At 70.4% G+C, this 115,343-nt stretch carries 98 protein-coding genes, 1 tRNA gene and 1 pseudogene (2 of these 100 only partly in view); 56 read left to right on the top strand and 44 right to left on the bottom strand.

All coding sequences use genetic code 11. The features are described from left to right. Positions 1-766: the 5' portion of a helix-turn-helix domain-containing protein gene (locus V6V47_RS03230; RefSeq protein ID WP_334626435.1), read on the bottom strand. Its footprint begins 227 nt before the window's first position; 766 of the gene's 993 nt are visible here — the first part of the coding sequence; it begins with the start codon at positions 764-766; its stop codon lies off the left edge, out of view. A 216-nt stretch (positions 767-982) separates the two neighbouring features. On the opposite strand from V6V47_RS03230, the gene V6V47_RS03225 reads away from it, so the two are divergent. Further along, positions 983-1,759: a glucose 1-dehydrogenase gene (locus V6V47_RS03225; protein WP_334626434.1), complete on the top strand. Its 777-nt coding sequence runs from the start codon at positions 983-985 to the stop codon at positions 1,757-1,759. A 116-nt stretch (positions 1,760-1,875) separates the two neighbouring features. Here the strand turns inward: V6V47_RS03225 and V6V47_RS03220 are convergent, their stop codons facing one another. Continuing rightward, positions 1,876-2,307: an SsgA family sporulation/cell division regulator gene (locus V6V47_RS03220; RefSeq protein WP_007457244.1), complete on the bottom strand. Its 432-nt coding sequence runs from the start codon at positions 2,305-2,307 to the stop codon at positions 1,876-1,878. Positions 2,308-2,580: 273 nt separating this feature from the next. Between V6V47_RS03220 and V6V47_RS03215 the strand changes: the two genes are divergently transcribed. Together V6V47_RS03215 and V6V47_RS03210 are read left to right on the top strand one after the other, a co-directional pair. Continuing rightward, entirely contained in the window at positions 2,581-3,159 is a 579-nt protein-coding gene (locus tag V6V47_RS03215) for a TIGR02611 family protein (RefSeq protein WP_334626433.1), read from the top strand. A gap of 50 nt (positions 3,160-3,209) precedes the next feature. Further along, a tRNA-Val gene (locus tag V6V47_RS03210) sits at positions 3,210-3,281 on the top strand. Between the two features lie 158 nt (positions 3,282-3,439). On the opposite strand, the gene V6V47_RS03205 is transcribed toward V6V47_RS03210, so the two are convergent. Together V6V47_RS03205 and V6V47_RS03200 are read right to left on the bottom strand one after the other, a co-directional pair. Then, positions 3,440-3,802, bottom strand: coding sequence for a hypothetical protein (locus tag V6V47_RS03205; protein WP_334626432.1), 363 nt, complete (start codon positions 3,800-3,802; stop codon positions 3,440-3,442). A 213-nt stretch (positions 3,803-4,015) separates the two neighbouring features. After that, entirely contained in the window at positions 4,016-5,059 is a 1,044-nt protein-coding gene (locus tag V6V47_RS03200; protein WP_334626431.1) for a hypothetical protein, read from the bottom strand. Positions 5,060-5,151: 92 nt separating this feature from the next. Between V6V47_RS03200 and V6V47_RS03195 the strand changes: the two genes are divergently transcribed. From V6V47_RS03195 to V6V47_RS03180, 4 genes are all read left to right on the top strand, one after another. Then, complete coding sequence (locus V6V47_RS03195) at positions 5,152-5,793, top strand: TetR/AcrR family transcriptional regulator (protein WP_334626430.1); 642 nt, start codon at positions 5,152-5,154, stop codon at positions 5,791-5,793. Between the two features lie 535 nt (positions 5,794-6,328). Then, positions 6,329-6,691, top strand: a complete 363-nt coding sequence (locus tag V6V47_RS03190) for a hypothetical protein (RefSeq protein WP_334626429.1) — start codon at positions 6,329-6,331, stop codon at positions 6,689-6,691. A 157-nt stretch (positions 6,692-6,848) separates the two neighbouring features. Continuing rightward, a complete protein-coding gene (locus V6V47_RS03185) occupies positions 6,849-7,463 on the top strand; it encodes a DUF4240 domain-containing protein (protein ID WP_334626428.1) in 615 nt (204 codons plus the stop codon). A gap of 165 nt (positions 7,464-7,628) precedes the next feature. Then, on the top strand, positions 7,629-10,994 hold the full coding sequence (locus V6V47_RS03180) for a S8 family peptidase (RefSeq protein WP_334626427.1): 3,366 nt from the start codon (positions 7,629-7,631) through the stop codon (positions 10,992-10,994). Positions 10,995-11,161: 167 nt separating this feature from the next. On the opposite strand, the gene V6V47_RS03175 is transcribed toward V6V47_RS03180, so the two are convergent. The 4 genes from V6V47_RS03175 to V6V47_RS03160 form a co-directional block, all read right to left on the bottom strand. Beyond that, entirely contained in the window at positions 11,162-12,025 is an 864-nt protein-coding gene (locus V6V47_RS03175; RefSeq protein WP_334626426.1) for an NmrA/HSCARG family protein, read from the bottom strand. 138 nt (positions 12,026-12,163) lie between these two features. Next, positions 12,164-12,871 (bottom strand): NADPH-dependent F420 reductase, encoded by a 708-nt coding sequence (locus V6V47_RS03170; protein ID WP_334626425.1) that lies wholly within the window; start codon positions 12,869-12,871, stop codon positions 12,164-12,166. A 39-nt stretch (positions 12,872-12,910) separates the two neighbouring features. After that, positions 12,911-13,942: an LLM class flavin-dependent oxidoreductase gene (locus tag V6V47_RS03165; RefSeq protein WP_334626424.1), complete on the bottom strand. Its 1,032-nt coding sequence runs from the start codon at positions 13,940-13,942 to the stop codon at positions 12,911-12,913. Next, positions 13,935-14,984 carry an LLM class flavin-dependent oxidoreductase gene (locus V6V47_RS03160; protein WP_334626423.1) on the bottom strand — a complete coding sequence of 350 codons (1,050 nt, stop codon included), beginning with the start codon at positions 14,982-14,984 and terminating at the stop codon, positions 13,935-13,937. Before V6V47_RS03160 ends, V6V47_RS03165 begins: the two co-directional genes overlap by 8 nt. Positions 14,985-15,096: 112 nt before the next feature. Here V6V47_RS03160 and V6V47_RS03155 point away from each other — a divergent pair, with 112 nt between their 5' ends. From V6V47_RS03155 to V6V47_RS03140, 4 genes are all read left to right on the top strand, one after another. Then, positions 15,097-15,591, top strand: a complete 495-nt coding sequence (locus tag V6V47_RS03155; RefSeq protein ID WP_334626422.1) for a MarR family winged helix-turn-helix transcriptional regulator — start codon at positions 15,097-15,099, stop codon at positions 15,589-15,591. Positions 15,592-15,829: 238 nt separating this feature from the next. After that, positions 15,830-19,447 (top strand): LamG domain-containing protein, encoded by a 3,618-nt coding sequence (locus V6V47_RS03150; protein ID WP_334626421.1) that lies wholly within the window; start codon positions 15,830-15,832, stop codon positions 19,445-19,447. 130 nt (positions 19,448-19,577) lie between these two features. Beyond that, positions 19,578-26,408 carry a polymorphic toxin-type HINT domain-containing protein gene (locus V6V47_RS03145; RefSeq protein WP_334626420.1) on the top strand — a complete coding sequence of 2,277 codons (6,831 nt, stop codon included), beginning with the start codon at positions 19,578-19,580 and terminating at the stop codon, positions 26,406-26,408. A 3-nt stretch (positions 26,409-26,411) separates the two neighbouring features. Next, a complete protein-coding gene (locus V6V47_RS03140) occupies positions 26,412-26,783 on the top strand; it encodes a hypothetical protein (protein ID WP_334626419.1) in 372 nt (123 codons plus the stop codon). A gap of 168 nt (positions 26,784-26,951) precedes the next feature. Here V6V47_RS03140 and V6V47_RS03135 read toward each other — a convergent pair whose 3' ends face one another. From V6V47_RS03135 to V6V47_RS03125, 3 genes are all read right to left on the bottom strand, one after another. Beyond that, the gene (locus V6V47_RS03135; RefSeq protein WP_334626418.1) at positions 26,952-27,137 is read right to left on the bottom strand and encodes a helix-turn-helix domain-containing protein; all 186 of its coding nucleotides are present in this window, start codon (positions 27,135-27,137) and stop codon (positions 26,952-26,954) included. Positions 27,138-27,214: 77 nt separating this feature from the next. Continuing rightward, positions 27,215-28,450 (bottom strand): MFS transporter, encoded by a 1,236-nt coding sequence (locus V6V47_RS03130; protein ID WP_334626417.1) that lies wholly within the window; start codon positions 28,448-28,450, stop codon positions 27,215-27,217. A 229-nt stretch (positions 28,451-28,679) separates the two neighbouring features. After that, on the bottom strand, positions 28,680-29,828 hold the full coding sequence (locus V6V47_RS03125) for an FAD-dependent oxidoreductase (RefSeq protein ID WP_334626416.1): 1,149 nt from the start codon (positions 29,826-29,828) through the stop codon (positions 28,680-28,682). 90 nt (positions 29,829-29,918) lie between these two features. Here V6V47_RS03125 and V6V47_RS03120 point away from each other — a divergent pair, with 90 nt between their 5' ends. Continuing rightward, on the top strand, positions 29,919-30,533 hold the full coding sequence (locus tag V6V47_RS03120) for a TetR/AcrR family transcriptional regulator (protein WP_334626415.1): 615 nt from the start codon (positions 29,919-29,921) through the stop codon (positions 30,531-30,533). Between the two features lie 94 nt (positions 30,534-30,627). On the opposite strand, the gene V6V47_RS03115 is transcribed toward V6V47_RS03120, so the two are convergent. Genes V6V47_RS03115 through V6V47_RS03105 form a run of 3 tightly spaced genes read right to left on the bottom strand, consistent with a single transcriptional unit; the run spans position 30,628 to position 31,394 of the window. Continuing rightward, positions 30,628-30,813, bottom strand: coding sequence for a hypothetical protein (locus V6V47_RS03115; RefSeq protein WP_334626414.1), 186 nt, complete (start codon positions 30,811-30,813; stop codon positions 30,628-30,630). A 55-nt stretch (positions 30,814-30,868) separates the two neighbouring features. After that, a complete protein-coding gene (locus V6V47_RS03110) occupies positions 30,869-31,222 on the bottom strand; it encodes a VOC family protein (protein ID WP_334626413.1) in 354 nt (117 codons plus the stop codon). A gap of 25 nt (positions 31,223-31,247) precedes the next feature. After that, positions 31,248-31,394: a hypothetical protein gene (locus tag V6V47_RS03105; RefSeq protein WP_334626412.1), complete on the bottom strand. Its 147-nt coding sequence runs from the start codon at positions 31,392-31,394 to the stop codon at positions 31,248-31,250. Between the two features lie 134 nt (positions 31,395-31,528). Between V6V47_RS03105 and V6V47_RS03100 the strand changes: the two genes are divergently transcribed. After that, the gene (locus V6V47_RS03100; protein ID WP_334626411.1) at positions 31,529-34,705 is read left to right on the top strand and encodes a BTAD domain-containing putative transcriptional regulator; all 3,177 of its coding nucleotides are present in this window, start codon (positions 31,529-31,531) and stop codon (positions 34,703-34,705) included. Between the two features lies 1 nt (position 34,706). Here the strand turns inward: V6V47_RS03100 and V6V47_RS03095 are convergent, their stop codons facing one another. From V6V47_RS03095 to V6V47_RS03085, 3 genes are all read right to left on the bottom strand, one after another. After that, positions 34,707-35,537: an ABC transporter permease gene (locus tag V6V47_RS03095; protein ID WP_334626410.1), complete on the bottom strand. Its 831-nt coding sequence runs from the start codon at positions 35,535-35,537 to the stop codon at positions 34,707-34,709. Next, positions 35,534-36,514 carry an ATP-binding cassette domain-containing protein gene (locus V6V47_RS03090; RefSeq protein ID WP_334626409.1) on the bottom strand — a complete coding sequence of 327 codons (981 nt, stop codon included), beginning with the start codon at positions 36,512-36,514 and terminating at the stop codon, positions 35,534-35,536. The genes V6V47_RS03095 and V6V47_RS03090 overlap by 4 nt, the downstream gene beginning before the upstream one ends. A gap of 80 nt (positions 36,515-36,594) precedes the next feature. After that, entirely contained in the window at positions 36,595-36,993 is a 399-nt protein-coding gene (locus V6V47_RS03085) for a hypothetical protein (RefSeq protein WP_334626408.1), read from the bottom strand. Between the two features lie 729 nt (positions 36,994-37,722). Here V6V47_RS03085 and V6V47_RS03080 point away from each other — a divergent pair. Then, positions 37,723-43,308: a GH92 family glycosyl hydrolase gene (locus V6V47_RS03080; protein ID WP_334626407.1), complete on the top strand. Its 5,586-nt coding sequence runs from the start codon at positions 37,723-37,725 to the stop codon at positions 43,306-43,308. Between the two features lie 169 nt (positions 43,309-43,477). Continuing rightward, positions 43,478-45,001 (top strand): LPXTG cell wall anchor domain-containing protein, encoded by a 1,524-nt coding sequence (locus V6V47_RS03075; protein WP_334626406.1) that lies wholly within the window; start codon positions 43,478-43,480, stop codon positions 44,999-45,001. Positions 45,002-45,396: 395 nt separating this feature from the next. On the opposite strand, the gene V6V47_RS03070 is transcribed toward V6V47_RS03075, so the two are convergent. Both V6V47_RS03070 and V6V47_RS03065 read right to left on the bottom strand, forming a co-directional pair. After that, positions 45,397-46,035: a CDP-alcohol phosphatidyltransferase family protein gene (locus V6V47_RS03070; protein ID WP_334626405.1), complete on the bottom strand. Its 639-nt coding sequence runs from the start codon at positions 46,033-46,035 to the stop codon at positions 45,397-45,399. A 46-nt stretch (positions 46,036-46,081) separates the two neighbouring features. Next, the gene (locus V6V47_RS03065; protein ID WP_442934177.1) at positions 46,082-46,579 is read right to left on the bottom strand and encodes a hypothetical protein; all 498 of its coding nucleotides are present in this window, start codon (positions 46,577-46,579) and stop codon (positions 46,082-46,084) included. A 309-nt stretch (positions 46,580-46,888) separates the two neighbouring features. Here V6V47_RS03065 and V6V47_RS03060 point away from each other — a divergent pair, with 309 nt between their 5' ends. The 5 genes from V6V47_RS03060 to V6V47_RS03040 all read left to right on the top strand — a co-directional run bounded on the left by V6V47_RS03060 (position 46,889) and on the right by V6V47_RS03040 (position 52,842). Beyond that, positions 46,889-47,485, top strand: a complete 597-nt coding sequence (locus tag V6V47_RS03060) for a hypothetical protein (protein ID WP_334626403.1) — start codon at positions 46,889-46,891, stop codon at positions 47,483-47,485. Between the two features lie 87 nt (positions 47,486-47,572). Next, positions 47,573-48,211 carry a flavin reductase family protein gene (locus V6V47_RS03055; protein ID WP_334626402.1) on the top strand — a complete coding sequence of 213 codons (639 nt, stop codon included), beginning with the start codon at positions 47,573-47,575 and terminating at the stop codon, positions 48,209-48,211. A gap of 153 nt (positions 48,212-48,364) precedes the next feature. After that, the gene (locus V6V47_RS03050; protein WP_334626401.1) at positions 48,365-48,529 is read left to right on the top strand and encodes a hypothetical protein; all 165 of its coding nucleotides are present in this window, start codon (positions 48,365-48,367) and stop codon (positions 48,527-48,529) included. 206 nt (positions 48,530-48,735) lie between these two features. Then, the gene (locus tag V6V47_RS03045; RefSeq protein WP_334626400.1) at positions 48,736-52,674 is read left to right on the top strand and encodes a ThuA domain-containing protein; all 3,939 of its coding nucleotides are present in this window, start codon (positions 48,736-48,738) and stop codon (positions 52,672-52,674) included. 15 nt (positions 52,675-52,689) lie between these two features. Continuing rightward, the gene (locus V6V47_RS03040; protein WP_334626399.1) at positions 52,690-52,842 is read left to right on the top strand and encodes a hypothetical protein; all 153 of its coding nucleotides are present in this window, start codon (positions 52,690-52,692) and stop codon (positions 52,840-52,842) included. A gap of 114 nt (positions 52,843-52,956) precedes the next feature. Here the strand turns inward: V6V47_RS03040 and V6V47_RS03035 are convergent, their stop codons facing one another. Next, complete coding sequence (locus tag V6V47_RS03035; RefSeq protein ID WP_334626398.1) at positions 52,957-53,316, bottom strand: hypothetical protein; 360 nt, start codon at positions 53,314-53,316, stop codon at positions 52,957-52,959. A 54-nt stretch (positions 53,317-53,370) separates the two neighbouring features. Here V6V47_RS03035 and V6V47_RS03030 point away from each other — a divergent pair, with 54 nt between their 5' ends. After that, positions 53,371-53,823 (top strand): MarR family winged helix-turn-helix transcriptional regulator, encoded by a 453-nt coding sequence (locus tag V6V47_RS03030; protein WP_334626397.1) that lies wholly within the window; start codon positions 53,371-53,373, stop codon positions 53,821-53,823. A 260-nt stretch (positions 53,824-54,083) separates the two neighbouring features. On the opposite strand, the gene V6V47_RS03025 is transcribed toward V6V47_RS03030, so the two are convergent. Both V6V47_RS03025 and V6V47_RS03020 read right to left on the bottom strand, forming a co-directional pair. Then, positions 54,084-54,500, bottom strand: a complete 417-nt coding sequence (locus V6V47_RS03025; RefSeq protein ID WP_334626396.1) for a hypothetical protein — start codon at positions 54,498-54,500, stop codon at positions 54,084-54,086. 107 nt (positions 54,501-54,607) lie between these two features. Further along, positions 54,608-55,054, bottom strand: a complete 447-nt coding sequence (locus V6V47_RS03020; protein ID WP_334626395.1) for a septum formation initiator — start codon at positions 55,052-55,054, stop codon at positions 54,608-54,610. Between the two features lie 102 nt (positions 55,055-55,156). On the opposite strand from V6V47_RS03020, the gene V6V47_RS03015 reads away from it, so the two are divergent. The 4 genes from V6V47_RS03015 to V6V47_RS03000 all read left to right on the top strand — a co-directional run bounded on the left by V6V47_RS03015 (position 55,157) and on the right by V6V47_RS03000 (position 58,424). Beyond that, positions 55,157-55,852: a response regulator transcription factor gene (locus V6V47_RS03015; RefSeq protein WP_334626394.1), complete on the top strand. Its 696-nt coding sequence runs from the start codon at positions 55,157-55,159 to the stop codon at positions 55,850-55,852. After that, entirely contained in the window at positions 55,849-57,141 is a 1,293-nt protein-coding gene (locus tag V6V47_RS03010) for a HAMP domain-containing sensor histidine kinase (RefSeq protein WP_334626393.1), read from the top strand. The genes V6V47_RS03015 and V6V47_RS03010 overlap by 4 nt, the downstream gene beginning before the upstream one ends. 85 nt (positions 57,142-57,226) lie before the next feature. Next, positions 57,227-57,766, top strand: coding sequence for a PepSY domain-containing protein (locus V6V47_RS03005; RefSeq protein ID WP_334626392.1), 540 nt, complete (start codon positions 57,227-57,229; stop codon positions 57,764-57,766). Between the two features lie 106 nt (positions 57,767-57,872). Further along, complete coding sequence (locus V6V47_RS03000) at positions 57,873-58,424, top strand: DUF5872 domain-containing protein (RefSeq protein ID WP_334626391.1); 552 nt, start codon at positions 57,873-57,875, stop codon at positions 58,422-58,424. A gap of 11 nt (positions 58,425-58,435) precedes the next feature. Here the strand turns inward: V6V47_RS03000 and V6V47_RS02995 are convergent, their stop codons facing one another. From V6V47_RS02995 to V6V47_RS02980, 4 genes are all read right to left on the bottom strand, one after another. After that, positions 58,436-58,777 (bottom strand): VOC family protein, encoded by a 342-nt coding sequence (locus V6V47_RS02995; RefSeq protein WP_334626390.1) that lies wholly within the window; start codon positions 58,775-58,777, stop codon positions 58,436-58,438. 26 nt (positions 58,778-58,803) lie between these two features. Further along, complete coding sequence (locus tag V6V47_RS02990) at positions 58,804-59,943, bottom strand: RNA polymerase sigma factor (protein ID WP_334626389.1); 1,140 nt, start codon at positions 59,941-59,943, stop codon at positions 58,804-58,806. A 7-nt stretch (positions 59,944-59,950) separates the two neighbouring features. After that, on the bottom strand, positions 59,951-60,358 hold the full coding sequence (locus tag V6V47_RS02985) for a YciI family protein (RefSeq protein WP_334626388.1): 408 nt from the start codon (positions 60,356-60,358) through the stop codon (positions 59,951-59,953). 110 nt (positions 60,359-60,468) lie between these two features. Further along, positions 60,469-61,110 carry a TetR family transcriptional regulator gene (locus V6V47_RS02980; RefSeq protein ID WP_334626387.1) on the bottom strand — a complete coding sequence of 214 codons (642 nt, stop codon included), beginning with the start codon at positions 61,108-61,110 and terminating at the stop codon, positions 60,469-60,471. Positions 61,111-61,300: 190 nt separating this feature from the next. Between V6V47_RS02980 and V6V47_RS02975 the strand changes: the two genes are divergently transcribed. After that, the gene (locus V6V47_RS02975; RefSeq protein ID WP_334626386.1) at positions 61,301-62,830 is read left to right on the top strand and encodes an MFS transporter; all 1,530 of its coding nucleotides are present in this window, start codon (positions 61,301-61,303) and stop codon (positions 62,828-62,830) included. 71 nt (positions 62,831-62,901) lie between these two features. Here V6V47_RS02975 and V6V47_RS02970 read toward each other — a convergent pair whose 3' ends face one another. Then, positions 62,902-64,116, bottom strand: a complete 1,215-nt coding sequence (locus V6V47_RS02970; protein ID WP_334626385.1) for a DUF418 domain-containing protein — start codon at positions 64,114-64,116, stop codon at positions 62,902-62,904. 103 nt (positions 64,117-64,219) lie between these two features. On the opposite strand from V6V47_RS02970, the gene V6V47_RS02965 reads away from it, so the two are divergent. The 4 genes from V6V47_RS02965 (at position 64,220) to V6V47_RS02950 (ending at position 67,355) form a co-directional block, all read left to right on the top strand. Further along, positions 64,220-64,978, top strand: coding sequence for a TetR/AcrR family transcriptional regulator (locus tag V6V47_RS02965; protein ID WP_334626384.1), 759 nt, complete (start codon positions 64,220-64,222; stop codon positions 64,976-64,978). Positions 64,979-65,028: 50 nt separating this feature from the next. Beyond that, positions 65,029-65,691, top strand: a complete 663-nt coding sequence (locus V6V47_RS02960) for a hypothetical protein (RefSeq protein ID WP_334626383.1) — start codon at positions 65,029-65,031, stop codon at positions 65,689-65,691. 67 nt (positions 65,692-65,758) lie between these two features. Beyond that, on the top strand, positions 65,759-66,322 hold the full coding sequence (locus V6V47_RS02955) for a hypothetical protein (protein WP_334626382.1): 564 nt from the start codon (positions 65,759-65,761) through the stop codon (positions 66,320-66,322). Positions 66,323-66,461: 139 nt separating this feature from the next. After that, the gene (locus tag V6V47_RS02950) at positions 66,462-67,355 is read left to right on the top strand and encodes an alpha/beta fold hydrolase (RefSeq protein WP_334626381.1); all 894 of its coding nucleotides are present in this window, start codon (positions 66,462-66,464) and stop codon (positions 67,353-67,355) included. A 15-nt stretch (positions 67,356-67,370) separates the two neighbouring features. Here the strand turns inward: V6V47_RS02950 and prfH are convergent, their stop codons facing one another. Both prfH and V6V47_RS02940 read right to left on the bottom strand, forming a co-directional pair. Continuing rightward, positions 67,371-67,994, bottom strand: a complete 624-nt coding sequence (gene prfH / locus V6V47_RS02945) for a peptide chain release factor H (RefSeq protein WP_334626380.1) — start codon at positions 67,992-67,994, stop codon at positions 67,371-67,373. Continuing rightward, positions 67,991-69,154, bottom strand: coding sequence for an RNA ligase RtcB family protein (locus V6V47_RS02940; RefSeq protein ID WP_334626379.1), 1,164 nt, complete (start codon positions 69,152-69,154; stop codon positions 67,991-67,993). Before V6V47_RS02940 ends, prfH begins: the two co-directional genes overlap by 4 nt. Before the next feature lie 168 nt (positions 69,155-69,322). Between V6V47_RS02940 and V6V47_RS02935 the strand changes: the two genes are divergently transcribed. Next, positions 69,323-69,853, top strand: a complete 531-nt coding sequence (locus V6V47_RS02935) for an adenylate kinase (RefSeq protein WP_334626378.1) — start codon at positions 69,323-69,325, stop codon at positions 69,851-69,853. A 232-nt stretch (positions 69,854-70,085) separates the two neighbouring features. Here the strand turns inward: V6V47_RS02935 and V6V47_RS02930 are convergent, their stop codons facing one another. Then, the gene (locus tag V6V47_RS02930) at positions 70,086-70,925 is read right to left on the bottom strand and encodes a hypothetical protein (RefSeq protein WP_334626377.1); all 840 of its coding nucleotides are present in this window, start codon (positions 70,923-70,925) and stop codon (positions 70,086-70,088) included. A gap of 139 nt (positions 70,926-71,064) precedes the next feature. Between V6V47_RS02930 and V6V47_RS02925 the strand changes: the two genes are divergently transcribed. Beyond that, positions 71,065-71,511 (top strand): hypothetical protein, encoded by a 447-nt coding sequence (locus V6V47_RS02925; RefSeq protein WP_334626376.1) that lies wholly within the window; start codon positions 71,065-71,067, stop codon positions 71,509-71,511. Between the two features lie 81 nt (positions 71,512-71,592). After that, on the top strand, positions 71,593-74,181 hold the full coding sequence (locus V6V47_RS02920) for a LuxR C-terminal-related transcriptional regulator (protein ID WP_334626375.1): 2,589 nt from the start codon (positions 71,593-71,595) through the stop codon (positions 74,179-74,181). A gap of 58 nt (positions 74,182-74,239) precedes the next feature. Here V6V47_RS02920 and V6V47_RS02915 read toward each other — a convergent pair whose 3' ends face one another. The 3 genes from V6V47_RS02915 to V6V47_RS02905 are packed head-to-tail and all read right to left on the bottom strand — an operon-like array spanning position 74,240 to position 76,798. Continuing rightward, complete coding sequence (locus V6V47_RS02915; RefSeq protein ID WP_334626374.1) at positions 74,240-74,845, bottom strand: hypothetical protein; 606 nt, start codon at positions 74,843-74,845, stop codon at positions 74,240-74,242. A gap of 4 nt (positions 74,846-74,849) precedes the next feature. Next, positions 74,850-75,458, bottom strand: coding sequence for a hypothetical protein (locus V6V47_RS02910; RefSeq protein WP_334626373.1), 609 nt, complete (start codon positions 75,456-75,458; stop codon positions 74,850-74,852). Then, complete coding sequence (locus tag V6V47_RS02905; RefSeq protein ID WP_334626372.1) at positions 75,455-76,798, bottom strand: hypothetical protein; 1,344 nt, start codon at positions 76,796-76,798, stop codon at positions 75,455-75,457. The genes V6V47_RS02910 and V6V47_RS02905 overlap by 4 nt, the downstream gene beginning before the upstream one ends. Positions 76,799-77,191: 393 nt before the next feature. Here V6V47_RS02905 and V6V47_RS02900 point away from each other — a divergent pair, with 393 nt between their 5' ends. Further along, on the top strand, positions 77,192-77,563 hold the full coding sequence (locus V6V47_RS02900; protein ID WP_334626519.1) for a hypothetical protein: 372 nt from the start codon (positions 77,192-77,194) through the stop codon (positions 77,561-77,563). A gap of 55 nt (positions 77,564-77,618) precedes the next feature. On the opposite strand, the pseudogene V6V47_RS02895 reads toward V6V47_RS02900, so the two are convergent. Both V6V47_RS02895 and V6V47_RS02890 read right to left on the bottom strand, forming a co-directional pair. Next, positions 77,619-78,233: pseudogene (locus V6V47_RS02895) on the bottom strand (ice-binding family protein); the annotation flags it as partial. A 350-nt stretch (positions 78,234-78,583) separates the two neighbouring features. Beyond that, on the bottom strand, positions 78,584-79,228 hold the full coding sequence (locus V6V47_RS02890) for a class I SAM-dependent methyltransferase (RefSeq protein WP_334626371.1): 645 nt from the start codon (positions 79,226-79,228) through the stop codon (positions 78,584-78,586). Positions 79,229-79,337: 109 nt separating this feature from the next. On the opposite strand from V6V47_RS02890, the gene V6V47_RS02885 reads away from it, so the two are divergent. Then, positions 79,338-80,090: an SDR family oxidoreductase gene (locus tag V6V47_RS02885; protein WP_334626370.1), complete on the top strand. Its 753-nt coding sequence runs from the start codon at positions 79,338-79,340 to the stop codon at positions 80,088-80,090. 7 nt (positions 80,091-80,097) lie between these two features. Here the strand turns inward: V6V47_RS02885 and V6V47_RS02880 are convergent, their stop codons facing one another. Together V6V47_RS02880 and V6V47_RS02875 are read right to left on the bottom strand one after the other, a co-directional pair. Next, complete coding sequence (locus tag V6V47_RS02880; protein WP_334626369.1) at positions 80,098-80,535, bottom strand: hypothetical protein; 438 nt, start codon at positions 80,533-80,535, stop codon at positions 80,098-80,100. Further along, on the bottom strand, positions 80,532-81,206 hold the full coding sequence (locus tag V6V47_RS02875; protein ID WP_334626368.1) for a helix-turn-helix transcriptional regulator: 675 nt from the start codon (positions 81,204-81,206) through the stop codon (positions 80,532-80,534). The genes V6V47_RS02880 and V6V47_RS02875 overlap by 4 nt, the downstream gene beginning before the upstream one ends. Before the next feature lie 44 nt (positions 81,207-81,250). Here V6V47_RS02875 and V6V47_RS02870 point away from each other — a divergent pair, with 44 nt between their 5' ends. Further along, positions 81,251-81,667 carry a group III truncated hemoglobin gene (locus V6V47_RS02870; protein ID WP_334626367.1) on the top strand — a complete coding sequence of 139 codons (417 nt, stop codon included), beginning with the start codon at positions 81,251-81,253 and terminating at the stop codon, positions 81,665-81,667. A gap of 13 nt (positions 81,668-81,680) precedes the next feature. Here the strand turns inward: V6V47_RS02870 and V6V47_RS02865 are convergent, their stop codons facing one another. Then, a complete protein-coding gene (locus V6V47_RS02865) occupies positions 81,681-83,909 on the bottom strand; it encodes a hypothetical protein (protein WP_334626366.1) in 2,229 nt (742 codons plus the stop codon). A gap of 198 nt (positions 83,910-84,107) precedes the next feature. After that, positions 84,108-85,547, bottom strand: coding sequence for an FG-GAP repeat protein (locus V6V47_RS02860; protein ID WP_334626365.1), 1,440 nt, complete (start codon positions 85,545-85,547; stop codon positions 84,108-84,110). 449 nt (positions 85,548-85,996) lie between these two features. Between V6V47_RS02860 and V6V47_RS02855 the strand changes: the two genes are divergently transcribed. From V6V47_RS02855 to mmsB, 12 genes are all read left to right on the top strand, one after another. Then, positions 85,997-87,211, top strand: coding sequence for an FUSC family protein (locus V6V47_RS02855; RefSeq protein ID WP_334626364.1), 1,215 nt, complete (start codon positions 85,997-85,999; stop codon positions 87,209-87,211). Positions 87,212-87,313: 102 nt separating this feature from the next. Continuing rightward, a complete protein-coding gene (gene araB, locus V6V47_RS02850) occupies positions 87,314-88,987 on the top strand; it encodes a ribulokinase (RefSeq protein ID WP_334626363.1) in 1,674 nt (557 codons plus the stop codon). Then, positions 88,984-89,664 (top strand): L-ribulose-5-phosphate 4-epimerase, encoded by a 681-nt coding sequence (locus V6V47_RS02845; protein ID WP_334626362.1) that lies wholly within the window; start codon positions 88,984-88,986, stop codon positions 89,662-89,664. The genes araB and V6V47_RS02845 overlap by 4 nt, the downstream gene beginning before the upstream one ends. Further along, positions 89,661-90,665, top strand: a complete 1,005-nt coding sequence (locus V6V47_RS02840; protein WP_334626361.1) for an ABC transporter substrate-binding protein — start codon at positions 89,661-89,663, stop codon at positions 90,663-90,665. Before V6V47_RS02845 ends, V6V47_RS02840 begins: the two co-directional genes overlap by 4 nt. Positions 90,666-90,767: 102 nt before the next feature. Further along, complete coding sequence (locus V6V47_RS02835) at positions 90,768-92,309, top strand: sugar ABC transporter ATP-binding protein (RefSeq protein WP_334626360.1); 1,542 nt, start codon at positions 90,768-90,770, stop codon at positions 92,307-92,309. Beyond that, positions 92,306-93,376 (top strand): ABC transporter permease, encoded by a 1,071-nt coding sequence (locus tag V6V47_RS02830; protein WP_334626359.1) that lies wholly within the window; start codon positions 92,306-92,308, stop codon positions 93,374-93,376. Before V6V47_RS02835 ends, V6V47_RS02830 begins: the two co-directional genes overlap by 4 nt. Continuing rightward, positions 93,373-94,365, top strand: a complete 993-nt coding sequence (yjfF, locus tag V6V47_RS02825) for a galactofuranose ABC transporter, permease protein YjfF (RefSeq protein WP_334626358.1) — start codon at positions 93,373-93,375, stop codon at positions 94,363-94,365. Before V6V47_RS02830 ends, yjfF begins: the two co-directional genes overlap by 4 nt. Positions 94,366-94,391: 26 nt before the next feature. Then, entirely contained in the window at positions 94,392-95,894 is a 1,503-nt protein-coding gene (gene araA / locus V6V47_RS02820) for an L-arabinose isomerase (RefSeq protein ID WP_334626357.1), read from the top strand. A 171-nt stretch (positions 95,895-96,065) separates the two neighbouring features. Continuing rightward, a complete protein-coding gene (locus tag V6V47_RS02815; RefSeq protein ID WP_334626356.1) occupies positions 96,066-97,055 on the top strand; it encodes a LacI family DNA-binding transcriptional regulator in 990 nt (329 codons plus the stop codon). 450 nt (positions 97,056-97,505) lie between these two features. After that, positions 97,506-98,648, top strand: coding sequence for a multiple monosaccharide ABC transporter substrate-binding protein (gene chvE, locus V6V47_RS02810; RefSeq protein ID WP_334626355.1), 1,143 nt, complete (start codon positions 97,506-97,508; stop codon positions 98,646-98,648). 83 nt (positions 98,649-98,731) lie between these two features. Beyond that, the gene (mmsA, locus tag V6V47_RS02805) at positions 98,732-100,270 is read left to right on the top strand and encodes a multiple monosaccharide ABC transporter ATP-binding protein (RefSeq protein ID WP_334626354.1); all 1,539 of its coding nucleotides are present in this window, start codon (positions 98,732-98,734) and stop codon (positions 100,268-100,270) included. Next, complete coding sequence (gene mmsB, locus V6V47_RS02800; RefSeq protein WP_334626353.1) at positions 100,267-101,517, top strand: multiple monosaccharide ABC transporter permease; 1,251 nt, start codon at positions 100,267-100,269, stop codon at positions 101,515-101,517. Before mmsA ends, mmsB begins: the two co-directional genes overlap by 4 nt. Before the next feature lie 61 nt (positions 101,518-101,578). Here mmsB and V6V47_RS02795 read toward each other — a convergent pair whose 3' ends face one another. Next, complete coding sequence (locus V6V47_RS02795) at positions 101,579-102,955, bottom strand: CBM96 family carbohydrate-binding protein (RefSeq protein WP_334626352.1); 1,377 nt, start codon at positions 102,953-102,955, stop codon at positions 101,579-101,581. 219 nt (positions 102,956-103,174) lie between these two features. On the opposite strand from V6V47_RS02795, the gene V6V47_RS02790 reads away from it, so the two are divergent. From V6V47_RS02790 to V6V47_RS02775, 4 genes are all read left to right on the top strand, one after another. Beyond that, on the top strand, positions 103,175-104,464 hold the full coding sequence (locus V6V47_RS02790; RefSeq protein WP_334626351.1) for an MFS transporter: 1,290 nt from the start codon (positions 103,175-103,177) through the stop codon (positions 104,462-104,464). Beyond that, the gene (locus tag V6V47_RS02785; RefSeq protein WP_334626350.1) at positions 104,461-105,447 is read left to right on the top strand and encodes a TolB family protein; all 987 of its coding nucleotides are present in this window, start codon (positions 104,461-104,463) and stop codon (positions 105,445-105,447) included. The genes V6V47_RS02790 and V6V47_RS02785 overlap by 4 nt, the downstream gene beginning before the upstream one ends. 105 nt (positions 105,448-105,552) lie before the next feature. Then, positions 105,553-107,076 carry an alkaline phosphatase D family protein gene (locus V6V47_RS02780; RefSeq protein ID WP_334626349.1) on the top strand — a complete coding sequence of 508 codons (1,524 nt, stop codon included), beginning with the start codon at positions 105,553-105,555 and terminating at the stop codon, positions 107,074-107,076. Positions 107,077-107,090: 14 nt separating this feature from the next. After that, complete coding sequence (locus tag V6V47_RS02775; protein ID WP_334626348.1) at positions 107,091-108,404, top strand: hypothetical protein; 1,314 nt, start codon at positions 107,091-107,093, stop codon at positions 108,402-108,404. 62 nt (positions 108,405-108,466) lie between these two features. Here V6V47_RS02775 and V6V47_RS02770 read toward each other — a convergent pair whose 3' ends face one another. Continuing rightward, entirely contained in the window at positions 108,467-109,666 is a 1,200-nt protein-coding gene (locus V6V47_RS02770; protein WP_334626347.1) for a low temperature requirement protein A, read from the bottom strand. Between the two features lie 177 nt (positions 109,667-109,843). On the opposite strand from V6V47_RS02770, the gene V6V47_RS02765 reads away from it, so the two are divergent. The 4 genes from V6V47_RS02765 (at position 109,844) to V6V47_RS02750 (ending at position 113,203) form a co-directional block, all read left to right on the top strand. Next, entirely contained in the window at positions 109,844-110,257 is a 414-nt protein-coding gene (locus V6V47_RS02765; RefSeq protein ID WP_334626346.1) for a hypothetical protein, read from the top strand. Between the two features lie 13 nt (positions 110,258-110,270). Then, the gene (locus V6V47_RS02760) at positions 110,271-110,867 is read left to right on the top strand and encodes a cell wall protein (protein ID WP_334626345.1); all 597 of its coding nucleotides are present in this window, start codon (positions 110,271-110,273) and stop codon (positions 110,865-110,867) included. A gap of 66 nt (positions 110,868-110,933) precedes the next feature. After that, on the top strand, positions 110,934-111,800 hold the full coding sequence (locus tag V6V47_RS02755) for a MauE/DoxX family redox-associated membrane protein (RefSeq protein ID WP_334626344.1): 867 nt from the start codon (positions 110,934-110,936) through the stop codon (positions 111,798-111,800). Positions 111,801-111,832: 32 nt separating this feature from the next. Continuing rightward, the gene (locus V6V47_RS02750; RefSeq protein ID WP_334626343.1) at positions 111,833-113,203 is read left to right on the top strand and encodes an N-acetylmuramoyl-L-alanine amidase; all 1,371 of its coding nucleotides are present in this window, start codon (positions 111,833-111,835) and stop codon (positions 113,201-113,203) included. Positions 113,204-113,210: 7 nt separating this feature from the next. On the opposite strand, the gene V6V47_RS02745 is transcribed toward V6V47_RS02750, so the two are convergent. The 3 genes in view from V6V47_RS02745 to V6V47_RS02735 are tightly spaced (at most 51 nt apart) and all read right to left on the bottom strand, a layout consistent with a single transcriptional unit that may run on beyond the window. Next, entirely contained in the window at positions 113,211-113,777 is a 567-nt protein-coding gene (locus V6V47_RS02745; protein ID WP_334626342.1) for a TetR/AcrR family transcriptional regulator, read from the bottom strand. A gap of 51 nt (positions 113,778-113,828) precedes the next feature. Further along, positions 113,829-114,476, bottom strand: a complete 648-nt coding sequence (locus V6V47_RS02740) for a hypothetical protein (RefSeq protein WP_334626341.1) — start codon at positions 114,474-114,476, stop codon at positions 113,829-113,831. 27 nt (positions 114,477-114,503) lie between these two features. Then, positions 114,504-115,343, bottom strand: partial view of a PEP/pyruvate-binding domain-containing protein gene (locus V6V47_RS02735; RefSeq protein WP_334626340.1) — the 3' portion only. 1,560 nt of this gene lie beyond the right edge of the window; 840 of the gene's 2,400 nt are visible here — the last part of the coding sequence; its start codon lies off the right edge, out of view; it ends in the stop codon at positions 114,504-114,506.

The following is a 115,343-nucleotide window of genomic DNA, read 5'->3' as shown; positions in this document are numbered from 1 at the left end:
AGTTGGTGGGTTCGGTGAACCCGAGCCGGCCGCCGATCTGGGCGATCGGGTCGTCGGTCGCGGCGAGCAACCGCCCGGCCTGCAACGCGACCCGTTCGTCGATGACCTGCTTGGCGCTACGCCCGGTGACGGCCAGACAGGCCCGGGTCAGGGTCCGTACCGAGCAGCCGAGCCCGGCGGCGTAATCCTCCACCCGGCGGGTGTGCTGGTAACCCCGCTCCACCTCGCGACAGAACCGGTCGAACGTCTCCGCCTCGGGCGGGAGCGCCGGCTGGCCCGCGCCCGACAGGGCCAGCCGCAGCAGCAGCACGGCGAGCTGATGGCGGAGCAGGGCGTGGGCGGCGGGGCGGTCGCCGTGTCGCTGACAGTCCACTGCCAACTGGCTCACCTCGCTGATCACCGCGTCCTCGTCCTCGCCGGCCAGCTGTCGCCAGGTCGCGAGGGCGTCCGGGTCGACGTCGAGGCCGCGGAGCGCCGCCATCTCCCAGGCGACCACGGTGGCATCGAACTGCCGGCCGGCGCAGCGCAGCACCTGGCCGGCGCGGATCCGCAGCAGCGTGCCGGGGCGGCAGGGCAGCAGATGGAAATCCAACTCGGCGTCGCCGTGCCCACGGGTGGTGAGGATCAGCAACTCCCGCTCGACGAACACCGGTCGGTGCCAGCTCCGGTCGCGGGCCAGGTCGGCCAGCGCGAAGGTGGCTATCTCGCCAGGTGCGGGTGGCGCCGCGCTGATCGGTGCCGCGGGGGTGGGACCGGTGGAGACCATCGTCTGCGACGGTAGCCCGAACCGCAGGTCATCGCATCCCGACCGGCGGTGTCCGCCGGTCGGACCAACGATTTGGTACGCCGCCACGGGCTTGTCGTGATCACGGCGGGCGGGCTACCTTACCCGGCGGTAGCGTCGGCCGGCCGGTGGTCCGTTCGGCGCCCCGCCGGCCGCCCGCCGGACCGGCGGCCCCCGCCGACTCGCGATGGGATGGGCATGACGCAGCTGTTCTCGGTCGAAGGCAAGACGGTTCTGGTCACCGGCGGGTCGCGGGGGATCGGTCTGATGATCGCCCAGGGCTTCGTCCGGGCGGGGGCGCGCGTGATCATCTCGTCCCGTAAGGCGGACGTCTGCGAGGCGGTCGCCAAGGAACTCTCCGCCGAGGGTCGCTGCGAGGCGATCCCGGCCGACCTGAGCGACGATGCTGGCGCCGAGGCGCTGGCCAGCGCCGTGCGGGAACGCTTCCCCCGCCTCGACGTGCTGGTCAACAACGCGGGCGCCACCTGGGGTGCGCCGCTCGAGGAATATCCGGAGGCCGCGTTCGACAAGCTCTGGGCGGTCAACGTCAAGGCCGTCTTCCGGCTCACCACCGCCCTGCTGCCGGCGCTGCGCGCTGCCGCCACGGCCGACGACCCGGCCCGCGTGATCAACATCGGGTCCATCGACGGTGTCCGGGTGCCGTGGATGGAGGTGTACGCGTACTCGGCCACCAAGGCGGCCGTGCACATGCTCACCCGTAGCCTGGCCCATCAACTGGCCGGCGAGCAGATCACCGTCAACGCGATCGCACCCGGGCCGTTCGAGAGCAAGATGATGGCGTTCGCGCTGAACGACCCGACGAGCCGGGCCACCATCGAGCAGCAGGTCCCGCTGGGCCGGATCGGCCGCCCCGAAGACATGGCCGGAACGGCCATCTACCTCTCGTCGCGGGCCGGCGCCTACCTGACCGGCGCGGTCATTCCCGTAGACGGTGGTATCACCACCCACGGCTGAGCACCGCCCAGCCCGGGGCGGGCGGGCCCGCGTACCCCGTGGGTGTGGCAAGGCCGCGCGGACTCGGCAGATCCGCGCGGCCCTGTGCTGGCCGGTTTTGCCCGATCGGGCAGTGGTCAGCGACCGGCGAGCAGCCGGTTCACCGCTGTGTCGACGTCCAGGTGCTCGGCCTCACGACCGCGCGGGACGACGACGTAGGTCCGTCGAAGGAAACGCACCAGAACGCTGCGCGGCACCTCGAAGAGGGCGTTGCCGTCTGGTGACGAGAGGGCCAGCGCGACGAAGTCGCCGCGCGGGGTGGCCCAGGGCCAGACCCGAACGTCTCCGATGCCGGCCGGCTCGTCCAGGCCGGTGACCAGCAGCTCGCGGGCAAAGGACCAACTGACCGCCTCACCGCCGGCCGACTCGGCATGGAACAGGACATGGACCGCATACGGGTCAGCAGGGTCGTAACGCAGACTGGCACGCACCGGCAAGGCCGTGGCGTCAGGTGCGACGAGCCTTAGCGACGTCTCGACCTCTACGGTCGTCGGTCGAATGACACTCATGGACGTTCTCCCCCCGGCACCGCTGCGGAACGCGCGTGTCCCGCTTTTCCCATACTCAGGTGCTACTCCTGGCTACGCTCCGCCATACGCTGACTTCACCCAGTGGTGGGAAGGGGGTCGGAAGCGCCACTTGAATGTGAGGATTCAGGTAGGATTTCCGGTTCTGCCCAGTGCGTGATCCCGCCCGGTATCGGGTGGCTCAGTCGTCGACTTACTCCGGTAACGTCCAGTCGGCCGTTGCAGTGACGGGCCCGAGCGACACTGGGGGGTGAAATGGTCACGAAACGATCCTCATTGGATCAGTCCGCGACGCCCGGCCCGCCGCCGGTCGCGGCCCGATCAGCCGAAAAGCGGGGGTACGGAGCGCCGATGGAGCAGCCCGAGCGGCCTGTTCGGCCGACATCCGACGCCGGCCGTGTCAGTGGCAGCACTGCGGTGGTCGATCCGCCGCGACGGCCGCGCTGGCGCGAGCAGGTCTCCACCACCCTCGACCTGATCCGGGCCAACCCCACCGGGCGAATCGCCCTCAAGATCTTCATTGCGATCGCCGGGGCGGTCGTCGTGACCGTCGGCATCGCGCTCATTCCACTGCCCGGGCCGGGCTGGCTGCTGGTGATCGCCGGGCTGGGCATCTGGGCCGTCGAATACCACTGGGCGCGCCGGCTGCTCGGCTTCACCCGCCGACACGTGTACGGCTGGACCAACTGGGCCAAGCGGCAGTCGCTGCCGGTACGAATCGTGCTCGGTTCCGTCGGCCTGATCTTCGTGGCCGTGGTGGTCTGGCTGTCGCTCAAGTACAGCCTCGGCATCGATGTGGTGGCCAGGGTGATGCAGTACCTGGCGACGCACTGACCCCGGATTTCCGGTCCGGTTCCACGATCGGGTAGAGTTACCGGCGCTGAGGGCGATTAGCTCAGTGGGAGAGCGCTTCGTTCACACCGAAGAGGTCGCTGGTTCGATACCAGCATCGCCCACCCTTGGTTTGTGCAGGTCAAAAGCCCGTTACCGGAATAACCGGTAACGGGCTTCGCCGTATCGACCGGGCCGCGAAGATCGGACCACGTCGAGCCGTCGATCGACCGGGACCGGGTCGTTCGTCGCGAGTGCGAGCCCGGGTCCCGGCCGATTGGGATCAGCAGTTCTCGGTGGTGTACGGGATCCACGGGTTGAGGTACGCCCCGCTGATGAAGCCGGACCCACCGGTGCTGAAGCGCGCGTGCCACCAGATGGCGTTGCCGTTGACCGTGTCGCCGCGCGTGGCGCAGTCGAGGTACGCCGTCACGCCGCGATTCACCTGGCCATAGGCGGTGCAGGACGTGTGCGGCCCGGTGCGGTAACGGAGACCGTTTGCCGTCACCACGGCTGTGCGGCTGCTCCGGTCCGACCAGCCCTGCCCACAGGCCGCCGAAGCCGGTGTCGCGGGCACAACGTAGGTCACCGCCGCCGTGAGCAACGCGATACCTGCCAGCCGAGCACTCATTCGTCGCGTGGTCATCGGTCTCCCTCCACAAAGGTGACTTTCAATGCAGCGTATATCGATAGATGTGCTCGAACCTCTCGTTTCTCCTAGACGTCGGGCCGCTACGGACAGCGCCGGCTGGCCCTTGGAAAGGTTGGCGACCTTACGCAAGCTCGGAGAGTCGAGGCCTCGGGTCAGCTTGTTGGGTCGGCCACCGCATTCGCGGCGAGAGCGCCCGACGCGTGGCCGTCAGGCCGTCGCGTACGAGTTCGGCTCCGCCGGGGCGGCGTGGGCCGGCGTGGCGGTGGTGGCGCGGCGGGAGCGGTGGTGGCCGAGCAGGCTCAGTGCCGCCCCGACGACGAGCCAGGTGAGCAGGACAATGATCGGCTGAGCGTCGCCGTGGCCGCCGAAGTAGGCGGTGGAGCGCAACAGCTGCCCGCCGGCGCCGGGTGGCAGCAGTTGGCCGAGGGCGCCGGACCAGCCGGGCAGCATCTCCGGGGCGGTGGACGTGCCGGACAGCGGGTTGCCGATCAGCATCATGGTGGCCGAGCCGATGCCGAATCCGGCGTAGCCGAGCAGGGATTCCAGGCCCAGGATGAACAGCGAGGTGGCTGCGATGGTCAGGGCGATGGCGCCAGCGTTGGCGAGGTAGGTGCCGCCGAGGGAGCCGAGCCAGACCTGCAGGATCGCCGCCATGGCCAGGCCGCCGGTGCCGGCGAAGCCGAAGGCGCCGACGATGCGGCGGACCCGGCCGCGGACCAGGCGGGTGAGCAGCACGGCGGCGAGCATGCCGCCGAGGACCAGGGGCAGCGCGCCGGCGGCCAGGCCGGCGCCGCGTGGGTCGTCGACGGGCAGGGCCACGATGTCCTGGACGGCGACCGCCGGGGTGGCGCCCTGGGCCTGGGCCTGGGCGAGAGCGGTGCCGACGGCCTGCAATGTCTGCGCGACCGACGTGCTGCCGGCCGACGCGGTCAAGACTCGCGGGGTGCCGGTGCTGACGTCGATCGCCCCGTAGACGTCGCGGTCGCGGATCAGCTTCTCGGCGGCGGCCGTTCCGGTGACGCGGGTGATGTCGAAGGCGCTCGGCAGACGCTGTTCGAGGGCGGCGCTGATCTGGTCGGCGGTCGCCGCAGGTCCGGCCACAGCGATCGGCACGTCGTGGATCGACGAGCGTACGGCGGGCCAGGCAAAGGCGGTGAGCAGCACGCTGATGATGATCGTGAGCAGGGCGACGGCCTTGGCTACGGCCGGCCACGACGAGGGGACGGGGTGGGGCGGAGCAGGGCTGGCCATGGCGACTCCTCAAAAAGAACGGTTGTTCGTTTTACTTTGCCAGCCAGGTTAAACTCAATCAAGAACAACCGTTCGTCTTTAAGGTTCGTCACATGCCACGAGTCTCTGAGCAGTACCGGGCCACCCGCCGCGCCGAGATCGTCGCCGCGGCAGCGCGGTTGTTCGCCCGCAACGGCTTCCACGCCACGTCGATGGCCGACATCATCAGCGAAGCCGGGCTGTCGGCAGGTGCGGTCTACGGCTATTTCCGCAGCAAGGAAGACTTGATCGTGGCGGTCGCAGAGACCGCGCTGGGTGCCGCGGACGAGGCCTTCGCGGCTCTGCTCGCCGACGGGGCCGCCCCGTCCCCCGAGCAAGCGCTGGCCACGATGATCAAGGTGATCACCGGCCGGATCGCCAACGACCCGGCCACGGGCGTCGACATCAGCCGGATCGGGGTGCAGGTGTGGGCCGAAGCCTTGCGCAGCCCGCAACTCGCCGACCGTGCCGACGAGGTCTACCAGCGGCTGCGCGGGCACTTCGCCGAGGTCGCCCGCCGCTGGCAGGCGGCCGGGAAGCTGTCCGCCGACGCGGTCCCGGATGAGGTCGGCGCCGCGATGCTCGGCCTGGCACAGGGCTTCGTCCTGCAGCGCCTGCTGATCCACGGCACCCATCCTGATGCGTACCTGTCCGGGGTGCGGGCGCTGCTGTCGCCGAATGCTGCCGGCCTGCCGGACGGTGTCGCCCAGGTCTAGCGAGCAGCGGTGCCCTGAGCAACGGCTCGTCGTGGGAGGACCGGTTCGGATTGGTCGACGCGTTGCTCGCCGACCAGTGGCAGGCGGGGTCGCGTACCGCAGGATCATCCGGCGCGGCACCCGAACGCGCCGCGAAGCTGGTCCGCTTCGACCAGTCCCACCTCCATCGCGACGTCGTGGCGTTCACTCCATCTGCTGACCAACATCGAGCCAACATCCTCTTGCAAGACTGCGGGCAGCAGGGCCGACCGAACTCAACGAGACCAGAGCGCCCCGGTCAGCTACAGCGAAACGTCGGTGGAGGTCACCCAGAGGTCTGGCGATTTCTCGTTCTCGCGCCGCACCTCAGCCTCTGTGGGTTTCGCTCGATGCCGCGGCGCCTGGGCGCGTCGGATCTCAAATCCAGAATGGAGAAACTGCTGTGCGATCTATCCGACGGCGAGGGCTCTTCACCGTGGTTGTGGCAGTGATCCTGTCCATGGTGCTCCCGGCAAGCCTCGCCTCCGCATCACCCGCCGAGCCCGCACCGTCCGTGATGAAGAGCAAGCAGGCTGCGGAGGCGGAGCTGCTCCGTTTCGTGGCGCAGCGACCGCGCGCGTCCCTCGCGGCGGGCAACTACATCTACAACGAATGGGGCGGCGGTCTCGGCGTTATCCATGTCCGGGACGGTAAGTACACGCACGGCACTTACGATGCCGTCCTACCGTCCGGTCAGTGGTCCGACTGGTATTTCGGCTGGGCTAACACCGCTGGCTGGTACACCGGGGCCAACCACTGCACCGTCCAGTACCGCTCCGACGGCGGTGGCCCCTGGTACCGGCAGCTACCGGACCTCGGGCCAGGTCAACACTTCATCGGTCTGCAGACGAGCTACGCCGTAACCGTGTACGACTGCTAATCACATGACGCGGCAAGGGGAGATCCACCAAGAGTTGGGTCTCCCCTTGGGAAGGTGTTCCGGCCGGCCCGGCATCAGGCCTGCGAGATGTTCTGGACCGCGCTCATGGGCGGGTGTGACACCCACGCTGTCACACCGGTCCTGGACACTGGCGGCCGTGGACGTGGACGGGTTCTGGCAGGTTGTTGAGCGGGCACGAATGGCAGCAGGTCCAGCGGCAGACCGAGCCATCGAAGACAGTCAGCCGAGTGCGGTCGCTGAGGCGCTTGTGGCAGAGCTGAGCCATCGTGAGCTGCCGGAGATTGTCGCGTTCGACCGTCTGCTCGGTGACGTGCTCGACCAGGTCGACAACTGGGATACCTGCGCGGCGTGCTGGGTTATCGAGCACGGGTTCCTGTCCGACGACGGATTCTCCGACTTCCGGGCAGGGCTCGTCGGGCTCGGCAGAAGCACGTTCGAGGCAGTGGTCAGCCAAGCGGATTCACTCGCCGGGCACCCCGCTGTCCAAGAGATCAGCGCGTCGACCGGAGAAGTCCTCTGGATCGGCGATGCGGAGCTGCTCTTTGCGGCGCACAAGGCGTATGAGCGGCGGACAGGCGACCCGGACGCCTTCTGGAACGCCGCGTATCCCGAGGGGTCGGTGACTGCTGACCCGATCGTCGAGCCGTCGCTCGCTGACGACCATTGGGATCTTGACGATCGAGGCGAATGGCAACGCCGACTCCCCAGGCTCGCTGCTCTGTTCCTCGCCGACCGGCTCCCGCCGGAGTGACAGCCCAACCTCGGGCCCATGCCGTCGTGAGCATGGAGGTCCTGCCCTCGCGACCCTGCCGGCGTTTCTGCGCCATGGCGCAGAGACGCCACGGCCGAGCACTCGACATCCGCCGAACTTGATCAATGCTCCTTGCGTACAGCTCGTCGACGCGAAGGGGACACTGTGCCTTTACCACCGATTCGGCGGGGCTCCGGGCTGATCGCCCTCGGCACCGCGCTCACCCTGACGCTCGGCTTACCGCTGGCCAGCGCAAACGCCGCTGCTCCGACCCCCGGCCAACCCGCATCGGGCGGCGCGAAGCCGGCAACCACTCCCGGGGTCGCGTCCGCCCCCCGTTCGGTCACCCTGATCACCGGCGACACCGTCAAGGTCAGCACGGTGAACGGGCAGACGGCCGTCGAGGTGGTGCCCGGCAAGGGGCGGGAGAAGATCCCCTTCATCACGCACAGCGCCGGGAAGGACGTCACCGTCATTCCCTCCGACGCCGTCGGCCTGCTCAACCGGGGCAAGCTCGACGAGCGGCTCTTCGACGTCTCGACGCTGGTCGACTTCGGTTACGACGACGCGCGGACCACCCTGCCGCTCATCGTCCAGCACGGCGGCGCCGCCCCTGCCCGCCTCTCCGGCGCCCAGACCACCCGGGAGCTCTCCGGCGTGAGCGCCGTCGCGGAGAACCGTAAGGACGCGGTCTTGTTCTGGAACACCGTCACGTCGACCGCGAACGACGGCGCGCGGCAACTGCGGGCCGGCTTCGACAAGATCTGGCTCGACGGGCTGCGTCACCCCACCCTCGACGTCAGCGTCCCGCTGACCGGTGCGCCGCAGGCCTGGCAGGCCGGCTTCACGGGAACGGGGGTGAAGGTCGGCGTCATCGACACCGGCGTCGACCAGACCCACCCCGACCTGGCCGGGCAGGTCGTCGCGGCGGAGAACTTCACCGACGAGTCGGACGCCCTCGACCGGGTCGGGCACGGCACCCACGTCGCCTCCACCATCGCTGGCACCGCGGCCGCCTCGCAGGGCCGCTACAAGGGCATGGCGCCCGGCGCGAAGCTCTACAGCGCGAAGGTCTGCGTCGAGGCGGGCTGCCCGGAGTCGGCGATCCTGGCCGGCATGACCTGGGCGGCTGAGCAGGGCGTCAAGGTCGTCAACATGAGCCTCGGCGGCCCGGACAGCCCGGAGACCGACCCGATCGAAGCGGCCCTGGTCGACCTCACCCACCGTTACGGCGTGCTCTTCGTCGTCGCGGCGGGCAACGAGGGTATGGGCGGCGAATCCACGGTGGACTCGCCCGGCGGCATGACCGAGGCGCTGACCGTGGGCGCCGTGACCAAGACGGGTGAGCTGGCCGAGTTCTCCAGCCGGGGTCCGAGCGCGACCGGCGGCATCAAGCCGGACATCACCGCGCCCGGCGCCGGCATCGTCGCCGCCCGCAGCTCGGCCTCCGAGCTGTGGCCGATCGACGAGAACCCGCAGTACACCAGTATGTCGGGCACCTCGATGGCCACCCCGCACATGGCTGGCGCGGCGGCGATCCTGACCCAGCAGCACCCGGACTGGGCACCCGAGCGGATCAAGTCCACCCTGATGGCGGCCGCGCAGCCGAACGACGCCATCGGCGTCTACGAGCAGGGCGCGGGCTTCCTCGACGTCGCCCGGGCGATCAAGCAGACCGTCACGGCGAGCCCGGTCAGCGTCGCCTTCGAGCGGACCGCCGCCACGCAGAAGAGCATCATCACGTACGCGAACAGCGGCTCTTCGGCTCTGACCCTGGCGGTCTCCGTCGCCGCCAAGGACGCGGACGGTGCCCCGGCGCCGGCTGGCCTGTTCAGCCTCAGCGCGCCCTCGGTAACCGTTCCGGCGGGCGGCACGGCCACCGTGACCGTCAACGTGCAGGCCAGCACCAACCTGCCCGACCGCTACTTCGGCGGCGAGGTGACCGCCACCGGTGACGGCGTGCAGGTGCAGACCCCGGTCGCGCTCGACGTCGTACGCCATGAGCTGACCCTCAAGCTCGTCGGGCCGGACGGTGGAGCGCCCACGGCCGACCAGGGCTGGGTGACCGTCGTGACCGACCTGGACCGGCAGAGCGTTCTGGTCCTCGGCAGCCCCACGACCACCAAGTACCGGCTCCGCGCGGGTCGCTACCTGGTCCAGACCTACCTGGAGCGCGTCGACGGGGACGTCCCGCAGATCACGTCGCTGGTCCGTCCGAACCTCGACCTGACCAGGGACCAGGCGCTCACCATGGACGCCCGCCTGGCGAAGCCGATCGCGGTGTCGGTGCCGAATCCGAAGGCCACGGCCGTCTGGCAGGAATCCGGCTGGACGATCCGCACCGAGGAGCCGCAGATCTCGGGCAGCAACGACGCGTTCGGCGTGCTGATGAACATCCCCCTCCAGTACGTGCGGACCGCGCAGATCGGGGCCGGCAAGACGCCTGGTTTCGTCTCCTACGTGCACAGCATGTGGGGCCAGGTGTCCCCGGACAGCACCCTGCACAACAGCCCGTACGTCTACCGGGTCTACCTCTACGAGCCGCAGAAGATGATGACCGGGCTGACCCGCAAGCTGCGCTCGGGTGACTTCGCCACCGTCCGTTCACAGATCAGCGCGGACGTGGCCGGCGTGCCGGTGTCCCGGCTCGCGGTCGCGCACGCGCCCGGCAACTCGCCGGTCTACCGCGACGAGCGAAACATCCCGCCGAGCTTCACCTACGACGCGCCGAGCACCATCACGGAGTACTACAACCAGGACAAGCAGGCGGTCTGGCAGTCGACGTCAGCCCAGTCGAGGTACACGTACTACCAGTCGGACTGGACCAGCTACCGGCCCGGGCGCACGTACACGGTGAAGTGGGCCAACGGGGTGATCGGGCCGGTCTTCCCGGAGCCGAACTTCGGCCAGCAGTACGCCACCCGCTACTGGGGCGACACGATCGGCGGGCCGGGGCCCCTGCACGGCGACGGCGCCGGGCACATGGGCTTCCGGCAGGTTCGCAACGGCAGCGTGCAGGTCAACCTCTACCGCAACGGGGTCAAGATCGGCGACGCCGACCAGGCGCCCTGGTCGTGGGACGTGCCCGCGGAGGCGGGTGACTACCGGCTGGCCGCGACCTTCCGCAGCGACCCGGAGTTCACCCTCTCGACCGTGGTCGACGCGGAGTGGACCTTCAAATCCGGGCACGTCCGCGACGGCCAACTGGTGAAGCTGCCGCTGACGGCGATCCGGTACACGCCGGAACTGGACATGAACAACAAGGCGCCGGCCGGGCGGCTGTTCGCGATCCCGGTCTCGCTCGACCGTCAGGTCGGGGCGGCGCCCGGTCGGACCAAGTCCCTGACCGTCGAGGCGTCCTTCGACGACGGCAAGACCTGGCGGAAGCTGACCGTGCTGCGGGCCGGCGAGAAAGCGGTCGCCTGGGTGCGCAACCCGTCCGGCAGTGGCTTCGTCTCGCTGCGGGGTGCCGCGACCGACACCAGCGGTAACACGGTCAAGCAGACCATCATTCGCGCCTACCGTTACTGAGCATCGACCCGGATCGACCGGGCGTAGCTGAACCGAGCGAACACGGGAAGGGCGGGCACCGGGATCCGGTGCCCGCCCTTCCCGATGAGCTTCTGCCGAACAACGAAAGGGCGGAGAGCCCACACGCGGGTGCTCGCGTGTCGAACCCGGGCCGTCAGGCCAATTCGTCAACGACGCCCGGCGTCCTGCAGGTGGCCTTCCAGCAACGCCTTGCCCTTCCTCGACAGCCAGGCGTCGAGGTCCATCAGGCCGGGGTGGAGCGCTCGCAGGCCGGCGATGTCGGCCTGCCAGCCGTTCAACGACGTCTTGGGTGTGGATCCGCGGTCTTGATCCGCAACGGGCATGTCCAGGCCCGTCGCCCGGGCGATCGCCACGTTGATCTGATCCACTGTCAGTTCGTCGCCGGCAATTTCGAGCGCCTCGCCGAGGAACCGGTCCGGGACGGCGAAGGCCGTCGCGGCGAACGCGCCGATGTCGTCGAGTGCGATGAGCTGGACGGTCGCGTCGGCCGGAAGAGTAGGGAGAAGCGCGATCTCGCCGCGGATCCCGTAGGTCCGGTCGGCGAAGTTCTCCATGAACATGACCGGACGCAGCACCGTGGCCGGGACGTCCTTGGCTCGGATGTACTGCTCGATCTCCCACTTGATGTCCCAGTGGGGGATACCGGTGGCCCGGTCGGCGCTGGCCACCGAGGCGTAGACGAGATGCTGGACGCCTGCGGCCAGCGCGGCGTCGACGACGTTCCGCCCGCGTTCCCACTCGTTCTTGGCGAAGGCGGGGGGAATGTCGGCGGGTTGGACGCTGAAGACGCCGTGGACGCCGCGGACAGCGACGCCGACGCTGTCCCGGTCGTCCAGGTCCCCGACCACCAGCTCCACCCCCGCACTGGCGAGGCTGGTGGCCGCCGCGCTCCCTGGGTCCCGGACCAGCGCCCGGACGTGCCAACCACCGGCGAGAAGGTGCCGGGCCGTGGTGCCACCCTGTTGTCCGGTGGCACCCGTGACGAGGATGGTCCGAGCTGTCGTGGTCATGTGTGTGCTCCTTCGGTACGCGGGCGGCGCAGTGGCGGAGCACTGCTCCGCAACCTCCGTGAAGAATACGGAGCACCGCTCCGCCCCGCCAACCGTGCGGAGCCCACGTGGTTGACACCACAGGTCGGGTAAGCCGCCCTACCCCGCCGTTCCGGCCCGCGCGGCGGCGATGATCCGGCCACGCTCCGACTCGGGAAAGCGGTCGAGCATGGCGCGCACCTCGTCGGCGCTCACGTTGGCGCCGAACAATTCGCTGCCCGGCTCCAGCCGCACACCGTCGGCGAGCGGGCCGGCGATCACCGGGTCGAAGCCGAGCGCGTCCACGAGGGATGCGACCGCGGTGAGGTCAGCGGGGTCGTCGCCGGCGATCGCGATGGCCTTACGGCCGGTCGGTCCGGCTGGCCGCGCCTCGTCCTCGAGGTCGTGGTATCCCATGTGGTTGAACGCCTTGACGACCCGGGAGCCGGGCAGGAACGCCTGGACGATCTCGCTAGACGAGGTGCGCGCATCGGTGAGGTCGTCCCGGATGCCGTCGATCTCCCACCAGTAGTTCATCGCGTCGAGGACGAGCTTGCCGCGCAACGCCTCGACGGGAAGGTTGCGGTGCTTACCGAGCGGAAGGGCGAGGATCACGATGTCGGCGCCGGCTGCCGCGTCGAGCGCGCTGGTGGCCACCGCCCCGGGCGTGAGCACCTCGATGGTGAGGGCGATCTTCGCCGGGTCCTCGGAGCCGGCGATGAGCACCCGGTAGCCGGCGGCGAGGGCGAGCCGAGCGAGCACCGTGCCGACCTTGCCGGCCCCGAGGATGCCGAGGGTCTGGGGCCCGTTCAGGCCGTTGTCGTTCATGTCTTCCTTCCAGTACGAGTGACCGTCCGACCGGACTGGTCAGCTGGCCAGGATGTCGCGGACCATGGGGATCACCTTGGTGCCGTAGAGCTCGACCGCGCGCATCCGGGCGCTCGTCGGCTGTGCGCCGGCCGCGTAGATGAGGTCGAACCGGCCGACGCCGAGGCTGCGGATCGCGCGAGCCACCCGGCGGGCCACGGTCTCCGGCGAGCCGACGTAGAGGGAACCGTGCTCCACCTCGGCGTCGAACTCCGAGCGCCGGACCGGCGGCCAGCCCCGCAGCTTGCCGATCCGGTCCCGCATGACCCGGTAGTGCGGCCAGTACACCTCCTTCGCCTGCTCGTCGGTGTCGGCGATGAAGCCGGGCGAGTGCATGCCGACCGGGTGCGCGGTCGTGCCGAGCTGGTCGGCAGCCCTTTTGTAGAGGTCGATGTAGGGCGCGAAGCGGTCGGGAGCGCCGCCGATGATGGCGAGCATGAGCGGGAGGCCGTAACGGGCGGTACGCACGACCGACTGCGGCGAGCCGCCGACGCCGACCCAGGTGGTGAGATGCCCCGACTCGGTCTTCGGGAAGACGTCGGCGTTCTCCAGCGGGGCACGCAGGGTGCCGCTCCAGGTCACCGGCTTCTCGTCCAGCAACTTCGCGAACAGCTCGATCTTCTCTTCGAACAGCGTGTCGTAGTCGCGCAGGTCGTAGCCGAAGAGCGGGAAGGACTCGGTGAACGAGCCGCGACCGAGGATGACCTCGGCCCGGCCATTCGACAGCGCGTCCACCGTCGCGAACCGCTGGAACACCCGGACCGGGTCGTCCGAGCTCAGCACGGTCACGCCGGAGGCGAGGCGGATCCGCGAGGTACGGGTGGCGATCCCGGCCAGCACGGTCTCCGGCGTCGACACCGAATACTCCGGCCGGTGGTGCTCCCCGAGGGCGATGACGTCGACGCCGAGCTCGTCGGCCAGCACCGCCTCGTCGACGACCTGCCGGATCGCGGCGGCGTGGGAGATGCGCTTACCGGAGTCGTCCTCCGGTACGTCGCCGAAGTTGTCGAGGCCGAACTCGAGATCAGACATTGGTGGGCTCCTTCGCCAGCAGCTCCCGGACGCGCGGCGCGACCTCACGGCCCAGCAGCTCGATGGTGCGCGCGCGTGCCTCGCGGGGCAGGTGCATGATGTCGTACTTCAGGTCGAAGCGGCTCAGCCGCAGGTCACGGGCCACCGTGACGATCTTCTGGGCGACCGTCTCGGGTGACCCGACGAACAACGCGCCGTGGTCGACTTCAGCCTCGAAGCGTGCGCGGTCCGGCTTGTAGAAGCCGCGTTCCGCAGCGAGCGCCGCCACGACCGGCTGCCAGTATCGCCACCACGTCTCCACCGCCTCCTCGTCGGTGTCCGCGACGAGGCCGAGTGAGTGCTGCCCGATTGGCTGCAGGGTATGCCCGTATTGTGCGAGCGCCTTGAGATAGAGGTCGACGTGGCCGGCGAACCGCTGGGGGCGTCCGCCGATGATCGCCAGCATGAGTGGGAGTCCGAGCCGGGCGGCGCGGATCACGGAGTTCGGGCTCCCCCCGACACCGATCCAGGTCGGAATGCCGCCCTCCCGCATCTTCGGATGCAGTTTCTGCGCGGTCAGGGGGCTCCGCACCGTTCCGGACCAGGTGACTGACTCGTCCCGTTGGAGCCGAAGGAAGAGGTCGAGCTTCTCCTCGAACAACCGCTCGTAATCCGCCAGGTCGTAGCCGAACAGCGGGAAGGACTCGGTCGCCGACGCGCGCCCGACGACCATCTGGGCGCGGCCGTTCGACACGGCGTCGAGGGTCGAGAACTCGTGGTAGAGCCGTACCGGATCGTTCGTGCTGAGCACCGTGACCGAGGTGCCGAGGCGGATCCGTTCGGTCGCTGTCGCGGCCGCCGCGAGCAGCACGGGGGTCGCCGAGTCGTTGTGGCCCTCCCGGTAGTGCTCACCCACGCTGAACACGTCGAGTCCGACCGACTCGGCGAGTCGTGCCTCGTCCACGAGCAGCCGTACGGTCTCGGCGTCGCTCATGACCCGGCCGCCGTCGGTGGCCACCTCCCCGAACGAGTTGAGCCCCAGTTCAAAGCCTTGAGTCGTCATCGCTACCTCCCCACGCTCACTCCCGACGGTGACCGCCACCGCAGGGCTTCAGCCCTCGATTGACACGTCAATAATGTTAGCCTGAAATTGACATGTCAACTAGGAGGGGACGATGACGAAGGCCACAGCCGACCCGCCGAACGGACGCCAACTGCCAACCGCGGAGCAGCTCCGGATCTGGCGGGACTTCATCGAGACGACCCATGCGCTCGGTTCCCAGCTCGCGTCCCGCCTCCAGACCGAGTGCTCGCTCTCGCCGGGGGACTACGCCGTACTGCTCGCCCTCACCGAGGTGCAGGACCATCAGATGCGGTCTTCCGAACTGGCGACGCACATCGGCTGGGAGCGGAGCCGACTCTCCCACCACCTGGGGCGGATGGAGCGGCGTGGGCTCATCCGCCGCCAGGAGTGCGCAACTGTTCCCCGAGGCGCGGAGATACACCTCACGCCAACCGGCGACGAGGCGTTCCGGGCAGCCACCGTCCCGCACCTACGCGCCATTCGCGAGCTCTTCGTCGACGCCCTCACGCCGGATCAGATCCTCGCGGCGGGCGAGATCGCGGCGGCCCTCAGGACGCATCTGGATGCGCAGCGCCGCGAGGAGTGAGCAGTAGCGGCTGGTGGTGATCACGCAGCGGTTGCCTGAGGCATCAACTTGAACGGAATGCCCGATTCGTGGTCACCAGTTGTGATCGGGCATGGACAGCCTGCTTGTCGGGATCTACAGTTCGCGCGTCTGGTTGACATCCTTCACGGGGGTTGCGATGGTTTCCGGCCGCTCGATGCTGCCTGCCCGTTTCCTGGGGCGTTCTCATCCGATAGTCGCCGCTGGTGTCGTGGCGGCGGTGATCGGATCCGTCCTCACGGTGCCGTCGCCCTCCGTCGCCGCGCCGGCGTCCGCGCCCAAGGGTTCGGCGGTCGCGCCGGATACGGCATCGGCTACCGCCCAGGCGAAGCGCTCGGGCCAACGGGTCGAGGTGGCGTCCGCGCGCACGGAGCTGACGCAGGTGTTTGCGAACCCGGCGGGTGGTTTCACCGCGGAGTCGGCGGTGGTGCCGCAGCGGGTGCGTCGGACCGACGGTACGTGGGCGGAGATCGACCTCTCGCTGCGACCCGGCCAGGGCGGCGCTCTCCGTCCGGCCGCCTCGGTGGCCGACGTGCGGTTCTCCGGCGGCGGCACGGGTCCGGCGGTGACGTTGACCCGGCAGGGCAAGTCGTTGACGTTGTCCTGGCCCAACGCGCTGCCGAAGCCCACGGTCTCCGGTGACTCGGCGACGTACGCCGAGGTGTTGCCGGGCACGGATCTCGTGCTGCGGGCGACCCGGACCGGCTTCACGCACGTGTTCGTGGTCAAGACCGCGCAGGCCGGGGCCAACCCGGCGCTGCGCACCCTGCGGTTCAACCTGGGCGGGGATGCCCGAGTGGTACGAGCACCGGACGGGCGGCTGTCGGCGGTGGCCGGCAGCGACGTGCTCGCGTCGGCCGTACAGGCCACGATGTGGGACTCGAACATCACGCCGTCATCGGCGTCGCGCGCCGAGGGCGCGGCTGCCGGTGCGGACGAGGGCGGTGCGCAGCCGAGCGGATCGACGGCCGCAGTGCCGGGTGACGTGGCGCGGACCGCGTCGGTCGGTGTCGAGGTCTCCGGCGGAGACCTTGTGCTCCGGCCGGATGCGGCCCTGCTGTCGACGACGGCGACGTTCCCGGTGTTCATCGACCCGGAATGGTCCACGGGCAAGTCCCGCTGGGCGTACGCGACGAACAACAACAGCAACAACACCGACATCTCGGTGGCGCGGGTCGGTAAGGATCCCGACTCGGGCACGATCTATCGGTCGTACTTCGACTTCCCGCTGTCGGCCCTGGTCAGCAAGCACATCCAGTCGGCGTACGTGCAGATGAAGCTGGACCACTCATGGTCCTGCGGAAACACGCCGACCTACCTGTACCACTCCGCCGGCATCGCCTCGACGCCGCGCACCGCTTGGGCGCCGAAGCTCAACAGCCTGAAGTCGACCGCGTCGTCCCACGCCAACGAGGGCAAGGGCTGCTCCGACTCGCCGCAGCCGGACATGACGGTCAACTTCACCGGCTCCGCAGTGACCAGCGTGATCCAGACGCACGCCACCAACAAGTGGACCAGCATCCCCTTCGGCTTCTGCGCCTGCAGCGCCACCGACGGCAGCGGGGAGTCGACCACTGACCGGTACAAGAAGTTCTTCCCCAACAACGCCAAGCTCATCGTCGACTACGACAACATCCCCGGCAAGCCGAGCAGCCTCCAGATCGCCGGCGTGGCCTGCTCGCCAACCTCGACCAAGGTGATCGGCAGCACCAGGCCGACGTTCTCGGCGATCTTCCCGGACGCGGACGGCACCCAGTCGCTGAGGACCACCTACGAGTGGGTGCAGGTCCCCGCCAACGGGGTCATCGACGCCTCGACGCCCCGCAAGGCCGCGCCCGCCGGCGCGTCGGTGCCCGCCAACGGTCGCTCCAGCACGGCGGCGGTCACCGTTTCCGAAGCGGTGACGTACGCGTACCGCACGTACGCCACCGATCCCGCGCCCTACAACAAGACCAGCCCGTGGTCGGACTGGTGCCGGTTCATGGTCGACACCACCGTGCCGGATGTGACCGTCCTGATGAGCGAGGGTCAGCAGAAACCCGGTGAGCGGGTCACCTTCACCATCTACTCGAAGGACCTGACCGTCCCGAGGTTCCAGTACGGCTGGAAGGACCCGGCGACGACGGAGATCGCAGCGGTGCTGGGCACGGTCCAGGATCCGACCGCAGGCGTCATCACGGTCAAGCGGGCCGACGTGACCCTGGTCGTGCCGAAGTACGGGCTCAACGTTTTCTACGTCCGTGCGTTCGACAGCACGGGCAACCTGAAGGACGGCTCCGTCGAATTCACCGCAGGCCGCCCGTCGCCGGCGGTGGCGCGCTGGGGGCTGGAGACCTACCCGGGCCGGACGCAGGCCGAGGCGCTGGCTGACGAGCAGGAGGCTGTCGGCGGTGACACCCCGTTGACCGCGACGAACATCACCTGGCCGAGCGACACGCGGTTGATCGGCGGCCAGACCGCGGCCTTCCAAGAGTCCGCGTCGTCGTCGTACCTCTCGACCGCCACGTCGGTGGTCGACACCACGAAGTCCTACAGTGTGGCCGCGTGGGTGCGGCTGCCGTACGTCCCCATCCACAACATGGCCATCGCCACCCAGAGCGGCGAGTGCTCCTACGGCTTCTTCTTCGGCATCGTCCTGCAAGCAGGAGTGCCGAAGTGGAACGTCACGATGCATGACGGCGACTGCGTCAGCGCTCCGTACGGAGAGATTCTCTCGCCGGCCATCACCTCGGCGGACGTCAACCGTTGGCAGCACGTCGCGTTCTCCTACGACGCGGGCACCCGGAAGATGACCCTCTTCCTCAACGGCACCGAGGTCACCAGCGCCCCGTGGGCCTCCACCTACAACGCCACCGGCAACTTCCAAATCGGCCGTAACTACGGCGGACGGAGCGGGGTGGGGGACAACTTCTTCACCGGATCGATCGCCGACGTGCAGGTCTTCGACCGGGTGCTGGTCGGTAACGACTTCACCGGCCAGCTCGCCGAGGCGCCGGGCTCTGGCGGCTTCGACGAGCCGGGCATCCTCCAGCCGATCCTCGTCGGCGACTGGGATATGGGCGGTGCCACCCCCTGCTACGTCGAGTCGACCAGCCCGGATCTCTGCAGCGCGCCGGAGGCCGGTCAGTTCGGCCGTCGGCTGGCACTGACCCTGGGCACCGACACCGGCAGCGACAGCCGCAACTTCCTCAGGTTCAACTCCCACGGCATCGAGGATCCGAACCAGGTCACCACCGAGTACGGGCACTCCATGCGGGACGTCGGCGCTGGTGCCTGGCAGGACACCCGGGTGGTGAAGACCGACGACTCGTTCTCGGTGTCGGTGTGGCTGCGGCCGGAGTCGCTCGGCATCCGGACCGCGGTCTCCCAGATCGGTGCGAAGAACTCGGCCTTCTACCTCGGGCAGCGGTCGAAGACCGTCAACGGGGTCGCCGGCTACTGGTGGTCCTTCTCTCTCTTCGGCCTGGACAGCTCCCCGCAGTACGGCAACGTCATCGACGTCCTGACCAGCTCACGGACGATGAACGAGGAAGACGACCTCTCGACCTGGACACACGTCGTCGGTGTCTACGACCGGGGCCGTCGGGAGGCGCGCCTCTACGTCAACGGCCAGCTCGAGACGACCCTGCCGTTCCCGGCCAACTTCACCGGCGCCTTCGACTCGACCGGCCCGCTGTACGTGGGTGCCTCCCGCTACACCCCACCCGGTCAGCCCACCCTGACCACCGACCCGTGGGACGGCGACATCTCCGACCTCGCCCTCTACCAGGGCGCACTGACCGACTTCGACGTGGAGCGGATCTTCGAGCGGCAGGCGATCCTCGAGCCCACCGAGTGAACGGTTTCGAGTCCTCCTACTTCCGTCCCGACCAGAGCATCTGGAGACGTGGGTGAAACGCACCCTTCGCAGCCCCCTCAAATCCCTACGGAACCCCACAAGTCGTACCCGTGCCGGTGTAGCTGCGCTGTTGAGCGGGACCCTGGTGGTGTCCGCACTCACAGTCCCGACGCAAGCCACCGCCAAGCCGAAGCCGCACCTGTCGGCGCAGCGGGAGAAGCTCGACCACGACGGTGCGCCAGTAAAGAGCCGGGCGTGGCCGACGAAGGCGGTGCCCAGCGCCAACCTGGCGGCGTCGGCGTGGCCGAAGCCGGGCAAGGCATCGGCGACACTGTCGGTGGCGCCCGCGGGTCAGCGGAGCACGGCCGCCAAGGCGGCCAAGGTCGGCGACCTGCCGGTGTCCGTGAGCCCCGTCGAAGGTGCGGCCGGTGAGCGCACCCGGGCGGTGACGGTCGAGGTGCTGGACCGCGGTGCCGTACCGGAGCAGTGGCGCGACGGATTGCTGCTGCGGGTGGGCGGTGCGGCGACGCAGACGCCGACCGCGAAGGTGGCGACCGGGCCGGGTGCGGCCACCGTCACCGTCGACTACCGGCGCTTCGCGCACGCGTACGGCGGCGACTGGTCGTCTCGGCTGAAGCTGTGGCGGGTGCCGGAGTGCGCACTGACGACGCCGGGCCGGGCCGAGTGTGCCGCCGAGCCGCTGAAGTCGCGGAACCAGGACGGCGCGGTCAGCGCCGAGGTGTCACTGCCACTGACCGCGGCGGATGCCTCGACGAGCGCCGGCACGGCCTCGACGATGGTGGCGCTCGCGGCCGGCGCGGCGGGGGACGGGGGCGACTTCGGCGCCACGCCGCTGTCGCCGTCCTCGACCTGGTCGGTGGGAGGTGCCACGGGCGATTTCTCGTGGTCGTACCCGTTGCAGGCCGTGCCTTCCGCGGCCGGCCCCACCCCCTCCATCACGCTCGGGTACTCGAGCAGCGCCGTGGACGGCAAGTCGGACGCGTCGAACAACCAGCCGTCCTGGATCGGCGAGGGCTTCGACTACGCACCCGGCTACATCGAGCGCAGCTACGTCGGCTGCTCGGACGACATGGGTGGCGGGGCCAACAACACCCGTAAAACCGGTGACCAGTGCTGGCGGTCCGACAACGCCACCATCTCCTTGAACGGACACGGCACCGAGTTGGTGTTCGAGGCGGGCAAGGGCTGGCACGGCCGCAACGAGGACGGCTCGAAGATCGAGAAGCTCACCGGCGCCGGCAATGGTGATGACGACGGTGAGTACTGGAAGCTCACGACCAGCGACGGCATGAAGTACTTCTTCGGTCTACACAGCCTGCCGGGGCAGACCAGCAAGACCGACTCGACGTGGACCGTGCCGGTCGCCGGCAACAACGACAAGGAGCCGTGCAACGCGGGCAGCTTCACCTCGTCGTTCTGCAACCAGGCCTGGCGCTGGAACCTGGACTACGTGGTGGATCCGCGCGGCAACACCATGTCGTACTGGTACACCCCGGAGACGAACTACTACGGTCGGAACTACACCGCCACCGACAAGGCCTCCTACGTTCGGGGCGGCACGCTCAAGCGCATCGACTACGGCACCTGGGACCGCAAGCGTGCCGACGGCAGCGTCGACCGGTCGGTGAACCCGACCGGTCAGGTGCTCCTCACCGTCGCCGACCGCTGCACCGCGGACTGTTCGACGCACGACGCCGCGCACTGGAAGGACGTCCCGTGGGACCAGGAGTGCTCCGCCTCCGCTAGTGGGTGCGGCACCAACTACGCTCCCACCTTCTGGTCGACCAAGCGTCTGACGAAGGTCACGACGCAGGTGTGGGACACCACCAAGACCACCCCGGACTGGCAGCCGGTGGACTCGTGGACGCTGAACCACTCGTGGCCGTCGGTCGGCGACGGCAGCGACTACGCCGGCATGTTCCTGACCTCTGTGGTCCACGCCGGCCTCGTCGGCACCGCGATCACGATGCCGCCGGTGACGTTCGAGCCGGTGGCGATGCGCAACCGTGTGTTGACCAAGCGCAACACGACCAACAACCGGATGCGTATCGGCAACATCATCACCGAGACCGGTGCCAAGATCCAGGTGACCTACAGCGACGTCGACTGCTCCTCGGGGAACCTGCCGTCGACGACGTACACCAACACGCAGCGCTGCTACCCCGTCGTCGGTCCCGACCCGTACGACCCGGACGGTCCGGACATCACCGAGTGGTGGCACAAGTACGTGGTCAGCCAGGTCTCCGAATCCGACCTCATGGTGAAGGTGGACGGCCAGGACCACGGGCAGCCGGTCAAGAACACCTTCTACTCGTACATCGGTGGCGCCGCCTGGCACTACGCCGACGACAACGGCCTCATCAAGCCCCGGCGCAAGACCTGGAACCAGTTCCGGGGGTACGCGACCGTCGAGACCCGCGTGGGTGACAAGCCGAGCCAGACGCTCACCCGCACCACCTACCTGCGCGGCATGCACGGCGACAAGGCCTCCACCTCGCCCGGCACGCGCACGGTGAAGGTGCCGGCGTCGCTGGGCAGCGAGACGGTGTACGACGAGGACCAGTTCGCCGGCATGGTTCGTGAGCAGGCGACCTTCAACGGCGTCGACACCAAGCCGGTGAGCAAGGTCGTCAACGTGCCCTGGATGTCGCCACCGCGCGCCAGCCGCACGATCAACGGCGACACGGTGACCGCGCGGTACACCAACACGCAGGCCTCCTACACCGGCACCGCGCTCGGCGTCGACGGTGCCGCCGGCTGGCGGGTCGCCGGGGCCCAGTCGTGGTTCAACGACGACTACGGCACGGCCGACCGGATGCAGGACCACGGCGACGTCAGCAAGACCGGTGACGAGCAGTGCACCACCTACGCCTACAACCGCAACACCAGCGTCAACCTGCTCGCGCTGGTCAAGCAGACGACCGTCACCGCTCTCGCATGCGGGAGTGCGCCGCAGACCACCGACGACATCATCTCCGACGAGCGCAGCTACTACGACGGGGCGAGCAGCGTCGACACGCCCCCGACGGTCGGCGCCGTCACGCAGAAGGAGACGCTCAAGGACTGGAGCAAGGCGGCCGGCACCACCTGGCAGGTGGCCAGCAAGGGCACGTACGACGCTTTCGGACGGCCGCTCACGACGACCGACGTCCGCGGCAACGTGACCACCATGGCGTATACGCCGGCCTCCGGTGGCCCGCTGCGGAAGGTGGAGACCACCGTCCCGGATCCGTCCGGCGGCACCGCCTGGACCTCCTCGGTGGAGTCCGATCCCTACCGGGGTTCGCCGACGAAGGCCACCGACCCGAACAAGCAGAGCACCGACCGGGAGTACGACGCGCTCGGGCGGCTCGCCCGCGCGTGGCAGATGGGCTGGTCGAAGGAGGAGCACCCCACCAACCCTTCGGTGGAGTACACGTACGTCTTCGCGCCGAACCGTGACGCGTACCCGTACACGAAGACGAAGACCCTGCACGCGGGCGGCGGCTACCTGGTCTCCTACGAGATCCAGGATGCGCTGTTCCGCCCCCGGCAGACGCAGGGCCCGGCGGTGGGCGGCAACCGGGTGATCACCGACACCATCTACGACAAGGCTGGCCGGGCGGTGACCACCTACGCTCCGCACGCCGAGCCGGGTGCGCCAGCGGGTGGCCTGTGGTGGCAGGCCGAGTGGACCGTGCCGGCGCTGACCAAGACGGTCTACGACGACGCGGGGCGGGCCACCGCTTCCATCTTCTACGGCACCGACGGCGTCACGAACCTGGTGGAGAAGTGGCGCACCACGACCGAGCACTTCGGCGACTCGACCAAGGTCACCCCGCCGGGCACGAGCAAGGGCACGAACGCGGCCACGACCACGGTCACCGACGTACGCGGCAACACCGTCGAACTGCGCCAGCACGTCACGCCGCAGCACTCGACCAGCTACGCCTACAACCGCAAGGGGCAGTTGGTCACCGTCCGGGACACCAAGGGCGACGAGTGGACGTACACCTATGACGTCCGCGGACGCCAGGACTCCGTAAAGGACCCGGACAAGGGCCTGCTCACGACCAAGTACAACGCCTACGGCGAGGTCGAGCAGACCACCGACGCCAACCTCAAGGTCCTGGTCTACGAGTACGACACGGTCGGCCGCAAGGTCGGCCTCTACGACAGCACCAAGTCGGCGGCCACCAAGCGGGCCGAGTGGAAGTACGACAAGACGTACGCCGGGAAGACCGTGCGGGGTCAGCTGACCCAGAGCATCCGCTACGACCAGCCGGGCTCGGCAAACGCGTACGCGATCCGTGCGACGGACTTCAACACGCGTTACCAGCCGACCGGGATGCAGTACGTCATCCCCTCGGCCGAGGGCGGTCTCGCCGGCACCTGGTCGTACGGTTACAGCTACTCGCCGTACGACGGCAGCCCGACCTCGGTGACGTTCCCGGCAGCGGGCAACCTGACGACCGAGAAGGTCACGACCGACTACGACGCCGTCACGGGTCTGCCGACGGCGCTGAACACCAACCTGATCAACGTCGGGCGCTACGTGATCGGCCAGCAGTACACCGCGTACGGCGAGCCGACCATCAACACCCGCAAGATCGACGGTGGGGTCTACGTCGAGCAGACGTTCGACTACGACACGACCACCCGCCGGGTGGAGCGAAGCCGGGTGCTGCCGGAGACCGCGGCCGGGACCGTCGCCGACGTCGGCTACGACTACGACGAGGCAGGCAACATCAGCTCCATCGCTGACACGCCTGCCGTCGGTCCGACCGACACCCAGTGCTTCCGGTACGACGGACTGAGGCGACTCACCTCAGCCTGGACGCCCAAGGCGGGTGTCGCCTGCGGCACCGACCCGGCGGTGGCGAACCTCGGCGGGCCGGCGCCGTACTGGACCGACTGGACCATCGACGACCTCGGCAACCGGACGAAGGAGATCTCCCACGCCCTGACCGGTGACACCACCCGCTCCTACGCGCTGCCGACGCCGGGCAAGGGCGTGACACGTCCGCACGCCGCGACGTCGGTGACGGTCGCTGAGCCGGGCAAGGCGCCGGTGACGACCCGGTACGACTACGACAAGGCGGGCAACACCACCTGCCGACCCAGCGGCGCCACTGCCAACGCCTGCCCGCCGGACGCCAACTCCCAGGCGCTGAGCTGGGACTCGGAGGGTCGACTGGTCTCCACGTCGGGAACCGGGAACGCGGCGGGCAGCAACATCTACGACGCCGACGGCAACCGGCTCATCCACCGGGACGCCACCGGCAGCACGCTGTATCTGCCGGGCCAGGAGGTGCGGCGAGAGGGCACCGTCACCTCGGGTACCCGCTACTACGGGTTCGCGGGCAGCGCTGTCGCCTCCCGCAACGGAGCTGGCCTGACCTGGCTCTTCGACGACCATCAGGGCACTCAGAACGTGGCCGTCGACGCGCTCAAGCAGACCGTGACAGTCCGTCGGCAAGCGCCGTACGGAGCGCCGCGAGGGAATCCGACTCCCTGGGTCAACCAGAAGGGCTTCGTCGGTGGCGACATCGACAGCTCTGGCCTGACCCACATCGGGGCCCGCGAGTACGACCCGGGTATCGGCAGGTTCATCTCCGTCGAGCCGGTGCAGGACCTCGCCGACCCGCAGCAGTGGAACGCCTACGCGTACAGCAACAACAGCCCGATCACGTTCTCCGACCCGACCGGTGAAAGGGCGTGCTCCGACGACGCCTGCGGCCCGGGTGCCGACTACGAGGATCTCTACGGCAACTACGTGTGGGTGGAGGGGCACAACGACGGGTGCAACGGGTGCAGCAAGAGCAAGGACCCGTACGCGACCAAGAAGCCGCCCACGATCAACGACGTGCTCGGCAGCAAGGTCCCCGGCGCCGAAAAGTTCAAGAAGACCCTGTACAACCGTGGATACGCAGGCTCCCTGCAATTCACCTGGAACGAGATGCTCGAATGGGCCGGAGAGAGCACCGACAACTGGATCTTCCTGTGCGTGAACATGCTGGGGGGAGACTCGGCCGGCTGTGACCGGGTCAATCCGATGCGGCCGAAGTACACACTCCTGCAAGAACTGGCGGGCATCGCCATCATCACTGGCGCGTTGGCCTGCGCGATGACGGGCATCGCCTGCTTGGGCGAGATGGCACTCGCCGAGGGCGAGTTCGCGGCTACCGGCGCGTTGGTCGGCGGAGGCAGCGGCCTGGCGGTGCTTCGCCAAGCCATCGGCCGTGAAGCGGTGAACGTCGAAGCAGTGGCAGCGAGCATGTGCAGCTTCAGCGGCGACACCAAGGTGCTCATGGCCGATGGCACCTCGAAGCCGATCAGCGAGATCAAGGTCGGTGACGAGGTCGAAGCCGCCGACCCGGAGACCAGCGAGAGCGGCGGCCGGCGGGTCAGCAACCTCTGGATTCACGAGGACGACGTTCGGGAACTGGGGGTGGCGGGTTCCGTCCTCGCGACGACCGAGGATCACCCGTTCTGGAACGCGACGGATCGGGAGTGGCAACGAGCCGACGAGTTGGAGATCGGGGACCGGCTGACCGGCCCCGAGGGTACTCCGGTGTTGGTCACGGGCCGTGTCTCGAAAGCCTCGACCCCTGCCACCGCGTACAACCTCAGAGTTGACGGCCTCCACACGTACTTTGTGCTGACCGGTAGCGCGCCCGTTCTCGTTCACAACGCGGGGTGTGATGAATGGGCCGCGAAATTCTTCAAGAAGAACGGCGGCGAGATCCGGACCTTCGTCGGCCCCGGTGGTAAGGCGTTTGCCATGGGGCCGTACAGGCCCAAGGGGCCAGGCACTCCGGTGCTTGACGAGCCCTGGTTCCATCACACCGTCGTGGTCAAGGATGGCAAGGTCTATGATCAGTGGCACCCGCAGGGCATCGGGATCGATGAGTACAAGACACGCTTTGATTATGCTGAAGATATGGACTTCGGATTCTGAATAATGACCATGTCGCTACCTGAATTCCTGCCCAAGCTGAAGAAACATCATGGAATCTACGTGATGTGGATGACCTACGAAGGCACGTGCGCTCTCCTCACAGGTTTCGAGGTGGGATCTGGCCACCAAGTCCTCAAGGAGTTCCACGGTTGGCTTGTGGCGCGGGGGAAGGGTCGTCCCGAGCTCTACTGGCCGCTGCTTGTCCTCTGCGAACTGTATGACGATGGTGCGCTGCCGGACATCAGATACTTCACGCCCAAGCAGGACGAGGAAGCCGTAAGCGTTCTCTTCACGCTGCTCGACGACTTTTTCGAAGCGCGCGGAGTGAAGCGGCCCGAGGCTTCCGCGAAGACAGTTGAGGGAGCAGAAATTTGATCCCTTGACCTGAGCTCGGTGGAGCTCAGCTCGCTAGCGATGTTCGTGGTAGGTCCGGCGTGGCTGCTCTCCTGAATTAGACCTTGGGAGGGCGGCCACGCCGTTTCCATGCTCGGCGCAGCGAATCAGTTGGGAGGGCAGCCGCCGCTTCGCGGACAGAACCTGCGACTAAGGTTGCCGCAGCTCTGTGGCGGTGGGGGCGGCGTCCAGAATGCGTACCTCGGCGGGCGAGGCCGGGTCGAGCCCGGTCAGTGTCGCGATGCGCTGGTGCCGGTAGTCCCGGGTGTTGCGGTGGATATGCAGCTCAAGAGCCGGCTGTCGGTGGTTGTGACCATGGTGGACGGAGCTGCGCAAGGTCTCCAGCAGGTACGGGTGCTCGGTGAGCGGATCGAGCTTGCCCGCCAGACGCCCAAGTCCCGCTCCCCGCCGCGTCAGTCGTTCGCCGTGGCCGCGCGGACCGTCTTGCTCGATGTCGCCGCGAGGGCGAGAAGGGCAAGCCATCCGGCCAGGCCGATGGTCAGGGCTTCGGCGCCGACGAGCGTGATCAAGGCACCGCTGGCGATGGTCCCGATCGCAGCGGCTCCGTTCGTGAGGGTGTCGATCGCGCTGGTGACTCGGCCGCGAAGGGCGTCGGGCGTAACGCCGATCCGGTAGGAGTCGAGAGCGACGTTGTAGATCGGCGAGACCACCGATTCGGCGAACGCCACGACCAGGAGCAGCCACCACGTCGGCGCCAGCGCGTAGAACGGGAAGGTCAGGGCCTCGACCCACAGCATCGTGATGGACAGTTTCCCGAGTGCGAATCGGCGGGTGAGAGCAGGTGCCAACAGGCTTCCGAGGAGGGCACCTACGCCGGCGCCGGTGAAGACGATGCCGACCTGGGTGGGGTTCGCGTGCATCTGTTGGGCCAACATGATGATCAGGAGGTAGCCGGCGCCGTACCGCAGGCTGTCTCCCGCATCGAGCAGGGCCATCGTCCGGATGACCGGGTGGCGCCACAGCCAGGACAGGCCGTGACCGATGTCGGCCAGGAGTTTTCGTGGTGACGCGGTGGCCGAGGTCCGCTCCTGTTGGAAGTCGGCGCGGATGGCCCGCAGTGCCACGGCCGACACCAGGAACGAGGCGGCGTTGAAGGCGAACGGCACCATCCGGCCCAGCGCGTAGGCGACGCCAGCCACCGAGGCGCCGACGATCCGGAGTGCGTTGGACATCGCCCCGATCGCTCCGAGTGCACGGGGAAGGTCGTCCCTCGTGACGATGTTCGGGAGCGCCGAGCTGTTCGCCGCGCCGAACAGGGTGCTGAGCACGCCGTTGAGCACCGCGACGGCGTACAGCTGCGGCATGCCCAGCACCCCGGCCGCGGCGGCGACGGGGACGGTGGCGGTCAGGGCCGCGCGGCCGATCTCGGACCAGATCATCGTGGTCCTGCGGTCCCACCGGTCCACCAGAGCGCCGGCCAGGAGGCCGAAGACGAGGTAGACGACGGTCTGGAGGCCGAGCACGATGCCGGCCTGTGTCGACGACCCGGTCAGGGCCACGACCAGGAGGGGCAGGGCGAGGGACTGGAGCTGGTCGCCGAGCTGCGAGACCAGTCGTCCGCCGAGCAGCAACCGGAAGTCGTGGTGCCGCCGCAGGTTGCGCGGTGGCGTCGAGGTGCGGAGATCCATGGGAGGTCCTGTCGATGATTGCGCCGACACGGCGCGCCGTCACGGGCTCGACGGACACGCGGGCACCACGCGATGCACGGCATCGCGGGGAGGGGCGGTGGTCACCGGGAGCCGCCGGAGAAGGGCAGACTCCACCCGCGTGTCGAAGCGTGACAGCTAGGACTTACGCGGCGAGAACATGACCGGGACCGTACGGAGAGGTCGTGGCGATCGCAAGCAACTTTCTGGTTCAGGGTGCGGGCGGGATGTAGGCGTAGAGCCAGGCGGTGGCTCGCTCGTAGACGAGAGGAATGAACACGCGCATGGCGAGGGCTTGCAGCCGTCGCCTGGCGGGGCCGGCCTTCTTGGCGCCACGATTGTCCTCGGCGGTGCCGAGAAGTTTGACGATGCGCGGCCGGCGTTCGCTCTCGTAACGGGTCAAGGCGTCACCGATGGTGGCGCTGTCCCGGAGGGACCGGGCGAGGACGAGGGCGTCCTCGATGGCCATCGAGGCGCCCTGCCCGGCGCCGACGGGGTGCGCGGCGTCGCCGACCAGCACGATCCGCCCGGTGTGCCAGGTCGGCACGGGATCGACCGCGTGCATGATCACGGGCGGGTGCAGGTGGGTGGTGGCCGCGATGACCGTCGACGGCATCGCCTCGGCGCGGTAGAGATCGGCGGTCCGCCGTAGCCACTCGGCGTCGGTGACGCCCCGGCGGTCCGGCTCGGTCGGGTCGGCGATCTGCGCCGACCACCACACCTCGCCGTTCGGAGCGGTCACGTGGATGAACGCACCGTTGCGGGCGAAGGTCATGTTGAACACGCCGGTGTCCCCGTCGATGCTGCTTGATACCCCGGAGATCGCGTAGAGGCCGGCGTACTCGGGTGTCGGGGTCGCCGGGTCGAGGATGCCGCGCACCGTGGACCAGATGCCGTCGGCGGCCACGAGCAGATCGGCGGTGTCCCGGTGCCCGCTGGCGAACTCGGCGGTGACGCCGTCGGCCGTCTCGGTCACGGCGGTCAGGGTCTCGCGAGTGGTGATGCGCGCCCCGGCGCGGGTGGCGGCGGCGCGTAGCGCCCCGACGAGCCGACCCCGCATCAGGGTGACGCTGTGCAGGGTGTCGGAGCTGCGGCGGCCGCGCGGAACGTCGCCCAGCAGTCGCCCGCCCGCCGACCACATGCGCTGACGGGGCACGTCGACCCCGGCATCCCGGATCGGCTCCAGGCAGCCCAGCGCGTCCAGGCCGCGCAGCCCGTTGCTGGCCAGGCTCACGAACGACCCGACGTCGCCGGCGGGATCGGCGTGTGCCTCGTACACGGTGACGTCGGCGCCGGTGCGGCGTAGAGCGAGCGCGGCGGCCGCTCCGGCGACCCCACCACCGATCACGACGACTCGCATGTCTCCTCCGTTTCACCGAATTCAGATTCAGTGAAATCGTGTTCGGTAGGATGCTGCCCTGTCAAGCCCGGTCAGCGAAAGAGAGCGTCGATGGGTGTACGGAAGGCGAAGGCGGCCGAGACCAGGGCCGCGTTGCTGGACGCCGCCCGACGCCTGTTCGCCGAGCGTGGCTACCTCAACACCAAGATCACCGACATCACCGCCACGGCCGGACGGGCGACCGGCTCGTTCTACGAACACTTCGCCGGCAAGGAGGAGCTGCTGCAAGCCCTGCTCCACGAGCTGGAGGCGTACGCCGACGAGCAGGTGGCTGCCGCGGACCAGCCGCACGACGACGACCTGACCGACCGCGACCATCTCCGCGAGCATGTCCTCATCATCTGGGCCGTGTTCCGCGAACACCGCCCGGTCATGGTGGCGTTGTTCCAGTCGATGGTGGCCGCCGAGCCCGGCTCCGGACGCGCATGGCAGAGCCTGATGACCGAGACCACGCCGTTGCGCGTACACCTGGAGGCTCTGCGCGACCGGGGCCGCGCGTTGCCCGGCGACCCCGAGCTGGTGGCGGCGGCGATGGGCGCCATGCTCTCGATGCTCGGCTACGCCCTGCTCACCACCGACGGTGAGCGCACCGACGACGACCGCGTCATCGACACACTGACCGACCTTCTCCTGCACGGCCTGGCCGGCCCCGGCGCAGCCCGCTGAGGGCTGGCCGACGAGTCAGTCGCCCCAGTCCAACTGGTGCTCGGGAACACCCATCGTCCTGCCGTAGTCGACGGCCTCACCCCGCCCGGCCTGGTCACCTCGGCGGTAGCGGAAAATGCGGTTCGCGGGCTTCCAGGTCGAGGAGGGTCCACACCGGCGGCTGTGTCGCCGCCACCGATGCGGACACGTCCTCTCGCCTGACCCGGGTGATGCGCATTCCTGCCAGCCGCAGGTCGACGCCCGGGAGCAGGCTCTCGGCAATCAACGTCCCTCGAATCATGGACCGAGGGTGTCAGCGCCGTACGACACAGCTCGGCCGGCTGGGCGCCGCTGCCTCACTCCCGGTGGGCCACGATGTTGATGACGTTGCCGTCCGGTGCGCGGACGAAGAACCGACGCACACCCCACGGCTCCGTGGTGATCGGGTGCACGATCTCGTAGCCGAGTCGCTGCGCTTCCTCATAAGCGCCGTCGACGTCATCCGTGTGGACGGAGATGACGGAGTCCTCCGGTGCGGTGGCGTCGCCGGTGACGAGCTGGACGTTCGTCGTGGCGTCGGGAGAGGTGAAGCGCGCCACCCAGCCCAGGTTGAACTCCTCGGTGCTCAGCCCGAGGTAACCGCTGTAGAAGCTCTTCGCAGCCTCGATGTCGGCGACTCGAAGGTTGGCCGTGACACGTCTCGCCTGCATGTGGTCCTCCCGACTACAACGAGCGTCAGGCCGTGATGACCGGCCAGGCGTACGCGAGCAGGGCGCACGCGGCACCCAGAAGCGCCAGCGAGACTCCCCGGGTGGGCAGTGGCAGGGCGGCCAGGGCGATCAGGATGACGGCGACGATGTAGAGAAATGCCTGGGCCGACATGGTGTTCTCCTTCAGCAGCGTGATGATGGCGGTCGATCGTATCCGGATCGCGCCGTAGGCGCTGGTTTCGGCGGCGGCGGCCGGTGTGGGCGGGTGACCGGCGGCCCCGTGACAGGGTGAGGGATGCTGGGTCGGTGCAGATCACGATCCTCGGCCCGCTCGCCGTCGACGGCCGGCCGGTCCGGGGTGAGCGGCTCGCGGCGGTGATCCGCGCGCTCGTCGATGCGCGCGGGCGCGCGGTCTCCACGACGCTGCTCGTGGAGGCGGTCTGGGACGGCACGCCGCCGGACGACGCGGCCGGTGCCGTCCAGGCGCTCGTCTCCCGGGTACGCCGTCTCGGGCTGCCCGTGGTCGCGGTGCAGGGCGGCTACCGCCTGCCCGCCGACGAGGTGACCGTGGACGCGGTCGAGGCACGGGCGCTCGTCGAGCGGGCGCGTGTCGTACTCCAGGCTGGTGACGCCCTCGCCGCCCGCGGCGCGGCCGACCAGGCCCGTGCCCTGTTCCCCGAGGTTCCGGAGCTCGACACCGCCGAGGACACGCGCCTCTTCGCGGACGTCGCCGCGCTGCGCGCCCAGGCCGCACTGGCCGGTGCGGGGCCGTTCGACGAGGTCGACCTCCGGCGGCTCGTGGCGCGTACGCCGCCGGACGAGCCGGCGGCCGCTCTGCTCGTCCGGGTGCTCGCCGCCCAGGGCCGGGACGCGGAGGCGTTGGAGGCGATCGAGCGACTTCGCACCGAGTTGGCCGACCGGTACGGCACCGACCCGTCGCCCGTGATCACGCAGGTCCATCTGGCGCTGCTGCGCGGCGAACTCACCACCCCGACCGTCGCTGCCCCGCCCCGGCAGCCGGCGCGGATCGCCCTGCCCGCCGCGTGGCGCCGACCGGTGACCGCCCTCGTCGGTCGGGAACGGGACGTCGCAGCCGTGGGCGAGGCACTCACCGAGGCGGCCCTGGTGACGATCGTGGCGACCGGTGGCGCGGGCAAGACCCGGCTCGCCGCCGAGGTGACGCGGCGCGCGGCGGCCGGCGGGCGTTCGGTACGGGTGATCGAACTCGCCGGTGTGCGCTCACCCGACGAGGTGCTGCCCACCGTGCTCGGAGCGTTCGGCGGGGCGGACACCGCGGCGACCGGCAACAACCTGGGCCTCGAACGGCGGGTCCTCAGCCCCGAGGAGCGGCTGCGCGCCGTGGCGCCGGATCTCGACGGGCTGGTCGTGCTGGACAACTGCGAGCACGTCCTCGACGCGGTGGCCACTGTCGTCGCGGACCTGCTCGCGGCGACGTCACCGGAGGTCGCGGTGCTCGCGACGAGCCGGGCCCCGCTGGGCCTGGCCGGCGAATCGGTCCACCGGCTGACCGCGTTGCCGGACGCCGACGCGCTCCGGCTGATCGAATCCCGGGCGAGGGCCGGCGGCGCGGTGCCGACCTGGGACACCGCGCGCGCCCTCGCGCTCTGTCACCGGCTCGACAACCTGCCGCTGGCCCTCGAACTGGCCGCCGCGCGGCTGCGGCACATGCCGATCGACGACGTGCTCGCCGGTCTCACCGACCGGTTCGCGCTGCTCGACGACGCGCTGCGTGGCCTGCCCGAACGACACGCGAGCCTGTGGGCGATGGTCGACTGGAGCCGGGAACTGCTCCCGCCCGACGAACGCGAGCTGCTCCAGCGGGTCGCGGTCATTCCGGCGCCGTTCACCGCCGACCTCGCCGCCGCCGTCGCGCAGACCACGGACGTACGGCGGGGGCTGGCGACGCTCGTCGAACAGTCCCTGCTGACCCTCGTCGAGGGGGACGGCCCGCCCCGCTACCGGATGCTCGAGACCGTCCGTGAGTACGGCGAAGCCCGGCTCGACGCGGTCGGCGACCGTGATCCGGCCATGGCCGGCCTGGTCGGGTGGGCTCGGGAGCTGTCCGTCGCGCTCGCCGACCGGTTCGTCGGCCCCGAACAGATCGAGGCGTTCCGCCGCTGCGCCGCCGAGCAGGACAACCTGGTGGCGGCCCTGCGCTGGGCGCTGGAACAGGACGACGAACCAGCGGCGGTCGACGTCGCCACCGTGCTCTTCCACCTCTGGACGGTGCGCGGACTGCACCTCGAGGTCCTCGGGTGGGCCCGAACCCTGCTGCACGCTGAGGACCCGGATCTGCGCCGACGCTCGGCGATCCTGCACGGCCGGGCCGCCGGCCGGCCGCTGCCCGACGCCGACCGACTCGCCTGGATCGGCATGCTGGTCGGGGTCAACGCCGGTGTCAGTGGCGAGCTGCGGCTCGCCGTGCTCGCCCGACGGGCGCTGCGGACGCTCCTCGCCGAGCGGCCCGCCGAGGTGTCGCCCCGACAGACCGTGCTCGCGTCGGCGCTGCCCGGGTTCGACACGTTCGATCCGGAAGAGAGCATGAAGAGCACCACCGAGTTGATCGCGCACCCGGACCCGTACGTGCAGGGGCTCGGCCTGTTCGCCCGCGCGGCCGTCCGGGAGAACGGCGGCATGCCCGAGGAGTCGGTCGCCGACGCCGAGCAGGCGTACCGCCGCTTCGAGGCGGCCGGCGACCACTGGGGTATGGCGATGGCGGCCGGAGCCGCCGGGCAATTCATGATCATGCACGGGAACGGGTCGGCCGAGTGGTTGGCGCTCAGCATCCGCCACATGGAGTTGATCGGCGCGACGCAGGACGCCCGGTCGATCCGGGTCCGGCTGGACGTACAACTCGCCCTGACCGGCGACGCCGAGGCGGAACGCCGGCTGAACGAGACGGCCGTACCGGGCCACGCCGAGGAGATCGACGTCGCCCAGGCGCGTCTCGGGCTGGCCCACCTCGCCTGGCAGCGCGAACGGTACGAGGAGGCGCTGCGCTACGCCGACGAGGTGACCGGGAACCTGGCCGTATGGGCCGGCGAGCCCCGACAGCCGCGCGCCATCCTGCGGGTCGCCGTGGCGGTCCTGCACCTGCGGGTGGCGCAGGTCTGGCCGGCCTCGCCGGAGGACGCCGACGGTCAGGCCGCCGCGTTGCTGACGCTCGCCCGCGACGACGCGCTGTCGTCGAGGGACCTGCCGGTGATCGGGTCGTGGGGGCTGGGCGGCGCCGAACTCGCGGCGTACCGAGGCGACATCGGCACCGCACGGGAGCTGTTCGTGCTCGGGACGCGGATCGGCACCCACCTCGGGTTCCTCGCGCCGCCCGGTGACGCCGAACGGCTCACCACTGCCCTCGGGAGCGAGGAGCAGCGTGAGCCGTTGCTGGCCGCGTGGCGCGAGCGGCCGGCCGCCGCGGTCACCGCCCGGATCCGCGAGCTGATGGACGACCTGCTCGCCTAGGTCAGATCTTCTTGCGGTACGCGCGCAGCGCCAGCGGCATGAACACCGCCACGAAGCCGGCGCACCAGGCGAGCGTCCACCACACGTGCGAGCCGACCGGAGTGCCGAGGAACAGCCCGCGTACCGCTGCCACCAGGTGGGTCATCGGGTTGACGTCCACGAACGCCTGCATCCAGCCGGGCAGGGTGTCGGCGCTCACGAACACGTTGGACGCGAAGCTCAGCGGCATGATCAGCGCGAACATCAGGCCCTGCACGGCACCCGGGGTACGCACCTTCATCGACACGAAGACCGGCAGCCAGCTCAGGCAGAGCGCGAACAGCACGGCGAGCAGGCACCCGGCGATCGCCTGGAACGGGTCGGAGTCGATCCGGAAACCGAGGAGGTAACCGATCGCCAGGGTCGAAATCGTGACGATCACGTACCGGACGACATCGCCCAGTACCGCGCCGACCAGTGGCGCGGAACGGGGGATCGGCAGCGACCGGAATCGGTCGAAGATGCCCTTGGCGATGTCGGTGTTGAGGTTGACGCCGATCGCGATGGCGCCGGTGGCGATGGTCTGCGCCAGGATTCCGGGCAGCAGGAACTGCAGGTAGTCGTGGGTGCTGCCGGCGACCGCGCCGCCGAAGATGTACACGAAGATGATGAGGAACAGCACCGGTTGCAGCGTGACGTCGATGAGCGCCTCGGGCGTACGCCAGGTCTTGATGAGGCTGCGTTTGGCGAGCGCCAACGAGTGCCGGACCAGCCGGAACGGGCGCGGGCTCGGGGTCACCGTCGAGAGCATGGTGCCGGTGGTGGTGGGCGGGGCTCCGGTCAGGGTGCTCATGCCGCGACCTCCTTGGGGATGGTGGTGTCGTCGTCGGATGCCGTACGCCCGGTGAGGGTGAAGAACACCTCGTCGAGGCTCGGCAGGTGCAGGGAGAGCTCGGTGACCGCGATGCCGGCGGCGGCGAACCGCGCGACGCTCTCGGTCAGCGCCGCGTCGTCGGTCACCGGGACCGCGAGCACGCCCTTGCGGATCTCGTCGGCCTGCGCGCCGGAGCTGACCTCGGACAGGATCGAGGCGGTCCGGGTGAGGTGCGCGGGATCGGACGGCCGGACCTCGAGCGTCTGTCCGCCGACGACCCTCTTGAGCCCTTCGGGCGTGTCGTACGCGATGACCCGTCCGTGGTCGATCACCGTGATGGCGTCTGCGAGCGCGTCGGCCTCCTCCAGGTACTGCGTGGTGAGCAGGACGGTCGAGCCGTTCGTCACCAGCGACCGGACCACGTCCCACATGTCCTCGCGCTTGGCCGGGTCGAGCCCGGTCGTCGGCTCGTCCAGGAAGATGACGTCCGGCGAGCCGACGAGGCTGGCGGCCAGGTCCAGCCGGCGCCGCATACCACCGGAGTAGGTCTTGGCCTGCCGGCCGGCGGCCTCGGTCAGGTCGAACCACTCGAGCAGTTCGGCGGCCCGCTTCCGGGAGCCGGCGCGACCGAGCTCCAGCAGGGTGCCGAACAGCTCCAGGTTCTGCCGGCCGGTCAGATCCTCGTCGACCGAGGCGTACTGGCCGGTGAGGCCGATGGTCTGTCGGACCCGCTCGGCGTCGCGTACCACGTCGAAGCCGCTGATCCGGGCGGTGCCGGCGTCCGGCGACAGGAGCGTGGAGAGGATGCGGACGGCGGTGGTCTTGCCGGCGCCGTTGGGGCCGAGCACTCCGAGCACGGTCCCTCGAGGTACGGCAAGATCCACGCCCTGTAGCGCCCTCGTCTTTCCGAAGTTCTTCACGAGGCCCTCGGCCTCGATCACCAGGTCAGCTGTCATGCCGTAGAGCCTGCACGGGCCACCTGACACCGCTCCGACACGCCACCGACACCCGACCGAGGCGCGGTCGTGCCGTCGCGTTACGGCATCATCCGTTCGGGATCATCGAGTACGGCTGCGGCCAGCCGCTCCGGGAACATGCGCCGCACACTCGGCCCGTTCTCGGCGCCGTCGAGTGGCTGCGTCACTCGGTCGCCGTCCACCCGCACAGGCTCGGAGACGCCGGAGGCGAGCCCCGGACCCCCGGTGCCCTCACAGTGCGCCCAGGCGAACGAGGTCGAGCCTTCCTGCCCGAGCAGTCGCACCCTGCACGTACCCGGACCGCCGAGCAGCTCGGTAGGAAGGAGCGCGGCGAGCCGCTGCTCCTCGGCCTGGACGGCGGGCGTGCTCCGGTCGGGCAGCGGGTACGGCGGCGGCTCGGAGCAGCCACCGAGCAGCCCGACGGCCAACCCGAGCCAAATGATGGCGCGACCGGTCATCCGTCGAGCATCCCACCCCGGTGGGGTCCGTCGGCACAAGATCGCGCTCGGCCAGGCACCCCGCCTTTGTGGGGCCCGTCGGCGGACAAGATCGGGCTCTATCGTGTCATCGGTCGGGCATCCCGCCTGCTTGGGGCCGTCGGCGGGCGAGATCGCGCTCGGTCGGGCATCCGCCGCCTTTGTGAGGCCCGTCGGCGGACAAGATCGCGCTCGATCATGGATGTAGTGGTATCCGGCGCGCGGGTGGCCACTACATCCTGGAACTAGCGCGAACGCGGGTGTCGACGGGGACCGAGACGTGGGCGTGGGCCATCGAGTCGGGCCGACTCGCCGCGAAGATCCGCGCAACTTCGGGGAAACTGCTGCCTCGCGGCGTGTCGAGGCAGCAGTTTCCCCGATAGTGCGCGGATCTTGGGCGCGGGGCGCGGGGCGCGGGGCGCGGGGCGCGGGGCGCGCGACGTGAAGGCGTGGAGGTGGCGCGGTTGTTTCGCGCTGATGAACCCATTGACATGATCGCGGTCGGGCCGGGACCATCAGCGACAGTCCACCACCCCTGGCTTCGTAGGGCGCGAGCCCTCATGACAACGATGTCAAACCCCCGAGTCCGAAGGAGAGTGTTCCTGCCGATCGCGGCAGCCACGGTCCACTCTGCCCAGACGTTCGACGTACTCGACCCGGTTCGAGGCGAAAGGCCCTGCCCCCATGTCACATCCCCGCAGTACACGCTCCTTGTCCCCCCGGATACTCGCCGCGACGACCGCGGTCCTGTTGCCGGTGGCGCTGGTCATCGCCACACCCCCGGCGAGCGCCGCGGCCGAGCCCGGCACCTTCAGCTCGTCGTTCGAGTCGGCCGATCCGCAGCCCGCCGAGAGCACCGTGCAGGTGGGCGCGAACGGCAAGCCGATCCAGGCGAACCTGAGCGGCACGGTCACCACCCTGCCCGGCAGCCTGCTCAAGCAGGTCAGTGCCATCACCGCGAGTCGCGAGAACCCACCGGGTGAGACCGCCGCCAAGCTCGCCGACGACGATCCGTCGACGAAGTGGCTGGCGTTCGAACCGACCGGTTGGGTGACCTACCGGCTGGCCGAGCCCGCGGTGGTGCGGCGTTACTCGCTGACCTCGGCGGACGACGCGCCGACCCGTGACCCCAAGGACTTCGCGGTGCAGGGGTCGAACGACGGCAGCACCTGGACCGACCTGGACAAGCGTGTCGGCGAGAAGTTCAGCGGGCGCTTCGCCACCAAGATCTACAACTTCACCAACACCACCGCGTACGGCTACTACCGGCTGAACGTCACCGCGAACTCCGGTGACTCGCTCGTGCAACTCGCGGACTGGAACATCAGCGACGGCTCCAACGTCCGGCCGCCGACCACCCCCATGGTCAGCGTCGTGGGCGCCGGCCCGTCCGGCGGGTACACCACCAAGCCGGAGGCGGGATTCACCGGTCTGGCCGCGCTGCGGTACTCCGGCGGCGCCGAGGGCGACGGCCGCTCGTACGCGACGAACAAGCTGTTCGACGTCACCATCCCGGTCGGACCCAAGACCCGGCTGTCGTACAAGATCTTTCCCGAGTTCACCGGCCAGGACGGCCAGTACCCGTCCACCTTCGCGGCCGTCGACCTGCATTTCACCGACGGCAGTTACCTGAGCGGGCGCTCGCCCGTCGACCAGCACGGCTTCGGGCTGACGGCGACCGCGCAGGGCGCGTCGAAGGCGCTCTTCGCCGACCAGTGGAACGCGGTGCAGACCGACCTCGGCACCATCGCGCGTGGCAAGACGATCGACCGCATCCTGCTCGCGTACGACAACCCGAAGGCCACCGAGCAGACCCGGTTCCAGGGCTGGCTCGACGACGTCGCGGTGACGGCTTCGCCGGTGTCGATCGACGGCTCGAAGCTCACCAACTACGTCGACACCCGGCGCGGAACCAACTCGACGGGCGGGTTCTCCCGCGGCAACAACCTGCCGCTCACCGCCGTGCCGAACGGCTTCAACTTCTTCACGCCGGTGACCGACGCGACGTCCGACTCGTGGGAGTACCAGTACCACCGGGTCAACAATGCGGACAATCTGCCCACGTTGCAGGGCCTCGCGATCTCGCACGAGCCCAGCCCGTGGATGGGCGACCGCAACCAGATGTCGGTCATGCCGGTGGCGGGCGACGGGCCCCTCACCGGGCCGCCGGCCAGCCGAGCGCTCGCCTTCAGCCACGACGACGAGACGGCGCAGCCGGACCTCTACCGGGTCGCGCTGCAGAACGGCCTGACCGCTGAGGTCACGCCGACCGACCACGCCGGGATCATGCGGTTCACCTTCCCGACCGGGCCGGCGACCGGAAGCCTCGTCTTCTCCAAGGGCACGTTCACCATCGGTACGGACGGCACGTACACCGGCTGGGTGGACAACGGCAGTGGCCTGTCGGCCGGGCGCAGCCGCATGTTCGTCTCGGGATCCTTCGATCGTGCGCCGACGGCGTCCTCCGCGACGTCCGCGACCTTCGACGTCTCCGCGAACCGTCAGGTGACGATGCGCATCGCGACGTCGTTCCTCTCGGTCGACCAGGCACACCGCAACCTCGACCTGGAGGTCACCGGCAAGAGCTTCGACGAGGTCCACGCCGCCGCCACCGCCGCCTGGCAGGACCGGCTCGGGCGGGTCGAGGTACGGGGAGCCAACGAGACGCAGCTCGTGACGCTGTACTCGAACCTGTACCGGCTCAACCTGTACCCGAACTCGCAGTCGGAGAACACCGGCACCGCCGCCGCACCGCGCTGGCAGTACGCGAGCCCGGTGTCGGCACCGACCGGCACGTCGACCCCCACCCAGACCGGCGCGAAGATCGTCGACGGGCAGATCTACGTCAACAACGGCTTCTGGGACACCTACCGCACCGTGTGGCCCGCGTACGCGCTGCTCTACCCGGACGTCGCGGCCAAGATCTCGGACGGCTTCGTCCAGCACTACCGTGACGGCGGCTGGATCGCCCGCTGGTCGTCCCCGGGCTACGCCGACCTGATGACCGGCACCAGCGCGAACGTGGCGCTCGCCCAGGCGTACCTCAGTGGGGTCAAGCTGCCCGACCCGCTCGCGGCGTACGACGCGGCCGTCAAGGACGCGACCGTCGCCTCCGGACGCAGCGCCGTCGGCCGCAAGGGCATCGAGAGTTCGTTGTTCCTCGGCTACACGCCCACCTCCACCGGGGAGTCGGTGTCGTGGGCGCTGGAGGGCTTCATCAACGACTACGGCATCGGCAACATGGGTGCCGCCCTGGCCAAGGACCCGGCCACGCCGAAGGCGGAGCGTGAGCGGCTCAAGGAGGAGTCGCGGTACTTCCTGGAGCGCGCCCGCAACTACGTCCATCTGTTCGATCCGAAGACGAAGCTCTTCCAGGGCCGCGACGCCGCCGGCAACTTCCTCGCCGGTGACCCGCTGGACTGGGGTGGCGTCTACACCGAGACCAACGGGTGGAACTTCGCGTTCACCGCGCAGCAGGACGGCCAGGGTCTGGCCAACCTGTACGGCGGGCAGAAGGCGCTGCGCGACAAGCTCGACCAGTTCTTCACCACCCCGGAGAACGCCGACCGTCCCGGTGGGTACGGCGGCATCATCCACGAGATCCTCGAGGCGCGTGCGGTGCGGATGGGTCAGCTCGGCATGAGCAACCAGCCGTCGCACCACATCCCCTACATGTACGACTACGCCGGTGCCCCGGCCAAGACGCAGGCCGCCGTGCGGGAGATCCTGCAGCGCCTCTACGTCGGCAGCGAGATCGGCCAGGGCTACCTGGGCGACGAGGACAACGGCGAGATGTCCTCGTGGTACATCCTCAGCTCGCTGGGCATCTACCCGTTGCAGGCGGGGTCGCCGAACTGGGCCATCGGATCGCCGCAGTTCACCAAGATGACCGTCCACCGGCGCAGCGGCGACATCGTGGTCAACGCGCCGAACAACAGCACGAAGAACGTGTACGTGCAGAGCGTCAAGGTCAACGGTAAGAAGCAGAACTCGGTGTCCGTCGACGTCGCCGCTCTCGCCAAGGGCGGCACGATCGACTTCCAGATGGGCTCGCGCCCCTCGTCCTGGGGCACCGGCCGCAGCGACGCTCCGCCGTCCCTGACCAGGGGCGACGAGGCACCGAAGCCGCTGCAGGACACTACCGGCCCCGGTCTGGGCACCGCGACCGTGACCGGCGGGCAGGACGCGTCCAAGCTGTTCGACGACTCGTCCACCACGCAGCTCACCTTCACGTCGGCGACGCCGCAGATCACCTGGGCGTTCCGCGGCGGCAAGCAGAAGCCGCGCTACTACACGCTCACCTCCGGCGCGAGTGCGGGCGATCCGACCGATTGGCGGCTGCAGGGCTCCAACGACGGCATCACCTGGACCACCGTCGACTCCCGCAGGGGTGAGGAGTTCGCCTGGCGCAACCAGACCCGCCCGTTCCAGATCGACAACCCGGGTCGGTTCACTCAGTTCCGGCTCGCCGTGACGAAGACCGTCGGCGCCGCGCCGACGAACCTCGCCGAGGTCGAGCTGCTCGTCGGCGGCGACGTCGAGCTCGGCGGTGGCGACATCGCGGTGACCGCCGCGACCAGCGTGCACGCGACCACGGGTGCACCCGTGTCGGTGCCGCTGGCCACCGTCACCGGTGGCACGGCCGGTAGCTACCAGGCCACGATCGACTGGGGTGACGGCTCGCCGACCACCGAGGGCACCCTGACGCTGAGCTCGCGGGCGGTCTACAGCGTCAGCGGCTCGCACACCTACGCCACGCCCGGTTACCACCAGGCGAGCGTCACGGTGACCGATGGCAGTGGTCAGGGTTCGGTGACGGTCGGCGTCGACGTGGCGTACGCGCCCGCCTCCGGGCTGACCGCGGCCTTCGACACCGTCTGCATCGGTGACGAGGGCGCCCTCGCGGCGGACTGCGACGCCAAGCAGTGGGCGTACTCGCGTGCCGCCCTCGCGGCGGCCGGTGTCACCCAGGGCCAGCAGAAGCAGGTGCCCGGAACGGCGCTGCACTTCACGCTGCCGGCGGTCCCGGCGGGGCAGCCGGACAACGCCACCGGCAACGGTAAGACGGTGGTGCTCAACCTTCCGGCCGACGCCAAGAGCATCTCGTTCATCGGCGCCGGCACGCAGGGCAACCAGAGCACCACCGGCACGGCGACGTTCAGTGACGGCAGCACGGCCAGCATTCCGATCCAGATGAGTGACTGGACGCTGGGCGGCAACCCCAACGGCACCCCGTCGTACGGGAACATCGTCATCGCCAAGTCCGCGTACCGACTGAGCGGCACGAGTCGGGACGGCGCGCAGCCGTTCCTGTTCGCCACCGCGCCGTACCAGATCCCCACGGGCAAGACGCTCGTGTCGGTGACCCTGCCGACGCAGACCGGCAACCCCGGCTCGGACGGCCGGATCCACGTGTTCGCCGTCGCCGACGACGGCACCCCGGCCGCCCCGCTGGCGACCGTCGCCCCGAACGGTCAGACGGCCACCGCGGGTCAGGTCCTCTCGGCGAACCTCGGCTCGGTGACCGGCGGCGTTCCCGGCTCGACGGGCTACCACGCCCGCGTCCAGTGGGGTGACGGCACGGTTCCGCAGGACGTCACGATCAGCGCGTCCGGGGCGTTGAGCGGGCAGCACACGTACGCGCAGGAGGGCACGTACACGGCGCACGTCACGGCCTGGGACACCCTGTCCAGCAGGACCGAGACGTTCACCGTGACCGTGGCCCGCGCTGGGCTCCAGCCGGCGATCGCGGTGTCCGCGGCCGCCACTGTCACCACCGGTGACGCGGTCACCGTCAACGGCAGCGGATTCGCCGCCGGTGAGCAGGTGACCGTGGTTCTCGGCACCAGTCCGGCGCGTACCTTGAAGGTCACGGCCTCGGCGGCGGGGGCGGTCCGCGCCTCGGTGCCGACGTCCGACGACGCGCAGCCCGGCCGGTACTCGATCACCGCTACCGGCGCGTCCTCGCGGACGCCGGCGACGGCCACCGTCCAGGTGACCGAGCAGCCGGAAGCGCCGGCCTACCAGCCGGCGGTGGCGCTGCTGACCACATCGGGCCCGCGCGGTACGTCGATCACCCTCGACGGTTCCGGCTTCGCGCCGAACGAGGCGGTCACGATCACCTTCGGGAACGGTCTCGCGGTCAGCACCGTGCGCGCGAATGGTGACGGCGTCATCTCCGGGGCGACCGTCAGCGTTCCGGGGGCGGCCAAGGCCGGCTCGACCAGCGTCGCGCTGGCGGGTGCCACGTCGGCGACGCGGGTGGTCCTACCCTTCACCGTCACCGCCGTCCGGTAACGCGGGTGGCGGTACCGCCGGGGTGGGTCGTGATCACGACCCACCCCGGCGGCGTATCCGCCCAATGGCCGGCCGGCCCGCGATGGGGCCCGAACGGCCCCTCCGTCGCAACGACATCCATGGAAGTCTGACCACCGCATACCTGTCGTCCGCAACCGGAGGAACAACCATGCACCCGTCCCCCGTCCGGCGTCTGCTCGCCGGGCTGGCAGTCGTCGGCGCGCTCGTCACCGCGTCCACCAGCATTCCCGCCGCCGCGGCGCCACCCGCTGACATCGCGCTGTACGCCAACCCCGCGATCGTCGCGGTGGACGGCCCGCATAAGTACGTCACGCTCCTCTCGCCGATCAACCGGTCTCTCGGCAAGTACACGGTGCGGGTGGACCGCAGCGCGGTCGCCGGCTTCGCCCAGGTCGTCGAGGGCGAGGGTCGGACCACCTGCACGACGGCGGGCGAGGTCATCACCTGCGCGGTGGACAGCGCGACCGAGGAGGACAACGACCTGCTCACCCTCGAGGTGCGGGCGCGGCCGGGGGCGACGGTGGGCCAGCGCGGCGACCTGGTGCTCACGGTCACCTCGCCGGGCGTGGGCACCGACACCTACCGCTCCACGGTCAGCATCGGCGAGGGGGTCGACCTCGCGGCGGGGCCCGACCTCGACCTCAACGGCAAGCTCGGCGGTCAGGTCGGCATCCCGCTGACGGTGGCGAACCGTGGTGCAAAGACCGCCCACGGCATGGTGTTGTACGTGACCGACTCCTACGGGTTCACCCTGTCCAAGCGGTACGAGAACTGCGAGTACGGCAAACTCGGTACCGCCTGCACCTTCGACGATTCGCTGGCGCCGGGTGCGGCGGTCCGCGTGGACTCGACGTTCGGCGGCACGATCCCTACCGACAGTTGGGCGCCGAACTACCACTACGGCTGGGCTTACTGGTTCACTCCGGCCGACTGGGAGGAGTACCGCTCGCAGTACCGCCCGGCTGAGCCGTTCGGCGAGAAGGGCACCGACGCCGCGTTGAGGCTGGTGCCGCTGAGCGGCGCTCAGGCCCGCGCGGCCGGGCAGACCGACGTCAGCTTCGTGGACAACGACACCTCGGTCACCGTGAGGTACGGCGGCGACCAGCGTACCGACGCCGCCGCGGTCGGCGCCACGGTGACCGGCAAGGTCGGCACCACCGTCCCGCTCTCCGTCGGCTACACCAACAACGGCCCGGCGCGCGCCGGCGGCAGCGGCCAGCAGGCGCCTGAATTCACCACCATGGTGACCCTGCCGGCTGGCGTCACCGCCGTCACCGTGTCGAAGTTGTGCGTCGACCCGTATGACGACGGGCCGTGGCAGCCGGGCAAGCCCGGCGCGCGGTTCTACGAATGCCACGCGATCGGCACGATCCCGCGCGGCGAGCGGGCGACCTTCGAGTTCCGGCTGCGGATCGACCGAGCTGGCAGCCAGACCGGCAAGGTGGAGCTGCGCCCCCGTGCCGGCGAAGGGCCGGTCAAGGACCTGAACCCCGCCAACGACACCGCGAAGATCGTGATCAACTCGACCGGTGGCGGCAGCGGAGGCGGCGGCTCGCTGCCGGTCACCGGTGCCTCCGTCGGACTGATCGCCGGCCTCGGCGGCCTGCTGATCGTCGCCGGTGTGGGCGGGTACCTGCTGGCCCGTCGTCGCCAGAACCGCTTCGTCGCCTGATCGACCCTGCGGCACCGATGCCCCGCCGACTCCGGTCGGCGGGGCATCTCCTTTTGGCATGACGCGTGCACGGATGGCCACGAGACGAATGATCGCCGGGGATCCGGCCGACCAATGCAGATGTTCGTCCTTTGCTCTGCTTCAACGGGCGCAACACCAACGTGCTGTCGGCGTTGCGCCCGTTGAAGCAGAGCAAAGGGCATCTGACAGGGACCGGGGCGGCGGACGGCAGGGGACAACGGACGGCAACGGGCCCCGACAACGCGACGTTGTCGGGGCCCGTTGTGCCGGGCGCGACAGCGGCGTTCGCGCCGCGACCGTCACCTCAGCGCGAGGGTACGGGCGTCGGCGGCGATGACACTGGCGACCGGGGCCGGCACCAGCTTGCCACCGCTTCAGTCGACGTCAGCCGGACGGGCCGGGCCCGACCAGCGGGGTATCCGGCACACCGCCCACAGCGATACGACCTTCATGGCGATCACCGCGACGACGAAGACCGTCGCGTAGACCGGCGACGGGCCGAACGCGACCAGCAGCACCAGACCCGCGGTGTTCGCGGCCTTGGCCGGGGGCGACCAGTTCCACCGGTAGACACCGCGATGGACGAGGTGGAAGTAGTTGATGCTGAGCAGGGGCCAGCGCAGGAAGCTCAGGCTGAGAGCGCAGTCCAGGATGTCGAACTGGATCAGGAACAGCGCGAGCGGCACGGCCATGGTGGGCCGCAGCTGCACCAACGCGGCGATCACGACCGTGCTGGAGATCCGGTCGGCGACGATGTCGAACACCGCGCCTCGCCGCGTCTCCTGACGCAGCCGGCGGGCCGCCTCGCCGTCGAGGATGTCGCCGATCCAGTACACGGCGATCGAGGCCAGCGTGAACATGGTGCTGCCGCTCAGGATCGCCGGGATCGCGAGGGCGACGCAGGCGATGAGCCGAACGGCGGTGATGACGTTCGGGATCGTGCGCACCGGCCCGTCCGTGCCGAAGGCCCAACCGTGCACGGGAGCGGTCGGTGGGGCGTGAAGCGCGGTCATGCGATCACCTCCTGGCCAGTAAGTCTTGGTACCTGCGGAAATGGTGTCAACCGGTCCACCCGACGTGCGCCAGCTGGGGGAGCAGGCTCACGGTGATGAAGCGCGCCGTCCGGCCCACGAAGCAGGCGGCGGCGAAGGCCGTCACCGGCATCCGGGTCGGTGCCACGACGAACACGGTCAACAGCAGTGGTGGAAATCCCAGCGCCGCGCTGAGGAGCACGATCGGCACCGCCAACGCCGGTCGGTCCAGCCCGGCGAGCAGTCGACGATTCCCGCGCCGCACGGCCGCGACCGTCGCGCGCCACCCGCGACGCCCCGACGCACCGTCGGGCGTTGACGCAGCGGCGGCCGGTGGCGGCGTACGGCGGTGGCGGTCCAGCCAACGGCGGATCCGCTCGGACCGCAGGGTGCCGCGCAGGGCCAGCAGCATCAGCACCTTCCCGAGCGTCTGCCCCGAACCAGCGGCCAGGCCGAGCAGCACCGGACTCTGGTCGGTCGTGGCGGCCGCGCCGAGCAGGGTGCCCTCGACGGGAAGCGCTGGAATGAAGGCGGACGCCAGGGCTGCGAGGAAGACCCCGGCGAAGGTGCTCAGCACGCGGCAGGTCGCAGCGGTCGGGAAAGGGACACGATGGGCCGCGCTCCTAGCCTCCGTCATGTCAACGTACGCCGGCCGAACCACGGCGCGGGATACCGCCTGGCTCTGCCTCGCAGGTGGAGGTCGAGCGTAACCGATGCGGCCGTATCGAGGTGTCACACCGGGCGGGACTCAGGGTTACTGGGGTGAAAGACCTGAATCAGAATCCAGGGCCGTGCCCGGAGGTCGGTCCGCCTCGGCGACCAGATGATGGTCGACATGAAACGTGCTGCGGTTTTTGTGATCGCCGGCCCGGTCGGCGTCGCGGCCTACGGACTCGCGCGACTGTGGGGCAGGTCCGACGGGGTGTACGGCCCAGGGTTCGACTGGCAGGTCGCTCATCTGCTCGGTCTCGCGGGCATGGTGTGCTTCGTTCCGGCGGTGCTCGCGCTGGCCCGCCTGCTGCCGTCCAGCCCGTGGCGGACCGGCGTGGTGGCCGTGACGCTGGTCGGCCTCGCCGCCACGATGGTGCAGTTCGGCGCCGACATCGTGGAGGGGCTGATGGCCGCGGACCGACCGGAGATGTCGGCGCTCGCCGCGGACTTCAAGGACGTACCCGGCGTCGAGGCGGTCGTCTACGACGTCGTACCCCCGCTCTTCTTCCTCGGGCTGCTCGGCCTCGCGGGCATGCTCGCCGCCCGTCGGCGGCTGCCGTGGTGGAGCGTCGGCCTGTTGCTCGTCGGCATCGTCCTGCCGACGGCCACCCTCGACCTCCTCCCGGTCGGCGGCCTGTGCATGCTGGTGGCCCTCGCGCCCGTCCTGCCGGCCCTGCGGCAGCGCGTGCGTGCCTCCGACGCGACCACGGTCGGACCGTAGGGTCCGTTTCCCGCCAGCAGGTCGTGCCCCGCTCGGTGAGAGTGGGCGGTGCGAGTCGTTCCCGCTCATCTTCCGAAAGGCGAACCAATGCACGTGGTGCCCGGGCTCAAGGTCCTGTACTTCGGGACTCCGGTGGTGCTGATCAGCTCACGTAACGAGGACGGCACCACGAACCTGGCGCCGATGTCGTCGGCCTGGTGGCTGGACCAGTCCTGCATGCTCGGTCTCGGCAACAGCGGTCAGACGACCGCGAACCTGCTGCGTGACCGCGAGTGCGTGCTCAACCTGCCGTCGTCGGCGATGGTCGACGCCGTGGACCGGATCGCGCTCACCACCGGGAAGTCGCAGGTCCCGGCCCACAAGGCCGAGCAGGGCTACCGGTACGAGCCGGACAAGTTCTCGGTCGCGCGGCTGACCGAACAGGCATCGGAGGTCGTGCGCACACCCCGGGTCGCGGAATGCCCCATCCAGATGGAGTGCCGGGTCGTTTCCCATCATCGGATGGACGGTGCCGGGCTGGACGCCACGGCGTTCCTGGTCGAGGTCCTGCGAACCCACGTCCAGGAGGATCTGATCATTCCGGGGACGCGGCACGTGGACCCGCTCGGTTGGGACCCGCTGATCATGAAATTCTGTGAGTTCTTCGGCGGTGGGCACAACGTGCACCCCTCGCGACTCGCTGACGGGTGGAACATGCCGCACCAACTCCAGTCGACGGCCGTCTGAGCAGCCCGCCGTTCCGCAACCAATGGTTGCGGAACGGCGCTGCCCGTGGAGGCGTTGGCGTGCCATAATCACGGTGGTGCCCGTCGATACGGCTGGGCCTGGGGGAAGCCCTCCGCAGAGCGCGGACGGTGGGGGCGGACCCAGGAGGCCGCAGTGGACCTTGTCCCAGACGCTACCGCCATCTCCAGCCTCATCGACCTGCTCGGCGCGGTGCTGCAACTGACCGCCGCGGTGCTCACACTGCTCGCGGCCGCCAGCGTCCGTCGGCGCCGCTCCGGTCCTCGCGCTGACGGTGAGGACGACGACGCCGCGTCGTAGCCCTGGGTTGGTCGGGCGGAGCGCGGAAAACCGTAATTCGATCTCGTGCTCGTCAGTCGGCCTTGAGCTGCAGAGATAACGCTCTCACGGATAGCGGAACAAGCCTTGACGGGCCCGTGATGCGAGGACAACCATGCATTTACATGTTTGACCACCACCAGGCGTGATCGGCGCACGCCCGTCCCCGCACCGCGAAAGGACCCACCGTGCGCAGATCCCTGAGATCGTGGCTCGGCGCTGTGCTGAGCGCGATCCTCGTGATGGGCGGCATCGTCGCCGTGCCCCCCGCGGCCAGCGCCGCACCGTTCACCGTGCTGGTCTTCAGCAAGACCGCCGGCTTCCGGCACGGATCCATCACCCCTGGCATCACGGCCATCCAGCAACTCGGCGCCGCGAACGGGTTCACCGTCGAGGCCACCGAGGACGCGGCCCAGTTCACCGACGCCAACCTGGACCGGTTCGCCGCCGTGATCTGGCTGTCCACCACCGGCGACGTGCTCAACGCCGCCCAGCAGGCCGCCTTCGAGCGCTACATCCAGGGCGGCGGCGGGTACGTGGGCGTGCACGCCGCCTCGGACACCGAATACGACTGGCCGTGGTACGGCGGTCTGGTCGGGGCGTACTTCGCCTCGCACCCGGCCGAGCAGAACGTCACCGTCAAGGTCGCCGACCAGGTGCACCCGTCCACCGCGACGCTCCCGCAGCGGTGGAACCGGTTCGACGAGCTGTACAACTACCGCGTCAACCCCCGGGGCAACGTGCACGTGCTGGCCACTCTGGACGAGAGCACCTACACCGGCGGAAGCATGGGGTACGACCACCCGATCTCGTGGTGTCAGAACTACTCCGGCGGTCGGGCCTGGTACACCGGCCTCGGCCACACCGACGCGTCGTTCACCGAGGCGACCTTCCGTCAGCACCTGCTCGGCGGCATCATGACCGCGTCCGGCTCGGTCGCCGCGGACTGCGGCGCCACCGTCAACAGCAGCTTCCAGCAGGTCGAGTTGGCCAAGGGCGTGGCCGAGACGGGTGAGCCGATGAGCCTCACCGTCCTGCCGGACCGGGGCGTTCTGCACACCTCACGCAACGGCGTCATCCGGCACACCGACGCGGCGGGCAACACCAAGATCGCCGCGACCCTGCCGGTCTACACCGGCGACGAGGAGGGCCTGCAGGGCATCAAGGCCGACCCGAACTTCGCCACCAACCGCTGGGTGTACGCGTACTACGCGCCACCTCTGAGCACACCCGGCGGCGGTGCGCCCGCCGAGGGCACCCCGGCCGACTTCGCCGTCTGGGACGGCGTCAACCGGCTGGCCCGGTTCACCGTCAACGCCGACAACACCATCAACCTGGCCAGCGAGACGCTGATCCTCAACGTGCCGACCAGCCGGGGCATGTGCTGCCACGTCGGCGGTGACATGGACTTCGACGCGGCCGGCAACCTGTACCTGTCGACCGGCGACGACACCAACCCGTTCGACTCGGCCGGGTTCACCCCGATCGACGAGCGAGCCGGCCGCAACCCGGCCTTCGACGCGCAGCGCACCGCGGGCAACAGCAACGACCTGCGGGGCAAGGTGCTCCGGATCAAGCCGAGCGCGGCGGGCGGCTACACCATCCCGGCCGGCAACATGTTCGCCCCCGGCACCGCGCGGACCCGCCCCGAGGTCTACGCGATGGGCTTCCGCAACCCGTTCCGGATGAGCGTGGACAAGGCCACCGGCATCGTCTACCTCGGTGACTACGGTCCGGACGCGGGCACCGCCGACCCGAACCGGGGACCTGCCGGCAACGTCGAGTTCGCCCGGATCGACCGGCCCGGCTTCTACGGCTGGCCGTACTGCACCGCCCGCAACGACGCCTACAACGACTACACCTTCCCGTCCGGCCCGTCCGGGCCGAAGTTCAACTGCGCGGGCGGGCCGGTGAACACCTCACCCAACAACACCGGTATCACCCAGCTACCGCCGGCCATTCCGGCGTGGTTGCCGTACGGCGGTTCCGGCTCCCCGCCGGAGTTCACCGGTGGCGGCCTGTCCCCGATGGGCGGTCCGGTGTACCGGTACAACCCGAACAGCACCTCCGAGGTGGCGTTCCCGCAGTACTACGACGGGACCTACTTCGCCGGCGAGTTCGGCCGCCGCTGGATCAAGAACATCAAGCTCGACGCGTCCGGCCAACCGTTGAAGATCAACCCGTTCCCCTGGACCGGCACCCAGGTCATGGACATGGAGTTCGGCCCGGACGGCGCCCTCTACGTGCTCGACTACGGCACCGGCTGGTTCAACGGCGACGCCAACTCGGCGCTCTACCGCATCGAGTACGCCCGCACAGGCCGTGCGCCACGCCCGGTGGTCTCGGCCACGCCGACCAGCGGCACCGCGCCGTTGACCGTCGCGTTCTCCTCGGCCGGCACCCTCGACCCGGACGGTGACCCGTTCACCTACGCCTGGGACTTCGACAACAACGGCACCACCGACTCGACCGCGGCGAACCCCAGCTTCACGTACACCACCAACGGGACCCGCAGCCCGACGCTGACGGTCCGCGACACCACCGGCAAGACGGCCACCGCGAGCGTGGTCATCACGGTCGGCAACAGCGCTCCGGTGGTCACCGTGAACACCCCGTTGAACGGGCAGACGTTCAACTTCGGGGACGCGGTGCCGTTCAACGTCACCGTCACCGACGCCCAGGACGGTGCGATCAACTGCGCCCGGGTGAAGGTGAACTACGTCCTCGGTCACGACTCGCACGGCCACCAGCTCGGCAGCGTGCAGGGCTGCTCCGGGGTCATCCAGACCTCGGCCGACGGCGAGCACGACAGCGCCGCGAACATCTTCGGCATCATCGACGCCGAGTACACCGACCTGGGTGGGGGCGGCCAGCCGGCGCTGACCACCCACACGCAGGCGGTGTTGCAGCCGCGGGTGCGCCAGGCCGAGCACTTCGGTGACTCGTCCGGCGTCCAGATCGTCGCCGGGGCGGCCGGGCACGGCGGTGCCGCGGTCGGCTACGTCGACAACAACGACTGGATCTCGTTCCGCCCCTACAACCTGACCGGCATCCAGTCGTTCAGCGCCCGGGTCGGCGCCCCGGCCGGTGGCGGCGGCACCGTCGAGCTGCGGGTCGACTCGCCCACCGGGCCGCTGGTCGGCTCGGCCACCGTCGTACCCACCGGCGGGTACGCCAACTTCGCCACGGTCACCGGTGGGGTCACCGCCCCGACCGGCACCCGCACCCTGTTCCTGGTCTTCAAGGGCGCCGGCCCGTGGTTCGACATCGACGAGTTCACCCTCTCGACCAGCCCCGGAGGTCCCGGGCCGGACCCGGATCCGGACCCGCCGAGCGGCAACCTGGCTCAGGGCAAGCCGGCCCGGGCATCCAGTTTCGAGGGGGCCTTCGTCGCGGCCAACGCGTTCGACGGCGCACTCGGCACCCGCTGGGGCAGCGCGTTCGGTGATCCGCAGTGGATCGACGTGGACCTGGGCGCCACGTACGCCATCAACCGGGTCAAGCTGACCTGGGAGGCGGCGTACGGCAGTGGGTACCAGATCCAGACCTCGCCGGACGGGGTCAACTTCACCACGATCCGGACGGTGACCGGCGGCGACGGTGGCGTGGACGACCTGACCGGCCTGACCGGCTCCGGCCGGTACATCCGGCTCACCGGCACCGCCCGGGGCACCGCCTGGGGCTACTCGCTGTTCGAGTTCGAGGTGTACGGCGGCACCGGAGACCCGACCATCCCCGGCACCAACCTGCTGCTGAACAAGCCGACGCTGACGTCCAGCAACGAGGGGGCCGACGTGAGCGGGGCCCAGGCGGTGGACGGAAGCCTCACCACCCGCTGGTCGAGCACGTTCTCCGACCCGCAGTGGATCCGGGTCGACCTCGGCAGCCCGACCGCCATCGGTCGGGTCAAGCTGAACTGGGAGGCGGCGTACAGCAGCGCGTACCAGATCCAGACCTCGAATGACGGCACCACCTGGACCACCGTGAAGACGGTGACCGGGGCCGACGGTGGCGTGGACGAGCACACCGCGCTCGGCGCCAACGGCCGCTACCTGCGGATCTACGGCACCGCCCGGGGCACCGGGTATGGCCACTCGCTCTGGGAGTTGCAGGCGTACGCCAGCTGAACCACCACCGATGACGTGGCCGGCACGGCGATCCGTGCCGGCCACGTCCGTCGCTACACGCTCGTCGCCCCGCAGACCGGTGACAACCCGATGTACGTGGTGGACACGCTGCCGCAGATCGCCCTCGCCGTGGTGGATGGCCGATGCTGGTACTCGTCGCGCCGGTGACCTTCCTGGCCGGGGCGCTACTCGTCCGACGTCGAGAGGAGACCCTGCGCATGGTAGCGCTCAACCGGAACGCCGATCGCGAGCAGCAAACGGGTCAGTGAGGCGGCCGGCTGCTCACCCGAGGCTTGGCGGCTGTCCATCATCGGCGCGGAACACCGCTTGGCTCAGATAGTGCCGGGACTGCCGGTCGAAGCGCCCGAGCAGGCCACGGGCAGCAGGCGGGACAACGGAGGCGGACGGATCGCCGCCGGTGAAGGCTGACACCGCGGCGAAGTCCGTGAATGTCATGGCGGTGAGAAATTCGCTGCCCTCGGCGGGGTCCAGTTCCTGCGGGGAACGACGCAGAACCCGAAGCTCCCGAAGCCCGGGTACGCCCCGGGCGAGGATCGCGGGCGCGATGTCCTGCGTCAACAGCCGGTCGTAGGCGTCAGCGAGAGCGGGCTCGGTCCACCCGCTCCACAGTCGAAGAATCATGACAGCATGCTGTCATTCTGGTAACTGGCTGTCAATGTGCGCTAGCATGCTGTGGTGACCGAACGGAAGCAGGACCGGGTCGACGCGTATCGGCTGCTGATGGCAGACGTGTACGAGCTGGCAGGCGAGTCTCGGCGCTCAAGCGAGGAGCTGGCCCGAGAGGAGGGCCAAACTGCCGCCCGATGGCACGTGATGAGCGTGCTCTCCGACGGTGCCCGCACCGTCGCGAGCGCGGCGCGCAGACTCGGCCTCGCTCGACAGAGCGTGCAGCGAGTGGTCGACGACCTGACCCGTGCCGGCATGGTGGAGTTGCACGACAACCCCGATCACCGCCGCGCGCCACTGGTGACACTCACGAAAGCAGGGCTGGCCACGCTCACCGGGCTCCTGGAACGCTCGGACGCCGACCGCCGGGGCGCTGTAGACCGAGCCGGCCTCAGCCTTGGCGACCTCGAGAATGCTCGCGCGACGCTCCGCAGGTTGGTGGACGCCCTGCGGAGCCGCTGAACCGCCGCGACACTCACCTCACCTGCTCCCGAGGTCGTCAGTCGTCGGCGACGGCCACCGGCTCCGAGCCGATGCAGCGCATCTTCAACTCGTACTCCCGGGTCGGCCACGTCGCGTCTCCGGTCGCTGCGACGACACCACCCCGTGCCTTTCCGCGTCAGGACGGCCAACGAAACGGAGGACGGGTCTACTCCACTGGTTCTAAGCGTTGAGTGGACGGCGCGGCGCTCGAGGTGGCCGGCACGGTTTCCCCGTGTCGTTCAGCTACTGGGCTTTGGCGTGGGCCGCTTCTCGAAGGTCCACGGGCGATCGCCGAACAGGTTGGTGCACGCCGCGAGGAGTCCCTGCTGCGCGTCGGACCGGCGCAGGTTGACCGGTCCCATGTCGGTGCCGGGCTCGTCTGCCACCCAGAGCTTGCCGGCTTCCGTGGCAGCCAGTGCCAGCCGCTGACCCGCTTCCTTCACGCCGGGATCGGTCGATTCGGCGGCGCGTCCCCCGGTGCCCATGTCGTCCATGGGGCTGGGGTCCTGCTTATCGATCGCCAGGACCACGCGGGCGCACGCCGAGGCGGCCATCTTGTCCGAGGGTGCGGTGGGGCTGGCAGCGGCGGGGGCGGGTGCCTCGGCGGGAGAGCAGCCGGCCAGCAAGAGGGAGACGACGGCGAGTGTGCGGATCACCGCAGGAGACTAGCCCCCATGGTCACTGTCTGCTGAGCAGTTTATGGGGTCGTCTGACGACTGCTCAGCACACATGATCATGGTGCTGGGACAGTCGACCGGTGACATCAGTCGTCGGCGACCGCCACCGGTTCGGGGCCCACGCAGCGCAGTTTCAGCTCGTACTCGCCGCTCGACCCCTTGAACGTGACCTCGACATCGTCGTCCGGACCCCGGTCCACGTCGCGGACCCGGTAGCCCTGCGCGGGCGCCCAGGAGACGAGGCGTACCCCATCGGTGCTGCACTCGGCCACGGCCGTGCCGCCCTCCGTGGCGAACACCCGGCGGACGCCGGAGCTGGCGGTCGGCGCGGCGCCCGAGGCGGAGGGCGCCGCGGTCGCGGGTGTCGGCTCCGGTGCGGCGAGCGCCCGTTCGATCTCGGCGGCGCTGCGCACCCCACCCGGGGTGCCGGTGAGACTCTCGCCCACCAGGCGGATCGCGCCCAACCCGATCAGAGTCGCGATGGCGGCGGTGGCCACCCACCCGGTGGCGACGAGGATCGAACGACGGCCCATCCCCTGACTATCCCCGATCCAGGGTTGTCGCCGGCACATCCGCACGCTAAGGCAGGGTTAACGCGCGCACCGGGCCCGGTCGCAGCGGCTAGCCTGCCACCTGTGGCCCGCCTGCTGCTCATTGAGGACGACCTGACGATCCGTACGCCGCTGATCCGGGCGTTGCGGGAACGCGGGCACGCCGTGGCGGCGGCCTCGACCGCGATGGCCGGGCTCCGCGACGCGCTGGAGGACCGACCCGACCTCGTCGTGCTCGACCTGGGCCTGCCCGACCTGGATGGCCGCGAGCTGCTGCGGATGCTGCGCGCGGTCAGCGCGGTGCCGGTCATCGTGGCCACGGCCCGCGACGACGAGGCCGAGATCGTCCGGGTCCTCGACGCGGGTGCCGACGACTACCTGGTCAAACCGTTCACGGCGGCGCAGCTCGACGCCCGCGCCCGCGCCGTGCTGCGGCGCGGCACCACCGGTGCGGGCGCACCCGACCCGACGCTCGTCGTCGGCGGGCTGCGAATCGACCCTCGGGCCCGACAGGTCACCCTGGACGGATCCTCGGTCGAGCTGACGCCCCGCGAGTTCGACCTGCTGCACCATCTCGCTGGCCGGCCGGGCCAGGTGGTCACCAAGCGCGAGCTGCTCACCGAGGTCTGGCAGATTCCGTACGGGGGTGCCGACAAGACCGTCGACGTGCACCTGTCCTGGTTGCGCCGCAAGTTGGGGGAGAACGCCCAGCGGCCGCGTTACCTGCACACCGTGCGGGGTGTCGGCGTTCGGCTGGAGGCACCGGGGGCACCGCGGTGAGGGCCCGGCTCGCGCTGCTGGTCGCCGCGGTCAGCATCCTCACCCTGATCGCGTTCCTGGTGCCGCTGGCGCTGCTGGTCCGTACCGTCGCCGAGGACCGGGCCACGGTCCGGGCCACCGCGGACGCGCAGAGCCTGGTGCCGGTGGTCGGCACCGCCGACCCGGCGACCATCCGGCTGACCGTCGAGCAGTTGGCCGTGGAGTCCGGCCGAGCGGTCAGCGTCTTCCTGCCCGACGGGACGGTGCTCGGCGCCCAGACACCCCGTACGCCCGCGGTTGCCCTGGCGGCGCGGGGCCAGAGCCTGACCGGCGAGTCGGCTGCCGGACGGGAGGTGGTCATCGCGGTGCAGGGCCGCGCGGACGGCACCGGAGTGATCCGGATCGTGGTCCCACGGGACGAGCTGACCGCCGGGGTGACCCGGGCCTGGCTGGTGCTGGCCCTGCTCGGAGTGGTGCTGGTACTGATCGGGCTGGCCGTCGCCGACCGGCTGGCGCGCACCCTGGTCCGCCCGATCAGCGAACTCTCCGCCGTGTCGAACCGACTGGCGAACGCCGAGTTGGACGCTCGGGTCGTGCCTGCCGGTCCGGCCGAACTGCGCGAGGTGGCCGGTGCCCTCAACCACCTGGCCGGCCGGATCCAGGAGCTTCTGGTGCAGGAACGCGAGCAGGTCGCGGACCTGTCGCATCGGCTGCGTACGCCGTTGACCGCGCTACGGCTGGAGGCGGAGTCGTTGGGTGACCCGGACGACGCGGCTCGGATCACCGCCGCCGCCGACGGGCTCGAACGGGCAGTCACCGGCCTGATCCGGCAGGCCCGGTGGCGCCGATCGCCGACGGCGGAACCGGGCACCTCGGACGCCGCGAGGATCGTCGGTGACCGGGTCGCGTTCTGGTCGGTGCTGGCCGAGGACACCGGCCGTGCCGTCACCCTCGACCTGGCGCCCGGCCCGCTCCCCGTCGCGGTGCCCGCCGACGACCTGACGGCGGCCGTGGACGCCCTGCTCGGCAACGTCTTCGCGCACACCCCCGACGGCACGCCCTTCGCCGTCCGGCTGGTCCGCGACGCGGGGCAGGTGCTGCTCACCGTCGCCGACGAGGGACCGGGCATGCCGGTCGGGGCGGTCCGACGGGGAGCCAGCCCGGCCGGGTCGACCGGCCTGGGTCTGGACATCGCCCGACGGGCCGCAGCGGCCGGCGGCGGTCAGCTCGAACTGCGTCGAGGCGCGGGAGGTGGAGCGCAGGTGCTGCTTCGGCTCGGAGCTCCGGCGCCGCGCGGCGGCCGGGCTTAACCCCGCCTTAGCGTTCGGACAGCGCGGCGCTATCCCGTTTCAGCCGATCCTCGAACCAGACAACCGAGGAAAGGTGGACACCACGATGAAGCGCAGCGCTCTGCTCCTGTCGACGGTCAGCGGGGTGGCGGTACTGACGGTGGCGGGGGTCGCTCTCGGCGTCAACGCCGCAGGGGCCCAGCGGGCCGGCGGCACGGCACTCGCCGCCGCCACCGTCGCTCCCACGGCCACGGAGGCACCGGACGGCAGCGCCACCCCGGCACCGGGGACCAGCGGTACGCCGTCCAGCGGCGCACCCGCGAGCGGTACGCCGTCCAGCGGCGCCCCGGCCGGCGGCGGCGCACCCGCGGGCGGAGCGGTCGACCAGCAGCGTGCCGGCGAGATCGCACTCGCCCGGGCCGGCGGCGGCCAGATCGTCGAGGTCGAAGCCGAGCAGGAGCACGGCCGGCCGGTCTGGAGCGTCGAGATCGTCGCCGGCGACACCGAGCACGAGGTGGACGTCGACCGGGACAACGGCACGGTGGTCAAGGCCGAGCAGGAGCCGGTCGACGACGACGGCGACGACCGGGACGACGACGGCGACGACAGCTCGGACGACGATGACGACAGCTCCGACGACGACTGACCGCCGCGTGCCACCGGCCACCACGGGACCACCGTGGTGGCCGGCGGCGCCGTCGCCCCACGGGGAATGAGGGCATATGACGGTGAGCCCCGGGTAGCTGCCATGCATGGCGAAGTACACGAAGCCCGAGCTCAGGGAGCAGATCAAGGAAGAGGTCAAAGCTTCCGACAAGGGCGGCAAACCGGGGCAGTGGTCGGCACGCAAGTCGCAGCTGGTCACTCAGGAGTACAAGAAGCGCGGCGGGGCATTTCTGGGCGCCAAGGACGAGCGGCAGAAGTCACTGCAGCGGTGGGGCAACGAGAAATGGCAAACCAAGGACGGCGGTACGCGCGCGCGCCAAGGCGACACGACAGGCCGCTACCTGCCCAAGAAGGCATGGGAGGAGCTTTCGGACGACGAGAAGCGCGCCACCGACACCAAGAAGCGCGAGGCGTCGCGATCGGGCAAGCAGTACGTGGCCAACACCGGGCCGGCCAAACGAGCGCGCAAGGATGCCACCTCGAACGGACACCTGACCGACCTGTCGGTCACCGAGGCGGCCAAGATGGTCCGGGGTCTCGACACGAGACAGCTCAAGACCGAACTGCGGAACGAACGCGGCGGCAAGGCTCGTAAGACGCTCATCCAGCGGCTTGAGGCCGAGCTCAAGCGACGCTGACCCGAGGCCGGTCAGGCGGGCGCGCCGCCGAAGCCGATCTCGTTGCCGTCCGGGTCGCGGAAGATGGCCTTGCGGACGCCGTTGTCGTAGGTCTCGACGTCGTCCGGCTCCAGGCCCCGCTCGGCGATGTGCGAGAGGCGCGTCTCGAAATCGTCGACGAAGATGGTGTGCATGGCGTGCCCGGCGTGCTCGGGCCGCACCTCGATGAAGACGTACCGGTGGTCGGCGAGCTCCCACACCGCCTCGACGTCGTTGGGCAGGAACGCCGGCGGCGCCCCGAGGAGCCGCTCGTACCAGGATGCCGCCGCTGCGTAATCGCGGACGGGGATGCCCGCGAACAGATCAATGGTCATGGCGGCCATGCTAGAAGCCCGGATGGTCACCGGCGGGCGTTGAGCCGGGCGGCCTGGCGCGTCAGGTGGTCCCGCTCGGCGAGGTTCGGCGCCTGGTGGGCAGCCTCCGCGTACAGACGTGCCGCCGTCGTCAGGTTCCCGTCGCGTTCGTGCAGGTATGCCGCCACCGCGGTGTGGCGGGGCAGCGCATCGTCCAGCGCCGCGAGAGCCGCCAGGCCCGCGCGCGGTCCGTCGGCCTCGCCGACGGCCACCGCGCGGTTGAGCCGGACGACCGGGTTGTCGGTCAGTCGCGCGAGCTCGTCGTACCACTCGACGATCTGCACCCAGTCGGTCTCCGCCGCGGTCTGCGCGTCGGCGTGCAGTGCCGCGATGGCTGCCTGGGCCTGGTACTCGCCCAGCCGGTCGCGGGCGAGGGCCGCCTGGAGGATCTCGATGCCCTCGGCGATCGACGTGGTGTCCCAGCGGCCGCGGTCCTGCTCGGCGAGCGGCACCAGGCTGCCGTCGGACGCGGTCCGGGCGGCGCGTCGGGCGTGGTGGAGCAGCATGAGGGCGAGCAGCCCCGCCACCTCGGGGTGGTCGATCGCGGCCGCGAGCTGCCGGGTCAGCCGGATGGCCTCGGCGGCGAGGTCGACGTCGCCGGAGTAGCCCTCGTTGAAGACCAGGTAGAGGACGCGCAGCACGGTGGCGACGTCGCCGGGCTGGTCGAACCGCACGTCGGCGACCGTGCGTTTCGCCCGGCTGATGCGCTGCGCCATGGTCGCCTCGGGCACCAGGTACGCCTGGGCGATCTGGCGGGTGGTCAGCCCGCCGACGGCGCGCAGCGTGAGCGCGACCGCGGAGGACGGCGTCAGCGAGGGGTGGGCGCAGAGGAAGTAGAGCTGGAGCGTGTCGTCCACCGCGGACGAGGGCCCGGGGGCCGGCTCCTCGTCCGCGAGATCCTCCCGCCGGCGGCGGGCGGTGTCCGCCCGGGTGGCGTCGAGGAACCGGCGCCAGGCCACGGTGACCAGCCAGCCCTTCGGGTCCGCCGGCGGGTCGTCCGGCCAGACGCGGACCGCCTCGACCAGCGCGTCCTGCACGGCGTCCTCGGCCGCCGCGAAGGGAGCTCCGCGGCGGCCGAGGATGCCGAGCACGCTCGGTGTGAGGCTCCGGAGCAGGGCCTCGTTCACTCGGAGCTCACTCGGTGATGGTGTGCGACGCGGTCAGGAACGGGCGCAGCTCGAGCCACTCGTGGATCGGCTTTCCGTCCTTCCCGGGGGCGGCGGACAGCTCCCCGGCCAGCTCGACGGCGCGCTCGTGGGTGTCGACGTCGATCACCATCCAGCCCGCGATGAGGTCCTTGGTCTCGGCGAACGGCCCGTCGGTGACCGGGGGGCGGCCCTCGCCGTCGTACCGGACGAACATCCCGTCCGGGGCGAGCGCCTGAGCGTCGACGAACTCGCCGGTGCCCTCCAGCCGGGTCGCGAAGTCGTTCATGTACTGGATGTGGGCAGAGATCTCCTCCGGCGTCCACTGGGCCATCGGCACGTCGTTGACCCCCGCCGGGGCGCCGCGGTAGTGCTTGAGCAACAGGTACTTGGCCATCGTGTGCTTCTCCTCGGTGCTGGTGCGACCAGTGGTCGCGTTCGTAGCGGGGACGGAGCCCGTCAAGGATTCTCGACATCGCTGCCAGAAATATTTTGGGAATCTCCGCCTCATCGAGGTGGCAACAGCGCGTCCACCAGGTCCCGCAGGGGCCCGACCAGGTCCTGTTCGGTGGCCGAACTCAGCGGTTGCAGCGGGGTCGACGAGCGCAGCACGGCCATCCCGAGGCCGGCGGCCAGCACCATCTGGGCGCGAAGGAGCACCCTCTCGCTGTCTGGTTCGTCGGGTCGCCACCCCCGAGCGGAGGCCAGTTGTTCGCTGGAGTAGCGCAGCACGCCGAGTCGGATCTCGTCCGCGCGCGCGTCGCCGGAAGAGCGCAGCAACAGCGTGAGCTGGCCGGTGAGGCCGGCGATGCCGAGATCGGCGATCTGGCGCGCGATGGCTTCGGGGACCTGGTCGGGCGGGACCTTGCCGGTCGTCCGGCGGACCTCGTCGCCGGCGGCCCGGAGGCACGCCTCGAACAGCCCCTCCTTCGAGGCGAAGTAGCGGCTGATCAACGCGACGTTGACGCCGGCGTCATCGGCGATGTCCCGGACGGTGGTGGCCGCGTAGCCGTCGCTGGTGAAGCGCCGACGGGCCGCGTCGAGCAGGAGTTGGCGGGTCTCCGCCGCGTCCCGGCGTCGGCGCGGGGCGGGACCGCCGGTGGTCGGGTCCGCTTTCCGCGAAGCGGGGCCGGGCGGGTCTGCTGTCACGGCGCGTCCTCTCTCGCTCTCGCTGGTAGCGCTACGGCCCACACCATCGGTATGTAAACGTATGTTGACTTTGTGTCACACGCAAGTTCCCGGCAGGGTTAACCGTGACGTAAACAACTGTTGACATGGCCTCCGAGCTGCGGGTGCTAGGTTAAGTCAGCAATTGTTTACATCTAGTTTCGGGGTCTTCATGACGCAAACCATCGAGGGGCCGAGCGGCACTGGCTCCGCCCCAGGCGTCGAGCAGCGCGCCAACAGCACCCTCCTGGTGCTGTACCTGTCGCTGGGCGGCCTGGCGTTCGCGGTCCTGCAGTCGCTGGTGGCACCCGCGCTGTCGACCATCGCGCGAGACCTGGAGGTCTCGACCGGGGACATCAGCTGGATCCTCACCGCGTACCTGCTGTCGGCCTCGGTCCTGACGCCCATCCTCGGCCGCCTCGGTGACATGGTCGGCAAGCGCCGGGTCCTCATCGGCGTCCTGGCCACCCTCGCCGTCGGCACTCTGTTGGCCGCCCTGGCCCCCAACCTGGCGGTGTTGATCGTCGCCCGTGCGCTGCAAGGGGCGGCCGGCGCGATCCTGCCGCTGTCGATCGGTCTCATCCGCGACGAGCTGCCCCGGGAGAAGGTCGGCGTCACCGTCGGCCTGGTGTCGGCGATCTTCGGCGTCGGTGCCGGCATCGGCATCGTGGCCGCCGGGCCGATCGTGGAGCACATGTCGTGGCACTGGCTGTTCTGGTTGCCGCTGGTGCTCGTCGTCGTCGCCCTGCTCGGGGCCATCTTCGGGATGCCAGAATCGCCGGTGCGCACACCGGGGCGGCTCGACATGCTCGGTGCGACGATCCTGTCCGTCTCGCTGGTGGCACTTCTGTTGGCCGTGAGCAAGGGGCAGGGCTGGGGCTGGGGTGACACCAAGACCATTGGCTTGTTCGTGCTTGGTGCGGTCGCGCTGATCGTGTTCGTCGTGGTCGAGATGCGGGTGCGGGAGCCGCTCATCGACATGCGCCTCATGAGGATCCGTGGTGTGTGGGCCACCGACCTCGTCGCCATGATCCTCGGTTTCGCGATGTTCGGGACGTTCGTGCTCGTCCCGACGCTGCTCCAGCTCCCCGCGGCGACCGGGTACGGGTTCGGCAAGTCGGTCTCGCAGGCGGGCCTGTTCCTGCTGCCCACCGTGCTGATGATGGTGGTCTTCGGGCCGTTGGCCGGCCTGCTGGACCGTCGGTTCGGCCCCAAGGTGCCGATGTTCCTCGGCGCGGTCCTGGTCGTCATCGCGTTCGTGCTGCCCGCCGTCGCACACGGTGCGACCTGGCAGGTGCTGCTCTCCGGAGTGCTCACCGGCGCCGGTATCGGCCTGGCCTTCGCCGCCATGTCCAACGCCATCATCGAGAGCGTGCCGGCCGCGCAGACCGGTGAGGCGAGTGGCGTCAACACCATCGCCCGGACGATCGGCAGCAGCATCGGCGCCGCCGTCGTCGCGGCGGTGATCACCTCGCACAGCACGCCGCAGGGCCTGCCCACCGACGAGGCGTTCACCACCGGCTTCTGGGTCTGCGCCGGCGTGGCCGTCCTCGCCATCCTCGCCGCGCTCGCGTTGCCCTCGGCGCGCCGTCGCCACGAGCAGGCCGTCGCCGCTGGCGTCGACGACCTCCCCCCGGAGCCCGCCGAGATGCACCTGCCCCACCTGCACCGGGAGCACGCGGACGAGGTGTCGCGCCGCTGACCGTCGCGGACACCGGCTCGGGCCGTGGCCACCCACTTGGGTGGTCACGGCCCGAGCGCGTTCGACCCCGGCTAGGAGACCCGCGGTGACGACGGCCGCGATCCGTAGGTCAGTCGGCGCAGGACGATCTCGGCGGGGCCGGCCCGGTGGCGCCGGTCGAGTGAGCGGGCGAGCAGGACGGTCACCAGCCAGACGACGACCGCGATGACGAGGCCGGTCACGGTCGGACTGCCGAAGCGGTCGCCCAGGGCGAGCGTGAAGGGCGCCAGGAGCAGCAGCCAGGCCACCGATTGGAACAGGTACCCCGAGAGCGAGCGCTGACCCAGCGCCGAGAGCGCGCCGACGACCGGGCCGGACCGGGTGGCCCGCATGGCGATCAGGCCGAAGACGGCCACGTAACCCGGCCCGGCGAACATGCCGCTGGCGCCGTGGAGCATCAGCATCAGATCGGCGGCGGACGCGTCCACGTGCAGCCAGCCGGCGCTGACCAGGGCGGCCGGGAGGCCGCCGACGACCGCGATGCCGAGTCCGACGACGGCGGTCCAGGTGAGCAGGGTCCGCTGGCGGGCCGGCTCTTCGAGGACGCGGCGCCGAGCGGCCCACATGCCCAGCCAGGTGATGACGATGAAGGGTGCGACGGTCAGCGTGTGCATCGGCCATTCGCCGAGGCGATCCAGCATCGATGTGAGGTAGCCGGGGGCGGCGAGGGAGTCGACGTGGCTCGACGGCAGCGCGGCCGATCCGTTCGAGCCGACGAGCCCGACGGCCACGAGGACGCCGATGACCAGGACTTCACCGGCCATCAGCGCCCAGAGCGCCAGCACGATCCGGTGGAACCTGTCGCTGCGGCGCAGCAGCACCAGGGTCATCACGATCCCGACGATCCCGTAGGCGCCGAGGAAGTCGCCGTAGTACAGCAGGGCGGCGTGCGCGAACCCGAAGGCGATGAGCCAGGCGTTGCGGCGCAGCAGCACCGAGCGGACCCGCTCGGGCGTGGCGCCGGCGGCGTCCTGACGGCGGGCGAGCTGCACGAGGCCATAGCCGAACATCACGGCGAAGACCGGATACCCGCGGGCGTGGACGAGGTCGAAGAGAAGGAAGTTGAGGCCTCGGTCGACGCCGTCCGGGGTGGTGTCGAGGCCGGGCTCGCCGGCGAAGACCACTCCCGCGACGTTGGCCAGCGCGATGATCAGCAACATCGCACCCCGGGCCAGGTCCGGCGCGAGGGCACGTTCGGTGCGCTGCACCGGCCCTCTCGATGTCCGCACTGCGGTGTCAATGCCCATGTTCCCATCCCTCCCCGTTTAAGTTTCACCGACAAAGTATCACAGGCAAACTAATGCCGTCTGGCATGATGGATCCGATTTCCAGGGGGCGAACGAGGGGGCCATGGCCAGCGAGGACGTCATCCCGGCGCGGCTGCGCCGGCTGTGGGGGGTGTCCGAGACCTCGCGCCTCGGGCGACCGGCGGCCCTCGACGTGCACCGGGTCGTCGCCGCCGCCGTCACCCTCGCCGACCGTGACGGCCTCGGCGGTGTGACGCTTCCCAAGGTCGCCCAGAGCCTCGGCGTCACCGGGATGTCGCTCTACCGGCACGTCGGGTCCAAGGACGAACTGCTCACGCTCATGGCCGATGCGGCCCTGGGTGCCCCGCCCGACCTCGGCGGCGACGGCTGGCGCGACGGACTGCGCGGCTGGGCGTTCGCACAGCGCGACGTGTTCCAGCGTCGACCGTGGTTGACGCACGTCCCGGCCTCCGGGCCGCCCTCCGGGCCGCACCAGATCGCGTGGATGGAGGCGGCGTTCGCGATCCTGGCCCGCACCGACCTCGACTGGGCGCACAAGGTCGGCATCCTGTCGCTGGTCAGCGGCTACGTCCTGCAGTCGGTGCGGCAGTACGCCGAGCTGGCCGAGGGTCGGGCCGACGGCCAGGGGCAGGCCGACGCGGAGCGCGACTACGGCCGCGCGCTGGTGCGGCTCGTCGAGCCCGAACGCTTCCCCGAGACGGCCCGGCTGTTCTCCTCGACGCTGTTCGAAGCGCCACCGGCGGACACCCCGGACGCGTCGATCGCCGACGCGGATTTCTCCCTGGGGCTGGAGCTGATCCTCGACGGCGTCGCGGCCCGGATCGAGGCCCCCGACGCCTGACGGCTGATCGATACACTGGCGCCCGCCGATAGCACCACACTGGAGGGTCCATGGGGGAGAGCCCGGAGGCTGCTGCGCCAGCTCCGTCGACGCCGCCGCGACACGAACACCGCACGGCGCTGCTGACAGCCCTCATCGGCGCTGCCGCCGCCATCGTGGGCGCGATCATCGCCGGCGTGTTCGCGCTTCTGGCGGCACCGGATGACGACCCCGCGCCGCAAGCGCAGCCCCCTGGCCTGGCGGCGAGTGCGCCGACCACGCCCGCAGCCACGCCCCAGGCCGCACCCGGCAGCGTGAGCCCCACCCCGTCCGCCACGTCGCCGTCGACGGACACGGTCCGTTGGGCCAACACGGTACGGCTGACGTACGTCGACCTCGACGAGGTCCCGGTCAAGGTGCTGAGCAGCAACACCGGAGCCAGTGTCTGGGTCAGCTACGGCACCTCGGAGGACAACCTCTACGGGCTCAACGGCGGCTTCTTCACCACGAAACCCAGCATCGCCGCCTGGGAGGGCGCCTCGCCCCCCACCCGGAAGCAGTGTTCGGATCTCATCGCCACGCAGGGGACGGAGACGTCGCCGATCGCCAAGGGCAGCCGCTTCTGTGTCCTGACCGCCGCCGACCGCGTCGCCTACCTCGCCGTCACGAAGTTCGACAAGGCCAGCGGCACGTACCTGGCCACCGCGACGGTGTGGGAGACCCCCGACGAGTAGCCGGGTCAACCCCTGCCTGGAAGCGGCGAAGGCGCCTGCCTAGCGGGTGGTCCCTACCGTGGGTGGCATGTCTCGGGTGCGCAGGGCCCTGCTGCGGCGGGTTGACCACGTGTGGGACAAGGGTTGGCTCAACCTCGTCGGGCTTGCGCTCGTCGGGTTCTTTCTCTTTCTCACCTGGACGCCGCTGACCTCCGGCATCGACAATCTGCGGGCCGAGAGGCAGGGCGTTGGCGGCACGCTGACGATCACGCGGTGCGCCATGGACGAGTGGGGCAAGGGCGACCCCTGGTGGTGCCACGGCACCTTCGTCTCCGACGACGGCACGCTGCGGATCAGCGATGTGAAGTACGGATTTTATTCTCCCGAGGACCCCCGCACGCCGGGGGAGCGACTCGACGTCGATGTGCTGGTCGCCGGGCCGGGGTCGTCGACGGCGTGGCCGCCGGGAAAGGAATGGCAGCCGTCCTTGATCGTTGGAGTTCTGGGCCTGATCCTGACCGGAATGGTGTTCCTCTGGTGGGTCAGCCCGGGACGCGCCGTGGCACCGACGCCACCGCCACCGCCACCGGCCGGAGGCCCTCGAGGGCGAGTGAAGGGACGGCGGTCGCGCAACGCACGTCGCCGGCGATAGGAGAGCCGGCGCATCCTACCCACGTCGTTGTCGGCCACCACGGCCTTGCCTGAACCGTCATCGGCGTCCGGCGCGAAGATTTAACCTTTCTGCGCTGCCCGGCACACCTGAGCCGCAGTTCGAGCAGAAGGAGCAGCCGATGGCGTTGTTCGACGACGTGAAACAGATCGATGCCGGCGTACTCAATGTCGGTTACATTGATGCCGGCCCATCCGATGGTGCTGCCGTCCTGCTTCTGCACGGCTGGCCGTACGACATCCACAGCTTCGTCGACGTCGTGCCTCTGCTGACCGACGCCGGCTATCGGGTCATCGTGCCGCACCTGCGGGGTTACGGCACGACGCGCTTCCGCTCCGGCGACACGATGCGGAACGGGCAGCCGGCGGCGCTGGCCGCTGACGCCATCGCCCTCATGGACGCCCTCGACGTACCGAAAGCGAAGCTGGCCGGTTTCGACTGGGGCGCCCGAACGGCCGACATCGTGGCCGCGCTGTGGCCCGAGCGTTGCGACGGCCTGGTCTCGGTGAGCGGTTATCTGATCGCCAGCCAGGAGTCGGGTAAGGCGCCGTTGCCCCCCAAGGCCGAGCTCGCCTGGTGGTACCAGTACTACTTCGCCACCGAACGCGGCCGGGAAGGGTACGACAAGAATCGCCACGACTTCGCAAAACTGATCTGGCAGACGGCCTCACCCGAGTGGAAGTTCGACGACGCGACATTCGACCGCAGCGCCGCCTCGTTCGACAATCCCGACCACGTCAGCATCGTGGTGCACAACTATCGCTGGCGAATGGCCCTCGCCGAGGGCGAGCCGCAGTACGACGAGGTCGAGAAACGGCTGGCCGGAAAACCGAAAATCAAGGTGCCCACGATCAGCCTCGAGGGCGATGCCAACGGCGCACCCCACGTGGACCCCAGCGTCTATGCCAAGCAGTTCTCCGGCCAGTACGAGCACCGCACCATCAGCGGCGGCATCGGGCACAACCTGCCGCAGGAGGCGCCCCAGGCCTTCGCGGACGCGGTGCTGCAGGTCTGACTCGCTGCCGGCCCGCTACCCCGGCTGCGCTCCCGGGCGTTCCACGCGCGTGGGGTTGCCACGGACGAGGTCGTCGTGGATGCGCCAGCGGGCGGTGGTGACGGCGCGCTGGGCAGCCTCGTCGCCCTGCTCGATGCGCTGGCGCAGCAGTTGCAGGGCGATGCGGCGGTTCAGGCTGAACTGCCGCTCCTCGTCGACCACGATGACGATGCCCGAGGGACGGTGCGTCGCCCGTACCGCTGTGCTGGCCTTGTTTCGGTGCTGCCCGCCGGGGCCGCCGGTCCGGCAGCCGACGATCTCGACATCCGCCTCCGCGAACGCCGTGACCGGGGCGTCGCGCTGAGGCCGCTCGGCGATGACGTACCAGTTCTTGCGGCCCTTGCTCGCCCGGTACGGGCTCGGGGCCTGCCAGCACAGCGTCCCGGTCCACGAGGCGGCGAACGGTTCGACGTCGGCACCGGAGATCTCGACCAGGACCGACCGGTACGTTCCGGCCCGGTCACCCGGCACGGCCTCGACCCGCCGGGTCGTCAGGCCCTGCCGGATGGCGTCACTCTCCAGGCGACGCAGCAGGTGAGCCAACGCCCAGGCGCACTCCTGTGGGCCGCGGCCGGCGGACAGCAGCAGGTGGACGCTCATGCCCGACCCCGCTTGCGCCGCTGGTCCCGACGGTCCGGTCGGCCCGTGGACCCCAGGTCGGGCGTCTTGTAGGTGACCAGGGGAGTCGTGCTGAGCACCGGCGTGGCCAGGTCGTGCTCGACGAGGTCGCCGATCACCTGCTCGATGCGCTTGTACGCCGTCGGCGCCTCCTCGAAGAGCAACTGGCGGTCGCCGCACACGACCAGCGACCCCACCGCCGTACGACGCAGCTCCTCGACCGTGTGTTTGGCCCGGCCCCGGCGTAGCGCGTCGGCGCGCGACATCTTCCGGCCCGCGCCGTGCGCCACGGAGTAGTTGGCCTCCGGGCCGGCGTGGGCAGCCACGAGGTAGGAGGCGGTGCCGCGCGTACCCGCAATGAGCACGTCCCGGCCGTCGCCCGGTGCCGCCCCCTTGCGGTGCAGGTAGATCCCATCGCGGATCTCGACCAGGTTGTGACACTCGTCGACGATCGGCTCGGTCGGCTCCGCCCCCAGGGCGTGCGCGACCCGGGCCGCCATCAACCGCCGGTTGAGGGAGCCCCACCGCACGGCCTCGTCGTGCATCGCCAGGTAGGCGGCGGCATCGGGGGCGGGGCCCGCGCCGTGGACCTCGGTGTGTGCCCGCAGGATTCGCTCGCCGAGACCGCGAGAACCACTGTGGACGATGAGGACGAGATCGCCGGCGTCCAGCCCGAGTCGACTCGCGTGTTCCGCCGCGAACACGGTCTCGACGCGCGCGAGCTCGACGAAGTGGTTGCCCCGGCCCACCGTCCCGAGCCCCTCCAGGTGGCCGGCCGGGACGTCACCCGACAGGACGGCCCAGGCCGGGTCGTCGGCGTCCTGGTCGAGGTCCAACGCCCGGTCCAGGTCGGGGAATCGGGCGGCGAGCCGCTCCGGTACGACACGCTTGAGCTTGACGGGGAACACGGCGATCCCGCAGCCGATGTCGGAGCCCACCAGGAACGGGTACAGCACGGTGGACGACATGGCGGCACCGATCGGTGCACCCTTGCCCGGGTGCAGATCCGGCATGGCGGCGACGTGGATCATCCCGTCGAGGGCGGCCACCTGCCGGCACTGGTCGAGGGCAGTGGATTCGACCCAGCTCGTCGGGGAGGCAAAGACGGTGACGGTGGCAGGGGTGGGGTGCTGCTGAGACAACGAGGCCCATTCTGAACGGACGCAGGGACGGACGACAGGTCGGGCCACCGGGCTGAGCCACGGGGCCTCGAAGCGAGGGAGGTGTCCGTCAGTACGTCATGGACAGCACTATTTCCGAGCCCGCCGTGCGCGGCAAGCGAATTTGGTCGTCGTTTGTACGCTGCCGCGATGAGCGCACCACGGCGCATCCTGATCTACGGGGTGTACGGCGCCGGCAAGACCACCCTGGCGGCACGGCTGGCCGAGCACTTCGGGTTGCCGTGGTCTCCGGTCGACGACCTGCTCTGGCAGCCGGGCTGGGTCGAGGTGCCGGTCGCGCAGCAGCGCAGCCGGGTCGAGGCGATCTGCCGAACCGATCGCTGGATCATCGACGGGGCGTACCACGGTTGGCGGGACGTACCGCTGGCCCGCGCCGACCTGGTGATCGGCCTGGACTATCCGCGGTGGTGTTCCTTCTGGCGTCTGCTGCGGCGCACCGCGCGTCGACTGGTGACGGGTGAGGAGATCTGCAACGGCAACCGCGAGTCGTTGGGCAGCGTGCTGTCCGCGGACTCGATCCTGGTCTGGCACATCGGCGCGTTCGGCCGGGCCCGACGACGGATGCGGGCCTGGCAGGCCGATCCGTCCGGTCCGCCGGTGCTGCTGTTCAACACCCCGGCAGCCCTGGACGCCTGGCTGACCAACCTGCCCCGCCCTTAGGCGCCGGTGGTGCGGACTCCCGCCGAGAGTGGCGTCGCGTGGCGGACATCCTGGGATGGGGCGAGCCGGCGATACCCTCCGCCGCGCCCGTCACAACCTCAGCCCATCCTGGTGATCAAGAGGTTTCGGTCAGGCTTCGGGCTTCGGCTGACGCAAACCTCTTGATCACCGGGGCGGGCCTGGCCAGGACAGCGGCCGCGGATGCCGCACTGGTGAGCTGCCAACGATCGTTTCAAGCCCGGCGGGAACTCGCCGGGCCCGGGCCAGTGGGTGCCCCGTCGCCCCGCCGGCGGCGTTCGGCCAGGACGGCGAGCAGGTTCAGCCCCAGGGCGTACGCCGACGTGCTCACCAGTAGCGCCGTGCTGGCGCCGCGCCCCCAGTCGCCCACCAGTACGGGCGGTGCGCTCCAGACGTCCATCGACAGGCCAGCCAGCGCGATCGCGGTGCCCGCCGCGACCGGGGAAACCGTCCACAACAGCACGGTCGGTGCGCCGAAACGGTCGTCCTGCAGCAGACCGGTCATGACGGCGACGGACCAGCCCAGGACGAGCAGGATCGCCAGCGGCAAACGCACTCGGCGTCGTCGCAGACGCTCGCCGAGCAGCGCACCGAGGCCGACACCAGCGGCGGCGAAGAGCGGGTAGGCACCCAGCTCGCACAGGAGGACCCGGACCAGGACAGGATCGTCGAGGGGCGGCGTGGTCAGGAAGATGCCTTCGCGGGCCTGGGCGAGGGGGTACGCGACCGCGATCGTCACGCCCGCCAGGAGTAGCGCGAGTGGGACCGCTATCGCCAGGGCGGCCGCGTGCGCGTAGCGGCGGGCGAGGGAGACGCCGGCCAGCAGTGCCAGAAGTTGTCCACACAGGACACCGGAAGTGTGCCGGAAGATCCGCGTCGCATAGATCTGCTCCTGCTGTTGGACGCCGCCCTGCGCGTCGTAGTTGACCCAGAAGTTGTAGAAACCGTCGTTGAACGGCATGGCCGCGATCACCAACAGCACCATCACCGGCAATGACCAGACCGCCGGGTGGGTAACCGTCCGCAGCAGTGTCTGCGCTCTGGAGCCATCCATCGAGGCGAGCATGTGCCAAGTCTTGCCCGCCCGGTCCGGGCCGAACAAGACGATCGGCCACTCGGCGCCCCCAGCGCGGGCGGTCGAGCAGGGCAATGCCTGACATAATGACGGCCTTGGGCACCCGAGAGGACTGCACATGAAGCCTGTCGAAGCACACGTGCGCGACTCGATCACCACATTCCTGCACGACTATGCGCGGGCCGTCGAGACCGGCGACAACGCGACCGTCGCCGCCAGCTACGCCGAGACCTACATCGAGGGCGATCCGGGTACGGCTACCGCCATCACCAACGACGACACGTTCCGGGCCGCGCTCGACCAACGGCAGCAGGCGATGACCGAGCAGTTCGGCCTGACCGGTGCTGACGTGACGGTCCTGGAGGTGCTCGACCTGGCGCCGGGCTACGTGCTCGTCGCGGCACTGTGGACCTTGGACTTCGACCCGCCCGAGGGCACGCCCGTCAGCGCGCAGTTCGCCCAGACCTACGTCGTACGGCTGAATGATGGCCAGCCGCAGATCCTGCTCTACCTCTCGCACGAGCAGGAGGCCGAGGTTATGCAGGAGTTGGGTATCACCGGGTGACCGACCCGGGTCACTGACGGTAGCGCGACAGCTGTCGGATGGGTGATCGTCGCTGGCCAGCGGCTAGGCCACAATCCCGTCATGCTCACGGGGCGTGACGGCTTGGTCGTGGAGGCCCGCACCGCGCTGGTGCGGGCCGACGGCGCCGTGCTGATCGGCCCAGCGGGCGTCGGGCGTACCGCGTTGGCTCGGGTGGTCGTCGCCGACCTCCCGTCCCGGCTGTTCGCCGATATGTGGATCACCGCCACCGAGGCGAGCAAGGGGGTGCCGTTCGGCGCGCTCGGCCGCCTCCTCAGCGGTGGTCACCCCGCTCTGCACCCGGCTCTGGTGCACAGCACGGTGCTGGCGGCGCTGGCCGAGCAGTGCGGCTCCGGCCGTACCCCGGTCCTGGTCATCGACGACGCCCACCTGCTCGACGGGCCGTCGGCCGGGGTGCTGCTCGGTCTCGTGCAGGCCCGCGCGGTCCGTGCGCTTGTCACCGTCCGGTCCGGCGGCCCGGTGCCCGACGCGGTCGTCGCGCTCTGGAAGGACGCCGGCCTGCCCCGGCTGCTGGTGCCAGCCCTGGCCGAGGACGCTCTCGGCTCGCTGGCCGAGGAGCGTTTGTCCGGCCCGGTCAGCCGATCCACCACCCAGTTGCTGTGGCAATGGTCCGGCGGGCTGCCCCAACTGGCGGCGGCGTTGATCGACCACGGGCGGGAGGATGGCTCGCTGGTGCGCGACACCGGCCAGTGGCGGTGGCGTGCGGGGTTGGCGGTGCCGGCGCAGGTGGCCGACCTGCTCGACCGGGAGTTGGACCGCGTTGGCCGTCCCGGGGAAGATGCGCTGGCCGCCCTCGCCCTCGGCGGGCCGCTGCCGCTGTCGGTCGTGGAGGCGGCCGCGTCGCCCGATCTGGTGGCCGATCTCGAAGAGCTCGGCATGGTCCGCAGCGAGCAGCGTGACGAGCAGATCCTCCTGCGGCTGCGCCACCCGATGCTCGGCGCCGCGGTGCGTCGTCGGATGACTCCGGCTCGCCGCCAGCGGGTGTCCGCCGCGCTGCTGGCCAGCACCCGGCGCACCACGACCAGGGGTCCGCACGCGGTGGCCAGTGCCCTGTGGGCGGTGCACGCCGGGCAGCCGGTCGGGCCGCAGGAGCTGGTGCGGTCCGCGAACCTCTGCCTGTACGCCGATCCGGCCGCCTCGGAGCAGTTGGCCAGGCGGGCGTGGGAGCGCGGTGGGGGCGCGGCGGCAGCGGTGGCGCTCGGGTCCGCGCTGGTCGAGCAGGGCCGCACCGCTGAGGCGTACGAGACGTTGATCGCGGCCGAACGGGACGCCGAGGCGAGCGGCGACCGGGCCGCCCGGGTGACCGTGGGGGTCGCGCTCGCCGGGCACCGGGCCTGGGTCGGCCGTGAGCCGCGCCGGGCGTACGAGGATCTGCGGCGGTTGTGCGCGTACGCCGAGGAGGCCGGCGACCCAGTCGGCCGGGCGGACGCCGCGGCGGTGGCCGTGCTGGTCCACCTGTTCGGCGGCGAGACGGCGCGGGCGCTCGACGGCGCGCGGGACCTGCTGCGGGGCTCACCTCCGCCGGGGGCGCACCTGCGGGCGACGTTGGCGTCGGTGGCCGCGCTGGTGCTGACCGGCCGCACCGAGCAGGCGGTTCGGGTGGGTCGTGACCTCGTCGAGGCGGTGGAGAGGGAGGAGTCGCCGGCGCTGCCCTATGCGCGGGGGATGGCCCGGGCCGCCCTGGCGTTGGCCGAGCTGTGGCGTCAGCCCACCCCGACCGGGCCGGTCACCGATCCGGCCGCCGGCCGTTGGCCGCTGCCCCCGGATCCGCTGGTCTCCGGGCTGTCGCACACGGCGTGGTCGGTCTTCGACGGGTACGCCCAGCGGGTCAGCGGCGATCGGGCCGGGGCGATCAGCCGGCTCCGGGACGCCGTCGCGCAACAGGCCGAGGGGGAGGGGCTGTTCCGCTCGGAGGCCACCGGCTGGCTCGCGGTGACCCTGGCCGAGGACGGCCACCCGGACGAGGCGGAGGCGGTGCTGCGGGAGCATCCCGTCGACGCGGTCGCGTTGGTGCCGGGGCTGGGGCCGTGGGCGCGGGCAGCGGTCGCCGCGGCGGCGGGCCGGCGGGCGCGGGCGGTGCAGTTGATGACCGAGGCGATCGAGGTCGCCCGCGCATCCGGGTGCTGGCTGGTGGAGCTGGGCTACCTGACGTACGCCGCACACCTGGACCCGGTCGCCGGCCCGGCCCGGTACGCGGGCCGCATCGCCGAGGCCATCGGGCACGTGGACGCGGAGCGCCTCGTCACCGCCGGTCGGGCGGTCATCGCGGTGGCCGGTGGCAATCCGGTGGTGATGCTGGAGCACGCCTACCGGCTGGTGGACATGAACCTGAACGGCGAGGCCCTGCGGCTGGTCGACGAGGCGGGGACGGCCGACGCGGCCCGGCTCGCCGTCGACCTACGCATCCGTCTGCGGGCGACGGCGCCCGGTGACGCGGCGGCGGTGGCGGGACTGACCGCGCGGGAGGCGCAGATCGCCGGGTTCGCCGCCCGGGGCCTGTCCGACCGGGAGATCGCTGACCAGTTGGTGTTGTCGGTGCGTACCGTGCAGACACACCTGGGTCGCGCATACCGCAAGCTCGCGGTGACCTCGCGTCGCGACCTGTCCGGCGCGTTGCGGCTGGCGGGTTGAGCAACGGCGGACGGCCGTGGTGCCTTCGGGCGCCACGGCCGTCGCCGATCGGGATGCATCAGGTGTTCTTCGTGTAGCAGGTGATCTTCCCGTTGGAGTCCTCCTGGCAGCTCGCTCCCTTGGCACCCAGGATGTTGATCGCGCCGACCAGGAAGGTGATGCCCAGCCCGGTCAGGATGCCCTTCCCCACCGTCTTGGCCAGCTCCTCGAAGTTGGCCGTGACGTCCAGGCGGAACGTGACCGGCGCGTACCGGATCTGGTCCCACAGGGCGGCGATGCGCGGTTCGTGGCCGGTGATGCTGAAGTCGTCGCTGCTGTGCTCGTCGGTCACCCGCCCGGTCGCGACGGCCACGAAGACGTTCTTGTTCTGGTCCACCACGTTCGGCGCGGCGGCGAAACTCCAGCTGTGGCTGAGGAACCCGTTCTCGTGGACGTGGCCCTGGAACCAGTAGTGCCCGTCGCTGGCCATCCGCAGCCACGCCGTGCCCTTGACGCTGGATGGCAGCAGGCTGCCGGAGAACGTCTGGCTGAACGTCTGGTCCAGCCGGTCTATCGTCACCCTGGTCGACCCCGCCGGGTGCCCGACCTGCGCGCCGACGTGCCGCAGGGTCAGCGGCGCCTGGATGTCGAGGTACTGGGCGGCGGCGGTGCGGAGGCTGGTCATGCCGTCACTCCCTCGACTTCCACATGTGCACCGTGCCGTTCTCGTCCTTGTAGGCGTGGACCTTGCCCGGCTGGCCGAAGAACGCGACCCATCCGGCGACCACCGCTCCGGCGAGCACCACCGGAATCCACTTCAGGATGTTGCCGATCAGCTCCGCCACGTTCATCGTGACGCTCAACCGGAAGTTCACCGTGGCGTTGGTGAGCTGATCCCAGTACTGCGCGATCCGGGGATCCTGCCCGTGCTCGGCGAAGTCGTCACTGCTGTGGTTGTCCGACACCTTGCCCTTCGCGGAGAAGACGAACGCGTTGCCGTCGTCGTCCACGAAGCCCGGTGTGGCCACCATCGACCAGCTGTGCGAGACGGCGCCGTTCTCGTGCACGTGCCCCTCGAACATGTAGAAGCCGTCGCTGAACAGCCGCAGCCACGCCGAGCCCTTCACGCTGGAGGGCAGCAGGCTGCCGGAGAACCACTCGCTCGACGTCTGGTCGAGCTGCACCAGCAGCCGCTGGGTTGATCCGGTGGGGTGGCCGAGTTCGGCGCCGACCGCCCGTACCGTCATCGGCGCCTCGAACCGCAGGTACTTCCCGGCCGCCTGACGCAGGCTGGTCATGAGGTGGTCACCAGGATCGGCACCAGCGCGCGACCGGTCGGCAGCGGGCCCAGCGCCTTGCCCAGGATCGCCCCGACCGCCTTGAGCGGGTCGGCCACCCGCATGGCGTGCCCCCGGGTGGGGGAGGTGGTCAGCAGGTCGCCGGGGCGAACCGCGCCGTGGGACGCGTCGACCAGGCAGTACACCTTGCCAGCCAGGGCCAGCGGCCGCCGTTGGTCGCTGTCCGGCCGCCGGTCCAGCACCATCGCCGGGGCGAAGCTGCCGGCTCCGGACACCACGCCGGCCACCGCGCTGTCGTACGGCTTGTCGGCCAACTCCAGCGCGCCGCTCTCGCCGATCACCAGCACCGCGCCGGGGATCGCCGCGTGCAGGTGGCCCTCGGCCACGTCGAACTCCTCGGCCAGGTCGGCGTTGCTGAGCGAGATGTCACCGTGCACTCCGTCGATGACCACGGTGTACGCCCGGGTGTCCGGGTTGGCGAAGGACATCGAGCTCTGGTCGCCGCTGATGCCGACCGTGTAGGTGCGGGTCTTGCTGTGGCAGAACTTGATGTGGTTGTTCGGGCCGTCCAGGTCGACCTGGTTCGCCGCGACGATCTTGGAGTTGACCGCGTTGGTCGCGGACACGTTGGTCGCGGTGACGCTGGGGCTGTTCAGGTTGTTCGCCGCCCACAGGTCACCGGTGACGCCGTTGAGCAGCAGCTTGTACTGCCGCGTGTCGGGGTGGGCGAACGCCATCGAGCTCTTCTCGCCGTCGATGCCCACCGTGTAGGTGCGGGTCTTGCTGTGGCAGAACTTGACGTGGTTGTTCGGGCCGTCGAGGTCGACCTGATTGGCGCTCAGGCTGCGGCTGTTGACGTTGTTGGCCGCCCAGAGGTTGCCGTTCTGCCCGTCGAGGATCGTGGTGTAGGCGCGCTTGTCGTTCGCCAGGCTGATCGTGCTGGTGCCGCCGTTCATCCCGATCGTGTACGCACGGGTCGTGAAGTTGGTGAGCACCAGGCCGTTGTCGGCGCCGTCGAGCACCACGGCGCGGGCGGCGACGGTGTCGGCGGTGATCGTGGTCGGCGGCGCGGGGGCCGGGGTCGTCGGCGCGGCCTGGGCGTCGCCCTTGGCGGTCGGGGCGGCTGTCGCTGGCGGCCCGTCGGCGCGCTGCGCCTGCTCCGACTGCCGGGCCTGCTCGGGCGCCTTGACCGGCGGCGGCACCGGTGCCGCGGTGTCCGCGCGGGCAGGCGCGTCGTCCGCAGTGGTCCGCTGAGGCGGAGCGGTCGGTGGGGTGGTGGGCCGGGCGATCGCCTCGGCGCTGTCCGGGTTGCTGGCCTTCGAGGCCTCGTTGCTGGTCATGTTTCCATTGCAGCGGCCCGGCCGGCTCGGATCGTCCGTAGTCAGTACGTAGGTTGCGCGACCCGACTACGCAGCCGTCCGTTATCTACCGCGGCTGTCCGGCAGGGTCGAGGGCAGACCGAATGTGGCCCGGCCGGCAGGTCGCCGGCCGGGCCACCGATCAGGACCTCTGTGTACGGCGAGTGAGGAAGAGCGCCAGCCCACCCAGAGCGACCAGGAGACTTCCCGTACCCGTCATGGCCGGAACCATGGTGCTGCCGGTCACCGGCAGTACCCCTTGGTCGGTTGCGCCAGGACCGCCGGGTGCGCCAGGGCCGCCGGGTGCGCCAGGGCCGCCGGGTGCGCCGGGGCCGCCGGGTGCGCCGGGTGCACCGGGAGGGCCAGGGATGCCGCGTGCGCCTGGAGCGCCTGGAGCGCCTGGAGCGCCTGGAGCGCCTGGACTGCCGGGTGCGCCGGGAGCGCCGGGTGCGCCGGGAGCGCCGGGAGCGCCGGGAGCGCCGGGTGCGCCGGGAGCGCCGGGTGCGCCGGGACTGCCGGGTGCGCCGGGACTGCCGGGTGCGCCGGGACTGCCGGGTGCGCCGGGTGCGCCGGGACTGCCGGGTGCGCCGGGGCTACCGGGTGCGCCGGGGCTACCGGGCGCTCCCGGGGTGCCGGGGCTGCCCGGCGTGCCGGGTGGCCCAGGGGGCCCAGGGGGCCCAGGAGGCCCGGGTGGGCCGGTTGGGCCGGGTGGGCCGGGCGCAGCAGCGCACACAGGTGCCGAGATGACGTTGTTGTCGACGGTGATGCCGGCGGTCCGGGCCAGCGCGCGGCCCTGGAGAGTCGCGCCCGTGGCCATCGTGATCGATGCCTGAGCCATGGCGGTGCCCACCATGGTCGTGCCCGTGCCGATCGTCGCCGAACTGCCGATCTTCCAGAACACGTTGCAGGCGGAAGCCCCGTTGATCAGAACAACACTGCTGTTCGACGCCGTCGTCAGTGAGGAGTCGATTTGAAAGATGAACACGGCCGCCGGGTCGCCCTGGGCGTTGAGCGTCAACGTCCCGGTGAGCTGCCCGGCGCCAACCCGGTAGACCCCGGGATTGAGTGTGTTTCCACCGAGTTCCGAGGGAACGACGGTGAACGGGGTGCGGCCAGCGGCATCGTTGAAGGCGGTGGTGAGGTCGTTCTGCGCCTGCAGAGCGACCGCGTCGCCGAGGTGTATCGCGCCACCGATGGTTGCCGTCCCCCACCCCGAGGCGGCGCTCCCCGGGAACCGACCGAGATCCTGGCCCAGGAAGCTCGGCCCGGTGTTGGTTGGCTCGGCCCCGGCGAGAACGGAGAAGTTGCCGGCCGTTCCCAGGCCCACCGGTGCGTCCGCCGCTATGGCTGCGGGCGAGCTCAAGAGCAGGCTCGCGACCGTGACAGCCGCGGAAGCTGCCAGTGTCGGCAGGACCATCCGTCGAACGCGATGATCGGGTTTAGCTGTCACAGAACACCCTCCGTGAATCCTGCTCGCAGGAGGCGTTTCATGGGTCGCGTCCTGCCGGGAACGGCCAAAACAGTGCAAAACGTGCGGTGACCACCACATCACGTTCTGCTCCCGGAGGCACCGAGAATCGGACAATTTGGGCCATGCGTTGCTCCTGCCACCCTGGTCCTACGAGCCTCACCAGCCCGGGGCCCCGCGATCGCGCACATCCCGCCGGGGCCGCGACAGAGCGGGCGCCCCGACCGCCACACAGGCAAGGCCGGCGGGGCCGGCGGGGCCGGCGGGGCCGGCGGCCGGCCGTGCGGTTCTGGGTGGAATCAGGAACGAATCGGGTTCGTGGCGCGGCCCTGGATGCACGGGGAGGCCGGGCTGCTGCCGGTTTCCGGGAACCGGAACCGCTGCAACTCCTCGATGGTGAAGCCGGCCGCGGTGATGGTGGCGGCGGTGTCGCGGGCCGTGTGGCAGCCGGCGAACAACGTCGGCCACAGCGTCGCGTCGAGCAGTCGCTGGGATCGGGCCAGCCCACCGGGGTGCTCGGCGGCGACGTGCTCGAAGAAGCGCAGCTCGCCGCCGCCGCGTAGCACCCGGCGGATCTCGGTGAGCGCGACCGCCGGCTCCGGCACGGTGCACAACACCAGCGCGACCACGGCCGCGTCGAACTCGCCGTCCCCGCTGGGCAGTGCTTCGGCCAGACCGTCGACGACGGTGACCGGGACCGGCGCGTCCGGTGCAGCCCTGACGGCGGCGGCGCGCAGTCGTCGTTCCGGCTCGACCGCGACCACCTCGGTCACCGCGGGCGGGTAGTGCGGGAACATGCGGCCGTTGCCCGCGCCGATCTCGATCACGCGACCGGACAGGCCGGCAACCAGCTCCCGCCGGTGCTCGGCGAGGCCGGCGCGGTCCATGGACACGCTCAGCCGCTCGTAGAACCAGGCGAACATCGGATGGGATACCGCGGCCACGTCGACCTCCAGGCGCGCCGGGATTGCGGAAGCGGGAACCGCACGGCACGCACAATCATGAAGCACGATGTCTTCACGCGGGCATCCATCGGGTACGTAGGCTGCGCTCATGAAGATCGTCGTCATTGGCGGTAGCGGGCTCATCGGCTCCAAGCTCGTGGCCCGACTGGGTGCGCAGGGCCACGAGGCGGTGCCGGCGTCGCCCAAGACCGGCGTGAACACGCTGACCGGCGAAGGGGTGGGCGAGGCACTCGCCGGCGCCGACGTCCTCGTCGACGTGTCGAACTCTCCCTCGTTCGAGGACGCCGCGGTGCTGAAGTTCTTCGAGACGTCCACCCGGACGCTCCTTCCCGCCGCGGCCGACGCGGGGGTCGGGCACTACGTGGCGCTGTCCGTCGTCGGGTCCAACGGGCTGTCGGAGAGCGGGTACATGCGGGCGAAGGTCGCCCAGGAGAAGCTCATCGTCGCGTCCGGGCTGCCCTATTCGCTGGTGCACGCCACGCAGTTCTTCGAGTTCCTCCAGGGCATCGTCGACGCCGCGACGGACGGCGACACCGTGCATCTCGCGCCGGTGCTCATTCAGCCGATGGCGGCCGACGACGTCGCGACCGAGGTCGCCGGGGTCGCGGCCGGCGCACCGCTGAACGGGCTCGTCGAGATCGCCGGTCCGGAGCAGTTCCGCCTGGACGAACTGGGCCGATCCATGCTCGCGAAGCAGCGGGACTCTCGGACGGTGGTGGCCGACCCCACCGCTCGGTACTTCGGAGCCACGCTGGCCGAACGTTCGCTCGTGCCCGCCGACGGTGCCCGCCTCGCCGGTACGCGACTCGAGGACTGGCGGCCGCAGGCCGGCAAGAAGTAATACCTGGTCAGCGCAGCAGCCGTACGGCGAGCGACCAGCCGAGCACCAGCAGTGTGACGATCTTGACCAGCTCCAGGGCGACGAACCACAGGTGCAGGGACGACGCGGGTGGCTGCTGACCGTCGATGATCATCTGGGCCCGACGGTCGAGCAGCGGCCGCAGGACCGCCGCCTGCGTGAGCAGGATCAGCCAGAGGCCCCCGATCCCCGCCCAGCGAGCCGTGCCGATCGGCGCTCCGAGCAGCGCCAGCGTGAGCCCGATCAGCAGGATGACCTCGACCGCGTTGAGCGTACGGAAGACCAGGCGGCCGATGCCGAGGCCGAGGGGCACCGTGATGCCGGGCGCTCGGAACTTCAGCGGTGCCTCGATGAGGGAGATGGCGACGACCATCCCCAGCCACAGGAACGGCACGGCCAACTGGGTGATCTCTCTGAGCCTGGTCACGACGGCAGGGCTCCTTCGAGGGTGCGGGTGAGTCGGGCGACGCAGACGCCCGGCCGCGCGAACGGGACGAGCTCGGCGACCACGTCCGGCGTCGTCGTGTCGACGAGCTCCCGGAGCAGGCCCCGGTGCATCCCGCACACCACGTCGGGGTGCTCCCGGGCGACGTCGAGGAACGGGCAGGCGTGCAGGTCGATCAGACCGCTGGCGGAGTCGCTCGTGCCGACCGGCTCGAATCCCAGCTCGGTGAAGAGGGCCAGCGCTCTGGTGGTTGCGGCGCCGACGGGGTCGGCGACCGGCGCGGGCGAGGCGGGGGTGCCCTCGGGGCGGAGCCAGGAGCGGCCGGCCTCCTCGGCCAACCCACCCGCGCGACTCTGATCGAGTTGGGCCGCCAGCACCTGGCTGAGAAACTGGTAGCCGGATGCCGGCACCGGTGGCGTGACGCTCCGGTAGATCGTCTGCGGACGTCCGCGACCGTGCCGCCGGCCAGGCTCGCCGCTGACGAAGCCCGCCTCGATCAGGACCTCGAGGTGGAAACGGACCGTGTTCGGGTGCATGCCCGTGCGGGTGACCAGCTCCTTGACGGTGAGCGGATGGTCCGCCGTGCGGATGCCGTCGAGGAGCTGCCGTCGGCTCGGCACGGCGAGTGCGCTGTAGCTCACGTGTTCGGTCACGCACCGATTTTATACGATGGGCATCGGAAAAAAGGGAGGTGCTCATGGCCGACATCACCGAACGCGCCGACATCACCGCGCTGGTGATCGACTTCTACGCCCGGGCCTTCGCCGACGACCTGCTGGGCCCGGTCTTCATCGACGTGGCCAAGATGGACCTGCCGGCGCACCTGCCGATCATGTGCGACTTCTGGGAAACGGTGCTGTTCCGCTCGGGCGCGTACCGGAGGAACGCCTTGCGTCTGCACGCGGACCTGAACCGACGCGAACCCCTGACCGAGCGGCACTTCGATCGCTGGTTGGCCCTGTGGCGCGCGGCCATCGACGACCGGTACGCCGGCCCGAAGGCCGAGTTGGCCAAGGTGCAGGCGGGCCGGATCGCGCAGTCGATGCTGCGGCGGCTCGCCGGTGGCACCGGCAGCGAACACCACACCATCGGGACGCGGCAGGCGTCGTGCTGACGACGCTCGCCGGCTAGGGACGCTCGCGCAGGCGGGCCACCAAATCGCGCACCGCCGCCGTGAACGACTCGTCGGACTCGGACGGCCAGTGGCCCTGGATCGGCGGGGGAACGCTGTCCCCGGGTGGAGTCACCACGTCGCTGGGGTCGCGCAGTCGGCGGTCCACCGCCTCCGCCGGATCGCCGCCGTCAGCTGCCTCGGCGTCGGTAGCCGGCGCGGCTGGCCGGTGGGCGGCGAAGATCCAACCGCCGATCGGGTCGGTGTCCCGCCACAGGTTCACCCACCGCCAACCGACCCGAACGCCGATCTGGTGCAGCACCTCGTCGTCGACGTAGGCGGGGAAGAGCCGGCCGTAGAGTCGCCGCAGTGGTGACCCGTAGGTGAGCAGCGCGACCCGGCTGCTGACCTGGGGCGGCAACTGGAGCACCGTCGCGGCGAGCAGAACCGACCCGTGGCTGTGCCCGGTGAGCAGCACCGACTTGCCGCAGCTCACCAGGTAGGTGATTCGCCGGGTCAGCTCCGGCACGGCCCGCTCCGCGTAGCAGGGCGGCGCGAAGGGGTGGGCCGCCCGGGGCCAGAACGTACCCAGGTCCCACAGGACGCCGACGTGGCGCCGGAACTCGATGGTCCGGTAGGCGAAGACCCCGAAGATGACCAGGCTGAGGATGATCGCCGCGATCACCCAGCTGCCGAACGCGATGGCGAAGGTGATCAACCCAGCCGGCAGCCCGGCGTACCGCTCGACGGCGTCACTGGGGTACGGCTCCAGCAAACCGATGGTGGTGGTGGCCGTGCCGAGTCCTGCGGCACAGCCGAAGACCACGCCCAGCGGCACCAGTGTCTCGGTGAACCGGGCCCGGGCGATCGTCTGTCGCACCTGTCGCAGTCGGGGCCGCGCCTCCGCCGGCGGATCCGGGAAGTCGCGCGCGACGATCGCCGCCGCGGCGCGCAGCCGGCCACGCCGGGAGATCAGGGTGGCCAGGCCCGCGACGATCAGTGTGATCAGCACCGTCCGGAGAAAGCCGAAGATCGCCCAGGTGTACGCCCGCGGCGGGCCGGTAGCGAAGCCCTCTCCGGTGGGCGTGTCGCGGTCCAGGAAGTCCGCCACCCGGTAGACCAGCTCGGCGGAGAACGCCACCGCCAGACTGACCGCCGCTGCGGCGATCACCAGCGTTCCCAGCCCGAGCATCGGCGTGCCCTTCGGCTGTCGGGCCCGGCGCCAGAGCAGCACGGCTCCCAGGGCGGCCAGCAGGGCCGACTGGGCGACGAAGAGGCAGGCGAGCGTCGCGTCGTAGCCCGGCAGGTCACCCCCCTGTCGCCACGGCGTTCGGCTGGCCAGCACGTGGGCGAGCACCACGACGGTCAGGACCACGGCGATCGTGCGCAGCGCGCTGGCGATCCGGTCCAGCCGATGATCGGTGGCGTTCCGGTCGATCAGCGGAGGCGCGCAGAGCAGGACCACACAGGTGACCAGGACCGCCCCGCCGATCACCGTCAGCGCGACCGTGCCGATCGAGGTGTCGGTCGCGGCCCGGGCGATGAGCAGGGTGACGCTCAGTGTCGCGAACGCCGCCGCGACGTGGATTGAGCGCAGCCGACCCACCAGCGGCTCCGCGTCCCACCGACCAACCGCGCCGAGCCGATGCCCCGAAGCCGTCTCCTCGGGAGCGCGAAACGCCTCGAACGCGCGTCCGGGACGTGTGCTGAGCCGCCAGACCAGGCCGATGGCCCCGGCCGGCGCCAGCGCGAGCACCGCCAGCCGAAGCCCGTCCCGCTGCCCGCCCAACCAGGACAGCCAACTGCGCCCCTCCAGGCAGCTCGGCGAGGTCATGCACTTCCAGGCGAGCAGGTCCAGTGTCACGCCGACTGCCGCGAGCACGTACAGCGCGGTGAGGGTGAGCGCCAGCACGCGGCACAGGCAGCGGACCACCGCGTCGATGCCAGGGGTCGCCGGGCGCATCCAGACCGCCACGTTGACCAGCATGAAAGGCAGCAGGAACACCAGCGACAGCGTCCGGACCACCGTCCCGGAGGGCAGATCACCCCAGCGGTACGCCTCGAGCGTCACCCCACGCGCACCGCGGCTGTTCGCCGGCTGGGGGCGGGTCCGGTAGAAGCCTCCGCTGCGGTCGCCAGCGACCTGCGTTATCCGCGGCACGTCCAACACCTGGCCAGCGCTCGCGCCGGAGACCCCGTGCACCCGCAGCTCCACGACCTCGTCGGGGATCGCTGGCCCGCTCAACCGCGCTGCTCCATCCGACTTCCCCCCGAGGCGTCTCCGCAGCCCTTGCCGGGCGACCCGACGAGGCGATCCGCCACCCGCGTCTACCCCAACCGGTCGGCCCCAACCATGGGAGGAGCGGCGCGCTGCCGGCGATAGCGCGAGGCACCCGGTCGGGCGGACCCACACGGGTCGGCCCGACCGGGCGCCTCCCGGGCGTCAGGAGAGGGCGATGCCGAGGGTGCCGAAGGCCTGCGGGCCGGCCGGCAGGTTGACCCCCGACCAGGTCGTGAGCCCGCTGCCGGTGATCGCACGTCGCCCGAACTCGTCGCTCGTGCTCGGCAGGACCAGCACCATGCCGGCTCGTTGCAGATCCGCCACCGTGGCGCTCGTGAAGCCGACCACGAGGCTGGCGGCGCCGTCGGGCTGGCGCACGGTGTGCAGGACGCTGCCGAAGTACGAGTACTGGGTGCGCAGGTTCGTCGGAAGGCCCGGAGTCGCGGCGTCCAGCCTGCGGAGCCCGGTGGTGGTGAGCCCCTCCGAGTTGCCCCGGAAGATCGTGATGGCGCCGGCCCCTTCGACGCCGCCGACCACCTCTTCCGGACTCGCCACCGCGACGTCGCCCCGACCGTCGCGGTCGAAGTCGGCGAAGGCGAGCACCCAACCGAAGAGCACCGCCGGGTCGTCGCTGCCCGGGACACCCGGAGTCTGCTGCGTCCAGTACTGCGCGCCGCCGACCGTGAGACCGCCGGGCGAGCCTCGCAGCACGGTCAGCGAGCCGCCCCGGTTACCCGCGGTGCTGTTCAGGCCCTCGCTGCGGGCCGTGACGACGAGGTCGGCGTACCCGTCTCCGGTCAGGTCGCCGGCGGCGAGAGCGTGGCCGAAGCCGTCATACCACTCGGGGGCGTCCGGCACGCCCGGAGTGTCCTGGGTGAAGACCCGCGACGCGGCGATACTCACGCCGCCGGCCGCTCCGGGCAGGATGACGACCGAACCGGCGAACGACTTCTCGCCGAGGCCGTCCCGGTCGAAGCCGATGGCCAGGTCGTCGCGGCCGTCGCTGTCGAAGTCCGCCGAGGCCAGCACGGCGCCGAAGCCGTCCGTTTCGGCGGTGATCGGCAGGCCGGGCGCGTCGCCCCGGATCCACTGCGCGGCACCGGCGTTCAGCCCGCCGGGCGTGCCCCGGAACACCGCGACGCCACCCGCCCAGTCCAGGCCAGCCCGGGAGGCCCCGGCCACGAGGTCGTCGGTGCCGTCACCGTCGAAGTCACCCACGGTGAAGGAGTAGCCGAACAGGTTCTCACCGACGACGCCCTCCCCGGGGACGTCGTCGGCGGGTGCCACGTCGGCCAGCCGGAACATGCGCGCCTCGGCGGTGGACAGGCCCGACGGACCGCCGTACAGGATGCGGAAGCGGTCGTGCACGCTGCCGATCGCGAGGTCGTCGAAACCGTCGTGGTCGAAGTCGCCGGACGCGAGCGCGCTGCCGAAATCGTTGATCTTCGAATGGCGGTCGGGTGAGCCGTCATCGGTCGGCATGCCGGGCGTCGCGTGGTCGAAGTACTGGCTGCCGAGGTTGGTGAAGCCGCCGGTGGCGGCCCCTGGCAGCACGTGCACCGCGCCCCGGTACTCGCCAGCGACCTTTCGTGCCTCCGTCACGGCGAGATCAGGTCGACCGTCACCGTTGAAGTCGCTGCGCACCTCGTTGAGCTCGCGCCCGCGTGGAGTGCGGGGAGGAGGTGTCGGCCTCGACGGCCGATCAGGCCGCACGGCCGTGGTCACGACCGCCGCGTCGACGACCGACACGGGTACGGAGGACCGGAGCGGGAGCGAACTCGTCGTCCCGCTTGCGACGACGAGTCCACCAAGGACCGTGGCGATACCCGTCAACCCCAATGAGCGCACGGCGTCCCCTCTGTTGAAGTGTCGCGCGCCATGATGCCACCCCACTCGGACAATCCGCGGCCGCCGACCGGCCGATCCGCCGGCCTCGGTCCGGTTGTCGCGGTGGGCGCCAGATCGGCCCGCTCCAGCCCCGGTCCGGCTGGCCGCTCGGGCCCACTTCTCGATCGCAGGATTGATTCGGCGAGGGCTGGGTAGGTGCCGCCATGGTCGCTGCCGGTCGGCACGGAAAGGGCGGGAGCGCGCCCACTCGTGCGGACGACAGCGCCCGTGCCGGCCCGGCGGCCATCGCGGCCCGGCTGAGCGACCGTCTGGTGGCCACGCTGCGGGACCGATGGCGTCGGTTACGGGCCGTTGGCGGCCTCGCCGTGCAGGCCGGCCTAGCCGCAGCGCTGTCCTGGCTGGTGGCGCACGAGTGGTTGCACGTCTCACAGCCGGTGTTCGCGCCGATCTCGGCGGTCTCGACCCTCGCGGCGTCGGTCGGCCAGCGCCTGCGCCGCACCATCGAGCTGATCATCGGTGTGACCGTCGGGGTGCTGACCGGTGACCTGCTGCTCGCGCTGATCGGCACCGGCTGGTGGCAGCTCGCCCTGGTCGTCATCCTGGCGATCGCCGTCGCGTTGTTCCTGGTCGGCAGCGCGGCCGTGATGCTCCAGGCCGGTGCGACTGCGGTGCTCATTGCCACCCTCAGTCCGGCCGTGCGAGATCTGGAGATCCCGCGGTTCGTGGACGCCCTCGTCGGGGGAGCGGTGGCACTGATCGTCACCGCCGTGCTGTTGCCCCTGAATCCGCTGCGGGTGCTCAACCGGGCCGCGAAGCCGGCGCTGGCGCTGCTCGTCGCCCAGCTCGACGACACGGCCGGCGCGTTGGCCGAGGGCGACGCCGCTCGCGCGCGTGCCGCGCTGGACAGGCTGCGAAACAACAAGGACGAGCTGAAGGCGCTCATCGAGGCGACCCAGGGTGCCCGGGAGGCCGCCACCCTGTCGCCGGTGCGCTGGCACGACCGGCACGGGCCGGTGAACCGGTACGCGCACGCGGCGGAGCCGATCGACCGGGCGATGCGCAACAGCGGAACCCTGATCCGTCGGGCGGCGACCCTGATCGAGGACGGCGAGCCGGTCCCGGACCCGCTGCCGACGGCGGTGTCCGACCTGGCCGCGGCGGTCCGGTTGCTCCAGCGGCAGTTCGCCGCCGGCAAGGAACCCGACCGGGCGCGGGAGCAGGCGCTGCGGGCGGTGTGCATGGCCGGCCGGGCGTACCGGGAGGGGGTCGGCTTCTCCGGTGCCGTGGTGGTCGCCCAGGTCCGCACCACCACCAGCGATCTGCTGGTGGCCAGCGGGCTGGACCAGGAGGACGCGAACGACCTGGTGCGGCGCTCGTTCGGCGAGCTGAGGCCGCCCGGTGGCGCCCGCCAGCAGTAGCGGGGGCGGTCCTACTCGACGTTACGGAGCCGTTGCGGGCAGATGTCTTGACGTAGATGGATGTGAGCGTTAACACTGAGCCGGTCAACGGCGGAGGTGGACATGAACTCTGTGGACGGAGCCGGCGATCGCTACGTCGTCGGTGTCGATTTCGGAACCCTGTCCGGGCGGGCGCTGGTGGTGCGGGTCGCCGACGGCGCCGAGGTGGGGACCGCGGTCCACGAGTACCGCGACGGGGTCATCAGCGCGGCGCTCCCCGGCGGTCGGGGCCTGCCTCCAGACTGGGCGCTACAAAACCCGGAGGACTACCGCGACGTGCTGCGGTACGCCGTCCCGGCTGCCGTGTCCGCCGCCGGGCTGGATCCCGCCGCGATCGTCGGCCTCGGCATCGACTTCACCGCCTGCACGGTCCTGCCGACATTCGCCGACGGCACGCCGCTCTGCGAGGATCCCGTGCTGCGGGACCGCCCGCACGCCTGGGTCAAGCTGTGGAAGCACCACGCCGCCCAGCCGCACGCCGACCGGATCAACGCCCTGGCCCACGACCGGGGCGAGCCGTGGATCGGCCGGTACGGCGGCAAGATCTCCGCCGAGTGGCAGTTCGCCAAGGGCCTGCAGATCCTGGAAGAGGACCCCGAGGTCTACCACCGGGCGGAGCGCTTCATCGAAGCCGCGGACTGGATCGTCTGGCAGCTCAGCGGCGTCGAGACCCGCAACGTCTGTACGGCCGGCTACAAGGGCATTCGCCAGGATGGCGCGTACCCGTCGGAGGGTTTCCTGACCGCGCTCAACCCGGGCTTCGGCGACTTCGTGGCCAAGCTGGACGGCCCGTTGTCGCCCCTCGGCGCCCGAGCCGGTTCGCTCACCGCCCGTGCCGCCGCCTGGACGGGCCTGCCGGAAGGGATCGCGGTGGCCGTCGGCAACGTCGACGCGCACGTCACCGCGGCTGCCGCGCAAGCCGTACAGCCCGGGCGGCTCGTGGCGATCATGGGCACCTCCACCTGTCACGTGGTCAACGGCACCGACCTCGCCGAGGTGGCCGGGATGTGTGGCGTCGTCGACGGCGGCATCAGTCCCGGCGCCTGGGGCTACGAGGCCGGCCAGAGCGGGGTCGGCGACATCTTCGGCTGGTTCGTCGAGCACGCCGCCCCGGCCGGTGTCGCCTCGCACGAACGCCTCACGGAGTTGGCCGCGAGCCAGCCGGTCGGCGCGCACGGCCTGATCGCGCTGGACTGGTGGAACGGCAACCGATCCCTGCTGGTCAACCACGACCTCAGCGGCCTGATCGTCGGAATGACCCTGGCCACGCGGCCGGCCGACGTCTACCGGGCGCTGCTGGAGTCCACGGCGTACGGCACCCGAATGATCATCGAGGCCTTCGTCGACGCGGGGGTGGCGGTGCACGACCTGGTGATCGCCGGTGGTCTGACCTCCAACGAGCTGCTCATGCAGATCTACGCCGACGTCACCAACCGGCCGCTGAGCATCATCGGCTCCGCACAGGGGCCGGCGCTCGGCTCGGCGATCCACGCCGCCGTCGCGGCGGGCGCCTACCCCTCGATCCACGAGGCATCGCGGGCGATGGGCCGGGTGGACGAGGCCGTCTACCGACCCGATCCCGACCGGGCGCGCGCGTACGACGCCCTCTACGCCGAGTACCGGGCGCTGCACGACCACTTCGGCCGTGGCGGCGACGACGTCATGCTCCGCCTGCGCGCGATCCGCAATGCGGCCGTCGGGTCCACCCACGAGACCACGTTGGAGGTCGTTGGATGAACGAGCTACGCGAGCTGCGCGAGACCGTTGCCCGCCTGCACGCCGAGTTGACCCGGTACGGCCTGGTGGCCTGGACGGCCGGCAACATCTCCGCGCGTGTTCCCGGTCGGGACCTGATGGTCATCAAGCCGAGCGGCATCGACTACGACGAGCTCTCGGCGGACGCCATGGTGGTCTGCGACCTCGAAGGTGTCCTCGTCGAGGGGGACCACGCACCGTCCAGCGACACCGCCGCCCACGCCTACGTCTACCGGGCCATGCCGGAGGTCGGCGGTGTCGTGCACACGCACAGCTCCTACGCCACCGCCTGGGCCGCCCGCGCCGAACCGATCCCCTGCCAGTTGACCGCGCAGGCCGACGAGTTCGGCGGGGAGATCCCGGTGGGCCCGTTCGCGCTGATCGGCGGCGACGACATCGGCAAGGGCATCGTCAGCACGCTCGCCGGTCACCGCTCTCCGGCGGTGCTCATGCGCAACCACGGCGTCTTCACCATCGGCCGGGACGCCCGCGCGGCGGTCAAGGCCGCTGTCATGTGCGAGGACGTCGCCCGTACCGCCCACCTGGCCCGAGCACTCGGTCGACCGCTGCCGATCGCGCAGGCCGACATCGACTCCCTCTACCACCGGTACCAGACCGCCTACGGCCAACCACACCACCCAGCCAAGGAGATCCGATGAGAAAGATGCGTACGCCCTCCGCCCCGTGGCGCGCCGCCGCCACGGTTCTCGCCACCGTGCTGCTCGTCGGCAGTGTGGCGGCCTGCGGTAACAGCGACACCGGCGGCGAGTCCGCCGACGACGGCAAGCTCACCCTCGGCTTCTCCCAGGTCGGCGCGGAGAGCGGTTGGCGGACCGCGAACACCACCTCGATCAAGGACGCCGCCGCCGCCGCGGGGGTCGAGCTCAAGTTCGACGACGCGCAGCAGAAGCAGGAAAACCAGATCAAGGCGATCCGCAACTTCATCCAGCAGAAGGTCGACGTGATCGCCTTCTCGCCCAAGGTGGAGTCCGGTTGGGACACCGTGCTCAAGGAGGCCAAGGACGCCGGCATCCCGGTCATCCTGACCGACCGCTCGGTCGACTCGGCCGACAAGTCGCTGTACAAGACGTTCCTCGGTTCGGACTTCGTCAAGGAGGGCCGGCTGTCAGGGGAGTGGCTCGTCGAGAACGCCAAGTCCAGGACCGGGCCGGTGAACATCGTCGAGTTGCAGGGCACCACCGGTGCGGCGCCCGCCAACGACCGCAAGAAGGGTTTCACCGAGGCGATCGCCGCCAACCCCAACCTGAAGATCGTCGCCTCCCAGTCGGGGGACTTCACCCGGGCGGGCGGTAAGCAGGTCATGGAGCAGTTCCTCCGGGCCAACCCGAAGATCGACGTGCTGTTCGCCCACAACGACGACATGGGCCTGGGCGCGATCGAGGCGATCACCGCCGCCGGCAAGGTGCCCGGCAAGGACATCACCATCATCACCGTCGACGCCGTCAAGGACGGCATGCAGGCCCTCGCCGACGGCAAGTTCAACTTCATCGCCGAGTGCAGCCCGCTGCTCGGCCCGCAGCTCATGGACCTGGCCAAGAAGGTCGACGCGGGCCAGGAGGTGCCGGCTCGGATCGAGACCGAGGAGACCACCTTCACCCAGGCGCAGGCCAAAGAGGCCCTGCCCAACCGTAAGTACTGATCGACGCCCGGGGTCGCCGCGCTCGCCGTGGCGGCCCCGACGCGCCCCTCCACACATGGCGGCCCCGCCGCGCCTTCCATAACCCAGAAGAGGTCTGATGGGATGACGGATAGCCGTCCGGTCCTGACGATGACCGGGATCAGCAAGTCCTTCCCCGGGGTGCGTGCGCTCCACGACGTCAACTTCCGGCTCTTCCCCGGCGAGGTGCACGCCCTGATGGGCGAGAACGGCGCCGGCAAGTCGACCCTGATCAAGGCCCTGACCGGCGTCTACGACACCGATCAGGGCACGATCACCCTCGACGGTGCGCAGGTGGCATTCACCGGGCCACGGCAAGCGATCGCCGCCGGGGTGAGCACCGTCTACCAGGAGGTCAACCTCTGCCCCAACCTCTCGGTGGCGGAGAACATCTTCATCGGGCGGGAGCCCCGCCTGTTCGGCGCGGTCCGCTGGGGCGAGGTCCGCCGCCGCGCCCGTGCGCTCCTGGCCCGTCTCGACCTCGACCTCGATGTCGGCGCGCCGCTCGCCTCGTACTCCCTGGCCATTCAGCAGATGGTCGCCATCGCCCGGGCGATCGACATCCAGGCCCGGGTGCTGATCCTGGACGAGCCGACCTCCAGCCTCGACGCCGGCGAGGTGGCACAGCTCTTCCGCATCATGCGCCAACTGCGCGACGAGGGCATCGCCATCCTGTTCGTGACGCACTTCCTCGACCAGGTCTACGGCATCGCCGACCGCATCACGGTCCTGCGCAACGGCCGCCTCGTCGGCGAGTACCCGACCGCCGAACTACCCCAGCTGACCCTGGTCGAAAAGATGATCGGCAAGGAACTCGACGTTCTCGAAGGGCTTGAGGAGCAGCCCCGACGGGATGTGGCCGTCCTGGAGGAGGGCACCCCACTGGTGGCGGCGTCCGGTCTCGGCCGGTCGGGCGCGGTCGCGCCGTTCAGTCTCACCATCCACGCCGGGGAGGTGGTCGGTCTGGCCGGCCTGCTCGGCTCCGGGCGTACCGAGGTGGCGCGACTGTTGTTCGGGGCCGACCGGGCGGACAGCGGCCAGGTCGCGGTGGACGGGAAACCGGGTGGCCTGCGCAACCCCGCACAGGCCATCGGCCACGGCATCGGCTTCTGCTCGGAGAACCGCCGCGCGGAGGGCATCGTCGCCGATCTCTCGGTCCGGGAGAACCTGCTCCTGGCGATGCAGGCCGCCCGTGGTTGGCTTCGGCCCATCCCGCGCCGTCGCCAGGACGAGCTGGTCGAGAAGTACGTCAAGGCCCTCAGCATCCGGCCCGCCGACCCCGAGGTGCCGGTCCGCAACCTCTCCGGCGGCAACCAACAGAAGGTGCTGCTGGCCCGGTGGCTGATCACCGAGCCGCGGCTGCTGATCCTCGACGAGCCCACCCGGGGCATCGACATCGGCGCGAAGACCGAGATCCAGAAGCTCGTCACCCAGTTGTCCGACGGCGGAATGGCGGTGCTGTTCATCTCCGCCGAGCTGGAGGAGGTGCTCCGCCTCAGCCACAAGGTGGCCGTGCTGCGGGACCGGCAACTGGTCGCCGAGCTGGTCAACGACGACGGCCTCGACGCCGACCGGGTGATGCAGACCATCGCCAGCGGATCCCACCGGGAGGAGGCAGACCGATGAACGACGTCCTGGGCCGTTACCGGGCGCTGACCGGTCAGCGGCTGTTCTGGCCCGCAGCCGTGCTCGTCGTCATGCTCGCCGCGAACACGATCTACCGCCCGGGGTTCCTGTCCGTCGAGGTCAAGGACGGGCACCTGTACGGCACCCTGATCGACATCCTGCGGCTGAGCGCGCCGCTGATCCTCGTCGCGCTGGGCATGACCGTCGTCATCTCCACCGGTGGCATCGACCTGTCGGTCGGCTCGGTGTGCGCGATCAGTGGCGCGGTCGCCTGCGTGTACATCAGCCAGCAGCCCGACCAGAACAACCTCCCCGCGGTGCTGACCGCCCTCGCGATGGCGCTCGGGATCGCGCTCGTGCTCGGCGCCTGGAACGGGGTGCTGGTCGCCGTCATCGGCATCCAGCCGATCATCGCCACCCTGATCCTGATGGTGGCCGGCCGAGGGCTCGCGCAGCTGATCACCGAGGGTCAGATCGTCACGATCAACTCGGGTCCGTACCGGGCGATCGGGCTGGGCCACGTGCTGACCCTGCCGCTGGCCATCCTCATCGCGCTGGTGGCGGCCCTGCTCGTCGCCGCGTTCACCCGTCGTACCGCGCTCGGCATGATCATTGAATCGGTGGGCGGTAACGCCGAGGCGAGCCGACTGGCCGGCATCCGGTCCGGCCGGGTCGTCTTCCTCGCGTACGTGCTCAGCGCCGGCTGCGCCGCGATCGCCGGTTTCATGATGACGGCCAACGTCTCCAGCGCCGACGGCAACGCGGCCGGCCTCTGGGTGGAGCTCGACGCCATCCTCGCGGTCGTCATCGGCGGCACGTCCCTCGCGGGCGGCCGGTTCTTCCTGAGCGGCACCATCCTCGGCGCGCTGATCATCCAGACCCTGACCACCACGGTGTACGCCATGGACATCTCACCGCAGACCTCGCTGCTGTTCAAAGCGGTCGTCGTCATCGCCGTCTGCCTCATTCAGGCGCCGGCCTTCCGGGCCCGGTTCGGTCGCCGCCGGAGCGGCGCGCCACCGCCGAGCACGGTTCCCGACCAGCCGAAGGCGCAGGTGCCGGCATGACCACAGGTTCGCTCACCGCCGGTCGCCGGTGGACGGCCCGGCTGCCGAGACGGCACGTGCCGGTCCTGGCCACGCTCGTCCTGCTCCTGGTCATGTACGCGATCGGTGTGTCCCAATACCGTGCGTTCTCCAACGTGCAGGTCATCTTCAACGTCTTCATCGACAACGGCTTCCTGCTCGTCGTCGCGGTGGGGATGACGTTCGTGATCCTCACCGGTGGCATCGACCTGTCGGTCGGGTCCGTCGTCGCCATGACGGCGATGGTGTCGGCCGCGCTGCTCCAAAACGGCCTGCCGGCGGCGCTCGTGCTCGTCATCGCCCTGCTCATCGGGCCGACGCTCGGCCTGCTGATGGGCTGCGCCATCCACTTCTTCGAGATCCAGCCGTTCATCGTCACGCTGGCCGGGATGTTCTTCGCCCGGGGCATGTGCACGTTCATCTCGGGCTCGTCCATCCCGATCACCGACGGCTTCTGGACCAGCATGTCGCAGGAGCGGATCGGCAACCCGCGGGGGAACTTCGTCTCGATCAGCGTGCTCATCGCCTTCGCCGTGGTCGCCGTCGCCGCGTACACGCTGGCCTACACCCGGCTGGGCCGCAACGTCTACGCCATCGGCGGCAACCCGCAGTCGGCGCTGCTGATGGGCCTGCCGGTGGGGCGTACCCGGATCGCCGTCTACACGATCAGTGGCCTGTGCTCCGCGATCGGCGGGATTCTGTTGTCCTTCTACACCCTCTCCGGTGCGCCATTGATCGGCATCGGCATGGAGTTGGACGTCATCGCGGCCGTCGTCATCGGCGGCACCGTGCTCACCGGCGGCTCGGGTTACGTCTTCGGCGCGGTGCTCGGCGTGCTGGTCCTGGGCGTGATCCAGACCCTCATCACCTTCGACGGGAGCCTCAACTCCTGGTGGACCAAGATCGTGATCGGCGGCCTGCTCTTCGCGTTCATCCTCCTCCAGCGGCTCATCGGCATCCGCTACAAGTGAACGTCCCTCTCGTGGAAGGCAACCCCATGGCACCACACAGCGAGCCCGAGATCTGGTTCCTCACCGGCAGTCAGGGCATGTACGGCGAGGAGACACTCCGGCAGGTGGCCGAGCAGTCCCGGCAGATCGCGGCCGTGCTCGACGACTCACCGCAGATCCCCGCCCGGGTGGTCTGGAAGCCGGTCCTGACCGGCAGTGGAGAGATCCTCCAGATCTGCCGGGATGCCGCGGCACAGGGCGCCATCGGGGTCATCGCGTGGATGCACACCTTCTCACCGGCGAAGATGTGGATCGCCGGCCTGGACGCCCTGCAGACACCGCTGCTGCACCTGCACACCCAGGCCAACGTGCTGCTGCCGTGGGACGACATCGACATGGACTTCATGAACCTGAACCAGGCCGCCCACGGCGACCGCGAGTTCGGGTACATCCAGACCCGCCTCGGAGTGGCCCGCAAGACCGTCGCCGGGCACGTCAGCGACCCGCGGGTGACCGCCCGCGTCGCGGCGTGGGCCCGTGCGGCGCGCGGCTGGTCGGCGATGCGGTCGCTGCGGTTGGCCCGCTTCGGCGACAACATGCGCGACGTCGCGGTGACCGAGGGCGACAAGGTCGAGGCGGAGCTGCGCTTCGGCGTCTCGGTCAACACCTACGGCGTCAACGACCTGGTACAGGTGGTCGACGAGGTCACCGACGCGCAGGTCAACGACCTGATCAAGGAGTACGACGACACCTACGCCATCGTCGATGACCTGCGCCCCGGGGGTACGCGCCACGACTCGTTGCGGTACGCCGCCCGCCTGGAGGCCGGCCTGCGCACCTTCCTGGACGCCGGCGGGTTCCGAGCCTTCACCACGAACTTCGAGGACCTCGGCGGTCTGCGCCAGCTACCCGGCATCGCGGTGCAGCGGCTCATGGCGGACGGCTACGGCTTCGGTGGCGAGGGCGACTGGAAGACCTCCGTCCTGGTCCGGACGCTGAAGGCGATGGCCGTCGGTGTGGACGGTGGCACGTCGTTCATGGAGGACTACACCTACGACCTCACGCCCGGCGAGGAGTTGGTGCTCGGGGCCCACATGCTCGAGGTCTGCCCGACGATCGCGGCGGGCGTGCCGTCCGTGGAGATCCACCCGCTGAGCATCGGCGGCCGGGAGGACCCGGTCCGGCTCGTGTTCGACGCCGCACCCGGTCCGGCGGTGGTGCTGGGGCTGGCCGACATGGGCGAGCGCTTCCGGCTCGTGGCCAACGAGGTCGAGGTGGTGCCCCCGCCGCAGCCGCTGCGCCGACTGCCGGTGGCCCGGGCGGTGTGGCGTCCGCGACCGCACCTACCCGGCTCGGCCGAGGCGTGGATCACCGCGGGAGCGCCGCACCACACCGTGCTGTCGCAGGCGGTCGGCGTGGAGGAGTTGCACGACCTCGCCGAGATGAGCCGTACCGAACTCGTCGTCATCGACGCGGACACCGAGCCCCGCCGCTTCGCCAACGAGATCCGTTGGAACCAGGCCTACTACCGGCTGGCTCGCGGCTTCTGACCATGTCCACGAACGGTGCGGCGACGCGTCGTCCCCGACCGGCCGCGCGCCGGATGCCAGCCTTGGCTGGCGTAGACTGTCGGCCATCCAGCGCTGGTCAGCGAGGGTCAGCACGGGCCGCGGCTTCGGCTACGTGGACGAGGGAGTGAGATGGCCGTGCGCGGTCCGGCGATGACGGACGTTGCCCGTCTGGCCGGTGTCTCCCACCAGACGGTGTCGCGGGTGCTCAACGGGCACCCCAATGTCCGTGAGCAGACCCGGCTGCGGGTGCGGGCGGCGATCGCTGAGCTGGGCTATCGGCCCAACGGCGCGGCGCGCGCGCTGGTGACCGGCCGATCGCAGGTCATCGGCGTGATCGCACAGAACACGACGCTGTACGGCCCGGCGTCGTTGCTGGCCGCGTTGGAGCAGACCGCCGCCGAGGAGGGTTTCGCGGTCAGCGTGGGCAGTGTGCGCGACCTGGATCACCGGTCCATCTCGGCGGCGGTCGAGCGGCACCTGTCGCACCGGGTCGCCGGCATCGTCGTCATCGCGCCGGTCGAGTCGGCCGGTGAGGCGCTGGAGCGCCTACCCAAGGATGTCCCGCTGGTCACCGTCGACGGTGACCCGCAGCGGCCCGTGCCGTTGGTGACCGTCGACCAGGTGGCTGGCGCCCGCGCGGCGACCCAGCACCTGCTCGACGCGGGGCACCGTACCGTCTGGCACGTCTCGGGGCCGGCTGGCTGGTTCGACAGTGCCGGCCGGATCGACGGTTGGCGGGAGGCGCTGCTCGCCGCGGGGGCGGAGCTTCCACCGTTGCTGCCGGGCGACTGGTCTGCCGCCTCGGGGTACCGCTGTGGTCAGATGCTGGCGCGCATGCCGGAGGTGACCGCGATCTTCACCGCCAACGATCACCTTGCGCTCGGCGTGCTGCGGGCGCTGCACGAGTTCGGCCGGCGGGTTCCGGCCGAGATCAGCGTGGTCGGCTTCGACGACGTGCCCGAGGCGGCGTACTTCATCCCGCCGCTGACCACCGTCCGGCCGGACTTCGACGCGGTGGCACGGGCGAGCATCCAACTGCTGCTGACGCAGATCGAATCGGGCGCCGCTGGGGCGCTGCGACAGACCATCGCGCCAACCCTGGTCTCCCGCGACAGCGTCGCCGCGCCACCTCGTCGCTGACTCCCCGCGCCCCGCGCCGCCCCGTGCCCCGCCCCGCGTGCCCCGCCCCGCGTGCCGTGACGCGTGCCGTGACGCGCCGCGCCGTGCCGCCCCGCGCCCCGCCCCGTGCCGTGCGCACGCCGCCGCGCTGTGCGGGCCGCGCCCGGCGCCGCCCCGGAGATCGTGCTGGATCCAGGATGTAGTGGCCTTGGGTGGGCTCGGAGGCCACTACATCCTGGATCCAGCGCAACCACCATGGCCTTGGACGACGCCGAGGCCACTGCGTCTTCGATCCAGGGCGATCACCGCCGCCACGGGTCCGCAGTGGACTCCTGGGAGCGCTTCCGTTACGAGACCGTGACGCCGGCATTTCCGAGCAAGTGTTGACGAGTTGCTATGTGAGCGCTAACACTACCCCAAAGGTGACGGCTGGCCCCGGCGGTCGGCCGGGAGTCCGGAGAGGAGAGGCCTGTGCGCAGGAGATTTCTGGTTGCTCTCGGCGGCGCCGCGTTGGCGTTGAGCCTGGCAGCCTGCAGTGGTGGGGGTGCCGGCAGTGGCGGTGACACCAGCGACAAGAAGCCCGGTGACCTGACCATCGGTGTCTCGATGCCGACCCAGACCTCGGAACGGTGGATCGCGGACGGCAACGCCGTCAAGCAGAAGCTGGAGGCGAAGGGTTACAAGGTCGATCTGCAGTATGCGGGTGACGACATCCCCACGCAGTCGCAGCAAGTCGACCAGATGATCACCCAGGGCGCGGACGTCCTGATCATCGCGGCGATCGACGGCACGGCGCTGAGCGGCCAGTTGCAGGCCGCCGCCGACGCGAAGATCCCGGTCATCGCGTACGACCGGCTGATCCGCGGCAGCAAGAACGTCGACTTCTACGTCAGCTTCGACAACTACAAGGTCGGCGTCGCACAGGGCACCGGCCTGCTGGTCGGCCTCGGTCTGCTGAACAAGGACGGCTCGAAGGGTACGGCGAAGGGTCCGTTCAACGTCGAACTCTTCGCTGGGTCGCTCGACGACAACAACACCCAGTACTTCTTCGGCGGTGCCATGGACACGCTGAAGCCCTTCGTCGACGCCGGCACCATCAAGGTGAAGTCGCGACAGACCAACATCGAGCAGGTGGCGACCCTGCGGTGGCAGCAGGAGACCGCGCAGAAGCGGATGGAGGACCTGCTCACCTCCAGCTACAACGACGGCGCGAAGGTCGACGGGGTCCTGTCGCCGTACGACGGCATCTCCCGGGGCATCATCACCGCACTGCAGAACGCCGGGTACGGCAGCGCGGCCAAGAAGCTCCCGGCGGTGACCGGTCAGGACGCCGAGATCGCCTCGATCAAGCTGATCAACGACGGCGTGCAGACCTGCACCGTCTTCAAGGACACCCGCCTGCTGGCCGACCAGGCCGTGAACGCCTCCGAGGCGTTCCTGCAGGACAAGCAGCCGCAGGCCAACGACACGCAGACGTACAACAACGGCGTCAAGGTCGTCCCGGCGTACCTGCTGCCGATCGTGACCGTCTACAAGGAGGAGATCAAGTCCGCATTGATCGACTCGGGCTACTGGACGGCCGAAGAGGTCGCCGCCGGCCAGGCCAAGAAGTAAGCCACTCGTCGGGCTCGGCGGTCACCGCCGAGCCCGACGCCGTGGCGTACCGCGTCCGGACCTGACTCGAAGGACACGTGACCATGGACGACACCATCCTCGAGATGCGTGGCATCACCAAGACGTTCCCCGGGGTGACCGCGCTGGAGGATGTCACCCTCGCGGTGCGCCGAGGGGAGATCCACGCCATCTGCGGCGAGAACGGCGCCGGTAAGTCCACCCTGATGAAGGTGCTCTCCGGCGTTCACCCGACCGGCTCGTACCACGGTGAGATCCTGTTCGACGGCGTGCCGGTGCAGTTCCGCGGCATCCGGGACAGCGAGGCCAAGGGCATCGTCATCATCCACCAGGAGCTCGCCCTGGTGCCGTACCTGTCGATCGCCGAGAACCTCTTCCTCGGCAACGAGCGTCGCGGCCGGAGCGGGCTCATCGACTGGAACCGGGCCAACGCCGACGCGGCGGAGCTGCTCGCGTCCGTGGGCCTGGCCGAGAACCCGGTCACCCCGGTCATCCAGCTCGGCGTGGGCAAGCAGCAGCTCGTGGAGATCGCCAAGGCGCTGTCCAAGAAGGTGCGCCTGCTGATCCTGGACGAGCCGACCGCGGCGCTCAACGACGTCGACTCGGCCCACCTGCTCGACCTGCTGCGTCAGCTCAAGAGCCAGGGCATCACCTGCATCATGATCTCCCACAAGCTCAACGAGATCACCGCGATCGCCGACTCGACCACGGTCCTTCGAGACGGACGCACGGTGGAGACCCTCGACATGCGCTCCGACGACGTGACCCAGCAGCGGATCATCCGGGGCATGGTCGGACGGGACCTGGACAGCTTCTACCCCGACCGGGTGTCGTCCCCCGGCGAGGAGGTGCTCCGGATCGAGGACTGGACGGTGCGGCACCCGGTCCAGGACCGGAAGGTGGTCGAAGGGGTCGGCGTGTCCGTACGCGCCGGGGAGGTCGTCGGTATCGCGGGTCTCATGGGCGCGGGGCGGACCGAGCTGGCGATGAGCGTGTTCGGCCGGTCGTACGGCCGTGACATCTCCGGCCGACTTCTCGTGCGGGGTCGGGAGGTGAGCGCCCGCACGGTGGCGGAGGCGATCGACAACGGCATCGCGTACGTCACGGAGGACCGCAAGCGGTACGGGCTGAACCTCATCGACGACGTTCGCCGCAACGTCTCCGCGGCCGCGTTGGACCGGTTGTCCCGGCTGGGCTGGGTGAACGGCAACGAGGAGATCAAGGTCGCCGAGGCGAGCCGGCGGGAGCTGAACATCAAGGCCCCCAGCGTCATGGCGGTGGTCGGCAAGCTCTCCGGCGGCAACCAGCAGAAGGTCGTGCTGTCGAAGTGGCTGTACACCGATCCGGACGTGCTGATCCTGGACGAGCCCACGCGCGGCATCGACGTCGGCGCCAAGTACGAGATCTACACGATCATCAACCGGCTGGTGGCCGACGGCAAAGCTGTGATCATCATCTCCTCCGAGCTGCCCGAGCTGCTCGGGATGTGCGACCGCATCTACACCCTCGCCGCCGGCCGGATCACCGGTGAGATGCCGGTGGGCGAGGCGACCCAGGAGAGCCTCATGGCGCTGATGACCAAGGACAAGGAGCTCGTCGGATGACCAGCATCAAGACCCCTTCGACGGAGCACCAGGCGCCCTCGGACGGCGCGCCGGCGGCCGCCCTGCACACCGGGACGAGCGACCTGCGGGCGCTGGTGCTGAACAACCTGCGGCAGAGTGGGATCTACGTGGCGCTGGTCGTCATCGTGGCGCTCTTCGCGATCTTGACCGACGGGGTGTCGCTGAGCCCCGGCAACATCACCAACATCGTCCTTCAGTACTCGTACATCCTGGTTCTCGCGATCGGGATGGTCATCCTGATCATCGGCGGCCACATCGATCTGTCGGTGGGGTCGGTGGTCGCGTTGACCGGGGCGGTCTCCGCGGTCCTGGTGATCCAGCAGAGTCATCCATGGTGGGTGGGCGTCCTGGCCGCGCTGGTGGTCGGGGTGGCGGTCGGTGCCTGGCACGGCTTCTGGGTGGCGTACGCCGGCATTCCGGCCTTCATCGTGACCCTGGCCGGGATGTTGCTGTTCCGTGGCCTCACCCTGCGGGTGCTCGACAACATCTCGCTGTCGCCGTTCCCGTCCGAGTACCAGCGCGTGGCGGCCGGATTCCTCAACGGACTGCTCGGTGGGCAGGGCTTCGACGCGTTCACCCTGCTCATCGGTGCCGTGGCCGTGGCCGGGTACGCGGTGAGCGGCTTCCGGACCCGCGTCGCACGTATCCGGTACCAGCAGCCCGTTGAATCGTTCCCGCTGTTCGTCGCCCGGGTCGTGATGGTCGGCGCGGTCATCATGTACTTCGCCTGGCAGTTGGCGCACGCCCGTGGGCTCCCGATCGTGCTGATCGTCCTGGCGGTCCTCGTGCTGATCTACGGCCTGCTCACCCGCCGTACCGTCTTCGGTCGCCAGGTCTACGCGATCGGTGGCAACCTCTCGGCGGCGGCGCTGTCGGGCGTGAAGGTCCGTACCGTGAACTTCTGGATGTTCGTCAACATGGGCCTGCTGGCTGCGGTGGCCGGGGTCATCTACTCCTCGCGGTCCAACGGCGCGCAGCCCGCCGCCGGCAACATGTTCGAGCTGGACGCGATCGCTGCGGCCTTCATCGGTGGCGCGGCAGTCACCGGCGGCGTGGGCACCGTGGTCGGCGCGATGGTCGGCGGTCTGATCATGGCCGTGATGAGCAACGGTATGCAGCTCATGGGCGTCGACCAGTCGACCCAGTCGGTGGTGAAGGGTCTCGTCCTGCTCGTCGCCGTGGCGTTCGACGTCTACAACAAGCGGCGGGCCGGCACGTCCCGCTGACACCGCACGTCGACACGGCCCGCCTCCCCTGGGAGCCGGGGGAGGCGGGCCGCAGGGTGGCTCAGTGACAGTTGCTGGTGCCGCTGTCGTTGTAGGTCTGGCCGGCGACCGGCACGAACTGCCAGTCGTAGCTGCCGGCGTGCAGGGTGAACTTCAGAACCCCGAACGCCGTGTTGTTGCGCGCCTCGCTGTTGGGCTGGATGGTGCCGAAGCCGTAGTGGTCGGCGCCTCCCATCCCGGCGACGAAGCTACGCATCCCGCGGCTGCCGTCGTACGCGCCGTTCGGGTTCATCGGCCCGAACCGCTCGTACACGTGGTTGTGCCCCCAGACGACCACGTCCGCGTTGTAGTCGTAGAGCGCCTGGTACAGGGGGCGGGTCGCCGTCGACGGCGCGTGGTCGGAACTGGACGTGTACAGCGGGTGGTGCCAGTAGGCCAGCGTGCACGGCTTGCTGCTGGCCGCCAGGTCGGCACGCAGCCACTGCTCCTGCGTCGAGCCCGCCGACATGCTGATGTTCGAGTTCAGCGAGACGACGTGCCAGTTGCCGATGTCGTAGGAGTAGTAGCCGCGACCGCTCGGGCCGGCAGACGTACCGAAGTAGTTGTAGTAGCCGGTGGCGCCGGACGTGTTGTAGTCGTGGTTACCCGGCGATGGGCGGGTCCGCGCCTTGTGCCGGCCCCAGGTCGGGGCGTAGTAGGTGGTGAACTCGGACGCCGTGCCGTTCGGGTAGACGTTGTCGCCGGTGGTGAAGACCGTGCCGGAGATCCCGTCGAGCAGCGCGGCGGTGGCGGTGTCACCCGAGCTGGAGTTGGCGATGTCGCCGACACCGACGAGGACCGGGTCCTGCGAGGGCGGCGGCGTGGTGCCGGTGGTGAGCACCAGTTGCGGGGCGTCCGCGCCGCTCTCGCGCGTGTCGTAGTAGGCGCCGTCGCCGTTGGCGGAGGTCGCCCCGAAGCTGTACGTGCCGTTGCCGGTGACGGCGGACGTCACGTCGAGCTCGTACCAGGTGTTGCCGCTGACCGCGCCGATCGTGCCGAGCGTGGCCCCGTCGATGGCGGGCTGGTTGTTCCAGGTCGTGCCGGTCTCCGACCAGGTCGTGTTGGAGACCCGTCGGAACGTGCCACCCACGGGGCTGCCGCTGTTGCCGCTGATCGTGCGCAGTCGCAGCTTGGCGCTGGTGACCGTGCCACTGACCCCGCTGACGGTGAAGCGCAGGAACGTTCGCCGCACCGGCGAGTTGTCGACCACGACCTGCGTCGACGTGCCGTAGTTGGTGGACGCCGTGTCGCTCTGGACGTAGGTGTCGGCGACCGGCGTGAACGTCACGCTCGCCGCCGAGGCCGGGACCGAACCGGTCAGTACGACGCCGGCGGTGGCGGCGACCAACACCGCGACCGTCCCCAGCGGCACCGACGGTCGGGGGAATCGAATGGCCATCCAGGACCCCTTCTCTGCGTGTGTGAAGCGCATGGAATGTAGGAAGGTCGATGGACCGGCGGACTACGCCGAAATGAACACTACGCTTTGGCCGTCAAACTTCTCGATATTCACAGCATGTTCACTCGTCGCATTCCCGACTGCCATCCGTGGTCCGTTGTGTTCCATCTGATTAGTACGGACGCTGGCTGACCGTCAGCGCCGCCACCGAGCCGAGGGATGCGCGTGTACCTGTCGAGCGTCTCCAGACCCACCACCGACCCGCCCGCCCCCGGCCGGCCCGGTCGGCGCATCGCCCTGGTCAGTGGGAACGTCGTTGCCCTCGGCACGGTCAGCCTCATCACCGACATCTCGGCCGAGATGGTCGCCGCCGTCCTGCCGCTCTACCTCGTGCTGGGGCTGCAGCTCAGCCCGGTGGCGTTCGGCGTGCTCGACGGCGTCCACACTGGCGCGACCGCGCTGCTGCGGGTCGTCGGCGGTTTCGTCGCCGACCGGTTCCGACGGCGCAAACTGGTCGCCGGCGTCGGCTACGGGCTCTCGGCGGTCGCCAAGCTCGGCCTGCTGCTCGCCGGCCGTTCGGTGCCGGCGATCGGTGCCGTCATCGCCGTCGACCGGCTCGGCAAGGGCCTCCGCACCGCACCGCGGGACGCGCTGATCACACTCTCCACACCACCCGAGTCGCTGGGCCGGGCGTTCGGGGTGCACCGGGCGATGGACGCCGTCGGCGCGTTCCTCGGGCCACTGGCGGCGTTCGCGGTCCTGCTGGCCGTCGGCCAGTCCTACGACGCGGTCTTCGTCACCAGCTTCTGCGTCGCCGCCCTGGCCCTGGTCGTGCTCGTGCTGTTCGTCCGGGAACGGCCGTCGGGCGAGCCGGCGGGTGGGTCGGCGGATGATCCGAAGGTCTCCGTCCGCGAGGCGATCGGCCTGCTGCGTGACCGACCCGCCCGCCGTCTGGTGCTGACCGCGGCGCTGCTCGGGCTGGCCACGATCGGCGACGGCTTCGTCTACCTGCTGCTCCAGCGCCGCGAGGACCTGGGCCTGCGCTGGTTCCCGCTGCTCGCGGTGGGGACCAGCCTGGCCTACCTGCTGCTCGCCGCCCCGCTCGGTGTGCTCGCCGACCGGATCGGTCGGCTGCCGGTGGTGGTGGGCGGCTACCTGGCCCTCGGTGCGACGTACCTGCTGCTGGCCGGCCCGGTCCACGGCTGGCCGCTGCTCGTGCTGACACTGACGCTGTACGGCGCGTTCTACGCGGCCACCGACGGTGTGCTCATCGCGCTCGCCGGTCCGGTGCTGCCGCCACGGCTGCGCACCACCGGTATCGCGCTCGTCCAGACCGGCCAGGCGCTGGCCTACCTCGTCTCCTCGGTCCTGTTCGGGGTCGCCTGGCAGGCGTGGGGGCCGGACGGCGCGATCCGGGTGGCGGCGGTCGCCGTCGCTGTCGTCCTCGTCGCCACGGTCCTCCTCCTCACCCCCGCGTCCCGCCTCGTCACCCGGAGGGTGCCCCGATGACCGCGATGTCGACCCGAGCGAAGCTGGGCGTGCTGACCGCTTCGGCGGTGCTGCTGGGAGCCGTGGCCGCCGGCTACGCGGCTACCGCCGCGCAACCGGCCCGGACCCCGCCACCCCCGGCCGGCAGTGACCAGCCGGTCACCCTGACGCCGGGGGCGCGCCTCCTGGCGATCACCGACCGGCACGTCTCCTCCGTCGCCACGGCGGACCCCACCGGCCCGCGTACCGTCTCGGGTCTGGAATGCCTCCGGGTGTACGCCGCCTCCGGCACCGGTGTGTGCCTGAAGCCCGAGACGCCCTGGTCCTACCAGGTGGTGGTGCTCGATGCCGCGCTGCACCAGACGCGGGCGGTCAGCGTGCCGGGTCTGCCCAACCGGGCCCGGGTCTCGGCGTCCGGCCGGATGGTCTCCTGGACGACGTTCGTCGGTGGCGACTCGTACGTCACCAGTGGTTTCTCCACCCGGACCGGAATCCTCGACACCGTCAGTGGCGCCACGGTCACCTCGCTCGAGGACTTCGCGATCACCCGGGACGGCCGCAGCTACCGCAACGCCGACGTCAACTTCTGGGGCGTCACCTTCACGGCCGACGACAACCGGTTCTACGCGACCATGTCGACGGCGGGGAAGCGGTACCTCGTCCGGGGCGACGTACGGGCCCGGACCGTCGAGACGATGAAGGAGAACGTCGAGTGCCCGTCACTGTCTCCGGACGGCACCCGGATCGCCTTCAAGCAGGCGATCGACGCCGACCCGACGAAGGGTTGGCGGCTGTCGGTCCTCGACCTGGCGACGATGGGGGTGACCGCGACAGGGGAGACCACCAGCGTCGACGACCAGGCGGCCTGGCTGGACAACGGCACACTGGCGTACACGCTGCGCCAGAGCGACGGCAACCCCGACGTGTGGACCGTCCCGGCGGACGGCTCCGGAGCGTCGAGGCTGCTGCTGCCGGGCGCCGAGTCGCCGTCGCCGCTCACCTGACGACGGGCCGGTACACCTGAATGCCTTGATCCGGACAGCATCCCGACACGTCCAATTCCGCGCCGCACCCTTCGCCGTTCATTGACGATCTCGAAGGTATGGCGCATGACAAGGCTCAGCCGTCGCATCTTCGTCCTCGGTGGACTCGCCGCCGCCGGCGCCGCGGTGACACCCTCGCAGGGTGCCCAGGCCGCGGTGCCCTACCCCTTCAAGCTCGGTGTCGCGTCCGGTGATCCGGCGCCCGACAGTGTCGTCCTCTGGACCCGCTTGGCACCGTCGCCACTCAACGCCGACGGGCAGGGCGGCATGGCGAACGCGGACGTGACCGTCGAGTGGCAGGTGTCCGCGAACGACCGGTTCACCTCGCTGGTCACCTCGGGCTCGGTGATCGCCCGCTACGCCGACGCGCACTCGGTGCACGTGGTTGCCGGCGGGCTCGCCGCCGACGCCGACTACTACTACCGGTTCCGTGCCCAGGGCCACATCTCCGCGGTCGGACGGACGCGGACCGCACCCGCCCCGAGCTCCTTCGGCCGTGACCTGGTGATGGCATTCGCCTCCTGCGCCCACTACGAGGCGGGTTACTACACCGCCTACCGGCGGATGGCCGAGGAGAACCCGGGTCTGATCCTGCACCTCGGCGACTACATCTACGAGGGTGGCGTCGGCTCCGGGGTGCGGCAGCACGTCGGGAACGAGATCGTGTCGCTGGCCGACTACCGCCGCCGGTACGCGCTCTACAAGTCGGACCCGGACCTGCAGGCCGCGCACGCGGCGGCACCCTGGCTGGTGGTCCCGGACGACCACGAGGTCGAGAACAACTACGCCAACATGGTGCGCAACGACAGCAGCCCGGTGTTGACCGCAGCGCAGTGGACCGCCCGGCGTACCGCCGCGTACCGGGCGTACTACGAGAACATGCCGCTGCGGCCGACCTCCGCGCCGAACGGCAACAGCATCTCGCTGTACCGCCGCGTCCGGTGGGGGCAACTCGCCACCTTCCACATGCTCGACACCCGGCAGTTCCGCGACGACCAGGCCTGTGGGGACGGCTGGAAGGTCTGCTCGGACGCGGACCTGGCCTCCCGGTCGCTGACCGGTGCGACCCAGGAGGCGTGGCTGCTGGACGGGCTCGCGCAGCACTACGGCACCTGGGACATCCTCGGTCAGCAGGTCTTCTTCGCCCGGCAGTTCGAGGCGAACGGCGCGGCGAGCATGGACGCCTGGGACGGCTACCGGGCGTCGCGCAGCCGGATCCAGAACGGCTGGCTGGAGCGCGGGGTGCGCAACCCGCTGGTCCTCACCGGTGACGTGCACCGGGCCTGGGCCAACGATCTCAAGGCGGACTACGCGAACCCGAACTCGGCCACGATCGGCACCGAACTGGTCTGCACCTCGATCAGCTCGACCGGTAACGGCACCGGCAGCACGACGATCCCGAACGTGGCGAACAACCCGCACCTGAAGTTCTACTCGGACCGGCGCGGCTACGTGAAGACCACGATCAGCCGTAGCCAGGTCCGCGCGGACTTCCGCGCGGTGAACACGGTGACCGAGCACGGCGCCGCGGCGTCCACGGTGCGTTCGTTCACCATCCTCGACGGCCAGCCCGGCCTGCAGGCCGGGTAGGGAGAGACCCAACCATGAGCGCATTCACCGCACTGCTCGCCGCCTCCATGCTGGTCCCCGGCGTGGCCGTCGCCGCGCCCACCGCCATGACCGCCGAGGCGGTCACCTGGACCACGGCGAACAGCGTCGCCACCGGCGACCAGGACCTCTCCGCCATCGCCATGAACCGCAACGGTCAGGTCGCGGTGGCGTGGGAGGACGACCGGGACAGCACGGTCCCCACCGACGACACCCACAGCGAGATCTGGCTGCGTCTGTTCCGGGACGGCACGCCCGGCTACGAGCTGAAGCTGTCCACCGGCGGCACCAGCGGCGCCGCCTGGCGGCACATCAGCCCGGACGTGGGGCTCGACGACCGGGGCAACGCGGTCGTGGCCTGGGCCGCCGACGGCGATGGCAACGGCGTCTACAACATCCAGTACCGGGTGGTGTCGCCGACCGGCACGGTGCTCGGCTCGGGGCAGGCCAACGCCAGCGACGCCGGGCAGCAGATCTGGCCGAAGGTCGCGGTCGACCCGGACGGCGCGCCCAGCAGCGCCACCGCGGTCGGCTTCACCGTGGTCTGGGAGGACGTGCAGGGGACGGCCCCCGCCACCGTCAAGGCCGCCGGCTTCACCGCCGCGACCACGAAGGCGTACGAGGTGACGGCCTCGCAGACGACGGGCTCGCACCACCGCCCCGACGTGGCGGTGTCCGCCTCCGGTGAGGCGCTGGTCGTGTGGGACGAGGACGCCGACGCGAACGGCTCGTACAACATCGGGTTGACCCGCCTGGCCCGCTCGAACGGCGCCGTGGTGCTGTCGCGGCGGACGGCGAACGCGCAGAGCGGCGGCCAGCAGCAGCGCGCCTCGGTCGCGGCGAGCTTCACCGGTGATTTCACGGTCGGCTGGGAATCCGACCACACCGGCACGCGTGGCGTCTGGGCGCGCTCGTTCACCGCCGCCGGTACGGCCCGGCACGACGAGGTCGAGGTCTCGACCGGCACGGGAGCCACCGTGCCCGGCGTCGGCATCGATGACCAGGCCAACGTCGTTGTCGGGTGGACGGTGTCCGGCGCGGACGTCTGGGCCCGGGGTCTCAACCCGGACGGCACGTCGGCCGGTCGGCTGGCGGCCCAGGCGCTGAGCCAGACCACGACGGGCCGGCAGGACCAGATGGCCGTCGCCGCGTCCCCGTGGGGCGAGGTCAGTGTCTGCTACACCGACGACAACGACGGCAACACCTTCGACCAGGTGGTGCTCGGTCTCGGGACGACCAACTCCACCTGGCTGATGTCCGCCGAGGAGCTGCGCCGGGTGAAGGCGCGGGGCGCGCCCAAGCTCGGCTGAGCGCAGGTGGTCCTCGGTCGAGGGCCACGTCCCGGCTTCCGGGCGTGGTCCTCGACCGGCCGTCACTCGATCCTGAGGGAGCAGGTCAGCCGCTCGTGGAGCACGAGGATGGCGAGACACACGGTGAGCAGCCCGACGGCGGCCATCGCGGGCAGGATCCGGGCGGCGGGCACCAGCAGGACCAGCACGCCGATCGCCACGAGCTGACCCGGTGCGGGGTGCACGGTCAGCCGGAGGAACAGGTACCGACCGGTGAGGTAGAGGGCCGCCCCGCCGAAGAGCGCCGCCGCCGCGGTCCAGCCCAGCGCCGGCCCGCCGAGGTGTTCTGGACCCGGCTGGTCCGGCACCCGTGCGAGGACCGAGTGGATCCCCAACGCGAAATAGACCACCCCGGCGACCAGCGGCAGGTGTGCCAGTGTGTAGGCGTCCGAGGCCAACTGCTGGCGACGCCGGGTGCGCTGGGGTGCCGCGATCAGTGCCTTCGCGGCAGCCGGCGCCGCGTCCACGAAGTACAGCCACCACAGGCACGTCGTGGCGGCGAAGCCGAAGACCGCGGCCATCAGCACCGCCAGGCTGATGGACGACGCCGCCGCGCCGGCGCCCGCGGAGAGCAGCGACTCACCGAGCACGATGATCAGCACCAGACCATGGCGTTCGGCGAAGTGCGACCCGCTGCGCACCTCGCCGAAGCTGGCGGCGGTGGCGATCCGGCCGCCGCCGAAGTCGACGAGGAACGCCACGGTCCACAGCACGGTCTGCGCGGTCCCGCCGAGCAGGGCTCCCAGGAACAGCGGTATCCAGGCGAGGGACGTCGACACCGCGAAGCGCCGCACCTGCCGGCGGTACTGCGGGTTGTCGGTCGACGAGTAGAGCATGAGGGCGAGGTGCAGCGCCCGTACCGCGGTGTAGGCGACGGCCAGGGTGAGCGGTGGGCTCACCGCGCCGCCCTCCCGCTGCCAGGCGTCCGGGATCACCAGGGCGGCCACGAAGATGGCGGCCATCGCCACGGTCATCCCGGCCCGCACCAGGCCGACGTCGGCCCGGACCAGGCTGCCCAACCAGGTGTAGCAGCTCCACGCGTACCAGAACCAGAGCAGCAGGAGCAGCCCCTGAAACAGGGTGAGGGGCCGGAGCGACTCCGCCATGAAGCCGATGAGCCGGGTCAGGGCGAAGACCAGAACGAGGTCGAAGAAGATCTCGAAGGTCGTGGCCCGGTGCGCCTCCTCCACCAGGACCGGCCGGGACCGGGGTACGCGGCTCATCGGCTCATCTTCGCCTGGTCAGCGCCGGGATGGCGGCCAACGTGTCAACCCCACGGGATGCGGCGAACGTAGAAATCTTTCGATTACGGCGGTTGACTTCGATGAAATGTGCCACAACAATCACCGTCAATATAGATATTCATCTTTGTCAACTCCCACGTCAGGAAGGAGGCACCCATGGCAGCTCTGCGAGGCGAGGTGTCGTGGTTCTGCTGCGGCACCGCCTGGGGTCCCTGCGGATCGGCCGGCGGCGGCGCCTGCGGCACCTGCAGATCGGGCAACTACCAGCACGCCTGGCCGAACACCTCGGACGCGTGCCTGGCCATCACCCGTCCGGACCGCTGCGGGGTGACCGGCATGAGCCGGCGCGGCTGCGGCTTCCGGCACTACACCACCAACCTGTGCAACGGCGCCCGGATCGGCACCACGATCGCGGACTGCGGTCCGCAGACCGACCTGTTCTGCGGCGAGAGCACCTGCTGCGGCTCGGCCTGTGGCAGCAACCGGATCATCGACCTGACGCCCGCCGCGTACAGCGCGATCGCCAGCCTCTCCGCGGGGCTGCGGCCCTGCTCCGTCGACACGGTCTGAACGGGGGCGTCACATGAACCAGACCCTGGATCGCCGACGGCTGCTCGCCACGGCGGCACTCGGCGGCGTCGTCGGGGCCACCGGCCTCGGCTCGCTGGCCCCCGAGGCGGCCTTCGCCGCCGAGCCGGCGACCATCGAACCAGGCGCGCCGGACCCGAACTTCGCGGAGGGCCGGATCAGCAAGATCTCCGGAAACCTGCTGCTGGTCACCGGCTCGGACACCGTGCTGCACGCGATCCGCATCACCGATGGCACGAGCCTGTGGAAGCTGCACCCCACCACGTTCGACCGGGTGGCCGTCGGCGACGGGCTGTACGCCCGCGGCGTCCGCCTGCCCGACGGCACGCTCGCCGCGGACTCCGTCTGGCTCAACATCGTCAACCTGCACGGGCACATCGCGGCGGTCGGCCGCAACGTGCTGCACCTCGACCACCAGGGGCGGCGGATCGTCGCGCACGTCGTACCGGACCGGTCCGCCGCGGTCTACAACGGCACCCCGGCGGTCAGCGACATGTCGCTGCTCCGGGTCGGCCGGCACGTCCAGGTGCTGGGCGCCTGGCACCCGGACACCAACGAGATCGACATCGCCGCCGTCTACGCCGCCGCCTAGCGGTACTCCGGGCGACTCGCCGTCCGTCGCCGCGTCGCCCGGAGTACGCACCCGAGGGGAAAAGCCATGATCGAAGTCATCGCGGCGCTGCAACCGCTGGTCGTGGGCGCCGTGCTCATCTGGTCCGCCCGCGTCAAGCTCGCCAGCCCGCACGCGGCGGAGGCCGCCAACCGGTCCGCGCTCGCACAGCTCGTCGGGCAGGAGCGGGCGCTGCCCGCGTACCGGCTGCTGGGCGGCGTCGAGGTGACCCTCGGCGCGCTGCTCCTGCTGCCGCCCGTGCTGCGGGTGGAGGCGCTGGCCGCGACCGGGCTGGCCGTCGCCTTCCTCGCCTACCTCACCTACGCCCGCCGGGCCGCCCCGACCTCCTCCTGCGGCTGCCTGAGCGCCCGGGCGACCCCGATCGCGGGGCGCAGCCTGGCCCGCGCCGGGCTGCTGGTGGCGGCCGGCGCGCTGGCCCTGCTGACCACCGACGGCTGGCTGTCCGCGTTGGCCGGGCAGCCGGGGGCCGGCGCCGCGGTGCTGATCGTCGAGGTGGCCGTGGTGGTGGCGCTCTCCCCGGAGCTGGATCGGTCCTGGCTGCTGCCGGTGCGCCGGCTGCGCGCCCGGCTGACCCACCCACTCCGCGGCGGCTCGGGCGTGCCGCTGCTCGCCACCGTGCAGCAACTCCAGCTCAGCGACGCCTACCGGCAGGTGGCGCCGCTGCTCCGCTCCGACGTGCGGGAGCACTGGGACGACGGCGACTGGCGCTTCGTCGGGCAGGCCGCGCGCTATCAGGGCCGCCTGGTGACAGCGGTGTTCGCCGTGCCGCTGACCGATCCAGACCCGGACGCGGTGCGGGTCGCCGTGGTCGACGACGCCACCGGGCACACCCTGCTCAGTCTCGCCGGCACGCCACCGGCCACCGCTCCAGAGCTCACCGTCGTCCCTGCCTGACCACCCGCCTCCATCCAACGCAAGGAGTGGTGATGACCGTACGAACCTCCCGCCGGGGTCGGCTTCTGCTCGGCGGCGTACTCGCCCTGGCCACCGCGTTCGCCGGGCCCGTCGTGGGCGCGCCACCGGCCGGCGCCGAGCCCGCCGGGACGCTGGCCGCCGCGTTCGACGCCGCCGCCGCGCGGTACGACGTCCCGCGCGACCTGCTGATGGCACTGGGGTACGCCGAGTCGCGGCTGGACATGCACGCCGGTGCGCCGAGCGCCTCGGGCGGCTACGGCCTCATGCACCTGGCGCACAACCCGCAGGTGCGCACCCTGGACGAGGCGGCCACGCTCACCCAGCTCAGTCAGGACGTGCTGCGCACCCAGCCCACCGCGAACGTCCTCGGGTCGGCCGCGGTGCTGCGGGCGTACGCCGATCAGGCCGGCCTCGCCGCCGCGACCCGGGACGACGTGAACGGCTGGTACGCGGCGGTCGCCCGGTACGGCGGTGCCAGTGACCCGTCGGTCGCGCGGCTCTACGCGGACACCGTCTACGACCTGCTGCGCGCCGGATTCAGCTCGGAGCGCGGCGAGGCGGTGGCCGGCCGCCCGGTCGCACCACAGCGGGGTGCCCTCGAGCGGGCCACGGTGCCCGGCGGGATCGGCACACTCAGCACCGACTACGGGCCGGCGGCCTGGGCGCCGGCCAGCACGAGCAACTACACGGTGGCCAGTCGACCCGGCAGCCAGGCGATCACCCGCGTCGTCATCCACATGACGCAGGGGTCGTACGCCGGCTCGATCAGCTGGTTCCAGAACCCGGCGTCCAAGGTCAGCGCGCACTACACCTTCCGCTCCTCCGACGGGGCGGTCACCCAGTCGGTGCGGGAGAAGGACATCGCCTGGCACGCCGGGAACTGGACGTACAACACCGAGTCGATCGGCATCGAGCACGAGGGGTACGTCGACAACCCGGCCTGGTTCACCGACGCGATGTACCGCGCCTCGGCCACGCTCACCCGCAGCCTCGCGAACAAGTACGGCATTCCCAAGGACCGCGCGCACATCGTCGGGCACGTCGAGGTGCCCGGCGCCACCCACACCGACCCGGGCCCGTACTGGAACTGGACCTACTACATGCAACTGGTCAACGGGATCACCGGCATCGGCTCCGGCACGGTGGACACGGAGGCGTCCACCCTCAACGTGCGCTCCGGCCCCGGCGTCGGTAATCCGGTCGTCGGCTCGGTGGCCGACGGCGCGAGCCTCGCCATCTACTGCCAGGCGGTGGGCAGCACAGTCACCGGCCCACACGGTACGACCGCCATCTGGGACCGGATCGGCACCAACCGCTACGTCTCCGACGCGTACGTGCAGACCGGCCACACCGGCTACATCCCGAACGTGCCGCGCTGCTGAGAGAGCACTAGCCGAAGAGCAGGTCGAGGTGGGCATCCAGCGCACCCAGGGCCTGCTCTTCGGTGTACTGCCCACCCAGCAGATAGACGCCCAGACCTTCCATGAGCGCCAACAGGCCGGCCGCGGCCACGTCGGCGTCGCGCGAGGGTAGGAGGCTGGCGATGAAGCCGGTCAGTTGCACGGTGTCCGCGCGCAGGCCGGGCGCGGCTGCCGGGCGGACCGCCGTGTACGCGAGGAAGGCCAGCGCCACCCGCCCGTCGTCGCGGGTCCCCTCGTCGAGCGGCAGCAGCGCGGCGATCATCGTGCGGAGCAGCAGCTTCGGTGCGGGGGCCGCGCCGAGTCGCGCCACCGCCTCGGTGACCCGGAGCTGGCTGCGTTCGCGGACGACGCTGAGCGCGAACGCCATCATCTCGTCCTTGGTGCGGAAGTAGTGCTGCACCATTCCGGCGGACACGCCGGCCTGGGCAGCCACGTGGCGGAGGCTGACGGCCTCCAGGCCCTGATCGGCGGCGACCCGCATCAACGCGTCCGCGATGAGCGTGCGTCGCTCCTGGTGGTCGACCTTCTTGGGCATGACCTCGATCGTTTCACAGTGGTGGTCCGGGAACCCGGCGGCGGACGGCGGTCACCGGCGGACGGTCCCGCTCGTCGGGGTGCCCCGTGCGCTGCGCAGGAGGCCGGCGGGGTCGTCCGCGTACAGTCGCAGCTCGTCGATCGGCTCGGTCCGGCCCTTGGGCAGGTCGAACGTCCGGGGTCGGCGCAGCCGGACGTCGACGCTGGTCTGGCTGCCGACCACGATGTGCAGCACCCGGCGCTCTCCCTCGTGCTCGATCTGGACCGACCTGCTGGAGGGCAGCGAGCGATAGCGCCTGCTCACCGCCTCGACGTCCGTCCACGGGATCCAGAGGTCGATGCCCGAGCCGAGCCGGACCCGCAGGCCCGTGTCACCCACCACGTGCGGATGGATGGTCAGGCTCGCGTAGAAGCCGAGCATCCAGAGCAGACCCCAGACGCCGAGGACGAGCATGATCCAACGGGCCGGTCGCCAGGGCACCACGTTGGTGACGATGAGGTCGAAGATCGGAATCTCCACGGCCGAGAGGGCGATGAAGATGCCCAGGATCGGCTTCACCACGCCGAGGTAGCTGAACGGGTCGTCGCCCGGGGCCAGCGGCAGTGGTCTGCGCCGCGCCCACACGTACAGGCTGCGCCACATGGCGCCCTCGGTCGTGGCGGCCCGCCGCAGCAGCGGCCACGCCTTCCGGTCGGTCATGATCGTTCTCCCGGTGGTGGGGTCGGGTCAGTGGAGGGTGACGGTGCCCGCGCCGCCGTCCACGGTGACGAGCTGCCCGGTGCGGATCGTGCGGGTCGCGTCGGGCACGCAGATGACGGCCGGGATGCCGTACTCCCGGGCCACCGTCGGGCCGTGCGCCATGATCGCGCCGGTCTCGGTGACCAGCGCCGAGGCGGTGAGGAACAGCGGGGTCCAGCCGGGGTCGGTGGTCGCGGCGACCAGGACCTCACCCGGCTCGAGGTGCGCGGTGGCGGGGTCGTGGACGACCCGGGCGGGGCCGGTCACCCGGCCCGCGGACGCGCCCACGCCGGCGCGGGTGCCGTCGCTGGCGGGCGCCGCCGGCAGGACGGCCTCGACGTCGGTGCCGTCGGAGAGCAGCGCCACCGGTACGGCCGTGCGGTGCAGCTCCCTGCGGTGTACGCCCCGGCGGGCGAGGACCGTGCGCCGGTGGTCGGCGGCGCCGTGCACCGCGGCGTGCACCTCGTCGAGGGTCAGGAACATGATGTCGTCGGGCTGCTCCAGCAACCCGGCACCGGTCAGGTCGGCACCGATGAGCAGCAGTTGCCGACGCGTCTCCCGCAGCGGGTAGAGCCCGGCGAACTTGCCGGCTTCGCGGAGGCCGGCCAGCGACCGCGCCCGTCGCAGCAGGAACCCGGCGATCCTGCCGCGTACCGGCCGTTGCCGACGGGCACGGGCGACCAACTCCACGAGTGCGGTCTCGGCTGCTGCCGCGGCCCGTTGGAAGCGCAGGTCGGGCGCCTGCTGTGGGTCGGTGACCCGCAGGTAGTTGGCGATGGCCGCGAAGACCGGTGTCGGGTCCTCGTCCCAGCGCGGTACGCCGAGATC

This window comes from Micromonospora sp. CPCC 205539, assembly GCF_036906815.1.
Classification (GTDB): domain Bacteria; phylum Actinomycetota; class Actinomycetes; order Mycobacteriales; family Micromonosporaceae; genus Micromonospora.
This window is presented reverse-complemented; position numbering and strand designations above follow the sequence as displayed.

Coding starts and splice junctions, on each gene's coding strand:
- V6V47_RS03200 (WP_334626431.1), bottom strand. CDS start 5,059: ATGGCCAGCCCTGCTCCGCCCCACCCCGTCCCCTCGTCGTGGCCGGCC.
- yjfF (WP_334626358.1), top strand. CDS start 93,373: ATGACCACAGGTTCGCTCACCGCCGGTCGCCGGTGGACGGCCCGGCTG.
- araA (WP_334626357.1), top strand. CDS start 94,392: ATGGCACCACACAGCGAGCCCGAGATCTGGTTCCTCACCGGCAGTCAG.
- V6V47_RS03005 (WP_334626392.1), top strand. CDS start 57,227: ATGAAGCGCAGCGCTCTGCTCCTGTCGACGGTCAGCGGGGTGGCGGTA.
- V6V47_RS03220 (WP_007457244.1), bottom strand. CDS start 2,307: ATGAGTGTCATTCGACCGACGACCGTAGAGGTCGAGACGTCGCTAAGG.
- V6V47_RS02755 (WP_334626344.1), top strand. CDS start 110,934: ATGATCGAAGTCATCGCGGCGCTGCAACCGCTGGTCGTGGGCGCCGTG.
- V6V47_RS03000 (WP_334626391.1), top strand. CDS start 57,873: ATGGCGAAGTACACGAAGCCCGAGCTCAGGGAGCAGATCAAGGAAGAG.
- V6V47_RS02795 (WP_334626352.1), bottom strand. CDS start 102,955: ATGGCCATTCGATTCCCCCGACCGTCGGTGCCGCTGGGGACGGTCGCG.
- V6V47_RS02760 (WP_334626345.1), top strand. CDS start 110,271: ATGAACCAGACCCTGGATCGCCGACGGCTGCTCGCCACGGCGGCACTC.
- V6V47_RS03170 (WP_334626425.1), bottom strand. CDS start 12,871: ATGAACGACAACGGCCTGAACGGGCCCCAGACCCTCGGCATCCTCGGG.
- V6V47_RS03160 (WP_334626423.1), bottom strand. CDS start 14,984: ATGACGACTCAAGGCTTTGAACTGGGGCTCAACTCGTTCGGGGAGGTG.
- V6V47_RS03130 (WP_334626417.1), bottom strand. CDS start 28,450: ATGGATCTCCGCACCTCGACGCCACCGCGCAACCTGCGGCGGCACCAC.
- V6V47_RS02960 (WP_334626383.1), top strand. CDS start 65,029: ATGGGGGAGAGCCCGGAGGCTGCTGCGCCAGCTCCGTCGACGCCGCCG.
- V6V47_RS02775 (WP_334626348.1), top strand. CDS start 107,091: ATGAGCGCATTCACCGCACTGCTCGCCGCCTCCATGCTGGTCCCCGGC.
- V6V47_RS02985 (WP_334626388.1), bottom strand. CDS start 60,358: ATGGCCAAGTACCTGTTGCTCAAGCACTACCGCGGCGCCCCGGCGGGG.
- V6V47_RS02920 (WP_334626375.1), top strand. CDS start 71,593: ATGCTCACGGGGCGTGACGGCTTGGTCGTGGAGGCCCGCACCGCGCTG.
- V6V47_RS02910 (WP_334626373.1), bottom strand. CDS start 75,458: ATGACCAGCCTGCGTCAGGCGGCCGGGAAGTACCTGCGGTTCGAGGCG.
- V6V47_RS03190 (WP_334626429.1), top strand. CDS start 6,329: ATGAAGAGCAAGCAGGCTGCGGAGGCGGAGCTGCTCCGTTTCGTGGCG.
- V6V47_RS02995 (WP_334626390.1), bottom strand. CDS start 58,777: ATGACCATTGATCTGTTCGCGGGCATCCCCGTCCGCGATTACGCAGCG.
- V6V47_RS03120 (WP_334626415.1), top strand. CDS start 29,919: ATGGGTGTACGGAAGGCGAAGGCGGCCGAGACCAGGGCCGCGTTGCTG.
- V6V47_RS02740 (WP_334626341.1), bottom strand. CDS start 114,476: ATGACCGACCGGAAGGCGTGGCCGCTGCTGCGGCGGGCCGCCACGACC.
- V6V47_RS02975 (WP_334626386.1), top strand. CDS start 61,301: ATGACGCAAACCATCGAGGGGCCGAGCGGCACTGGCTCCGCCCCAGGC.
- V6V47_RS02965 (WP_334626384.1), top strand. CDS start 64,220: ATGGCCAGCGAGGACGTCATCCCGGCGCGGCTGCGCCGGCTGTGGGGG.
- V6V47_RS02830 (WP_334626359.1), top strand. CDS start 92,306: ATGAACGACGTCCTGGGCCGTTACCGGGCGCTGACCGGTCAGCGGCTG.
- V6V47_RS03055 (WP_334626402.1), top strand. CDS start 47,573: ATGCACGTGGTGCCCGGGCTCAAGGTCCTGTACTTCGGGACTCCGGTG.
- V6V47_RS03020 (WP_334626395.1), bottom strand. CDS start 55,054: ATGGGCCGTCGTTCGATCCTCGTCGCCACCGGGTGGGTGGCCACCGCC.
- V6V47_RS03140 (WP_334626419.1), top strand. CDS start 26,412: ATGACCATGTCGCTACCTGAATTCCTGCCCAAGCTGAAGAAACATCAT.
- mmsB (WP_334626353.1), top strand. CDS start 100,267: ATGACCAGCATCAAGACCCCTTCGACGGAGCACCAGGCGCCCTCGGAC.
- V6V47_RS02815 (WP_334626356.1), top strand. CDS start 96,066: ATGACGGACGTTGCCCGTCTGGCCGGTGTCTCCCACCAGACGGTGTCG.
- V6V47_RS02930 (WP_334626377.1), bottom strand. CDS start 70,925: ATGGATGGCTCCAGAGCGCAGACACTGCTGCGGACGGTTACCCACCCG.
- V6V47_RS02845 (WP_334626362.1), top strand. CDS start 88,984: ATGAACGAGCTACGCGAGCTGCGCGAGACCGTTGCCCGCCTGCACGCC.
- V6V47_RS03070 (WP_334626405.1), bottom strand. CDS start 46,035: ATGACCGCGCTTCACGCCCCACCGACCGCTCCCGTGCACGGTTGGGCC.
- V6V47_RS02870 (WP_334626367.1), top strand. CDS start 81,251: ATGGCCGACATCACCGAACGCGCCGACATCACCGCGCTGGTGATCGAC.
- V6V47_RS03105 (WP_334626412.1), bottom strand. CDS start 31,394: ATGTCGGCCCAGGCATTTCTCTACATCGTCGCCGTCATCCTGATCGCC.
- V6V47_RS02885 (WP_334626370.1), top strand. CDS start 79,338: ATGAAGATCGTCGTCATTGGCGGTAGCGGGCTCATCGGCTCCAAGCTC.
- V6V47_RS03125 (WP_334626416.1), bottom strand. CDS start 29,828: ATGCGAGTCGTCGTGATCGGTGGTGGGGTCGCCGGAGCGGCCGCCGCG.
- V6V47_RS02785 (WP_334626350.1), top strand. CDS start 104,461: ATGACCGCGATGTCGACCCGAGCGAAGCTGGGCGTGCTGACCGCTTCG.
- V6V47_RS02905 (WP_334626372.1), bottom strand. CDS start 76,798: ATGACCAGCAACGAGGCCTCGAAGGCCAGCAACCCGGACAGCGCCGAG.
- V6V47_RS03060 (WP_334626403.1), top strand. CDS start 46,889: ATGAAACGTGCTGCGGTTTTTGTGATCGCCGGCCCGGTCGGCGTCGCG.
- V6V47_RS03205 (WP_334626432.1), bottom strand. CDS start 3,802: ATGACCACGCGACGAATGAGTGCTCGGCTGGCAGGTATCGCGTTGCTC.
- V6V47_RS02750 (WP_334626343.1), top strand. CDS start 111,833: ATGACCGTACGAACCTCCCGCCGGGGTCGGCTTCTGCTCGGCGGCGTA.
- V6V47_RS02765 (WP_334626346.1), top strand. CDS start 109,844: ATGGCAGCTCTGCGAGGCGAGGTGTCGTGGTTCTGCTGCGGCACCGCC.
- V6V47_RS03225 (WP_334626434.1), top strand. CDS start 983: ATGACGCAGCTGTTCTCGGTCGAAGGCAAGACGGTTCTGGTCACCGGC.
- V6V47_RS02840 (WP_334626361.1), top strand. CDS start 89,661: ATGAGAAAGATGCGTACGCCCTCCGCCCCGTGGCGCGCCGCCGCCACG.
- V6V47_RS03075 (WP_334626406.1), top strand. CDS start 43,478: ATGCACCCGTCCCCCGTCCGGCGTCTGCTCGCCGGGCTGGCAGTCGTC.
- V6V47_RS03165 (WP_334626424.1), bottom strand. CDS start 13,942: ATGTCTGATCTCGAGTTCGGCCTCGACAACTTCGGCGACGTACCGGAG.
- V6V47_RS03090 (WP_334626409.1), bottom strand. CDS start 36,514: ATGACAGCTGACCTGGTGATCGAGGCCGAGGGCCTCGTGAAGAACTTC.
- V6V47_RS03195 (WP_334626430.1), top strand. CDS start 5,152: ATGCCACGAGTCTCTGAGCAGTACCGGGCCACCCGCCGCGCCGAGATC.
- mmsA (WP_334626354.1), top strand. CDS start 98,732: ATGGACGACACCATCCTCGAGATGCGTGGCATCACCAAGACGTTCCCC.
- V6V47_RS03115 (WP_334626414.1), bottom strand. CDS start 30,813: ATGATTCGAGGGACGTTGATTGCCGAGAGCCTGCTCCCGGGCGTCGAC.
- V6V47_RS02745 (WP_334626342.1), bottom strand. CDS start 113,777: ATGCCCAAGAAGGTCGACCACCAGGAGCGACGCACGCTCATCGCGGAC.
- V6V47_RS02835 (WP_334626360.1), top strand. CDS start 90,768: ATGACGGATAGCCGTCCGGTCCTGACGATGACCGGGATCAGCAAGTCC.
- V6V47_RS02780 (WP_334626349.1), top strand. CDS start 105,553: ATGACAAGGCTCAGCCGTCGCATCTTCGTCCTCGGTGGACTCGCCGCC.
- V6V47_RS02925 (WP_334626376.1), top strand. CDS start 71,065: ATGAAGCCTGTCGAAGCACACGTGCGCGACTCGATCACCACATTCCTG.
- V6V47_RS02855 (WP_334626364.1), top strand. CDS start 85,997: ATGGTCGCTGCCGGTCGGCACGGAAAGGGCGGGAGCGCGCCCACTCGT.
- V6V47_RS03035 (WP_334626398.1), bottom strand. CDS start 53,316: ATGATTCTTCGACTGTGGAGCGGGTGGACCGAGCCCGCTCTCGCTGAC.
- V6V47_RS02790 (WP_334626351.1), top strand. CDS start 103,175: ATGCGCGTGTACCTGTCGAGCGTCTCCAGACCCACCACCGACCCGCCC.
- prfH (WP_334626380.1), bottom strand. CDS start 67,994: ATGAGCGTCCACCTGCTGCTGTCCGCCGGCCGCGGCCCACAGGAGTGC.
- V6V47_RS02770 (WP_334626347.1), bottom strand. CDS start 109,666: ATGAGCCGCGTACCCCGGTCCCGGCCGGTCCTGGTGGAGGAGGCGCAC.
- V6V47_RS03215 (WP_334626433.1), top strand. CDS start 2,581: ATGGTCACGAAACGATCCTCATTGGATCAGTCCGCGACGCCCGGCCCG.
- V6V47_RS03095 (WP_334626410.1), bottom strand. CDS start 35,537: ATGAGCACCCTGACCGGAGCCCCGCCCACCACCACCGGCACCATGCTC.
- V6V47_RS02955 (WP_334626382.1), top strand. CDS start 65,759: ATGTCTCGGGTGCGCAGGGCCCTGCTGCGGCGGGTTGACCACGTGTGG.
- araB (WP_334626363.1), top strand. CDS start 87,314: ATGAACTCTGTGGACGGAGCCGGCGATCGCTACGTCGTCGGTGTCGAT.
- V6V47_RS03155 (WP_334626422.1), top strand. CDS start 15,097: ATGACGAAGGCCACAGCCGACCCGCCGAACGGACGCCAACTGCCAACC.
- V6V47_RS03085 (WP_334626408.1), bottom strand. CDS start 36,993: ATGACCGGTCGCGCCATCATTTGGCTCGGGTTGGCCGTCGGGCTGCTC.
- V6V47_RS02970 (WP_334626385.1), bottom strand. CDS start 64,116: ATGGGCATTGACACCGCAGTGCGGACATCGAGAGGGCCGGTGCAGCGC.
- V6V47_RS02950 (WP_334626381.1), top strand. CDS start 66,462: ATGGCGTTGTTCGACGACGTGAAACAGATCGATGCCGGCGTACTCAAT.
- V6V47_RS02915 (WP_334626374.1), bottom strand. CDS start 74,845: ATGACCAGCCTCCGCACCGCCGCCGCCCAGTACCTCGACATCCAGGCG.
- V6V47_RS02935 (WP_334626378.1), top strand. CDS start 69,323: ATGAGCGCACCACGGCGCATCCTGATCTACGGGGTGTACGGCGCCGGC.
- V6V47_RS03110 (WP_334626413.1), bottom strand. CDS start 31,222: ATGCAGGCGAGACGTGTCACGGCCAACCTTCGAGTCGCCGACATCGAG.
- V6V47_RS03175 (WP_334626426.1), bottom strand. CDS start 12,025: ATGACCACGACAGCTCGGACCATCCTCGTCACGGGTGCCACCGGACAA.